Source organism: Candidatus Accumulibacter necessarius, from assembly GCF_036625085.1.
Genome location: NZ_JAZKUM010000002.1, coordinates 1 through 115,343 on the forward strand (window position 1 = coordinate 1; position 115,343 = coordinate 115,343).

Below are 115,343 nucleotides of genomic sequence, written 5' to 3' on the forward strand. Positions count from 1 at the left end.
CCGCCACCTTGCCTGTTTGGGCGCAGGATGTCGCTGCGCTGACGGCCGAAACCAGAAAGACGGTTCTACCGGTCGTCCCCAAGGTGATCACCGCGATGCAGGAAGCGGTGGCGGGAAAAAGGCGTGGCCGGCGCCATTCCGGTGTGCAGGGATCAGGCGCCGAAGCTGATCAAGGAAGTGCGCGACAGCACCGGCTGGTCGATCCGTCGCGTCAGCCTGAACACCCGCAACCCCGAACGCGGTACGCCCGACCTCTGGGAAGTACGCACGCTCGTCGACTTCAACATTCGCGCGGCAGCGGGTGAAAAGCCGGAAGTCCTGGAGAAGAGCGAAATCGTCACTGAAAACGGCAAGCAGGTGTTTCGCTACATGAAGGCGCTGCCGGTTGCCGACGTCTGCCTCAAGTGCCATGGCCCGGCCGAAGGCCTGGATGCCGACCTGAAGGCCAAGCTGGCCGAGACCTACCCGCACGATCGGGCCACCGGCTACAGCAGCGGTCAGATTCGCGGCGCACTGACCGTCATCCGGCCACTGTAGTTTCCCTCCAGCGCCCTAGCCGAAGCGCACCTCGCCGAAGCTTCCTCGGCGTCGCCGAGCGGGTGGCTGAGGTCGTACTGCACCCCCAGGTAGTAGATGACCGTGCCTTCGCGATCGACCAGCGGCCGGATGCTCAGGCGATTGAGGAACAACTCGCCGGTCTTGCGGTAGTTGCGCAGGGTGACCACGCATGCCTTCCCTGTTCGCCAGCGCCCGGCGGATCGTCGGCAGCGCTTCCTGAGCGCGATCATCTCCCTGCAGGAAGCGGCAGTTGCGGCCGACGATTTCGTCCTGTGAGTAGCCGGACATCTCCTCGAAGACCTTGTTGGCATAGACGATCGGATTGTCGGGCAGGTCCGGGTCCGAGAGGGTGATGCCATTGACGCAAGCGTCGAGAATCTGCGTCAGGACATAAGGAATCAAGCCGTCGTCTTTTGCCGTGGTGAACATGCGCGCCTCCCCTCCAATTCAAAACCTCCAAGCAATGCCATCGCTTGCCGCATTACTCACCGTGGTCGAGCATTTCCTTTTCGATCAGCAACTTCAGTTTGCGTACTGTGCGCCTGGCACCGTCCTGGACGGCAATGCGAATCAACTTTTCGAACGGGCGCAAGCGCCCTTCGAGGATCTCCAGCGCGAAGCTGAAGCCGATCCGGGTCGATGAACTGACGTCCTCGAACTCATAGAGCGAGCGATAAGGCGCCGAAACACCCTTGAAGCAAACGCGTTTGAGCGGCTCCAGCTCGGCCACCTCGAAGATCGATTCGGAGCGGTGTCCCTGGTCGACGCGGACCTGTCGCGCTTGGTAGCCAAGGCGCACCGGGCCGGTCGACAGGGCTTCGAGCTCAACCACTTCGGACGACCAGCGCGGATAGTTGGCCACAAAATCGAGCGCGACGAACTGGTACACGCGTTCAATTTCATCAAACACGACCACGTCCGCTTTGGCGATGATCATCCGCCGGCAGCAGGCTCCTGCTCTCACTGATTTCCCGGCACGTGGCATGCTTGTGCAGCCAGTCGATCAGGCAATCCTGTTCCGGCCAGTCCTGCCGTCGCACGTAGAGCACCGGCGTGCCATTGCAGGCGGCTTCGCTGAAGGTGCCGTAGCCGGGTTTGGCGATCACCGCATCGACCGAGCGCAGGAGATCGGTAATCGGTCGGCCGAGCGGCTCGAAATCGCTGACGTTGGCTTGCGCACCTGCCAGGCTTGCGGGACCAGCCAGCGGACGCCGGCGATCTGCGGCCAGTCGGCGATCGGCAGTTGCTTGCTGATGCCGCCGAAGGCGATCAGGACCAGTCGCTCGTCGGCTGGCACAGCGCAGTTGCTCGCGCAGCGCCTGGCGACAGTCGCGCCGAGGGCGGCAACCGGGCCGATGCGGCGCAAGCCGCGACAGGTCGGCCATCGCCATGCCGGGCGTCAGCCGCAGGAAGCATTCGGCGCCGTTGTACGCGGCCAGCATCTGGCGGTGAATCGGCGGCGCCCAGGGCTCGCGGCGAAGAAATGGGCAAACAGCTCGGCCCAGTTGAGCGAGCACATCGCCAGCGACGGGATGCCGGCGCGGGCGGCGCCGGCCAGCGGCAGGTAGGCGACATCGCTGAGCACCAGGTCGGCTGCAGTTCGGCGAGAGGCGCGCTTCACGATCGACCCGCTGCTTCCCAGTCGGCATGCTGGCGGCGGTAGGCCAGCGCCGTCGCGGCCAGGTCGACGCGCATCGCGTCGTGCATCACGTAGCCGAAGTCGCTGCTGCCGGCAGGTGCGTGAAGCGAGCCGCAAGGCGCGCGTGCAGCGTCGCCGCGGCAGCCCGCTGCGGATGGTGATGCGCAGTTCGGGCAGCTGCGCGGCGAGCGCGTTGAGCACCGGCGCCGCCTGCGCCAGATGGCCGAAGCCGTGCGCCGAGATGTCGACGAAAGATGCGGCGAGACATGGTCGGCTCGGCCTCAGACGAAGCGCGCCAGCATCGCGCCCGGCAATTCGGCCGGCAGGGAATCCACACCCGATGGCCGTTGCCGGGAGCGACGCTGATCTCGCTCCCGTCGATGTGTGCATACGTTCGAGCGTCAGTTGGCGGTTGCCCGAGGGATGGATGATCTCGAGGCCGATCGCCGACCGAAAAGCGGTTCTTGACCTCGATCAGCGCGCGCTGCCGAGCGCATCCCATTGCCAGCACGTCGCCGACGTAGAGGCTGCGCCCGGATTCGGAATGGCCGCGCAGGTAGTTCTGCCGCTCGTGTTCGTGGTGGCGCTGGTAGAAGCCGTCGGTGTAGCCGCGATTGGCCAGGCCCTCGAGTTCGCCGAGCAGTCCGGGGTCGAACGGGCGGCCGGCAACGGCGTCGTCGATGGCGCGGCGATAGACCTGTGCGGTGCGCGCGACGTAGTAGGCGACTTGGTGCGCCCCTCGATCTTCAGCGAATCGACGCCGATCTCGACCAGGCGCCGGACATGCTCGACGGCGCGCAGATCCTTCGAGTTCATGATGTAGGTGCCGTGCTCGTCCTCGTCGATCGGCATCAGTTCGCCCGGACGCTCCTTCTCCTCGAGCAGCCAGCCCGCCTCGGCTGATCGGATTCGGCTGAGCTGGCAGCGCGCACGTCGCCGGCGCCGCATCGTCCTCGCCGGCCGTGCACCTTGTAGTCCCAGCGGCAGGAGTTGGTGCAGGTGCCCTGGTTCGGGTCGCGATGGTTGAAGTAGCCGGAAAGCAGGCAGCGGCCCGAGTAGGCGACGCACAGCGCGCCGTGGACGAAGACTTCGAGTTCGATGTCGGGGCATTGCTGGCGAATCTCGGCGACTTCGTCGAGCGACAGTTCGCGCGACAGGATGATCCGCGTGATGCCCAGCTTCTGCCAGAAACGCACCGCAGCAAAGTTGACGGTATTGGCCTGCACCGAGAGATGGACCGGCATCTCCGGCCAGGTTTCGCGAACCAGGTCGATCAGCCCGGGGTCGGCCATGATCAGCGCGTCCGGCCGAGGGCGACGACCGGCGCCATGTCGTCAGGTAGCTGCGCACCTTGCGGTTGTGCGGCAGGACGTTGCTGACCACGTACAGCTTGCTGCCGGCGGCGTGCGCCTCGGCGATGGCGCTGGCGAGCGCTTGGCGAGGTCGCCGAAGTCGTTGTTGCGCACGCGCAGGCTGTAGCGCGGCTGCCCGGCGTAGACCGCGTCGGCGCCGAAGGCCAGGGCCGTGCGCAGCATCGTCAGCGAACCGGCGGGAGCGAGCAACTCGGGGAGAAGCAGAGGCAAGTGCTGAGAAGGACATCCGGAGGGGGTCGGTCGGAAGGGTAGAATGCGGCAAAGCCGAAATACTTACTCCCATTCTCCAGATTGCCCCGCCATGTCCGAAGAGATCCTGATCAACTTTACACCGCAGGAAACGCGCGTCGCCGTCATGCACCAGGGCGTCGTGCAGGAACTGCATATCGAACGCAGCGCCAGTCGCGGCTTCGTCGGCAACGTCTACGTCGGACGCATCGTCCGCATCCTGCCCGGGCATGCAGTCGGCGTTCATCGACATCGGCCTCGGCCGGACCGCCTTTCTGCATGTCGCCGACATCCGCGAGCCGCGCCCGGGCGACGAACCGCTGCGACCGATCGAGCGCCTGCTGTTCGAAGGGCAGAGCATCCTCGTGCAGGTGATCAAGGACCCGATGGGCAGCAAGGGCGCGCGCCTGTCGACGCAGGTGTCGATCGCCGGCCGCATGCTGGTCTACCTGCCGCAGGACAAGCACATCGGCATCTCGCAGCGGATCGAGCGCGAGTCCGAGCGCGAAGCGCTGCGCGAGAAGCTCGGCCGCCTGGTACCCGGCGACGAACCGGGCGGCTTCATCGTCCGCACGATGGCCGAGAGCGCGACCGAGGCCGAACTGGCCAAGGACATCGAGTACCTGCGCAAGCTCTGGCGCGACATCCGAGCGCAGTCGACCGACCGCCGCGCCGCCTTCGCTGCTCTACCAGGAGCTGTCGCTGGCGCAGCGCGTGCTGCGCGATTTCGTCAATCCCGAGACCGCCCGCATCGTCATCGACTCGCGCGAGAACTTCCAGCGGCTGACCGCCTTTGCCGCCGAGTACACGCCGACCGTGCGCCCCTGCTCGAGCACTACGTCGGCGAACGGCCGCTGTTCGACCTGCACGGCGTCGAGGACGAGATCCAGAAGGCGCTGGCCCGCCGCGTCGATCTGAAGTCGGGCGGCTACCTGATCATCGACCAGACCGAGGCGATGACCACCATCGACGTCAATACCGGCGGCTTCGTCGGCGTGCGCAACTTCGACGACACCATCTTCAAGACCAACCTCGAGGCCGCGCAGACGATCGCCCGCCAGCTGCGCCTGCGCAACCTCGGCGGCATCATCATCATCGACTTCATCGACATGGAGAACGAAGAGCACCGCACGGCGGTGCTCAGCGAGTTCAACAAGGCGCTGGCGCGCGACCACACGCGACTGACGGTCAACGGCTTCACCGCGCTCGGCCTGGTCGAGATGACGCGCAAGCGCACGCGCGAGTCGCTGGCGCACGTCCTGTGCGAAGAATGCCCGACCTGTGGCGGCCGCGGCGAGGTCAAGACGGCGCGCACGGTCTGCTACGAGATCCTCCGCGAACTGCTGCGCGAAGCGCGCCAGTTCAACGCCCGCGAGTATCGCGTGCTCGGCAGCCAGGCGGTGATCGACCGCTTTCTCGACGAGGAGTCGCAGGGGCTGGCGATGCTCTCCGACTTCATCGGCAAGCCGATCTCGCTGCAGGCCGAGCCCAGCTACTCGCAGGAGCAGTACGACATCGTTCTGATGTGAGCCTGGATCAAGGCGGGTACGCCGCTGGCCAAGGCTGACGGCAATGGTCTGACTTTCACGCTATCGGCCGCAGGCCTGGCGGGCTGGATCCTTCGCTACCGGCACGGTGGCCGCCGACGTGAGTTGTCGATTGGCCGCTACCCCGACATCAGCCTGGCCGACGCACGCGGAATCGCCACCATCAAGCGCGCCGAGATCATGCAAGGCGGCAATCCGGCCGCCGACAAGCAGAAAGCCAAGTCCATCGCGGCAAAGGACTGGACTGTGCGGGAACTCGTCAAGGACTACCGGGCCAAGAAGCTCGTGAGCCTGGCTGAGAGCACGCAGGTGAGCTATGGGCGCCACCTCAAGCGCATCGAGAACCGGCTCGGTGCGCTGACCGTGCGCGAGATCGAGGCATCGGACGTAATTGCGCTGATTGAGGCCAGTTCGCTGACTTGGGGCGAGTCCAATATGCTGCTGATCACCACCAAATGCCTGTTCACTCATGCCTGCGGCAAGCGCCTGGTCAACACCAATCCGTGCCACGGCATCATGCTTTCGGCGCTGCTGGGCGAGCGGCCGCCGAAGCGACAGCGCCTGATGCTGACCAGGGAAGAACTGCACCTTCTCTTGAACGCCGGCATGCGCAAGCGCAATTTCACTGATCATCCGCATCCTGCTGGCCACCGCTGTGCGCAGCGCGGAACTCTACAAGGCGAAGTGGGAGGACGTTTACCTCGACGAGGCGCGCTGGCGCATCCCGAAAAGCAAGACCGGCCCTGCGATGGATATCCCGCTGGCGCCTGTCGTCGTCGGGTGGTTCCGGGAACTGCGAGAGATGGCAGGCGAGTCGGCCTATGTGCTGCCCGCCTGGACACGGGGCCGCGCTGCGCGAAACGGTGGCGATACCCACGTCAGCAAGGACAGCATCCGTGAAACGATCGGCTACTGGCTCGATACCGACAAGCCGGCGGTGCGCCGTTTCACGCCGCACGACCTGCGCAGCACAATGAAGTCACACATGCGGGCGCTGGGTGTGCCGAGGGACATCTCCGAGATGTGCCTAAATCACAAGCTGTCGGGCGTGGAGGGGATTTACGACCAACATACCTACTTCGACGAGCGCAAGGAGGCATTGGAAAAGTGGGCTCAATTTCTTGTGGCATGCGAGTCCGCGAGCAATGCGGTGCCGATCACTGTGGCAAAGGCAGTTCAAGGGCCTGATTGAATGGTTGAGGAGCAATGCGAGGCACTGCGTGGCGGCAGAAGTTCAAGAAATGCGGCTCGTTTAAGGATGAGGTGCAGGCAATTGCCAAGGCTCAGCGTGGGCAGAGTAGACGGCTGCAGGTCGGCCTTTGCGGTCATTGGGATGGTTGTCTGATTCGGTCAGCAATGCGTCGGATTCTGTTGAAAAACTCGCCAACGAGTTGGCAGTCCCGGCCATTTCAAGCCGTTTTGGCGGACTCCAGGGCCTAAAATCGCCTCGGCGAGTGGTTTTCTAGCCCCATTTCAGGGCCATTTTTGCTACTCCAGGCGCACCTCTCCCGTCTTGAGGTAAGGTTGGCATGGCCAGCTTGGCTAAACGCCGCAGATTCTGCGCCACGGCTGCCAAAGTGAACTCGTCGGTGGCGCCGCTCAGCCCGCGCAACCGCAAGCGGTCCAAGCGCAGGATGCTTTTGAGATGGGCGAAGAGCATCTCAACCTTCTTGCGCTCGAAGCAGGATTGCCGATACGCCGCGGTCCTGGCGATGCGCCGGGCGACGTCACGCGCATTCTCATGGATGCTGCGGTGAATCTTGCGGTGCGTCGTGTTGGGACAGCAGCGAGTCTTCAGCGGACAACCTGCACAGTCCGCCGTACGACTGCGGTAGATGATGGTGTCGGCCTTGGTGATGTGCGTGCGCTCCAGCTTTCGCCAATCGCAGCGCAAGGGCTTTTCGGCCGGGCAGCGGTATTCGTTGGCGGCTTCGTTCCACGCGAAGTCCTGGCTGGAGAGGGTGCCGTCTTGGCGCCCCGGTCCTGTCCCAGACCGGCACGTGCGGTTCGATGCCTTTCTCCTCGACCATCCAAGCCAGCATTGGCGCCGTACCGTAGGCCGTATCGCCGATGAGCCGTTCGGGTTTGAGGTCAAATCGTTCTTCGACCCGGTCCACCATGATCTTCGTCGATTCGACTTCCAGCGTCCGGTGGGCGGGTGTTGCCTCGACATCGACGATCACGCCATGGGCCGTGTCGATGAGGTAGTTGGTCGAATAGGCAAAGAAGGACGGCTCCCCCGTGGCACCGGTTAGCCGAGCCTGCGGGTCGCTCAGGGAAAGGGTGCGGGAGGCCGGCTGCTTGGCCACTTCATCGTCTAGCCCTGCCAGGTACTCCTTCACCGCCCGGCTAGCCTCGGATTTATCCGCCCAGTCAATCGCCTGGCCCGGCGCCACGGCCGGATGACGGCTGGCGTCGGCCGCCACGATGCTCGCATCTACAGCGAATCCTTCGCCCTTGACCAGGTGGGCGGCCATGCATTGGCGCACGACGCGCTCGAAGAGCCAGCGGAAAGTGCCGCTTTCCCGGAAGCGACCATGGCGGTTCTTCGAGAAGGTGGAATGATCCGGAACGGCATCTTCCAAACCAAGCCGGCAGAACCAGCGATAGGCGAGATTGAGGTGGACTTCCTCACACAGCCGCCGCTCGGATCGGATGCCATAGCAGTAGCCGACGATCAACATCCGTAGCATCAGTTCGGGATCGACTGAAGGACGGCCTGTGGCACTGTAGGCGTCTGCCAGATGGGCGCGCAGGCCGCTTAGGTCCAAGTGGTGATCGATGGCCCGCAGCAGGTGGTTCGACGGGATGCGATCCTCAAGGTTGAAGCTGTAGAACAACCGATCCTGCCCACCTCTCTGCTGCCCCATCATCTCGCCACCTCGGCATTAAATGCTGTAAGCATATTTTACCGCTGACCCCGGTGGCTGCGGGGGTTTTTCAACAGAATCCGTCGGTAAGCTGACCTTCAACGTGTTAGCTCAGGGGGTGCAAAGCCAGCTTGCCGGCGAAGCCTCCCTCTGGAGAAAAGGATTAGGCGTCAACGTGCTAGGGCTCAAGATGCGCGGATTAACGAATAAATCGATGTTCTGCGTTGTACAGAATTCTCCGGGAACGCAATGTCCGGCAGGTTGCCCCGCAAGTACGCGGCAGTTCGAGACACTCGAGGTTCACTCCCTGCAAATGTCGAGAGTAGTTGCCCAACATCTCGAAAGGTCTCTTCTACCTGAAGCCCGGCGCGAGTGCATAGCAGGCAAAAGCCGCATAGAACATAATCCACGACAGATAGAAGCTCGGTCTCAGTGTTGATGGGGGGCTCCCTTCTCTCGCGAGCAACCACAAGGTATTGATGAAAAAGTGCTGGCAATCGCAAGAAGGGCATGACGGCCGCGGTGTCTACGCTTTGCTGCTCTGTGCTCTCAACTGTATGGATAAGGTGGTGTACGCTGTACTTGCCCAGAATGTCTAGTGTCCAGTTCCATGCGAATTCCATCAGAAGCGCCGGGGTGAGATGCACTATGGTATTGGAAGGCGGCGCCCCTACGAGGCCCAGACGCAAAGCATGTATCTCACTTCCCTGCTCAAACTGACCCATGGCAAAGTTCTTCACGAGGTATTCCACATGCTTGACGATCAATCTGGTCCGCTCGTTGACCGGCAGCCGACCTAATAGATCGGCCCGGCCCGCAATGTCGTGCGATGCCCACTTGTTGAGTGCCTCGGAGTGGTCAGGCAGTTTGGACAGGAATGAGACGATGCCTTGGAACCCTGCATCGGTGAAGGGAAAAGTTGGCCTGTCGGCCAGCATGGAGGGAATAAGCGATCTTGCTGAGTCACTGGCGTGAACCGAAATCACCCGGTCAATCGACAGATCCTGCTCCGATCGCAAACCGAGTGCGTACTCCTCCTGGCACCATCGCGTATCGCGGTAATTGTCGCCCACAAAGATACAGATGACACGTGCGTTGGAGAATGCCCGAGAGATTTGCTTCTCCGCTGAGACAAGAGGGGAATAGAATGCCTTTACATCCGCCCAGGCGAAGTAGCTATGTGCTTCGACCGAATCGACAATACGGAGTGCCGCATCTGAGGCCTCTTGGTTGTGACTCACCACAAGGTCAATAAGCTTCGAGTTGTGCATGACTTTATGTTTCGAAATCGCAAGACGCTGCGTCTATTATGCCTATCGAATAACAATTTTCAATTGACCATCTCGCCGATTTTATGAAACCAGCACAGGTCTTTATCTCATACGCAGGTCACGATTCGTTTGAGGCTTCGTTGCTACAGTTCTCAATCGAGACCCTACTCGCGCCGCAGCGCGTTACCGCTTGGACGTATCAACGAGACCAATCTCGGTCGGAGAAGGAAGTTGCCAAGGCTCTCAAGAAGTCCGTGCAAGATTCCATGGCCACGGTGTTTATCGTCTCTCCCAGTACAATCGAAGCCGGTGCCGCACAGTGGATGGAACTTGCCTACTCAGATGCATTTGAGGTTGAGACTTTTGTGCTTTTGCACCACCTTGACTATAACGATTTAAAAAGCAAAGACCGTGGTGTACCACCACTACTCCTCGCAAGTCAGTGTAATTCGGCAATGGAGTGGAGGAAAGTTGTTGAAGATATTCGAAACCTTGTTAAAGGTGACCAATCATGAGTTCTAAGGTTTTCATTTCTTACGCCACTAGAGACACTGCTTTTGCCGAATTGGTGAAATCAAAGATCAACGAACTGCTACCACACGACAACATTGAAACCACAGAGATTTTCGACGTTCGATCCGACCTGGAAGTCGGTGTAGATATCAGGAAGTCAATCAAATCTGCAATTGAGGAGGCACGCACGGTAGTTGTAGTTTCGTCCGAAGGCAGCGATCTCTCCCCTTGGGTTAATTATGAAGTTGGACTAGCCGATGCGTTGGGTAAGGAATTGGTTTTCGTTGAGCAGCAAGGTGCCGCAGACTCAGAATTGCACCGCCGTTTCAGTGAAAGCGCTCGCATCATTAAGGTGGAAAATGGCTAATCCATCAAAACGAGGAACTGTCAGATCAGGTCGCGAATTCAACAATTTATATGCCACTCATGGGCTTATGGCGACGCTTAATCAACGCGCAAGCATTCAGTGTATCTAGTTACTGCCTTGTCCTCGGAGTCATTTCTGTTTGCTCTTTACTCAATTGCGTGTTCACCAGCGCTGAGGCGTTGTCGGGCCGCCCAGCCGGATTCGGTCCAGGACCCGCATGTAGCCGTCCCCCGGCAGCACAAGCCACCTAATGACCTTCGTGTAGCCGTTGGCGGTCCTCCGGAATGCCTTGTTGCGGCAATTGTTATATTCGGTTCTTTTCAACAAGCCTACGATAGTGCTCACCCAGAGCAGTAAGTCTGCAAAACTCACTCTCCATTGCAGCGTTCCACATGTGAGGTGCGTTCACTGGCACAAGTAGATTGAGCCGGTTGTATTTTTGCAGGATTGCGAATGTCCTTGTGTTTTCAGGATTCGGAGCAGGCATGCCTGGATCTCGTCCCTTCATTTCCGGCTCGTAGGTCGGGTCTAGGGATACTCAAACCCAGGAGAAGGGAAAAACTCTGTGATTCTTTGCAGATCAGAAATGGGAATCGGTGGAGCCACCTTTCTTAAAGAAACGAACTGCTTTACATTCGTTTTAAAAACCGGCCTCTGCTCCCAAGCACCGAGTGATTGGTCTATGTGGGCATAAATACTGCCAGGGGTTATGTCGCCGGTAAGATTCGCTGCGCTTCCATTGAGCGCATCGACAAAGAGAGTAGTAAATACGCCTCTTCCATTCTCTTCGGTTGCATACTGTTCTTTCGTTGAGGCGGTGAGAACAGTTAGCCCCTCTGCTAATGAGGCTAGCTGCCCGGCGGAAGGTGCGCTCCCAGCAATTCCTGAGTGGCAGCTATCCAAAACGATAATTTTATTCTCTGCAGGTGAATCATTTGCCAATATTAAGATTTCAGACAGAGAAACGCCTTCGTCGCCGCGCCGTGAATCAGTGGCAAGGAGATATCCACCAGTCGCCTCAACATGGCCATGCCCAGCGAAATAGAACAAAGCAATTTCAGCTTTAGTCTTGAATAGTTTCTCAATTTGATCTTTCAGTTTGCCACGATCTACGCGATCACTCGGCCCCGTGCCTGTACGCAGGATGCAATCAAAAATTAACTCCACCACCATCATGGCGAGCCAGAACAGCTTTGACCGCATGCGCATCATCAACGCAACCAAACAGTGGACTGCCATGCTCGTAGTAGTTAATGCCGACAATTAGTGCTATTCGCATAGTATTTGTCCCCTGTCAGCTAGAGGCTATCGATGAATTTCTCGATTGCCGGCCATGTCCACACTACTGTATTGACGCCGACAAGATTTGTTTGATCGTCTTTGAATGCCCAAACTCCAAACCTTTTTCTTTTCTTCTCGTGCACATTGAATCTCCCACTTCTGGCCGCTCGAATTCAGCGAGTTCCTGCTAACAAGCGCGATAACGCCATCTGATCGCCGGATACGAGTACAAACCCGATCCTTCCAATTGGAGTCGTAAGGCTCCTTGACGGACATGTCCATCAGGGTCTCCGCACTCGAACATCATTAATTTATTTGGCATATCCGATTACAAAAATCTTTTAACCTTCAATGGCTTATGACAATAACTTGTAAACAGTCAAGAAATCCCGTCTACTCTCGTCTTTTGGGCAGCGCAAAAGATGACGAGAGGAACGGCCTTGATGGAACTGTTGAGCGATATAGACGATCCGCGCCAACCGAGCAACGGAACCCGGCATGACTTTCAGGAATTGTTGGTGATGACCCTCTCGGCGGTGCTCGCTGATTGCGACACGATTGAAGACGTGGCGGCTTGGTCGCGCGCCCACACCATTTGGCTGCGCCAGTTCCTCGTACTCAAGCACGGTATTCCTTCGGAAGACACCTTTCTGCGGGTCTTCCGCCTGCTCGACCCGAAGCAATTCGAAGCCTGTTTCCGCCGCTGGGTACGCCATCTCATCCCGAATCTGGGCGGCACGATCGCGGTGCAAAATGGTGCGTGGATCTGGTGGTGGCGGCGAAACAGCCATTCACATGGTCACTTTTGCGACCAGGCTGGGTCTGGTACTTGGTCAGGAGAAAGTGTCGGCGAAGAGCAACGAGCGAACTGCTCGATGCCCTTACCTGCAAGGCTTTCTCGTCAGTATCGATGCGATGGGCTGCCAACGGGCGATTGCCGAGAAGAATTGCCAAGAAGGCCGATTACTTGCTCGGTGAAGGGCAATCAGCCCAAGCTTTTGCAGGCGATTCAAGATGCTTTCCTTGACCGCAAGGATCAGATTGTCCATGTTGAGCAGGCCGAACAAGGGCATGGCCGACTCGTTGCCCAGCGCTGCTCGGTACTGCCGGCTACCGGCATCGTGCCGGAAAGCGATTGGCCGGAATGCGCGGTCATCGTACGCATTGACTCGGTACGCCAGGTCAAAGGTAAGCCGCTCGGCATGGAACAGCGCTACTACATTGCCTCGCGCGATCTCGCGCCGGCAGAAGTAGCCGAGGCGGTTCGTTCGCACTGGGGAATTGAAAACCAGCTTCATTGGGTGCTTGATGTCACCATGAAAGAAGATGCCAGCACGGTGCGCAAGGACAATGCACCGGAGAACCTCTCGCTGCTCAAGAAGATCGTCCTCAACCTGTTACGGATGGATACGACCGACAAGGTCAAATCCAGCCTGCGCCTGAAGCGCAAACGGGCGGCTTGGGATGATGAGCTGCGCATGCGTTTCCTGGGGCTGAGACCGTTATGATGTTCGAGTGCGGAAGCCCTGACATGTCCATGTACTCGAATGGTGAGTTTGTATGCAGTGACTGGCCTTTTAGAAAGTCTCGCTGCCGCTCATCTTCGATAGCAAATGCCACAAAAATCACTTTTTTCTCGGCCATTTTGCTTCTTCCCATTTTGGTGGTTATGATCTTGCGTGTGCAATACGGATCGCTTTACAGTTCTTCTTCCGCCTGTCGAATGAATTCCCGCCATTCTGTAGAGTACTTCCAAGCACCAGCCGCTTTGGACTGGTCCACGGCGTCAATCACCTCTTTGGGCAAGGCTTGGAGTTCGCGACTTGGTCCGAGGTGCTCGAAGAAGTCTTGCTCGTACCAGAGTTGAATTTCTCGGAAGTCATCAAGGGCCGTTGCGCGCTCATGAGGCGTCGCGTCGGAAGTCGAGCTGATGAACTCCGAATATCGCCAGCTACGCTCTACGTCCCAGCGTCGAAGAAGGGAAAACGCGTCACCAGCGTTGGATGGGAAATATTCTCGATCTAGTCCATTTATCGTTGTTATTTTGTCGTTAGAGAGAAGTGTCTCAAGTTCGACGGTCCTAAACACACTATCGTTGAACGCGCCCTCAGCGATGATTTCAATCCGTCCAGTCGCAGCGCCAGCGAAACGACTCGAAAGGACGTCCCACAAGTTTCGAGCAACCAAGAAAAGTGGATCCTTTTCCGGGTAGTTCAGGTGCGAGCCGATCAAGAACTCTCCGCCAGTCGTGTCTTCCAGACAACAAGCGATTCCAAGTGCCCGGAATACTTCCGCTTCGCGGCATGAGAGCTTGTCCCACCATTTCGAGCCATCAGGTGTCGCCTCGTCCATGGGGACTCCCGTCAGGATGTCTCTCCCCGACCACAGAAGGGCCATGTTCTCCGGCGATGAAACGTCGACAGAAAAAACTTCGCCTTGCAGGTTGGCGATCTGCTCTCTACTCAATTGCGGGCCACGGGCAGCGGCTCGCGCACGCGCCTCGCCAAGACGAGATTTCCAAGTCAGGCCAAAGTCGCGACGAATGCTTTTATTGTGCACAACTACTCCACTATTAGTAGCGGTTCAGATGTTGAGCGCCAGCTTTTTGAAAGCAAGTCGTCAGCAAAGGTGCCTACTCATCGCCGTCAAAAATGCTGAAAGCCTTAGTCTGGCGCTGCATACTCATATTTTCGGCAATATCGCGACTCTTTATGACTGGGTAGGAATGGACTATCAATCGATTTTCAACTCCACGTACCCCAAATAATTTGCGTTCAATACTTTGTGGCTTTTGAACACTATGTTGCCAACTGGGATAATTAGAATCCGCTAACTCAGTCAATGGGTTATCTGGGGTTCCGTATGTCTGACCCCAAGATGGCTGTTCCGGGCTCCTGCCATAAAACGCAAAGTACGCCCCCTTAGAGCAGCGCGCTTGGTTATATATCTGTGCAGATCTATACGCCGCACGAAACATCTCCGATTCATTGTCACCCCGATGAACCGCTGCCATTGTTTCCACCAAGATTGAGGCACCAAGTCCAAAGACAGGAAGTCCGCGATCAACAGCTAGTTTGAGATAAGCGCGAACCTCTTCCTCATTTGAGTCGTTGCTTTGCAGTGCCAAGGCTGCGGCAACGATAGCGCTATCGGCAAGATACGGGAACCAGTTGACGAGATTTTCAACCCAATGCCGCCGACTATCTAACCGTTTGAGCTTTAGCAGAAAGTAAGCTCCTGCGGCGGCAGACACCGGATCATCTAGCTTCTCGTAGAGCATCAGATCCGCGGCCTTCCAGTTATCACCCAGTAGCGAAGCCTCCATCGCAGCACCACGCGTCAGGTAGGACATGATCAACTCATTCATTGGGTGGCTACGCCCGACCGTGACATCAATCGAGTCACCCTCGTTGGTGGTGCTTCGCGTCAATGCAACACGCACCAACCCTCGGGGCGGAAGCGAAACCAGACGCCAAGCCACACTATCGCCACCAACCTGTAGCAAGTGCTGCCCATCCGGAATGTCTAATGACACTTGGCGCATTCCCATGTCACGCATTTGTTCGTTTGGAGTAACGTCCTCTGCCGCCCAGCTCCCGTTTCGCAATGCCCACAGCGTCATCCAAACCTGACCAATGCGCCTCACCGGTTCGGACTGCTGGCCACTCTGCTGCGAACGCAAATGCGACAGCGAACGAAATGGTGTGACCCATTGCAACCACTCGTGCGGACTATCTGTAACAATCGGAATCTGAACGACGTTTACCTCACTATCCAAACGACATACCCGCTGTACGCATTGGTTGTTGGGTAGCCGGGCTACCACATGAACCCTTTGAACATTGTCTTCAAGAACGATGGCTTCGTGGTTTATTGGAGAGGCAATTCCATTGGCGAGCAGTTCGCCATCCGGGCCCAATACATCAAAGGGCACCGTCAGCAAACGCTCATCGCTGTATGCACCTGGGACTGAGACTATTAGCTGTTTCATCGCAGTTCCTCAGGCGATATCAAAGCGGTAGGTAACGACCGCTTGTGACAGTTGTTGATCCGTGCACAGTTTTTCGGGGAACAAGTTACCCACCGCACAGGCACCGTAGGTCCAATCACCTCTTGGCACCACGAACTGCGCCGGCCCACCATTTAACGTTTTCAGATCTCTTGGTGTCCCATTTCGTTCCATGAACACTTGTGCTACCGGGCGAAACCCAACGGGATTGATGTCGAGTTCGACTAAGACTGATGGCCGTTTTGTCAGTACATGGATGCCGACGTTCCACGTTCCGTCGCCTTGAGATAACCCTAGCTTCTGCCACTTTGCATCACCAGGTTTCTGCATTTTTGACAGAAACGCAGAGGTCGCTTCACGAAGCTGTGCTGCTGTCACATCAAAATACATTTGACCAGCACGCTGCTGTCCGCAGTAACCACGCAGTGCCTGCAGTAGCGCGGCGGTAAACCTTGCAGTGTCGTTGGGCTGTGCGTAGGCCTGGCGGTTGGTGGTGGTCGCTCTCAATACCTGCCACTCGGTACAGAGCGGCTCTCCGCTCTTCTTCCCGTCAACGAGCGCCTGTGGAGCATTGATCTGAAACACCAGATCTGGGCTGAACTCCATGCACGCATCTATTAGGAATAGCAAGGTCGCCTTAGTCTTCCGAATCGATGCCTGGCAGGTGTTGGATACGTGGAAAGTGGCAGTCCACGGTGCCTCCGAATCCGTGCCGAAGTCATCGGCGATCAACACTTGGTCAACACCGTCACCAACCCCATGGCCACAGAAATAGAATACCCCGCGGCTGTTCGGATTCTCCCCCAACCGTTTCAACCATCGCTTATAAGCCTCGCGGACGTTGATGAGAACGGATCGCGTTACCGGTTTGGATTGGCCCAGCGGGGTGACGTAGTCATGTGCTGGCGATGCCAACATTTCAATGCTTCCCAGAGGCGCTTCGGGATTATGAAATGCCTGCTCAGCAGGTAGGCCAACAGAGGGAAACATGCCATCGACGCCACTCAAAAACCAGTTAGCCATCGCGTCGACAGACTGACGAGGGGATGTCAGCGGCGCCAGCCCACCATACCCGGCTTTTGCAAGGTCAGGATACTCACCGCAAGCGACCAGCAGCACATGTGTGGCAGGTGCTGTCGAGTTTAGCTTTAAAGCATCCGACTCAAACACGAGGCTCATGACTCAGTCCTATGAAAGTCGTGCTGCAAGCCGCTTATAGAAGCTAGGACGAGCGAAATAGCCACCATGCGCCTGTAAAAGACCGTATCCTGTATCGAATTGATAGTCTGTCGGCCCCTCAAATACACCTTGTGTACGAAATGAAAATACGTCGTTAGTGTCGAAGACATTCAGCCACTTCCCGATGCCTTTCGGCTTGCCAAGCGGTCTGCGGGTGGATTGGGAGGAACACCGAGCTTACTGGCACGGTAAAGAGTCATTTCCTCGAATACCGCGACTTGCGAGCCAACGGAGGCAAATACGTCTACCTTCAGATCTGGCTTGAAATAGGTCAAGATGTCATAGACGATAACCCCGCCCAGGCTGTGCCCAATGACGATGAGTTTATCGTCGCCCGGTTTTCTGGCGGCATTGGCTAGTATGAGTTCGTTCAGAACGTCTTTTACTATGGCCCCAAGAGCATCTACGGTACCGCGCTCGCTCAAATAAACAAAAATATCCCCGAGGAACCGTGTGGCTTTCTCGTGCACGGACTTACGTCCTAGCCCGACCAATAGTGAAGTCGCTGCGTCCGTCGGAGCCGAGCCCAAGCGGCTCACGGCCTCCTTGAGCGACTGAAACCAATCCGACAACCCGAGTGATTCGTGTGCTTCGCCTGACTTTGAAGGCCGGTATGGCTCGATCTCCTGAAGCAACTTGAGCACGAACGCTTCATTTGTTAGAGGTTGTCCCTGTAGCGCCCAAAGCGGCGCAGGTTGCGCCTTCGCAAAGGCTATCGATGCAGCGTACCCTTCAACCACATCCTCGTACCCATTCGATTGTTGTGCAACTGCCGATGCAGTGTCCCAGACCAAGTCAATAGCGGCTTCGAAGCCTTTTGTCCGACTAACCTGTCCTAAGCTGACAACAATGGGACCGTGCTGGTAGCGCGCTTCACCAATCCACATTTCCAGGTCGCTGGAATCAGGGCCGAGTGCATTCAAGGTAAATGACTCAACGGCATCTGAACTCAAGGGAAGCGATGCTTGATTCCACCTGAACTTTACTCCATGCCCGCCCCAGTATGGAAAGAAAACGGAGACGAGGGATGAATCTAATCCAACACGGGGTGCAAAGATATTCTTTAGATAGGTTTCAATCTGAGACTGACATGAAGCAAAGCCAGCGTCCTCTTGGCGATTATTGACTCCATGCACAAAAACGATGGGCATATTTCCCTCCAAGATCAAAAAAAACGAACAGCTTGCCAAAGAGTTATTGGAATATCATTATTACTCGCTAGTTCCTGCGATGCCAAGAGGTTTATTTTGTCCTGTTGCCGAGTATGACGAATAGGGCTTGTTCGTAATCGTTCACTCCCCCTACGCTGTTGCCGGGATGACAGGGATGGCGGGAAGCGGCAAACCCTTGCGAGCGGCGGCGATGACGGTGGCGAGGTACTGCCAGGCAGAAGCGGCGCGACGGCGACAGGTTTCGATAAGGCTGGCGAGCAGAGCAAAGGCGCGGGAGCCCTGTTCAGAGCGCGTGCCGTGACTGATGTGGCGCGAAATCACCCAGTGCCGTAGCGCCTGTTCGGCGGCGTTGTTGGAGAGCGGGAGGTGAGGCTCGGCAAGCGGACGGAAGATCACGGTCCAGTCGTAGAGGAACTCGCGCACGACGCCGCCCAGTACCTCGTGGCGATCCGTCCGATGCGTTTCGCACAGGTGCTGCAGCCGGTCAACGTCGGCTGCGTGGCGTAAGGGCAGTGCTTCTGGCGGCGGATCGGTCCGCGCCGCGTAGATGGCGGCCATCAGCGTTTTCATGATCCCTTGCATCTCCTGCCCGACCCCAGATACTCGGTGATCGCTCGATTCGGCCAGGCCCCGCAGCTTGCGCATCAGGTGCGGCCAGCAGCGCAGGCGGTTTTCCCAGGCGCGATAGACCACGTAACCGTCACTGATCAGAATGCCGTGATAGCCGTCTTGCAGGGCGTTCTCCAGCATTTCCCGGCTGCGCGGGCCAATGAGGAAGAGTACGGTGTGGGGGGTGACCAGAGCCCACAGCCACAGCAGTACACCGGATTCTGGCCACGACGTTTCATCCACATGCAATTGTGTTGTCTGCACGAGGTCGGCTACCAAGGCATCCTCCAGCGGCAAACTGGCACGCCCGGCTTCGCGGATCGTCTCGTCGATCACGCCGGCGCTCAGCGTCAGATCGAACACTTCCCTCAGCAGTTCGCGGATGCTCGCCCGGGACAGGCGCATGCGCAGCGCGAGCAGAACGATGACTCCGGCCAAGCGAGGACCCACCAAGCGCCACTCGCCCAGTTCAGTCGTCTCCCACTGGTCGTCCGCTGGCGCCCGCCACGGCAGTGCACGACTGACATGGCCGCAGGCGCAGCGCACTTCAAGCAAACGGTGACGCGTGACACTGAACGTCAGCCCGATCAGGCCCTCGACCTGCGGCGCGATGTCGATTTCGTCCCAAGCCGTGTAAGCCTGCGACCCGGCGTCCGCCGCCAGCGCTAGCCCACAAGCCGTGCAGCTTTCAGGGCGGTGCTCACACGTGGCGGTCACCGCCAGTTTCTGCGTGCGCCCATGGCCCGGACTGCCGGGTTGCCTGCCGGGCGACTTCCCCGAACCTTTCCCGGGCGAGGGGCCGTTGGCAACAGCCGGGCTGGTTCCTGCCGTCTCTTTCGGCAAATCTCCCACCGTGTCGGTCGCGGTAGCGTCTGCCGTGCCGCTCTCGGCTGGCGTCTCCTTGTCCTTCGCCGCATCGCCCGCCTTCTCCCACGGCGCTTGGCTAGTCGGCGGACATGAACTGTTGGTCGGGTTCCGATTCAGCCGGTCCTGTAACTCCTTGACGTCATGCAGCAGACGCTTCGACACCTCCAGCAATAGTTCCGCCGGTAGCTTCTTGAGCCACTCGTCGTCCATTTGGAAAAGGTCATGCTTGCTCAGGCGCATCCTGCCGGCTCTGTCTCGTCGTCCTCAAGAGTCGGATTCTGTCATACAAATCATTGGCCTGGCAGCTTTTCTTAAGGGGGAGTGAACGATTACGCTTGTTCCGCTCGACCGGTCAAATAGCGCCTGAGCACAAATAGGTGCCATGGGTTGAAACAAAAGCTTCTACAAACCGCTCAAAGAAGTGGGGTAGCACCTGTCCGGTTGTAATTCTTTGGACCTCGATTCACTTGAAAGTGAAGTGGTTTTTGCGGCATCCGACTTGAATGGATCGCGCAATGCGCCAAGAATGGAGACGTGGAATGGAGACCAACGACACGATAAGTCGCATGAAGCAACGCGATCCGACCCAGTGCATTCCGGACTTTTTTAAACAGATGGAAGGGAAGGATCTCGACGACTCCGAACGACTGCAGTTTGCGGCGGATGCCGACCGGTTGCTGACCGAGTTCGACTTGTCAGGCCACTTGGGTTGGTTGCTTGCCCTCCATGCGTGCGCTGCCAGCCTGCTCATTGACATGCAAGGCGGTCGAACGAGCAACGAGCTCACACGCATACTGGTTCACTTGGGACGATGCCACGACAGCTCTCCCCGTTGATTACCCGCCGGAGACTGCACAAGCCATCAGCGGCCTGCGGGCATCGGCCTACATGCGTGCAGCAGATCATCTCCGCCCTGATCAGCTGACGGACGCAACACAGGCCTGCCTGGATGCGATGGGCCACACCGAAGGTACAGAGCAGCGCCGCCCCACCTCGGGCCGATGTCCTTCAATGCGGCGAGGTTCATGATCCAGCGCGGCGTGCTGCCTGACGATGCCGCGACCTTATCTCGGCTTGATGAGCTGTTCTCGACCGCTCACCGATGCTATCGGCTGTCGGGATTGACGACCCAGGCGGCGGAAGCCGCAACCTACCTCGTCAGAATTGCAATCCAGCGCCTGCGCGCTTGTATGGGCTCGCCTGACGAGATGCGCCAGTGGTTCGATGGGGGCCGAGCGAAAAATGAACGAGGCGCTGATGATTCACAGCGAGGCTCGCGACGCTGCCGCCTGGGGCAGCCTGAACCTCTTGGCGGGCGAACTGATGGCGCTGCGGCCGGATGCCGAGAATTTCGCTCGGGTAAATGGCGTCGTTCGCTGTCTGAATCGCGCGCTTTCTGCTTTCAAGACGATCGGCGATCAAGGCCAGACAGCCCTGGTTGCAGCGCAGATTCTGAATGAAATGGTATCGATTCCAGCGCCGTGGCCGGAGAAACTGGCCAATCGCTACATGGCGTATCTGGACGATTTCGAAAGCGCTCGAGACTTTGCAGCTGATCCTCACCTACGCGCCAACGTGCAACTCAAGCGCGCCAACGCGCTGATGAAGACCGAGTCCACGGTGTCGCCGGACGGGCTTCATTCCCTCCTCGAACGCGTACGACTGCTGGCAGAAGAAGCCGCAGCCTTGGCCGCCACTGCCGAAGACCACACGATCGGCGCCAATGCGTTCAAACTGGTCGGCAGCACCCTGATCGGCACGGACGAAGACGATGGAGATGCTGCGGAAGGTCCGGCAGGCGATGATCTCGTGCGGGCATGTGCAGCCTTCGAGACTGCACTGGCACATGCGCGCGCAGCGAGCGAAACGAGCGAAACGAGCGAAGCGTCTCTGGTCCCGCCGGTGCTCCGGCTCCTCGGCATTGCGCTGGCTCGGCGGGTGACTCGCCGTGGGGAGATGGACCTGGCCGAGCGGTGCCTGGACGTGCTCGGCCAGGCCATAGACGTCAGCGAAGGCGAGGAGCGATTGACCGCCAATGTGAACCTCGCTAGCATCGCGGCCATGTTGGCGCAGCCTGGCCGTCCGTGGCCGCGCGGGCGAGCTCACAAGGCGATCGACGAAGCGCTTGGCGCGGTGTCCGAGGCCACAAGAACCGCCTTGGGACAGCACGTCGAGTCCGTGTATTGGAGGTTGCAGGCACTCGATTGCGTGACCAGCGAAGGACCTGCGCCACCGACTGAAGACCCCGAACGGATCGGCTGCGCGGTGTATCGCGGTCGACTGCCACGGCAGAGCGAATCAGCGAGCGAACTCGTCGTGACCTTGCTGCTGCATCAAAACATCGACGCACAGGCCCGCCAATGGCTGACCGTCCTGCCCAAAGAGGACGGATCGACATTCGCCACGATCGATCTTAGATGCTCGCGCTGCGAAGCTGCGCTCAGCCCGGTGGTACCGATCGCCATCGACGCAGATGTTCCGACGCCGAGCCTCAGGCGCTTCGAACGCATGGCGCGAGGCGAGGAGCGTTGCCCCGGCTGCGCGACGGTCTACAAGGTACAGCTGGCGTTCACCGCGAGGGTCGGCGCGTTCTCCGATCGTCCGGTCCGTGTGTGCCCGAATGCATTGAATGCAGCGGGTGACCTGCAGCAGGTTCAATTCCAGCTGGCCGAAACACTGTGGCAACGCTTCTCCGGCAGACCATCCGAAGCGGAAATGTCGATTCCCTGGAGTGGATATTGGGGATTGAAGCGCGGGATTCACGTTGACCAATTCGTCGACTTGCAACGGCAGATGGCGATCACCCGGTTGATTCAGGGGCTGTTCGGCTCGCAGCACGAACTCATCCTGGAAGGCCTGCGGACTTACCTTCGCGTGCCGGCGCGACCGACCGAAGTGACCGAAGACGATGTCAAGGCGTCGCTGGCCGAGCTTCGCGACCTGCCATCGCACGTCCTGGGCGCGACGGCGAGCACCATCTCCACCCTCCTTGCCGAAGCTCGCGTCCATGGCCCCGAAACCGTGGTCGATCGATTGATCGCCCAGCGGCAGCGGAGCATGGCCAAGGCACGTCCCCTCGAGGAGGCGTTGAGCCTCGCGGGTGACGCCAGCCGGCGCCGCGAATTCCTCACCCGCTTCGCGACCGAGACTCCCGACTATTCGCCAGAACGGGGGAACGCACTCCACGAGCGATTCTTGCTCGAGGCCGAACGCGATTGGAGGCAAATGGAGGCCGAAGGCGTGGCAACTACCGAGCCGCTCGTGTTCGAAGGAGCCAGACAGGTGTTGCTTGGACTTCGTCAGTGGGTCGAGGAGGAGATCGCGAAAGACAGGATCATCAACTCGTCGGCGACGGCAAAGGCGATTCTCTCGGCGCGTATGTCTGACGAGGCGCGCTTTGTCCTAGTTCTGCGCGCGTTCTCGCTGGACGCAACGACGGCGGAGACCTCATCGTTCTATCTCGGCCTCATGGGCGTCACCCAGGATCCGCGCATGGGCTATCGCACGACCTGTACACACCCGAGCGATGTTCATGTCGTCGACCAGATCTACCATGCGCTGCCGCGAGATCTTAACGTGGTGACTGCGTTCAACGTTACCGACCTCAATCCGCCGGCAGGTCCGGCAAAGCTTTTCGTCACCGAGCAGAACTGGCAATTGCCGGTTTTCTGCCTGATCGCAGAGGCCGCCGCGATCATCCTGATTGTTCCGCGCGGATCTCACCTCGCGACAGAAGGGCTTGCGCATGAGATCCACGCAATCCGGGAACTGTCTCGCGTAAACGAGACCATCGCCGTCCTCGCCACACCGAAAATCGGGCACGCCGATATCTTCGAAGTCCTGGAAGAGCTAATCCATCCACCGTCGGAGTTTGACAAGGTGCATGACACGACAGAGATGGACCTCCGAGCCATGGGGTTTGGCCAAATCGTCGACCTGAGCGACATTGAAGATGACGCCGCTCAATTTGCAGGTGCGATCCAGACGCTATGGAGCTCGGGGGGGCAGCCGAAAACTGTCTCATAATGGCTAGAGTTCGCACTTGGGGTCCCCTCATAACACGTAAGGTTAACTTTCTGTTCCTTGCGGGAGATGACGCCCAACCCTTCCATCGAGGGGACGTTCAATAATAGGCTTCGCCAGCTGTCGGATGCACCTCTTGTCGAACGTGTGCGCCGGGCATGGCGCGTTACTTCATCGATGGAAGTCCAATGGCCAGGTTTTTGCAGAGCCGAAGTCAAGGAGCAGGGCAAGGGCGTCGTCGTGAAGTGAGGGATTGAAACAGAGGAGTGCTTGTTTGCCAATGCACCGAGGTAATGCATCCGGCGAGCCCAGGATCGGTAGTCTCATGGCTAGGATAAAACCAAGGTAGGAGCGGCAGAAGGTGAGGCTCCGGTTGAAATGCAGCGGTGGTACCCTGCGACCTTATGCATAACGACTTGGTGTGCCAAATCGCCAGATACGTGACCGGTACGCCCGGTGGTGGGCTAGGGGGAGTCCGTGAGGGCTTCTCATATTCCGATTCATGGATGTCCGCTTCCCAAAGCTAGCTACTTCCGCTGGGACACGATCCGGCCGTAGCATGCCAGCGAAAGCAGCCTTTCGGCGAAGCTCTTAGGCCAATGACGGTTCACTGCGCTCCACCGGCCGGTGGTTCACTGGCCTGCCACCGACGGCTTTGGCCGAGCAACTGCCTCATGCTGCCCGCATCAGGCGGGACCTCGGCCGAAGCCGTCATTGGCGAAATGAGATTCTAGCGGCTGGAATGGAGCGCTTACCGGTCATCGGCCACAAACCCCGGCCAAAAAGTAACTTCTTTGATACACGAATCGTCCCTTTTGACTAACTCCATCGTGAGGAATGAGGGCCCCTAAACCATGCCGTTCCACACAACTCAACTCGCATAGTCTGGCCGCGTGATTTTTCCTGCCGATTTTGCGGTTGGCCGCAGCAATCTGGTACTCCCGTTGCTTTCGGATTGTCTTTTCTATGGAAAGACAACGATGGAGGCGTGGGCGATGGAAGAATTTGCCGGAGCGGCATTGGGTGATGAACGGCTGAATCAACGGCTGGTGAAACTGGCAACACGCTTTGCTGACAAGCCGACAGCCAGCATTCCTGGGGCGTGTGGCGATTGGTCGGAAACGCAGGCGGCGTACCGATTTTTCGAGCAGTCGAGCGACCGGAAGCGGGCGCTGGGCTGGCAGGACATTCTGGCGCCGCATATGGCCTGTACCGAGGCCCGGATGCGCCAGCATCCGGTGGTCCTGTGCCTGCAAGACACGACCGAGCTGGATTTCAATGGGCAGGAGATGGCCGGCCTTGGGCCACTCTCCCACGAAGCCCAGCGCGGCATGTACCTGCACCCGACGTATGTGGTGACGCCGGATCGCGAGCCGCTCGGCGTGACGGATGCCTGGATGTGGGCTCGGGAAGCCAAGGGAGAGGATGGCCAACGTCCCGGCATTCTCGAAAGCCGACGCTGGATCGAAGGCTATCAACGGATTGCCGAGACCGCCCGGGAAATGCCTGGCACCCGCCTCGTCTATGTCGCCGACCCGGAAGCCGACATCCTCGAATTGATGCAGTGCGCGCACCAACGGGGTACGCCGGCTGACTGGCTGATCCGCTCGCAACACAACCGTGGTTTGCCGGACGGCGGCAAATTGTGGGCAAGCGTGCTTGCCGGAGCGCCTTTGGGCGAGATCGAATTCATGATGGCCGCGCGTCAGGGACAAGCCGCGCGGGAAGTCCGGCAACAGCTTTGGGCAAGCCCGATCCGTCTGCCGGATGGCCGGGGTGGTCAATTGTCGGTCACCTGTCTGATCGCCAGAGAGATCAGTGCCCCGGCTGGCTGCAAGCCGGTGGAATGGCGTTTGCTGACCAACCGGGCGGCAGAGAGCCTTGCTGCCGTAGTCGAGTTGATCGACTGGTATCGCTGCCGCTGGGAAATCGAGACCTTCTTCCATGTGCTCAAGAACGGTTGCCGGGTTGAAGCATTGCAACTGGGCAGCGTTGCCAAGCTGGAACTGGCATTGGCCGTCTATCTGGTGGTTTCCTGGCGGCTGGCCCGTTTGGTCCAACTGGGTCGAACCCATCCCGACCTGGAAGCCAGCGTGCTCTTCACCGAGACCGAGTGGAAAGGCGCTTATATTCTGGCGAAGAAGGCCATCCCCAAGACCGCGCCGTCGATTCGCGAAGTCGTTCGACAAATCGCCATGCTCGGCGGCTTTCTCGGCCGAAAAAGCGATGGCGAACCCGGCGTCAAAACCCTCTGGCTGGGCATGCAGCGTTTGCGAGACTTCGTCGAGGGAATGGAGCATATGCAGGTGATCTACAATGCTAAATGAGTTGTGTGGAACGGCATGCCCCTAAACAGCACAGCGGAAGCGCTTCGTAATGAGAAAAATTCGTCGGCCGTTTACTAGCGATCGATATTGAATGACTGCACAATTTACAGGCTATGCATGCAAGGCGGCAGCTTACCTTAGTTGATTTTACAGTTGCACACCTTGTTCTTCCAGCAGCAGGCATTCTTCGGGCAGACCGACGCATGAGAAAAGAACATCAAGATAAACTGCTTTACGGCGTAAAACATTGGAACCAGTGGCGCAATGGCCATCATTGGTTTGCCTCCATCGATCTGTCGCAAGCAATCCTCCGAACGGATATTCCCGGCATAGACTTGAGAGACGCCAATTTGGCTGGCGCCGACTTTCGCGGCATTTCTCTGAATAACGCCGATCTCAGGGACGCGTGCCTAGAAGGAGCAAACTTTGAGGGCGCATGTCTTGTCGGTTGTGATCTAAGGGGCGCCTTATTAGATGGTGCAAATTTCAAGAAAGCAGACTTGGAAGGAGCTCGGCTCGAACTTCCGGATTTATTGGATACAACACTAAAACGTGCAGACCGCTATTCGTCGCCTCGAACCAAAAACACCTCTCTAAGAAAAGCCAACTTTGCGGGCGCAAACCTGCAATCTATAACAGCAGAAAAAATTCTTGCGGAGATGAGTAATTTTGCAGGGGCGAATTTCAGGAACGCCGATTTAACATCGGCGAACTTTCGCGGCGCGAACCTAAATGGCGCGAATTGCGTTGAGAGCAACCTTCAAGGCGCCATATTGGATCATGCGACGCTGGTCAAGACGGACCTGTCACGAGCAAATATTTCTAATTGCTCAGTATATGGAATCTCGGCTTGGGATATTGTTGTCGTGGATGCTAACCAAGACAACCTTGCCATTACGCCTCGCGGGAGCGATCCAATCGTAACTGACAATATTGAGCTTGCACAATTCATGTACCTATTGCTTAACAACAAGAAGGTACGTAGTGTCATTGATACCATTAGCACGAAGCTAGTATTGATATTGGGCAGGTTCACGGAAGAGCGTATGTCCATTCTTAATGAATTGCGGACATATATTAGATCGATCGGGTGCATACCGGTGTTGTGCGATTTTGAGAAGCCCGGAAACCGCGATCTGACTGAAACCATCGTAACATTAGCTCATCTTTCTAGAGCTGTAATCGCAGACCTAACAGAAGCGAGAGCCGTGGCTCACGAGCTTTCCGCAACGATTCCTCATTTGCCATCTGTCCGATTCCAGCCGATCTGTGCGACTTCTGACATCGAGTACGCAATGTTCGAGCACTTTCGCAATTATCGAGTGGGAATAAAATATCATCATTTCAAGTCGTCTCACGCCGTCCGGTTTTAAAGCAATTTACCCGCTATAACAACCAGTTAGCGTCTCAAGTCGTCTCACGCCGTCCTGGCAAAGCCCGACTAAAGTGTCGGTATTGCTGACGGTATTGAGATCTGGTCCTTGAACGACCCAAGTTGATACCGTCAACTACGTTGACGGTATCGGTTGACGGTATCAGTTTACGGAGGATCAGATGCTCACTGACATGCAGTTAAGGGCGTTGAAGCCCACTGGGAAGATTTACAAAGTTGCCGACCAGCAGGGGCTCTATGTCGCTGTTACGCGGACTGGGGTTGTCAGTTTTCGGTTTGACTACCGGGTGAATGGACGCCGCGAGACCCTGGTGATAGGCAAGTACGACCCGACAGTCGGCGCCAAGAAGCCGCGCGAACTGGACGAGTTGGACTACGGCATGTCCCTGTCTCTGGCAGAAGCGCGCCTATTGATGACACGGGCGCACAGATCCATAGAGCAGGGCGAGAGTCCCTCACGTTCCAAGGTTGAGAAGCGGACCGAAGCTGCTGACGCGCTCACGTTTGGTAGTTGGGCAGAAAAGTACTTCGCAGAGGCTGATCTGGCCGAGTCCACAAAGGCTATGCGTAAGTCGGTCTATGATCGCAACTTGGCGGACGAATTTGGCCGTCTGAAACTGGAAGAAATCACCCCGGTGCGTCTGATGGCCAGATGCGAGAAGATCAAAGAGCGTGGCGCGGCAGCGCCGGCCGTCCACGCTCGCGAGATCGTGTTGCAGGTATTTCGCTTCATTCAGGCCCGCGGATTGAAGATCGATAATCCCGCCGAGTCGATTCGACCCTGTGCCATTGCCACATTCAAAGCTCGCGACAGAGCGCTAACACCGGCCGAGATTCATACCTTTTTCAAGGCGCTTGAGCAGACCGCGACGATGTCCACGTTGCGCCTAGCGGTCAAGTTCATGTTGCTGACATTGGTTCGCAAGACGGAGTTCATCGAGGCTAAGTGGGACGAGGTGAACTTCGAGACGGCAATCTGGACGATCCCGAAGGACCGTATGAAGGCAGGGCGCCCGCACAACGTGTACCTGAGCCAGCAGGCGCTCGATATTCTGGTGGCCTTCAAAACTTGCTTCAGTGCCAGTTCGTACCTGCATCCGGGACGGTACGAGACCGAGTTGCCTATCAGTTCGGCCACGCTGAACCGGGTGATCGACGCCACCGTGAAAGTGGTCCATGATCGGGGCGAGGACTTTGATCCCTTCACCGTGCATGATTTGCGGCGCACGGCCAGCACGCTACTGCATGAGGCCGGCTTTAACAGCGACTGGATCGAGAAATGCCTCGCGCATGAGCAGCGCGGTGTGCGTGCTATTTACAACAAGGCTGAGTACGCCGAGCAGCGTCGAACCATGCTTCAGGCCTGGGCTGACATGTTGGATGCCTGGATCAAAAATAGCGCCAGCGTGGTGCCCATTCGACGGGGTGCTGGCGTTGCTTGAAGTATGGCTACGCTCAGTCCGAAATAGATCTACAATTTTCGGACATTACTTCTTGCAAATTGTCCGAAAAAATTATACAAATATCGGACAAGGAACCCCATGTCTGATCTCAAATCCGCCATCTCGTCGCAAATCAATGCCGCCGGTCCAGGCCATGTCTGGGTGCCGACCGACTTTGCACATCTCGGCAACCGTGATGCGATCGACAAGACGCTCCAGCGCATGGTGCTGGCGGGTGACCTGCGGCGTATTGATCGAGGTTTATACGACAAGCCCAGCATCAACCGTCTGACCCAGCGTCCTAGCACTCCCGACTATCGCGCGATTGTCGATGCCATCGCGCGGCGCGACCAACTGCGTCTGCTGGTGGATGGGATGACCGCAGCCAACGATCTTGGCCTGACGGATGCCGTCCCGGCTCGTGTCACCCTTCATACCGACGCACGTCGCCGGGCGATCAAGCTCGACAAACTTGTCATCGACTTCAAGCAAACCGCCCCCAGTCGCCTTTATTGGGCTGATCGTCCCGCCATGCGAGTTGTGCAGGCCCTACATTGGCTGAAGGACACGCTGATCTCCGACCATGACCACATCGTGAACCGACTAAGCCAACTACTCGTCGATTCCGCCCAAGGGGCTGCGATCTGCCAGGACCTGCGCGATGGCTTTAACGTGCTGCCGGCGTGGATGCAAAGTCTGGTCCGTGATCTACCTGGTTGTGATCCACTGGGGGCCGTACCCATGACCTTGCAGGCGCCTAGCGGCGTGAAGCCCCCGGCAGATTCATCTTGGGCCAAGGGCATAAGGGGGGTCCGTTGAACCCTTCATTTCACGATGTCATCACCGCTGCCGATGGTGATCGACTCGATTTGTTTCTCGGCGCAGCCACGCGCTTGGGTACGGCAGTTCAGAACGTCGAGAAGGACTTCTGGGTCTGCTGGACCCTGGATGCCTTGTTCAACGGATTGGCTACTGGCGGACCTCGGCTCTTGTTCAAGGGGGGCACTTCCCTGTCCAAGGCCTTCGGCCTGATCTCCCGATTCTCCGAGGACATCGACATCACGGTTTTCCGTGGCGATCTGGGACAGGCCGCTGAGGTGGCAGAACTGGACGCCTTGAGCGGCAAGAAGCGCCGGGCTCGTCTCGAAGCCATCCGGCTGGCTTGTCAAGCCTACATCGCCGGCCCATTGGCGGATGAATTCACTCAGATCGCCGCTGCCGTCATTCCCGATGGCCGCTTCCACCTGGAACTCGATCCGGACGACAAAGACGGCCAGACCCTGCTGTTCTGGTATCCCGCCGTCACGCCCACGACCAACGACTACATCCGCTCCGCCGTGAAAATCGAGTCCGGTGCGAAGTCGGCACTCGACCCCCACATTGCGGCAACGGTCACCCCATACGTTGCGCAGGACTTGCCTGCGCTGGATCTCACCGTAAGCAACGTGACCACCGTAAAGCCGGAGCGCACCTTCTGGGACAAGGTCATCATCCTGCATGGCTTGCGGCAGTGGCACGACCGTCGCGGAGAACTGCGGCACGGCGGGCAGCGCGTCTCGCGCCACTATTACGATGTGCACCAACTGATGCAGGCAAGCGGATCGCCCGAGTGGCAGGCCGATCAGGCACTCGCTATAGATTGCGCTCACCACGCCAGGCTTTTCTTCGGCAGTGCCGACCTGGGGCTGGATGCCGCGGAACCCGGTACCTTCACGCTCATGCCCGGTCCGGCGATGTGTGAAGCGCTCGCCAAAGACTACGCAGCGATGGCCGGCATGGTTTTCGGAGAAGTTCCACAGCTTGACGCGGTACTTGCCAACGTCGAGCGATTCGAACAGATCGTCAATGGGACAGCGAAGGCCGTACCGCTCGTGCCGAAGGAGTCGGCTCCGTGAACGACTATTTCAGCGACCGGGAAAATGGGCCGCGGGCGCGAACCGAGCAGGTGATTTCACCCGCCGTTTGGGCTGGTTTGGTGGCAACGGTACAGGCCTTGATCAACAGCGGGGCCTTCGGGTTGCGTTTTCCCGAGCGCTGTCCAGATGGACAAGCCGTTTGCGGTTGCGATACGGATGCTCTGGCCGCTTCCGTGATTGCGGAGATGCCGGGGTTTGCTTGGCCGCTCGAAACCATGTGTCTGGTGGAAGAAGGTTTCCTGTTGCAGCGAGAGCCCTTTGCGCCGGACACGCTGCTCATCATGGATTTCATCGAGTTCATCTACGCTTCGGTGGCGAAGCCGATTCCCGGGAAACACCACGATTTCTTCAGCCACCACCATTTGACCTTCGACCAACAGTCGGGACAGGAAGAGTTCCGGTCGACCGTAAATCGCATCTTTTCGCGCAACGGCGTGGCTTTCGAGATGTTGTCGACCGGCCGCATCGTGCGCGTGCTTCCGCCGGTGCTTGGGGAAGATTTGAAGCGGACAATTTTTCGGACTGGAGACCGGACCCTCGATAACATGCTGGATGAGTGTCGGGCAAAATTCTCTGACCGGAATCCTCTGGTACGGCGCGAGGCCTTGGAGCGCTTGTGGGATGGATGGGAGCGGCTCAAGTCTCTTGCGGACCCCGGCGACAAGAAACGGTCTATCAAGATCATTCTTGATGCCACCGCCGCAGAGCCATCACTCCGGGCACGAATGGAGGAAGAGGCGACAGAATTGAATTCCATCGGAAACAGTCATCTCATTCGTCATTCAGAAGTCAATCAAGTGCCGGTCATCGATGTGGATCAGGTTGACTACCTGTTTCATCGCCTGTTCGCGATGATCCAGTTGATATTGAGGAAAAAGGGCTCCGCATGAGAGATGATCCGGGGCGGCGGGTCTTGGTGGTGGAAATGTTGGCTGGGTAGCCGGCCATACGCTTGCAACCTACGCCATCAGCGTTAGGCTGAATCCAGGAGGCAGAAATGAGAAAACTCATCTTCATGGTTTTCATCGCGCTGGGCGCGCTGATCGGCTTGATCTCTGCTACGAACAGCGATTGGGGAACCCGCCTTGTGATGATGGGAGTCGGTGCGCTTTTCGGAGCGCCCATTGGCGGCGCTCTGGCTAGCATTGGCAGGAAGGGGCGGCCTCTCGAATGGGAGGAAAATCCACTCCCTGGGATGGGCACTACGCCGAAGGATTTGGCCGCGAACTACTGGCGCGACAAAGGCCACCCACCGTTCATGAAGCCGTCTGAAGCTGAACCCGACAAGCACATGTTCGACCCGGATAGACTTGGCTGACTACTTTCGCAACAAGTCCTTCACTACCTCTTTGGCATTGCCGAGTGTCGCTGCGGCGTCCTTACCGACCTGCTTGCCTGACTGCACCAGGAGAGATTTCTTCGATGCAAGCGTTCCGTCATCGGTCTTGATGATCTCCGCCTTGGCGTCGAAGTCTGCACGGCTCGATTCTGCACCGGCACGGATTTGATCCCCGTGGGTACGAATCTCGTCTCGAATGGGCGAAACCGTGGGAGCGGTTCCCTGCGACGGCTTGACGTTCCCAAACCGTGAGGTCTGTTCTCGGTTGGATTGATGCAGGCCGGCGATGTCGGGCATCAGCGCGGCATCACCCTGCTGAGGCTCATGTTGCTCCCGAATGTCTCCAAAGGAGGCTGGCAGTGCGGTACCGTCGGAGAACACCCGATTCGGGCGAAGAGACTGTCGCGCCAATTCCGACTCCATCAAGGTATGTGCTGCGGCGCTGCTGCCGCCGTATTGCTCCGCGTAGCGCATAAACATCTCCAGGTTGTGAGGGTCCTGAGCGATGTCGATGGAGATGGCTTCTCCCTTCTCGTGGGCTGCCGACACGCGTTCAGCGAAGGCCGTACGTTCAGCGAGGCTCGCCTCGGCGCGCTCCGATCGTGTATGCGTAGAGGTAAGCCGGGCAGTCATGTCGTGTGCTTCGCGGGAATCGTTGGCGATCATGCTCATGAAGCTGGCATCGCGCGACACCCTGTCGCCGAACTGTTTGAACTCCGCCAACTGTTCGCTGCTCATGCTGCCCAAGACCTTTTGTTCCTGGGCCGATAAGCCAGACAGGTAACTCTTGTCCGCGCTGGCGTTCAGGCGGCCTCCAACTGCGCCAGCGTTTAATCCCAAGTGGCCAGCGGCGCCGAACGCGATACTGGCAACTTGAGATTGCGATAGTCCGGTGCTGTCGGCCACACTCTTTGACATCTGATCAAGCCTGTTCAGTGTTTCGCCCATCTGCTCGAAGCTGCTGGACGTAGAGCCACTGCTGCTGCGCGATGAACGAACTTTGGTTAGGCCACGAGTGAATGCGTCCGACAAGATGGCCGAGCGCTCAGTGCTGGCGGCGACAGCCTCGTTGCGCGCGGCGTCAGCTTGCCGACTGGCCTGGGTTACGTCCTGTTCGGATACGCGCATCGAGACCATCCGGGACGCAAACCCCTGGTTGCGCAGCAGGCTGACGGCGGTTCGCCCGGTCAGCGCATTCGACGAGAACGTGTTCCCGCTCAGATCGTTTTGCCAACTGCCCATGAAAGCCGAGGTGCGGTTGGGCGCCAGTTGCATCTGATCCATCCCCACGTTCCCCATGGAAACGTTGCCGACGGTCGCGGCCGACGTTCCACCCGAGATCATCGCCTGCAGGCCCGACAGTCCACCGACCAGGGCCGTCCCGAAATTCTCCATGCGCTTCAAGGCCGCCCAAGCGATGAAGGGAATGCTGATCGCGAGGTAGCCGACGACGGCCTCGCCCGAGATCGCCCGTGAGTAGATCGTCGAGGCGGTCTGCAGGGCCAGCGCCTTGGTGCCGGTGCCCAGGTCCGCCGCGGCCGCCAGATCGTAAGCCGCGTAGATCGAAGCCATGTAATTGAGGATGGCGTAGAGCGGCGGCCAAAGCTGGATCCAGATGAGCACGGCCGCATAGCCCTTGAAGGCCAACATCGTCTCGCGGCCGCTGGTGAGCAGGAGCAGCAGCACGAACAACGGGAACATCGCATAGGTCACCGCCTCGACCACGTTGCGGAAAACCGGCAGGGCCTGCTCGGCCACCTTGCCGTAGTTGAGCCAGGTTGCGTTCTGCTGGGCCACCGCCTGGGCCCGGCCCACCGCCAGCACCATGGCCGCCGGATCATTGACCTTCTGACCGACGATCTTGCTGGTGTCCTCGATCGCATTGAGCATGGCGTTCTGCCGGATGAGGTCGGCCGCCGTGGCCGCGGCGGTGGCGATGCTGTTTTTGAGATAGGCCTGCTGAATCTGCCCAGCGATGGCCGCCGCAGCTGCGGCTCCCGGCAAGGTCGGGTTGAGCTGGAAGGCGAGCCGCCCCTGAATGCGGGTGATCTGCGCCGGCAGTCGCCCATTGAGGCTCTGGTAAACGTTGGGGCAGGTGTCGACCCCGACGCTGCCACCCGCGGCGGTCAGCGTGGAAAAGCGCGCCGGATTAGGCGACGCCATCAGCGGCCAGACATCATCCGAGGCGGAAAAGACTGCCGGATCGAGGGTGCCGTCGATCAGGTCGTAGGTGGTGCAGTTGTGGATGAAGTTGATGAGGTCGGTGCGGAAGGCCGGATCCTGGAACACCACGTTGCCGGTCTCGCGAATCAGGCGATTGCCGAACATCAGGCCGTTTTGCTGGTAGCTCAGCTCAGCCGGGAGTGCCCCCGCGCCCGGGATGACCTGGAAAGCCGTCTCGAAAAGCCCGGCCAACGTGTTGCCGATGGTGCTCGTGAGGCTGCCCAGCACGGCGACCCCGAAGGGCACGTTGTCGACCACCTTGACCGCGGAGCCGCCGGTCTTGTCCACGATCCCGATGGTGACCTTGGGTACGATCAGCACCGAGAAGACCAGCACCACCGTGCCCAGCCACTTCCAGCCCTGCAGTTTCTCGGGGGCGAAAGCGTAGGCGATCAGGGCGGCGACGAAGCCGCAGAAGGCCACGGCGGCCACCGCCGCCGCATAGTCGCCCGACGCATGGATTGCGGCGGCGGCATTGAAGACACCGAACAGGCTGTCGGCATTCTGGTAAGCGTAGATTTCCCACACGGCACTCCCTCCTGTCGCGCAATGGCGTCGGCGTTACTGCGCCAGATAAGCGGCCTGCTGGCCGAGCATGTCCATCACGTGCTGGGGCATGCTGGAGCGCAGTTGGCGTTCGAGTTGTTCCAGGTGGCTAGCCACCGCCCGGAAGGAACCCACTTTCTGGTAGAGCAGGTTCTTCTCCTGTGACAATTGCATGAGCATGGCCTGCGCGCGCTGGCGGATCTGGTTGGCCTGGTCACGTTGCGTCTGCTGCAGCGTGTAGTTCTTGTCCAGGGCGGCCATCCCAAGACGTAGGTTGCGTTCGAGGAAGACGTAGGCGTAGTCGGCGGCGATCACGTCGCGGTACTGGGCGATCAGGCTGTCGGCGAGGCCTGACCCTGGGATGCTGGTGCCGATCGACAGCATCTTGTAGACCGGTTCGGTGGTCTGATTCACGAAGCCGACCTCGGTCGAATTGTTGGGGATGGCGGTGCGCGTCGTGATCTTCTCGGCGATGGAGCGCATCATGGCCTCGACCTTGGCCGTGAAGGGGGTGTGGGTGTACCCGGTGTTCAGGGTGACCACATCGCAGTTGGTGTAGTCGTTGCACTTCAGCACGTGCTGGATGACATCCGTGCCGCTCGCTGCACTCTGGCCGTACAACAGCTGGCTGATCGACGTGAGGGTGGGTGCGATCGGCTCGGGGTCGCGCGCCGATTCCTCCGGGTAGTAGATGATGGTGCCGACCAGGCTCATGATCAGCTCGCGCTCCTGATCGTCGAGGTAGGAACCCGTGTACTGCAGCGCTTTCCAGGTGAGGTTGCCGACGAAGGGGGCCTTGTTCTTCACGTTCGGATCGCTGGACGAACGTGCCGACGCCAAGATGCTGGGCCGGTCGGAGCCACAACGCCGGCGCGCCGCATCCCGGTCGCTCTCCAGGCCCATCTCGACGGCCAAGTCGGCGCAGGTTTCCTGCGAGCTGTAGCCGACGGATTCGGCGGCCGTACTCACGATCGCCTTCGCGGTTTCGCAGGAGTTGATGCGGGCGTTGTTGATCCAGGTCTCCAGCCCCTTGGCCCACTTGGTGAGTCCGCCCAAGAGGGGTGAGACCGCTTCGAGCGCCAACTGGAAGGCAATGCCGGGTAGGGCGGCCGTGATGTTCTTCAGCATGTTCTTGAACTCGGTCGCCGAGATGTGGCTGAAGCTGCCGCCGAAGACGTCGATGCCACCGCAGCCCGCCTTGGCGCTGGGGAACTGGATGGCCGCGAGCTGATAGACCTTGTTGGGCGAGCGCATCATCAGGTTGCCGCCGGTGTAGGTATTGAAGGTCTGGCCGCGGAAGGCACCGGGGGCCGTGTAGTTGCCGATGGCGCCCAGGTTGTTGAACATGTCATTGACCTCCGTGTTCAGGTCGCCGGCGCGCAGCGGCAGCGGCGAGATCACCAGCAGCAAGGCCAGCAGCGCGGCGGTGGTGCGCCGCAACGGGGGATGGTCGAGGTGGTTCATGGGATCTCCTGGGGCAGGGCGAGACGTTGCGTCGTACCGGGCAGCATGGCCTCGGCCTGCGGGCCAGACACGATGGCGATGCGTTCTAGTAACTGGGATTCCGAGAGCACGCCGAAGCCGATCGGCGTGATCTTCCCGGTGTAGGGCTGCGCCAGGAAGACGGCGGGTACCTGGGCGACCTTCAGTGTCGTGGCGATGCCGTTGTCCGGGCGCGCGTTGGGGAAACCCGGCATCGGGCCGCCATCCACGCTGATGGCCACGATCTGGATGCCGTGGCGCGCCTGGAAGGCCGCCAGGGTCGGTGCGAAGGCGTGGCAGTACGGGCAGTCCGAGCGGTAGAAGAAGAACAGCACGTGGTCCTTGCCCAGTTCGGCGATCGAACGGGAGCGATCCACCAACTCGGTCTGCTCGAACACCTCCAGCGCCTTGGCGTTGACCGGCCGGCCTTGCAGCGTCGGATCGAGTGCCGGCGTGGCCCAGGCGACCCGCTGCGCCACGTCGGCGAAATAGGAGGCACGCGCGACCACTTGGGATTCCAGTTCCATGTAGCGGCGCACGTTCGCCTCGGTCGGCCGCATGATGGCGATGTTGCGGGTGTCCTCCAGCGTCTTCTGCAGGCGTTCGAACTCGACCAGTTCCGGCGCTCGCAATGGCTGAGCGGGTGGCGCAGTGGGTGCGGCTTTGTCCGGCAGCATCGGGCGTTCACGCTCCCTGGGCACGGGGTCTTCATAGAAATGCCAACCGCGCCAACGGTCGGACCAGTAGCGCGAAACGGTGTCCTGAGCATCCTGGGCCGACGCGGCGCAGGCGCCCAGCATCGAGGCCAGCGCCAGCAGCGAGCGAACGGGTGTGGGGAACGCAAAGCGCTTCATATCGGCTCTACTTCAGGGATTGCGGCGGCCGGCCGTCGAGGCAGTAGTTGATGCCGAAGTCGATCATCTGCCGGCGTGGAGTCGTCGCGCCGGGCAGAAGAACCCCGTCCTGCCAGAACGTGACTTTCAGCCGGCAGCAACCCGGTTGGGCGTAGTGCTTCTCGGTCGTTACGTCGATGAAGATCGGCGAGGTGGCACCGAAGCGCCGCGTGATCGCATCGGCCATCTCGCCGGTGAGGACGCCGTGGGCCTGCCCGTCGGTCGCCTGGAGGGCGGCCAGCATCAGCGGGCGCGCATCGGGCACCGGCGTGCGGAGCACGTCGTCGGCGAAGACGGGCAACACGAATGCGACGAGCAGCGCAGCGGTATAGACAAGCTTCATTGGCCTCATTGACATCTCCCCTGTCCGTAGTAGCAGGTGGTGAGGCGCGAGGCGTTGCTGCCCTGGATCGTTCCGACACTGGGCAGCGTCGGGACGATGGAGGCATAGAACTCAGAGAGGTCCATGGCCGCGAAGTCCAGGCTTTGGAGTTGCGCAATGCTGAAACCCGAGCAATCGGGGCTCTGGCCCGAGCCCCAGCCCTTGCCGACTTGCACGCGGCCCTGCTCATTGACGATGCGGGCGAGTTTGCTATTGAAGCAGCACTTGCCGGTCGTGTGCTCGATGCAGGCGACACAGGCGCCGAGGATGCGGATACACGACGAACAATAGGTCCCGACGCTATGGCACAGGCCGGCCCCTTCCTTCATGGCGAGCTTGCCTTCCTCCTCATTGCAGGACGACAACGACATGACGATGTAGATCACTACCGCAATGGCGAGCGACCAGGGATCGAAGGCGATCACCAGATTCTCACCGGAGTAGAGAACGGCCGAGCCAGCCGGCAGTGCCGTGCCATTGATGGCGACGGTGACGCCATAGGTCGTGAAGCTGCCGGAAAAGCCGCCGCTCATCAGCAGCGCCTGCATGCCCTGGTAGAGGAACTCGCGGTTGTCGGCGTTCATCAGCACGTCATAGACCAGTCGCGAACCCGTACCGAACAGGCTCTGGTTGGTCATGCCGGCGCCGGCCGAGTCGGAAGAGCAGCAGTTCTTGAAGAGCCGGTCCCGGCATTTGTTGGATTCGCCCTTGAACACTTGCATGTTGGTGGTGTCGAGGTAGACGCCCGCTTCCCGCGCGGCTTCCATCAGCGACATCGAACGGGCGAAGTCGGCGTCGTTGGTGTAGCTGGTGTTGAAGCAGATCGAGCCCAGGCAATAGACGTTGGCGGGGCAGTTCGAGGCGGTGGTGGCAGTTTGGGCGGAGACCGGGCAGGTGTAGGTGTCCTGGGTGATCTCGCACAACCCGGTCGCCGCATTCATCTGCTTGCAGGTGCTGGTCGCCGGGGTGCAACCGCTGCTCGCCAGTGGGGCGCACTCGTCCACCGGTGCGCCGGCGGCGCAGGTCAGGGTACGCTCATAGGACCAGCAGGCGCGCGTGACAGCCCGGCCGTCGATGGTCTTGGTGGCGGGGCCGTCGACGCAGCGGTCGGCGGTGGTCACGGTGCAGCGGCCGCCCTCCGTCAGCGAGGCGCTCCTGTCGACCCAAACATCCGTCTCGTGCTGCTCCATGGTCGGCTGCACGAACGACAAGGGCAGGCTCCAGCCGGAGGCGCCGGTCAGCGTAGCTGCCCCGGCGGGTACGGCGCAATGCATCCCGCTGTCGTCGTAAATCGCCGTGCTGCCGACCGGGCAGCCCGCATCGGCATCGGGGGCCGTGACCGTGAAGCATTGATCGGCAGGCCCTGCGTAATAACCCATCAAGATTTCGCCGCTCACCGTGCCGCTGGGACAGGCATAGACCGGCGTGCCGAACTGGAAGGTGTAGTTGCAATTTCCGGCGGTGCAGCCCGAGCCAGGCATCATCACGACCTTGAAGGGGCTCCAGCAGTAGCCTTGCCAATGGGGCGACAGGTCGGTGACGTAGGCGGCCTGGGTGGCGGGCGCCGTCGGCAGGTCTAGGGCCTGCCAGCCGATGCAGGCGCCCATGCCACCGGCGGCGTAGAAGCGGAAACGCTGCAGCCCGTCGGCGCGGATGCGGCATTGCGCTTCCGCAATCATGTAGTCCATGCCGTTACGGTTGACCTGGCCATGGGCGAACCAGGTGCCATCGGCACAACTGGGCAGCAGTTCGACCTGGACCGTGAGGTCGCGCCGGGTGGTGTAGTTGCCGACACCGCTGTAACGGTTGCAGACCTTGGTGGTAGTGCCCGCGGGCGTAGTGACCTCGGCGGTGGTGCAACCCGAATAATAGTCGGCGAGACTGCCCAGCACGCTCGACGGATTGCCTGCGATATCGCGGGCGGCGGCGACGGCTGGGTCGTAGGCCGAGACCGAGGCGCGCGGCGTGTTGGCCGAAGTCACGGCACCGCGCTGCGCCTGGCAGACGGGATCATCGGTGCTGGCGGCGCAGGCGGCCAGGCGGGCATTGGCCGCCCCCGACAGGCTGGGCTGGCCGTAGTAGGTGGTTTCCGGTGGCGTCGTGGTGTAGCCCGGCACGGCACTCGATGCACTCGGCGTGTTCACCGTCCCCCGGATAACGGGATTGGCCGCTTGGCCGGCGGTGGTGCCTTCCTCGAACGGACCGGCGACGGCGGCGGTCTGCGTCGTGATGAAGCAGACGAGCGTGATCCAGGTGACCCAGCGGCGCATCGTGGCCTCCTATCCCTTGATCCGTTTCAGGAAGGTGTCGGCGGGTGGGCCGAACCGGGGTGCCGAGCGCTGCATGTGTTCCAGCGCGTAGTCCAGGCTCACGTCGCCGGCGGTCCGCAGGAACCTGTCGGCCGGCGCACAACTGCCGCTGGCGCAGGCAACCGGGCGGATGCCATCGCGCACCAGCACGAAGGTCGGTACCCGGGTGACGGCGTAGCGGTCGAAGGCCAGGGGATCGATCTGCACGGCCACCTGGCGGGAACCGATCAGGCCCTGCACCTGGGCGACGGTGTCGCGCAGCGAGCCGTTGGCGAAGCCTCGGAGGACGATCGAAGCCTTGGCACGCGCGGCCTGGTCGACCAGGCGTTGCAACGTGGGCCGGGGCATGGACAGGCTGACGAACACCAACAACCCGGGCCCAGTCGCCAGCCCCTGCGCCAGAGCCATCGCGTCGGATTGCGATGCATAGCCCCGCGCCAGCGCCTCGAGGTTGATCGGCGTGCGGCTGAGGGGCTGGGGCAGCGCCTCGACGTTGGGGCGGGTCGGCACCGGCGCGGACCGCAGTTCGGCATCGCTGGGCATGCCGTACTTCCGCCGCGCCGCGTCGATGTCCTGGTCGGTGACGGTTGGCATTTCGCGGCGGACCAGTTCGATGTCCGCGTCGGTGATGACCGGCGGGTTTTGCGCCAGGACCTGCGCGCTCGCCACAAGCGCGGCGGCGAGGCCGAGGGCTCGGGCAGAAGGATGGAGATCAGAAGCCCACACAGCAGTTCCTCTTGCGAAATAACATGAAGGCGAAGTCCTCGCCGCGCACCGGGTATTCCTTGCCGGCGCCCCAGAGCACGGTAGTGCGGCCGAAGGGCTGGCAGCAGCGGCCGGCCTCCTTGTCGGTGTTGGGGATCGGATAGGTGAGTTGGGTCTTGTAGGCGGTCTTGTCCATGACCGGCTCGAAATACGGCCCGCACAGGCCGGGCGTGCCGTGCCAGCCCCAGGCGATCAGTTCGCGGTGCATCTTGGCAGTCAGGCGCTGGGCCATCAGCGCAGCCGTGCGAACGCCGCCCAGGTGGTAAGGCACGTGGCCGTCGAGTGGGTAGATGCCACCCTGGCAGCCGGCGCACCAGAAAAGCTCCTTGAGGCCGAAGCCGACCGAGGCGGCGACGCAGTCGGCAGCACAGGCGGCAATGGCGACCGGATTGGCGAAGAGCACGGCGTCCGGATTGAGGATCAGGGTGAGTTCGTCGTCGGCCCACAGGGGATCAACCTCGGTGAGGTAGGCCAGATCGAAGGAGCCCTTTTCCAGGCAGGGGAAATCGGTCACCACGTCCAGCCAATACATCACCGGGTTCACGTAGAAGTGCGCCTGGTAGAAGCTGCCGCCGTCGCCATCGCCTTCCGGGCGGGTGAAGCGCGCCGCTTCCGGCGCCGGAATGCCGGGATCGAGATCGATGCCGCCGAGCGATACCAGGCAGAAGGGTTTGCGCACCGCCTCGACATGCCGTGCCGGCTCCCAGAAGCCGATGGAGAGTCCGATGACCGGATTGACGCCGCAGCTGCAGACCGGACTCGATGGGTTGTCGGTGTCCTCCTGGTCGCCGAAGTTGGCGATGCGCGCACTGCCGATGCTGATCGGCAGGATGCAGGACCAGCAGATATCGGTGATCGGATTGGGAAACTTGCCGGTGCAGGTGGCCGCACCGGCGGCGAGGCTGGGGCCGACCGCGCAGGCGATCACGGCGGCGAGCAGGAAAGGAACGAGGCCGCGATGGGCATTCATGGGGACACCGCCAATTCGTCGATACGCAGCCGCAGCCCTTCCTGCGACACCAGCGCCGGCACCTGGGTGATGCCCAAGCGGCGGGTGAGCAGTCCCTGCTGGTCGTAGTAGACCGGGAGGTGCCAGGACTGCATCAGGTCCAGGTAGGCGCCGCCGACCAGGATCGGCTTCACCCGGCCCTGGTAGAGGGCGATCAACTGCCGGGCGCGGCCAACCTGACTCGGGTCGCGGGCATCGAAGAACAGCAGGTGCCGGGACAGCGACACCACCTCCAGCGGGTTCTTGCGCGTGCCGGCGGCAAACAGCAATTCTCCCTGTGGGCCGAGGATGTTGCGATCCAGCGTGAAGCTCGGGTCGAAGTAGAAGGTCCGCACCGTTTCGGTCGCACGCAGGCCGGTGACCGGCGGCGGATTCTTCACGGTCGCGATGCCCCGTTCCCGGACTTGCGCTTCAAGGCGCCCGAGTTCGCCGCTGCGTTCCTTCGCGCGCAGGCGCTGCTCGATCATCTGGAGCAGATGGGGTTCGCTGATCTCGTAGGTCGGCCCGATGACGCCCAGGTCCATGGCCCGTGCGCCAGTTGCGCCCAGCATCAGACCGAGCACCAGGGGAGCGGACACGATGCAGCGTTTCATCGAGCCCCCCTGGCCGGGCAGCGGACCTGTCCGGCGAGTCGTTCGCGGGCGGCGGTATCACGCAGGTGGCTGGCGCGGATCAGTCCCATCAGCACCGGATCGCCGTCACCGTCCGACATCGCTTGGCGCAACTCGGTCGCGGTGAGTGCCCGGCCGCAGCGCCGCTCGAAAGCGGCGAGATAGTCTTTGGTCCCCGCCTCGGCGGCGGGGGCGATTTGCCGCAGGAGGCCGAGATAGTCGGCCAGCGGCATGTCATTGATCCCTGGCGTCGTCGGCGTTCCGTGGATCGGCCCGCGGGCCGGACTGGACTGGCCCCGGGCGGCCGGCTGGGTCAAGAGGCCGAGCAGCGCGAGGAGGAGAAGGGCCTTGGTCATGGCGCGCCTTTCAGTACAGCGGAACCACGACACCGACCACCTGCTCGGCCCGTACCAGGCCGCTGTCCTGGTAGCGCGAATCGAAGGAGTCGGGGCTGGTGCCCTGCACGTAGTAGTGCCCGGGCGGGATGACGGTGGGCGTAATCGGTACCAGCGGACTATGGTCGTAAGCCTGCATCTTGGCCACGCCGACCTCCTCGCCGTTGATCGCCACGTGCCGACCGGCGACAGTCACGGCATCGCCCGGCAAGCCCCGCACGATCTTGAAGAAGGGCTGGCCGCGCAGCCCCGGGTAACGCGCCTTCGCCTCACCATCGAAAGAGAAGACGATGAAGTCGCCACGCCGCAGGGGGTGGGGGCCGTGCTCTAGCCAGGCGATGCGATACGGCAGGCTCGGCGTCCAGTTGAAGAGCACGGGCAGCCGCGGCGTCGCATCGATGAAAAGCCGGGCATAGGCCAAGCCCCAGATCGCCAAGATCGGCAGGTAGAGATACCAGCGCCGGCGCACATGGCGCAGGAAATCGGCAAAATGTTTGACGACTCGCCGCCCTTTGCCGGGTCTGGACGCGGCCCGCGCGCCACTTGGACTCGCCTGTTGGACCGGTTCGGGGTTCATGGCGCGGCCACCTTTCTGCGCAGCTGCGCCGTCAGGTCGACGGTGTTCGGCGTCGGTCCTGCCACGGCGGTCCTGAGGATCACCAGGCAGTTGCATTCCCGCGGCAACTCATCGAGCGCGAGCGGCAGGCGCTGGGCGAAGGCCCGGGCCATGACGAGCGCCTTCTGGCGGTCTTCCTCCGAACTTGCCTTGGTGAGGATCTGGGTGAACTCGGCTTCCTTGGCGCGGTAGACCTCGGCCACATCGACCACGCCGATGACCAGAGCCGGCCTTAGCACCAGGCGGTCGTAGGCCGTGAGCGCGGCGGCCACGACGAACAGGGTGACCAGGCCGTGGGCGAGCCATTGGGGAACGGTGGTCTTCATACCGTGTGCCCCCGGCGGCGCAGCAACTCGCCGATCGCCTCGTCGATGGACAGGCCCAGGGCACGCAGTTCATCGATGGGCGCGTTGTCTTCCAACTTGTTGGAGAACAGCAGGTGGGTGGCCGGATCGAGGATGTTGCGGGCGACGCCTTCGCCGACGGGGGAGGAGATGTACACCTCGGAGAACACGCCGGCCTCGGTGCGTAGCGAGTTCAGGAGGCGCTTCTTCGGTTCGTCCATGGTGAGCCGGCCCTTGCGGTCGAGCATCTCGATGGACTCCGGTTTCTGCCGCAGCAGGAAGACCCAGTCCGAGCAGTTGAAGGCTGCTTCCATCTGCGCCGAGCCGTAGTAGTCGTCGGCGCTCTGGGTCGCGGTGCCGAGTGCGCCGCCGTACTTGCGGGCACGCCGGGCGGCTTCCTCGATCACGGCGGCCTTGACCGGATCGTCGGCGCCGATGTCGCCCAGTTGCTGCTTCAGCTCGTCGACAAACAGCACTTTGCGCCGGTTGCGGGTCAGGTACATCTCGCCGGTGATCCGGTGCAGCAGCAGGATGTTGACCACCGCGTGCAGGTCGGGGCGGCGCTTCAACTCCTCGTTCTCGATGACGATGAAGTCGTTGGAAAAATCGACGTTGTTCTTGCCCTCGAAAAAGCGCTCGTACTGCCCGCCCTTGGCGTAGGGGTTGAGCATGATGGCGAGGTCCTTGATGCGCTGGTCGCCCACCACGCCCAGTTCTTCGATGGTTCCGCCCTTGAAGGCGTCGCGCAGGCCGGTGATGCGTAGCTCGTTGCCGTATTCCCGCCAAAGCTTCAACACCATGGCCGAGATGGCCTTGTACTGGACTTCCTCCAGGGTGTGCTGCATCGAGCACATCTTGGCGATGCCGGGCACCAGCATGTCGATGTCTTCGTTGATGTCGACGATGTGGGTGAAGGGATTGAGGCAGATGTCCACGTCGGGGCGGAATTCGATGTAGGTGCCCTGGGCCTTGCGGCACAGCTTCTCGAAACTGCGGCCGAGGTCGAGCATCCAGACCTTGGCGCCGATGGCGCGGTAGGACCAGGCCATCTCGTTCATCAGCACCGACTTGCCCGAGCCCGGCGCGCCGATGATGGCGAAGTTGTAGTTGCCGAGATCGTTGTCGAAGATGTCCAGGGTCATCAGCTGCCCGCGCCGGCCGCCGAAGACCAGGGCGGGGGTGCGCGTGCCGCGCCACTCGGCGATCAGCGGCGCCATGTGGATGGCATTGGCCATGGTCTTGCGCGTGACCCGCCGCATCTTGACCAAGTCCCGGTGGAACTTCTCGGTCAGCGTCATGGGGAGGCTCGCCAGCAGCGCCTGGCGGTGCATGTAGGCATCGGCGTTCAACTGGAAGCCGCGCCCGCGCCAGATGGCATTGGCCGCTTCGTGGGCGGCGACCGCCTTGTTCGGGCCGGTGAACAGCGCCAACTGGTGATACAGGCTCACCAGGCTGCCGCCGGTGTCGATGGCATCCGCCGCCGCCGTCCAGTCCTGGAGCTTCTTATTCACGTCCGGCATCACGTCGGCCATCTTCGACTTGGCGTTCTGCGTTGCCCGCACATGGTTGGCGGTGACCACCGACTTGGTGACGTTGGGGTCCAGGACCTGCACGCCCAGCGTGAGCAGAAAAGGCGCGCTGTACTGCAAGGCCGGCTGCATCAGGTCGCCGATGAGGGAGCCCATCTGCCACAGCGCGAAGCGTTCAGGGAAACTCTTGATCGAGAAGAAGCGCGCCTCCAGCACGTCGGGGCTGGCTTCCTTCCACAGGGTGAGGCCGCTGGGGTGCGGGTCCTGGATGGTGTCGAAGTCGACGATCTGGTCGCGCAGTTCGCGGCCATCGTCGTAGTGCAGGTCCGGCGCATCGGTCTGGGAGATACGGTCGGGGTTGGTGAAAAGGGCGCACCAGTTGATCAGGTCGGCGGCATCGCAGACGCGGTTGGGGAGCGAGGCCGAGCGCAGGGTGGACGACAGGGAATCGCGCAGCGCCATCAACTCGTCGCGCTTGTTCAGATCCTCGGGGTCGCCGGGAAAAGCGACGCTCAGCATCAAGCGGAAATCCCGGATCGTGTAGTGGAAGCCGGCGGTGAGCGACTTCTGCGCGCCTTGCAGCAGGTGGCCGACACGCTGGCGGGCGAGTTTCCTGAACAGGTTCCCGTTGCGGGCCGGCCGGCCCCATTGCTTGGCCTGCTCCGCCTGATCCTCGTCCTCGACCCGCAGGTTGGCGTAGTGGCGCAACTGGGTGCGCACCTGGGGCGAGCCGAACAGGTGGAACTGGATGCCTGTGCCGGGCGGGCAGTTGGCATAGAGCGAGACCAGGACTTCCGCCATGCGCTCGTCGGCGCCCGACTGGGGCATGAGTTCGAGCATGACGCCCATGCTGTCGCGGTTGACGAAGATTTTTTCGGGGGCGAGATAGGCGGAGTAGGGCAGCCAGTTGGCGAACTGCTCGGCCGGCGTATCCACGGGCTGGGCGAAGGGGAAGCGCTGCGTCTGCATGCGGTCGCGATGGGGGCCGAGCGGGGGATTGCTGTGGGGGGCGTTCATGGCGACCTCACTGCGTACGGTTGGCATTGGGCCCGGCGAACGGGGGGCGTTGGGGCAAGATCGGCGCGGCCGGCGCGTTGGTGCCGGCGTTCGGCTCGCCGGTGGTTTCCGTTGCTGACTTGGGTGGCGCCTTGAGTGGCGCATAGGCGTCGCGGATCTGGCGCTGCACGTGGTCGATCAGCCACTGGCCGTTGTCCACCTGCACATAGACGTAGCCCTGGTCGTAGAGATCGCTATCGGCGTCTTCCCAAGGCTTGATCCACAAGCGCAGCAGGCGGGCCTGGGAGCGCAAGGGGCTGGGAGTGACCGCCGTGTCGGCATTGCCGGTGGCTACTGACGATGGGGTGGGCCGGGCCGATTGGGGCGGATTCGCTTCGGATGCCTCTTTTCGCGGGGCGGCCGACCGTTTGGTCCGTTGGCTGGGCAGGTTGTTGTGGACGGCGTTGGCGTAGGTGCCCGACACCGAGTCGCAGGCGACGCCCTCGGGGGCCTTGCAGGCGTATTTCGAATCGCCGCCCAGTCCGGACATGTTCATGCAGGCGCCCAAGGGGAGCAGCAGACCGAGGGTGCCGATGCGCAGCGCGAGCGTCTTCATGGCTGCTGCTCCGCGGTGGCTTGCGGCGTCGTTGGTGAAGAGATCTGCGCGAGCCGTGCTTCCAGCACCGCACGTCCCACGAAGCCCTCGGTGCGGCTGCCGTCCGCCCAGATCAGGGTGGGCGTGCCCTGGACGCCGAGTTGGTGGGCCAGTGCCAGGTTGCGGGCGATCGGGTGGTCGCAGGCGGCATCGGTCTTGAGCATACTGTCGTCGCCGTGGAGCATCAGGCGCTGCCAGGCTTCTGCGCGATCTGCCGCGCACCAGATGGCGATCGGTTTTGCCTCGCCCTGGAAAGGTAGGAGAAAGGTGTAGATGGTTGTGCTGTCGAGACTGGCCAGTTCGGGTTCCAACTGTTTGCAGTAGGAGCAGTTGGGATCGCTGAAGACGGCTACCTTGCGTTGGCCGTTGCCGCGTACCGTCTTGATCGCATCGGCGAATGGCAGTTGATCGAAGCGGACGGGGGCCGCCGCCGTGCGCGCGGTTTCCGGGGCCGATCCTCGGGCGGCATTCGCACTGTTGGCCTGCGCCAGTTTCGGGCCCGTGATGTCGCGCAGGGTCGCGGTATCGAACAGGCGGCCGAAGAGGAAGTAGCGCGGGTTGCTGGCCGAGACGTAGGCCACGTTGCCGTTCATCCAGACTTCATAGAGGCCGCCGATGGGCGAGCGGGTGACCTCGGTGAAGTGTGTGCCCGGATGGCCTTTCTGCAAGACCGCCAGCAGGCGCTTCTCGTCCGGCGTGGCGGCGTCGGCGCAGACGCACGCACCAAGCAGTGTCGCGCTCAAGGCCGCGACGAGCACGCGCCGGGGCCGGCGCAGGGGTTCAGTAGTTGCCATCGTCGGAGGTCTCCAGATAGCGGGTTTCGGGGGAGTTCGGGGAGTGGGCGAGGCGCGCGGAAGACGGGTCGCCCGCCATAGGGACGTCGATGCGCACGCCCTTGGTGATCACCACGTCGACTTCGCGGCCGGCATCCACCTCGATGACCGGGAAGGTGTTCTCGGCGAGCTTGATGTAGTACTGGGCCAGCCGGTCCAGGGCCTTGCCGACGCCGCTGCCGAGACCGGCGCGGTAGGCCTCGGCACCGGAGGCGCTGGCGACCGTGCCCAGCGCCGAGGTGCTGTATTCCGTCGATGAGGTAGCCAGACCCTGGCCGATGCCGCTGACCACGCCGGCCAGCAGCGCATTGGCGAGCATCTGGCCCTGCTTGGTGACCAGCCGCCCGCGCATGCCGACCTTGCCGTCCTCGCCATAGACGCTGCCCTGGATCTTCACTTCCAGCGTGGCACCGTCGGCCCGTACGCAGGACAGGCTCTCGGTGCGCAGGTAGGCGCGCTCGGAACTGATGTCGCCGTAGCCGGCCGCGATCACGAAGCACTCGCGGTATTCGGCGCGAAAGCGGTTGGGCAGGACCGAGTTGTCCGAAAGGCGGATCAGGACCGGGTGGGGATTGGACTGGGACTGGCCGCCGGTCGGCGCATCCAGCCCGCCCAGCAGCGTGCCGCGGGTAAAACTCACCGGCAGGAAGGTGGAGACGGTCCGGGCAACAGCTTGCGAAGTGCTGCCCGAGGCCGGGTCCGCATTGACACCGGTGTTCGCGACCGGCGCGCCGGTGCCGGTGCGGGATCGGTCCGCGACGGTGATGCGCGTGATCGCGGGCTGCGGCGCCGCCAGCGGCGTCGAGAGCAAGGCGTCGCCTGGGGTGCCGCTGGGCATCGCGCCGGCGGGCGACCCTTTGGAAGGCGGCGGGGCGGGGGGCAGGCCGGCCGCCGGCGGCATGGCGGTCGGCGTGGTCGCGACGGGGGTGGGCGCCGCCGGGGTGGCGGCCGCTTGCTGAGCCGAGGTGAGCCGCTGTTCCAGGTCCGCGAAGCGCTGCATGGTCTTCGCTTCGAAGGCTTGGGCGTTCTTGTTGAGCCGTCCTTGCTCTTCACGTTCGTTCTCGTACTGGGCGAGCTTGCGTCCGGCCGTGCCGACCCATTGATCCACCGGATTGACCTGGCCGCCGGGCGGCATCACGCCGATGTTGGTGACCGCACTCGGTTGCCCGGCGGACGCTTGGGCGGCGCCGGTCTTCGGACTGTTGCCGGTGAAGGCGAAGATCAGCCAGAGCAGCCCGACGCCGCCGGCCAACAAAGCGCTGAGCATGGCGTATTGGCGCTGCCGCGGGGAGAGCTGCTGCAACACGTGCTGCGACAGGCGTTGCGGCAGGCCGCGCAGTGACTGGAAGGGCTGCTGCGGCATAGTCATGGCGCCTCTCCTCGGCGGATCACGTAGACGCTGGTGCTCTCGCCGGGGCGCAGGTTGTGCTGCTCGATACTGACGCCGGCGACGCCGCCGGCCTCGCGATCGAACTCCGGTTCGGCCAGCACCATGGGGGCATTGCTGACGTTCTGCAGCAGGTACTTCTCGCCGATCAGGCCGCGTCCTTCGTACTGACGCACCAGCGAGAAGCGCGCCTCGATCCACAGGGGGACCGAGCGATGGGTCTCTTCGACCCGGACGTCGGGCGGCACCCGGTCCGTAGCCATCGCCACCAGCAGCGCCTTCATCGCGCGGATCGGGTTGGGTGCCGGTCCGGCTCCGGCCTGGGCCGCTGTAGCTGGCTTCAATGCCCTGGGCGTCTTGTCGCGAATGACGATGGTGTCGGCGGGCGTGTCCGCACGGCGCAATAGCAGTGTGTAGGTGGTGCTCGCCGAGGAGACGAACAGGTTGATCGGTTTCACGGAATCGCCGACCGGGCGAACGTAGATTTCGCCCTTGTCGCGGTCGCACTCCAGCACGATCTCACCGGCCGGATTGATCGCCGAACTGATGCCGCTGCCGGGCGCTGTGCTGCTCATGCCCGGCGTGGCGGGAAGGGCCGTCGCCGCGCCGCAATGACTCGAATGGATGTTGCCGAACACGTCGGTGATCGGCGCCCCGTCGATGCGGATGCGGGTCGGCTCCTTGATCGACACGATGGCTTCGACCGACACGCCGTCGCTGGCCTCGACGATCTGCAGCGCGTGGGCGGGCACGGCCGTCAAGGTGGCGATGGCGGCCGTTGCGGCGATGGCGGCACTCATCGCCCATCCGTGCCGAGGCACAAGGACGAACCGATGCGGGGATCGGGCTTGGGTTGGTTCAGTTGCCGGCATTGGGTATCTCCTTGAAACTCTTCAAATGCATGCGCGCACCGGCGTAGCTGAACTCGACCCGATAGGCCTTGAGGTCGTTGGCGGTCTCGAAGCCGTTGACCAGGGTGCGCAGGCGGCCGCGGATGACGATGCTCTGGCCTTCTTCGCTGGGCACCAGTTGCTGGGGCGCGAACACGGTGGCGGCGTTGATGCGCTTCAAGCGTTCGGCCTCCACTTCCTGCCGTGTCCTGAGCGGGCCGTACTGGTCGGGCTCGACGTAGCCGAGCAGGATGTCCTTCTTCCAGTCGATCGAAGCCGGCGTCACGTCGAGAACCAGCCAGGCGATGAAACTGCCCATCTGCTCGAGGTATTCGTTGCTGGCCTGGTCACGGGTGACCCAGAAGGTTTTGTTGAGCGAGGGCGGTACGACCACGGTGCGCACCGTCCCGAGCAGGTTGAGGATCACCACCAGGGCGAGAATCTGGCCGGCAGCGAGCGCGCCGACCGCCAGGCCCAGCCCGCGATTGCGGCGCCGCATCTCCTTGATGTCGCCGTTGAGTCGTTCGAAGTCCATGGGCTTTCTCCCTGCTTAGCCGACCATGCGGCGGATGTGCGACGGCGGCGTCGCGCGCATGGTGGTCATCGGACTGGCGGGTAGATGCCAGTACAGCCAGTGGATGGCGAAGGCCGGGTGCTTGTCCGCCTTGAGGCGCGAAATCCAGCGCGAGACGAAGATGCCCATCGCCATGCAGACGGCGAAGGACAGCCTGCTGCCGGACAGGTAGCCGACGAAGAACATGAACAGGATCGGCGCGGCGACATCGACATCCCAGAAGCCGATCTTCCATTGGTCATCGAGACGCCGCGGGATATAGGTGTCCGCTTGCATATCGGTCTCCTGGGTGTCGATGCCGCTGGTTCAGACCACTGCGCCCATGATTGCGCCGGCAATCACGAGACCCACGGCGGCGAAGATGGCGAGGCCCACATAGAACAGGACCGGGCCGAAGTTGCGTAGCGCGGAAAGCGAGATGAGCGCGACCACGAAACCGACGAATCCGACCAGGGCCTTGATTCCCGGTCCGAGCGCGGCGATCTGCGTCAGGGCCGAGGTGAGCGGCCCGGTGATCCCGGTGAAGGCGACGAGGTCCAGGGCGTAGCCGGGAAAGGTGGTGCCGAGGCCGATGACGATCATCGCCAGCAGCATCGCGACGGTCATCGGTTTGCGTGTGGCAACGCGGGGGGAAGAGACAAGCACTGCAGTGTTCATGAAAACCTCCGGGCATGAATGGAGCGTTGAAAGTGGGATAGGGGTGGGAAGGCGGGTGAGCGTAGGGATGCGCCTGCGGGTGGGAGCGCGAGCGCTCGACGGGTGAAGAACTGGGATGTGAGCGGGCGACCGGCGCGGCGTCATGGCAGGTCCCCGCCGCTCATCTGAAAGACCACCTCGGCCCGCCGGTGCTGCGTGCGGCCGGCCAGGGTCTCGTTCGACGCGATGAAGCAGCACGCCCCGCGAGCCTGCAGCGTCAGCGTGGCGGCCAGCGTCGGATGCGTCTTGCGCAGGTGGTCGCGAACCGCGATGGCGCGGGCGAAGGCCAGCGATTCATTGAAAGCCAACGGCCCGGTGCTGTCGGTGCGGCCGGTGATCGTGATGCGGGGCACGTGGAGAAGGTCGCCCGTGGCCCGGTTTAGTTGCAAACGCGCGGCGGAGCTCAGCATTGCGCTGCCCAGGCCGAACTGCACGATGACCGTGCGCGAGCTTTCCGCCTCCGTCGCAGGGTCTTGCGCCAAGGGTGCGGGGGCGACGGATTCGGCCGGGGGGACTGCGTCTTCGCGCCCGATCGGCTGGCTGGGCGTTTCCGGCGCGAGCGTCTTGGGGGTGCGGGTGGGGCATGCCGGGGGCACGCACTGCGCGAACTTGGTCCGGCGGCCGAAATCGAGCTGGGCCAACTGCGGAGGCGTCCCCGCGTGCATCCCCAATTTGGGCTCGGCCGGCACCGACGTGCGGAATAGGCTGCACGACGATGCGAGCGCGGTACAACTGGCGACGAGGCTGAGCGTAGCGACGCGGCGCAGGAAGTGGGCCGTCATGGCGAAACCTTCACCGACATCAGGGCGGGAATCGTCGTTGCCGTCGAAACCAAGTGTTTGCCCAACTGCGCGCTGCGTTGTGCGGGTAACTGGCGGTACACCCGCCAAGCGTATTGAGCGCGGGCCTCGACGCAGTCCTTGCCCTTGAGTTGCGAGCAGGCCGCGTTGTAGGCGCCGACGGCATCCCACGTCGCCCCCCGCCGAGAAAAGCTGTCGGCCAGCAGCCATGCGCCGACCCGGATGTTGGTGCAGGGATCAAAGAGTTCGGCTTCCTTGATGCCGTGACGGGACAGGGTCCGCAGGTGGCCGCTGTTGATCTGCATGAGGCCGATGTCGTAGGACCCGGTGCGCTGGAGGTGCGAGCGGCTGACGGCCTGGGGGTTCAGGTTCGACTCGACCCGGGCAACGGCATAGAGCAAGTCGGCCGAGATGCCGTAGTGCTGGGCCGCCTCCTCCCAGCAGGCCCGCGCCCAGGTGGGCGCGGTCGCCAGGAAGGCCAGGGCAGCCAGACCAGCAAAGTACAGCGGCAGACGCATGAGTCACCTCTCCAACGAAACCGGAACGACCCACCGGGGGTGGGCAGCGAGGTCTGGGCCGTCGGCGGTGCGCGGACGGTCAGGGTCGGGTTCGGGTACGTCCGGCGTCTAGCCGGGCAGGGTAACGGTGAGCGAGCGGGTCAGGAGCGGGTGGATGCCAGTCAGGAGTGCTAGTTAAGGCGTCGTAAGCCTCAGCCGGGCGGCGCATCGCGCCCGCGATGGGAACGTTCGGCCATGTTGCGGCGTGCCTGCCGCAGTATGCTGGCGCCCGAGTCATCCTCTGCCCGGCACAGGGCGACGCAGGCCGTGGTCAATTGGTCGAGCTGGAACTTGGGGTTGGGGTGCCGGTTGGCGGGCGAACGTTGAACGTCCAGCAGCAACTGATACTGCTGCCGCCACATCGCTTCGCGACGGCGGGGCGTTTGGGGCGAGCGAAGGACCAACTGTGTCCCGAGAAACTGGAAGATGCGCGCAGGGGCATCGTGATGCTCGAAGACCAACGAGACGCAAGCGCTGATCAGATCGGGGAAGCGGAAGGTTGGCGACAGGTTGTCTTCGCTACGCAACAGGCAGTAGAGCCAGTCATGCTCCTCAAGCCATAGGCGCGTCTCGATGACATCCTGTGCGCCACGATCCTCAATGCGCGGTGCAGTGCTCTGCTGGCGAGTGGTCGGTGTGGCGGTGAACATGGCAGTGACCTCGATTCCGTGGCGTCGTATTGCTCATATGAGCGCATGACTGAAGGATAGGCAGTCGAGGCTGTGGTGTCCCCCGGGAATGGGTACCTAATGCGGGGGATTTCGCCACCAGCGAATAGGCCGATAGGCCGATGAAGATCGATTCCCCTAGTATGACAAAGGTGTCCCAACCCTCCCTCTGCAGAGAGGACCTTCGCGACGACGAATCCGACGGCGGGACCTCTGCCCTTGGAATGGACGCTAGTCTCGTCACGTCGCAGCGCGATCCGGTCACGCTGTTAGCGGCCGTAGCGAACTTGAGTGACAGCTTACGGCACCTTCCCGGAGGATACGGGCCGCCCCGTAGACCCAGGTCCAATGTTGGTTCGCGCGCTTTTGTGACTTAGAGCCAGAGGATGCATTCAGTACAAGGTGCGAGTTAAGAGGCAGCTTGGTGACGGAGAATAGAAATATCCGTCAGTCACTTACTACAACGCACAATTTAATGCTGGGCGGCCACAACTCATCGGCAGTGGATCGCCGAATAGGCTCGAGTCGTGCTCCAATCCACGCTCAAATATGTATGGATATATCATTGCATTTCAACAAAACGTGCTATCCTGCGCAACACCCCGCCATAAATTGAGATTCCATGGTCCGTTCCACCTCGTCGAACTGATGCGCCGCCACCAGCTGAAAACGACCGAGTTGGCGCGGCTGGCGCACGTCAATCGCAGCACGGTGGCCGCATTGACGCGCGATCGGGCGACCCGGGTCGATCTCGCCGCGCTGGAGCGAATCTGCACGGTCCTCGGCTGCGGGCTCGGTGATTTGCTGGAAATCGTTCCGGACGAGCCTCAGCAAAACGACAACCCGCCGTTGCCGGAGCGACCTAAATGCCCATGAGCCTCAGCCGCTGGCAGGCCGTCGCCCAGTCGCAGTTCGCCTGGGAGCGCGAGGCACTGGACTGGCTGCGCAAGCAGCTTCCCGATCGCGAACCCTGGCACGCCTGGACCAACTTTGAATTCATCGACGAGGAGGGCAAGGTCAACGAGGTTGACGCGCTGATCCTCACGCCGGCGGGTCTCTTCCTCATCGAGATCAAGAGCCGGCCCGGCGTCGTCACGGGCGACGCCCACACCTGGCTGTGGGTCACCGACGGTCGTGAACGGGCCTACGACAACCCGCTGATCCTCGCCAACCGCAAGTCGAAGCGACTGGCCAGCCTGTTGCGGCGGCAGCCATCGGTATTCAAGGCGAAGCTGCGCTTGCCCTTTGTCGAGCCGCTGATCTTCCTGTCGGCCACCAGCCTTGACTGCAAACTCGGTGGCACGGCCCGCTCGGGCACCTATCTCCGCGGTCAGCCGGACAGCGAGTCCGATACCGGGATCATCGACGCGCTACAAAACGGAACCGCCAGTGCCCGCGCGATTCAGCTCAGCCGCGTCGATCATCAACACGCCCGTGTGCTCGCCCGGGCCATGGCAGAGGCCGGCATCCGGCCTTCGAACAAGCATCGCAAGGTGGCCGATTACCAGCTCGGCGCGCTGTTGTCGGAAGGAGGCGTCCTACCAGGACTGGGAAGGCACGCACACCGCGATGGAGGCCGTGCGCCGGCGTATTCGCATCTACACGGTCGCCGCTGCCGCCACTGCCGATGCGCGCAAGTCGCTGGTTCGCCAGGCGCAGCGCGAGTTCCAGATTCTCGAAGGCATCGATCACCCGGGCATCGTCAAGGTCAAGGACTACCAGGACAGCGAACTCGGCCCGGCGCTGATCTTCGATCACGACCCCAGGGCCATCCGGCTCGACTTCCTGCTGCGCGAGATGAGGCCAACTGCTCAACGTAGACCAGCGCCTGCAGATCGTCCGTGACCTGGCCGAGACCCTCAAGCACGCCCACCAGAAGCGCCTCTACCACCGCGCCCTGTGCCCGCAGAGCATCCTGGTTCAGGATGTCGCCGGCGCAACGCCACGGCCGCGCATCATGAACTGGCAGACGGGCACGCGCGAGGGCACGCTGAGGCAGCGACAGCGTCGATCCGGCGCGGCGCACGGTCGGCGGCACCATGCACGTCGAGGAGTATGTCGAGGACCCCGGCCTGGTCTATCTGGCCCCGGAAACCTCGCAGTCCGAGGCGCAGCACGGCCCCAGCCTGGACGTCTTCAGCCTCGGTGCGATCACCTATCACGTCTTCTCCGGCCGGCCGCCGGCAAGCTCGGTGCTCGATCTCGCCGAAAAGTTGCGCATCGGCCAAGGCCTGCGGCTGTCGGATGTGCTGGACGGTTGCGGCAAGCAGCTGCAGGACCTCATCCAGTACAGCACCCATCCCGACGTGATGGGCCGCTACGGCAGCATCGACGAGTTCCTGCAGGACCTCGACAAGGTCGTCGATGAACTGACCACCCCGGAGCCCGAGGCCACCGTCGATCCGGCCGAGGCCAAACCCGACGAGCGCATCGAAGGCGGCTTCACGGTTATCCGCAAGATGGGCCGGGGCTCGTCGGCCGACGTGCTGCTGGTCCGCGAGGACGCCAGCAAGCGACGAGATGATCCTCAAGGTCGCCCTCGACGCCAGCCTCAATGACCGTCTTGCCGCCGAGGGCGAAGCGCTCGTCCAAGCTCGTCATCCGAACATCGTCGAGTGGCAGCGCACGCTCACCGTCAATGGTCGGACGGCGCTGCTCATGCACAAGGCTGGCGAAAAGACCTTGGCATGACCGCATCCGCGAAGAAGCCCGCCTGTCGCTCGACCTGCTGCAACGCTTCGGTGAAGAGCTGATTCAGGCGGTCGACTACCTCGATCAGCAAGGCGTCGCCCACCGCGACATCAAGCCCGACAACATCGGCATGTCGCAGGCCGGCACCCGGGGCAAGCTGCAACTGGTGCTGTTCGATTTCTCGCTTACCAGCACGCTCGGCCGAAAACATCTCCGCCGGCACGCACCCCTATCTCGACCCCTTCCTCTCGCTGCGCAAACCGGCGCGCTGGGATCTTCAGGCCGAGCGCTTTGCGCTCGCCGTCACCCTGCACGAAATGGTCACCGGTGTGCTGCCGCGCTGGGGCGATGGCAAGACACAGCCGTCGATGCTCGATTGCGAAGCGACGCTGGCCAGCGAGCGTTTCGACCCCTTGTTGCGCGACGGTTTCACCACCTTCTTCGCCAAGGCGCTGAACCGCAATCCGCAGAAGCGCTTCGACAACGCCGAAGAGATGCTGCGCGACTGGCGCCACATCTTCGAGGCGGGCGCGTCGGCGAGCCAGCAGTCGGCCGACCCGTTCGAAGCCGTCGCGCGCCTGGCCACCGCCAGCACCAACATGGCCGAACTCGGCTACAGCGTCGAAGCGCAGAACGTGCTCGAAGCGATGGCCATCCACAACGCGCGCGAGTTGCTGGCCGTCGATCGCGTCCGCTTCCGCTATCTGCGCGGCGTCGGCGACCGCATCCGCAAGGAAATCCGCCTCAAGGCAAAGCCTGGCCGCCATCCGGCCGGACCTCGTGCAAGGCCGCCCGACGCTGCACGAGGTCGACGACGATTCGGCATCGGCCGGCGCCATCAGCGTCAACGAGTTGGCCGCGCAGTTGCTGCCACGCCGGCCGGCCGGCGACGATCGTGCCGAAGAAACCGCACTGGCCATCTACCTCGGCCTGGAAGAAGAGGTTCGACCCCGAAGGCTCCACGCCCCTATGGACGCCGCTGGGCGTTGCCGCCAACGCGCTGGCGATCGACCGCAACGACGCTTTCCGCCGCCTTGCTGAAAGCCCGCGAGCGCTGGCTGAAGACGCCGCAGCTCACCGAACTGCGCAACCACTTCGAAAGCCTGCTCTCCACCCAGGGCGGCGTGATGACGGTGCCCGAGCTGGCGTCGGCGCTGCTCGCCATGCGTGGCTGCGCCTCGCAGGACGACGCCGAGCGGATGCGCCTGGCCACCGCCGTCGTCCGCGCCTGCTGCGAGGCCGAAGCCCACCTGGAGCGCCTGCGTTTTCAGGAATTCGAGCACCGCCCCTTGCCGCTGATCGCTGTTTCCGCCGAGTTGGCCGAATACGCCCGTCGGCTCGGCGCGTCGGCGGACGCCTGCGCGCAAGCCGAACCCTTGCTGACGCCGCAGCGAGCCCTCGAAACGCTGGAGTCGGTGTCCGCGCCGGAGGCCAACCCGGCGCTCTCGGCACAGCGCCTGCTACGCCTTGCCACCGCCGCATCGCTGCGCGCGGCGCTGTCCAGCCGGCAGGAAATCTATCCGCGCGGCATGGCCGCTTCGCTGGCCTTGCGCCAGTCGCTCGGCGCGCTGATGGGGGTGCGTTTCCTCAAGCTGAAGGACGTGCAGGATCGCGTCGCCGGCCGCTACCCCGAAGCGCAGCCGCTGCCGAAACGCCCGCTGCTCGACACACTGCTGAGCGACGTTGGCGCGCTGCTGGTCTGGCGCGACGATGCCCCGGCCGGCCCGGGCTATGTGCCTTCGACGCAAGCGCTCGGCCCGTCAGCCGGCAGCACCACGCAATACTCCCGCGCCACCACGGCCATGGAGCGCGGCTTGCCGGCGCCGGACATCGGCACCGACGAGACCTCCGCCGCTGCCATCGAGGCGCAGAAGCTGGAAGATCGCCTGGCCTATGCGCACAAGGCCGGCGGTTTTCTCGTGCTGACCGTCGAGCCGCGTCTTGCGCACCATGTCGAAGCCGAATTGCTGCGCCGCTTCGGCCGCCAGCGGGTGAGTTTCGACACGCTCATGCTCAAGGCCCTGCGCGAGCAGGCCGAGCGATGAAGGTCAACTGGAATGTCGTGCTCATGGCCGACGGCGCCGCCCCCGACCAGCACCGACTGGAGCCGTCTGATGCGCCTGGTGCACAAGGCGCTGCCGCAGGTGAAGCAGGCGCTGCTCGAAGCCACCGCCCCGGTGCTGCTGGTCAATTCGGGCCTGATCGCCCGCTATGGCCTGATGCCGCTGATCGACGACCTGCGCGACGAGGTCGGCCGGCCGGGCAAGCTCGGCAGCCTGTGGATGCTGCTGCCGATGGCGGCCACCGGTCTGCCGACCGTCGACGATGTACCCGTACCGGTCATCACTTCCACCCAGTGGGCGAATGTTCCCGTCGCCTGGGCCAAGAACCTGCACCGCGCAGCCTCCGCGGCTTGAACGCAGAAATTGCGCACGAATTGAAGCCCTCCGATGATTGATGCCAAAGTCCTGCTCGCTGATCTGACCCGCCTGCTCAAGCGGCTCGAAGACGACCTGCGCGAACGCGCGCTCAGCCCCGCGAGCGAGGTGCCGGAACTGCGCGCCCAGCTTCAGGCCGAGTGGCAGGCCGCGCGCGACGCCGAGCGCACGGCCGAGACCTTCGAGACCTGGGTCGACCAGGTCATCACCCAGGCCGGCGTGCACTGGCTGCTGAGCTGCGTGTTCCTGCGCTTCATCGAAGACAACAAGCTGGTCGACCGCCCCTGGCTGGGCGGCACGCCGAGTCGGGCCGGCTGGCGCTGGCGCGCGACCGGCACGAGGCCTACTTCCGCGCCACCCGCTGCAGAAGCGACCGCGACTACCTGCTGGCGTGTTTCCGCGAGGCCGGCACGCTGCCGGGCCTGCACACCTTCTTCGACGAGGCCACAACCCGGTCTTTCGCCTCGGCATCAGCGGTGATGCGGCGATGGCCGTGCGCAGTTCTGGCAGCAGGTGGACCCGAACACCGGCGCGCTGGCGCACGACTTCACCGACCCCGACCTGGAACACCCGCTTCCTGGGCGACCTGTACCAGGACCTGAGCGAGGCCACGCGCAAGCGCTACGCGCTGCTGCAGACGCCCGAGTTCGTCGAAGAGTTCATCCTCGACCGCACGCTGACGCCGGCCATCCGCGAGTTCGGCTACCGCGAAGTGCGGATGATCGACCCCACCTGCGGCTCGGGCCACTTCCTGCTGGGCGGCTTCCACCGGCTGGTGGACGAATGGCAGCGCAACGAGCCCGGGCGCAATCGCGCGACATCGCCCAGAAGGCGCTGGACGCCGTGGCCGGCGTGGACCTGAACCCGTTTGCGGTCGCCATCGCGCTTCCGGCTGCTGGTGGCGGCGCTGCAGGCCAGCGATGTGCAGCAAGCTGGCCGAGGCGCCGGACTTCCGCATCCATGTGGCCATCGGCGACAGCCTGCTGCACGGCAAGCGCTTTGGCTGACGCCACGGACGCATGTTCGAGGCGCCGAGCACTACGCCGACACCGGCCTGGCGCACGCCTACGCCAGCGAAGACCTGGCGAGGTGCAGCGCATCCTCGGCCGGCAGTACCACGCGGTGGTGGGCAACCCGCCGTACATCGTCGTGAAGGACGCGGCGCTGAACGCGGCCTATCGCAAGCGCTACGCCAGCTGCCACATGAAGTATTCGCTGGGCGCGCCGTTCACCGAGCGCTTCTTCGAACTGGCGCTCACTGGGCGCGACGGCCAGGCGCGGCTTCGTCGGCCTGATCACCGCCAACTCGTTCATGAAGCGCGAGTTCGGCAGCAAGCTGATCGAGCAGGTGCTGCCGCGGCTGGACCTGACCCATGTGGTCGACACCTCGGGCGCCTACATCCCGGGGCCACGGCACGCCGACGGTCATCCTGTTCGGCCGCCACCGCGCGCCGGTGGGCGACGCCGTGCGCACGGTGATGGGCATCAAGGGCGAGCCCAGCACGCCGGACGATCCGGCGCAGGGGCTGGTGTGGTCGGCCATCGTCGGGCAGATCGACCGGGCGGGGTCGGAGAGCGAGTTCGTCAGCGTGGCTGGAGCATCGGAGGCGGCGGGGCGCAGCGGACTCAAGGAAGCGATCGAGGAGCACGCAACTGCGAGGCTCAACTCCGTCATCTGCCTCGGCCGGCTTCATGGCGATCACTGGAGAGGATGAGGCTTTCCTGACTCCAACGCATCTCGTGCCAAGGCTCGAAGTCCCGGTACGAGACTTCGCCCTTGGCGATGAAGTGCGCGACTGGAGCCCTGAATTCCCAAGGGCTGGTCATCTTTCCGTACGTCAAAGTCGGGAGCAGCTTCGAAGCTCCCCGAAACTCAGCCCGGGTCTGCCTACGACCAGCTCTCTTGGCGCAATCGCAGCTACTTGCGTTCAAGAGTTATGTTCGGAAAGACCGCTGAGCAGCACGGCTTTCGCTGGGATCAGTACATGCAGTTCATCAAGGACCGTGTGGACTCAGCCTTCTGATCACCTTCGCCTTCGTCGCCACCCACAACCACTTCGTCCTCGACCGCGGCGGCAAGGTCTTCAAGCAGACGGCGCCGGTGATCAAGCTGCCCGCCGGCAGCCAGCGAGGACGAGCACCTGGGGCTGCTCGGGCTGCTGAATTCGTCGGTGGCGTGCTTCTGGTTGAAGCAGGTGTTTCATAACAAGGGCAGCACGGTGGACCAGCATGGTGCTCGACAGCGGACTGATCGCATTCGAGGACTTCTACGAGTTTAACGGGTACCAAGGTTGCCGAGCTTTCCCCTCGTCGAGGCTTGCCGCCCATGACATCGCCACCCGCTCGACACACTAGCCAACCAACTGGCCGCCGCTCAACCCGCGGCCTATTGCTGGCAGCTACTACGACTGCCTACTGCCGACCCGCGCCAGCGCTGGACGCCGCCCGCGACAAGCGACCAATTACGCCGCCAGATGATCGCCAGCCAGGAAGAACTCGACTGGCGCTGCTACCGCCTCTACGGCCTGTTGCCGACGGCGCATTGTCAGCCTTGAGCCCCGATTTCCCGCCCGAGGTGGCGCTCGGCGAGCGCGCCTTCGAGATCGTGCTGGCCCGCCGCATCGCCGCCGGCACGGAGCAGACGACCTGGTTCGAGCGCCACGGCTCCACGCCGATCACCGAGATCCCGGCCCACTGGCCCGAGGACTACCGCCAGGTCGTGCAGCGCCGCATCGACCTGATTGAGCGCGACCGCAACATCGGCCTGATCGAGCGCCCCGAGTACAAGCGCCGCTGGAACACGCCGTCGTGGGAATCGCTGGAGCAGGCCGCGCTGCGCGACTGGCTGCTGGCCCGGCTGGAATCGCCCTCGCTATTGGCCGCGCCGAGACGGCAGACGGCGCACGCCCGCCGCAGCTCACACCACCAGCCGCTGGCCGACGCGCCGGGCGCGACGCCGACTTCATGCAGATCGCCGCGCTGTACGCCGGCCATGCCGACTTCGACGTGAACCCTCGTCGCCAACCTGGTCGCCGCCGAATCCGTGCCCTTCCTGCCGGTGCTGCGCTACACCGACACGGCCTGCGCAAACGCGCCCAGTGGGAAGAGACCTGGGCTCTGCAGCGCCGCGAAGACGCCGGCGAACACGTCGGCAAGATCCCGGTGCCGCCCAAGTACCAGAGCAAGGACTTCCTGAAGACCGACTTCTGGCGCCTGCGCGGCGGCCTGGACGTGCCCAAGGAGCGCTGGATCAGCTACCCCGGCTGCGAACGCGGCGCCGACGGCAGCCTCGTCATCGCCTGGGCCGGCTGGGACCACCTGCAGCAAGCCACGGCCTGGCGACGTACTTCATCGACATGAAGGAACGCGAAGGCTGGAGCCGCGAGCGCCTGCAGCCCTTGCTCGCCGGCTGCTGGAACTGGTGCCCTGGCTCAAGCAGTGGCACAACGACATGAACCCCGATTTCGGCGCGCGCATGGGCGACTACTACGAGAGCTTCGTGACCGACGAGGCGCGAGCGCTGCAATTCACGCTCGATGACCTTCGCGCCTGGAAGCCGGCGGTTACGGCGGCCAAGCGCGGACGCAAGAAATCAGCATGAACGAAACGATGCATCAGGCCGGACGCCGGAAACAGGGAAGACAACAACCATGACACTGATCAGAGAACTGATTGCGATCCCGGAGCAGGTGCATCAGGGCGACTTCGTCCTGAAGCTGGCCGACGGCGTGGCGCATGCCGAAGCGACGCTGCGCGACTACGTCGTGACGCCGCAGCTCAACGCCTGCTTCAATGACGCGCTGACCTTCATCAAGCAGTCGGTCCAGGGCGGCACCAGCAAGGCAGCCTATCTGCATGGCAGCTTCGGCTCCGGCAAGAGCCACTTCATGGCCGTGCTCAACCTGCTGCTCGACAACAACGTGTCGGCGCGCTCGATGCCCGAGCTGGCCAACGTCGTCGCCCAGCACAACGGCTGGACGCAGGACCGCAAGTTCCTGCTCGTGCCGTATCACATGATCGGCGCGCGCAGCATGGAGTCGGCGATCCTGGGCGGCTACGCCGAGTTCGTGCGCAAGCGGCATCCGGATGCGCCGATCCCGGGCTTCTATCTGTCGGAGCGCCTGTTCGAAGATGCGGTGCGCATGCGCGATCGCTCGGTGACGAGGCCTTCTTCCGCGACCTGAACGAGGGTTCGGACGCCGGCGACGGGGATGACAGCGGCTGGGGCGACCTGAGCGGCGGCTGGGATGCCGCGAGCTTTGAAGCCGCGATGCTGGAGCCGCCGAGCGGCGACGACCGCGTGCGCCTGGTCGGCGACCTGATCAGCCGCTACTTCACGGCCATTGCCGACGTGGCCGAGAGCCGCGGCGAGGCCTTCGTGCCGCTCGACGATGGCCTCAGCATCATGAGCCGCCACGCCAAGGCGCTCGGCTACGACGCGGTGATCCTGTTCCTCGACGAGTTGATCCTGTGGCTGGCCAGCCGGGCGGCCGATGTCAGCTTCGTCAGCAGCGAGGGCACCAAGCTCGTCAAGCTGGTCGAAGCCGGCAACGCCGATCGGCCGATTCCGCTGGTCAGCTTCGTCGCGCGGCAGCGCGACCTGCGCGAACTGGTCGGCGAGAACCTCGCCGGCTCGCTGCAATTGCAGTTCAGCGACGTGCTGCGCCACTGGGAGGCGCGCTTCCATCGCATCACGCTGGAAGACCGCAACCTGCCGGCAATTGCCGAGAAGCGGGTGCTCCGGCCTTTGTCCGAAGCGGCCCGGCAGACGCTGGGCAATGCCTTCGATGAATTCCAGAAGGTCAGGCCCGAGGTCTGGAACACCTGCTGACCGAGACCGCGGACAAGGAGATGTTCCGCAAGGTCTACCCGTTCAGCCCGGCGCTGGTGCAGACCTGATTGCCGTGTCGGCGGCCTTGCAGCGCGAGCGCACGGCCTTGAAGCTGATGCTGCAACTGCTGGTCGATCGGCGCGATGACCTGGAACTGGGGCAGATCATCCCGGTCGGCGACCTGTTCGACGTGATCGCCGACGGCGACGAGCCGTTCTCGGAGGCGATGCGTATCCACTTCGACAACGCCAAGCGGCTCTACAGACAGAAGCTGTTGCCGCATCTGGAGCGGCAGCATGGCGTGACTTGGGAAAACATTCGCATCGGCGATGCCGACCCGGCCAAGGCCCGAGCGCTGCGCAACGATGCGCGGCTGATCAAGACGCTGCTGCTGAGCGCGCTGGTGCCCGAAGTCGATTCGTTGAAGGCCCTGACGGCCCAACGCCTGGCCGCACTGAACCACGGCACGATCCGCTCGCCCATCCCCGGTCGCGAAACCCAGGACGTGCTGCGCAAGTGCAAGGAGTGGGCGGCCGACATCGGCGAGATCAAGGTCACCGACGACACCAACTCCCTGATCTCGATCCAGGTCACCGGCGTCGACATCGAGCCCATCGTGCGCGGCCCGGCGGCCTCCAGCGACAACCCGGGCAACCGCCGACGCCGCGTGCGCGAGATGCTGTTCGAGCAACTCGGCGTGACCGACACCAACGACCTGTTCGCCACCTACGCGGTGCTGTGGCGCGGGACGAAGCGCGAGGTCGAGGTGCTGTTCGAGAACGTCCGCGAGATGTCGGACGAAAAGCTGCGTGGGCGCCCGGGTACCTGGACGGTGGTCATCGACTTCCCGTTCGACGACCCCAAGTTCACCCCGGCAGACGACCTGGCCCGTTTGGCCGACTATCGCGGCGACGACACGCAGACGCTGGTGTGGATGCCGTCGTTCTTCAGCGCCAAGGCGCAGCATGACCTGGGCCGCCTGGTGGTGCTGGACTACATCCTGACCGGGGAGCGCTTCAACGAGCTGGCCGCCCACCTGGCGCTGGTCGATCGCGGGCCGGCGCAGGCGCTGCTGCGCAACCAGCGTGACCAGTTGCAGCAGCGGGTTCGGCAGTACCTGGAGGTGGCCTACGGCATCGCCGGCGACTCGCGCGACGCCGTGGTGAACCCGATGGCGCCCGAAGACCAGTTCCGCTCGCTGGACCAGACGCTGACGCCTCTGCCGCCCGTGGGGGCGAACCTGAAATCGGCCTTCGAGGCCTTGCTCGACCAGCTCTTCAGGCACCAATACCCGGCGCATCCGGTCTTCGATGCCGAGGTGAAGCCTGCCGCGGTGAAGAAGGTCTGGCCGGAACTGGAGCGGGCCATCGGCACCGCCGACGGGCGCGCGCCGGTTGGGGATCGCGTTATACGGCAACTGATTCGTTCGATTGCCGACCCCGTGCAGCTAGGCAAGACGGGCGAGACCCATTTTGTGCTGGGTGACCATTGGCGCTCGCACTTCCTCCGCGAGCAGGCCAAAGAGGGCGCCGCCTTCACGGTCGCCAATCTACGCAAGTGGATGGATCAACCGTTGGCGATGGGGCTGCCGACCGAAGCGCAGAACTTGATCATCCTCACCTTCGCCGGACAAACCAATCGCAGCTTCGTGCGCGGCAATGTCCCCTCCATGCCGAGCATCGACCAGATGCCGGACGATCTGGAACTGCGCGAGCAGACGCTGCCCGAGCCAGGCGACTGGGAGGCTGCCTGCAAGCGTGCCGCCGCGCTTTTCGGGTTGACGATTCCGACATCGCGCAACGCGGGCAACGTCGCCAAGCTACTTGAAGAAGTTCAGGCCAAGGCGCGTGAGGCACGGGAGCCGATAGGCAGCCTGGTCAAGACGCTGAACGAGAAGTCCGCGTTGTTCCCGGCCCCCGGCGACAACCACCGCCTGCAAACGGCGCGTTCCACGCTGGCCTTGCTGGCCGGCCTGTTGAGTGCTGAAGGCGCGGCTGTGGTCACGACGCTTGCAGGCGCAACGATCGAAACATCCGAGGTCGCCATGCGCCAGACCCTGGCCAAGGCACGAGAACTGGATGAAGCGGTTCGCACCGGTGCGTGGGACATCTTCGAGGCGATGAAGGCGCTGACCGACGAGCGGCGATCCGCAGCGCACGCGATCGTGGCCAAGGTGAGCGAGACACTGGCCGCCGACGAGCATGCGATCGGGCTGAAGGCTGCGCTCGATGACCAGCGCATCAAGGCCGTGCGATTGCTGACCGTGGCGCCGCCACCACCCGCTGTTCCTCCTGCCGCTGGCCCGACTACGCCGCCACTGCCGCCGACGGCACCGACGCCGGTTCCGCCCGGCCGGCCTGCGCCCAAGCCGCCGGTGATCGTGCAGGAGTCCGCTGCGGCTGATCTCGAAAGCACGCAGGCGCTGGCGCTGCTCGATGACCTGCACGCCAAACTCGACAACGACACGGACCTGCGCCTGTCGATCTCGTGGCGGCTTGAAAAGCCGGGGAGCAGCAAGTGACAGTTACCGCCGGGCCTTTGTCCTTGCCGCAGATCGAGGCGCAGGCGCTCGCGGTGCTGGACCGCGCCAGCGACGCAAAGGTTATCGCCATTCAGGCCAGGACCCAAGGCGGCATGGCCGGACGCCATCAACCTGTCAGGCCGGCAGTTCCGGCTGCGCTGGTGCGAAAGCCCGTTGATGGCACGCGAAGCGCTGTCAGCGCTGGAAGATGTGCCTGACGGGCAGTCCGGGCAAGGGCTCATCCTGCTGACGCCGCTGTCCGCACGCGACTTGGGTGGTGACGTCGTGGCGCGGCTGGCACGTGCTCAGGTTTTTCAGCCTGACGCCTGGGGCATGGTCCAGCAACTCTTCAAGGCGCGCGAGATCGATGCGCGACTCAGTCGCTTTCGCTGGATGGCCCAACTGCTGGTTGAGCGAGCCAGCATGGGCGCCTATGCGCCTGTGCCCAACGGCTTCCTGGACATGGACACGGCGTGGCGCAACATCCTCGGCCGCTGCCTGAGCCTGGACGCATCGAAGCCGGATGCGGCGATGCTCTTGAACTGGTCTCTGGGCGCCGATTCGGCCGGGCATTTCGACGATCTTCCCGACCAAGCGAAGCCGCAGATCGCGACCTGGCTGGGCGACTCCGCAGGAGCGGTAGGCACACTCGTCATGCGGTGCGTAATGGACGGCAACACGCAGGATGTCGTCCCACTCGGATTGGTGTGCGGCGTGGTGTTGTCGGCTCAGGGCGAAGGCGTGCACGACCTGGCCGCTGCTGCGATACGCCTCGAACGCTTCATGGGCGACAAGCGAATTGGCATCGCCGAGGGACGTCTTTGGGCTAACGACGCTGCGAATTGTCTGAAGTCCTTGACCCCAGCCCTGCGTCACGAGGTGATCGAACGCGCCGAGTTGCTGCTGCGAGAGCTCCATGTCGACGCCTACGCCCACTTGAGCGATGTACTTCCGCTCGGTCTGGAGCAGCGGCTTGGCCTGCTCGCGGATGCACTCAAGGCCTTCATCGCCGAGCCATCGACGGCGCAGCTTCAGGTCATCGAACGGGCGGCGGATTCGGTGGCGCGCCATGCTCATGCCGACCCGGCAAGCACGCGCATGCTGCGGGTGAAGATGGCCGTCCGCCTGTGTCGATGGATGATGGCCGACCGGCCGGAGAGCAAGGTTCGGAGCGGGCGTCAGGCAACCGGGTTCGCTGATCTCGCGCAGCTGTATGCCCGCGAAGGCGCCTTCGTCGATTGGGCACGTTTCAAGCTGCTCGGCGGCGACGACTTGCCGGGTCTTTCTTCGGCCTTCGTCGCCCTGCGCGATGCGGCACGCAAGAAGGCTGAGGCGTTCAATCAAACCTTCGCCCAAGCCTTGCAGGTCTGGAACCGCGAGCCTCGGGCGGAAGCCGCATGCATGCCGGTTGAGGCGATCGTCGAACGCTTGCTCGCCCCGCTGGCGCAGCAGACCCCGGTGCTGTTGCTGGTGGCGGACGGCCTGAGCTACAGCATCTTCCGTGAGCTTTGCGAGGACCTGGAAGCCCTGGGCTGGGACGAGCAGGTCGCAGGACCAACGCCGACACTTGCGCTCGGTATCGCGGCGCTGCCGACGATCACCGAAGTGAGCCGCACCAGCCTACTCTCGGGCCGCCTGGTGATCGGCGCAGCGGCGCAGGAGAAGACCGCGTTCGCTACGCATCCGGCCTTGGTGGCAGCGTCGCGCGCCGGAACTACACCGGTGGTATTCCACAAGGGTGATCTCTCAGACGCCGAAGGCCTCTCATCGACCGTTCGCGATGCCATCGCCTCCACTCAGCAGCAAGTGGTGGCCGTGGTCTACAACGCTGTCGACGACCATCTCAGCGGATCAAACCAGATCCAGGTGCGCTGGACGGTCGACGATCTGCGGCTGCTCGGACCCTTGCTCAGCGAGGCGCGTCGGGCGCGGCGTGTGGTGATCGTCACCGCCGACCATGGACATGTGATCGACGACGGCACGGTGCAGCGTGGCCAGGGGGAGGGCGATCGCTGGCGGTTGCCGTCGGGCACACCGGACGCGAGCGAGCTGGTCTTCGAGGGCGGCCGAGTGAAAACCGCGTCAGGCAATGCGGTGGTTTGCGCGTGGTCGGAGGGCGTGCGACACGGGGCCAAGAAAAACGGCTATCACGGCGGCGTATCGGCGCAGGAGGTCGTCGTACCGCTGAGCGTGTTCACGCCGCGCAACATGGCGCTGAAGGGCTGGCAGGTCGCGGCAGCGCCGCAGCCGGATTGGTGGGCGCCGCTGGAGGTTGCATCGCCGGCAGGGGCCGCTGAAACGCCGATGCTCCCCAAGAAGCCGCCGAAAGCGAAACCGCTGCCAGCGCCTACACCGCAGACCGATCTGTTCGGCGGAACGCTGCCCGTCGCGGCGCCCGTGCCCGGAGTGCACTGGATCGACGCCCTTCAGGCGTCGCCCGCCTACACGGCGCAGAAGGCACTGGCGGCGCGCGTGGCGCCTGTCGATGCCGACGTGCGCTCCCTGTTGGAGGCGCTGGCGGCTCGTGGCGGAAAGCTTTCCAAAGCGGCGCTCGCGCAGCGTCTGGGCATGCCTGCGATGCGCATCAGCGGTTTCGTCAACGCCGCGAAGCGCGTACTCAACGTCGATCAAGCCGCGGTTTTGGTACTGGACGAGACGGCGGGTACGGTGGAACTGAACCGGGAATTGTTGGCGCGGCAGTTGCGATGAGGGGGCGCGGCTAGAAATGCCAGTAGTTCCCACACAAATCTTTCGGTCTATGCTAAACGACTGTTTTTTTAATTCGGTGCAACCGAGCCGATTGGTCTGCTTCGACGAGACAAGAACAAAACTCCTTGAGGAACTCATATGGAACATGAGTATTCGGTGCTCGGGGGACTGAACCGTGCGGCCATCGGCCGCTATCTCAGCATTGCAGCCTCGCTCATTGCCGCGGGGCTGGGTGCGGGAGTGGTCTTGTTGATCGATCTGGCGAAGACCCTGGGATGGGCTGGCCACGTTCCTGCGCTAGTGCTTTGGCCACTGACTGCAGGCCTGATCTACAGCGTCCTATATTGGTGGTTTGAATCACGAGTTTGGAGGCAGCCCAAACTCGCTGGGTTGCTGAAGGTTCCGGACCTTGCCGGAATTTGGCATTGCGATGGTCAGACGATCAATCCCGACAAGACGCTCGGCCAGAAGTGGGATGGCGAGGTAACGATCATTCAAAGCTGGGATAAGTTGCGTATCAGGCTGAAGACGTTGCAGTCAGGCTCCAATAGCATCGCAGCAGCGCTGGTGCATGACCAAGCGGACGGCTTTCGCCTCCTCTACAACTATAAAAACGATCCGAATATCGACGAGCCTGATTTAGCTGCACACCGCGGATCAGCAGAGCTGGTTTTCTCGGCTGATCTCCTGACGGCCAAGGGTGAATATTTCAACGGACACGGCCGGTACACATTTGGAACGATGAAACTAACTCGTAGAGGCAAAGATGGCGCGTGATATCGACAGGAGACTTCAATCTCTCAATGCGCGCCGAAAGGGGACGGACCGAATTGGTGAGTTGAGTCTTGATTCCGCCCAACAGGTGCTCGCGAAGAGCTTTATCGCAGAGGCATACACAAAACGTGCTCCCACTCAACGCTACACTCGATACGCGCTTGGTTCAATGCAGGCGGTCGATCCTGACTACACCCGCATCAGCATCGAAGAAGCCGAGAGGGTCGGTGCCCAGCTCAAGTCTGGGTTGGACAAGAAGTCGATCAGTGTGGAGTTTCGTCTTCAGGGGTCTGTTGCCTGTGATGTGCACATCCGCGGCGTCAGTGATGTCGACTTTCTGGTCATTGAGGGGCGGTTCTACCGATACGACACTGCAGGCGACAGAGCGCTTCGAAGTGGTTACACGAGCCCAGTCTCCTACGACACGCTGCAAGCGCTCCTGCAGCTGCGGAGCGAAGCGGAGACCATACTCATAGCGGCCTTTCCTAAGGCCACGGTGAAAATCTCCGGGCCAAAAGCCATTAACCTAACTGGGGGTTCATTACGACGCCCCGTTGACGTGGTCCCGGCGAATTGGTTCGACACCAGTGACTATCAGAACTCTGGCAGTGAGTCAGACAGGGGTGTTGAAATTCTCAATAAGGCAGTGCCGGAACGCATCCTTAATATGCCATTTCGGCACATACAACGTATCAACCAACGTGACACGATGACCCTAGGTGGTCTCAAGAAGGCTATTCGTCTCTGCAAGAACGTAAAGGCAGATGCTCTCGACGAAGGCACAAAGATCAATCTTTCCAGCTTTGACATCACATCTGCCCTTTGGCATTCGGACTGTGGCGCGCTAACTGTTGGTGTTGCTAACGAACTGGCGATTCTTGCTGAGGCGACAAGGTTCTTGGACTACCTCGCGCGCAGGAAGGACTACGCAAGGACGCTTTCGGTGCCGGATGCATCACGCAAGATTTTCGACTCAGAAGAAAAATTGGAGGGCCTCGTCTTACTGTCCTTGGAGATGGATGATCTTGCAGAAAAGGTCAGCCGAGAACAGAAGAAGCTGATTGAGAGCATCCCCTTGTTGCAGGAGCAAGTGATGGATTTCTTGCGCAAGGCATACATACCCGGCTGAAGGTCTGTTCGATTCATGGGGCGGATTCGTGTCACGGATCAAGAAAATCTCCATGCAGAAGCAGTTATCGAAAATACAGCCCGCGTTTGCATCGTTTCCGTCGGCGGGTTTCCGTCGTTTGACTCGGCAGGTTCGGAGTGGAATTCGCAATGAGTACTAGCAAATGATCAGTTCGCAGCGCAGAGCCGAGGTCATCGAGGCATTGAGGCGCGGTACGGTCCCCAAGGCTGGCCTAGACGCCTTGGCCGTGGGTTACGGCCGGCTTCAGGGAACGCTCGACGAAGAGTTGGACGCGGTGGCATCCGGACGCGGCGCCTTCAAGGCCATTCGCGGTGAATACGGATCGGGCAAGACGTTTTTCGGTCGTTGGCTGCAAGAACGGGCACGGGCGCGCGGTTTGGCGACCAGCGAAGTGCAGATCTCCGAAACAGAGACACCTCTGCATCGCCTGGAAACGGTGTACCGCCGGCTGGTCGAGCGCATCGCTACGGCCGACAGCGGCGAAGGTGCGTTCCGGGGCATCGTCGACGGTTGGTTCTACGCGCTGGAACGTGACGTGCTCGAAGACACCAGTCTTGACCCGACGGATGAAGCGACCTTGCTCGCCAAGACCGAGGCGCTGATGGAGGCAAGGTTGGCCAGCGTTACCAAGGTCGCGCCGGCCTTCTCGGCCACGCTTCGTGCCTACCGACGCGCACTTCAGGCCGGCGATAACGCCACGGCCGATGGGCTGATGGCCTGGCTCAGCGGCCAGCCGAATGTCGCAGCATCGATCCGGCGCTCGGCTGGCGTGAAGGGAGATATCGATCACTTCGGCGCGACCAACTTCCTATCCGGGCTGCTAACCATGCTGCGCGACTCGGGGTATGGCGGTCTGCTGCTGGTCTTGGATGAAGTCGAGACCCTGCAACGTATGCGCGCCGATACCCGCGAGCGAGGCTTGAACGCGCTTCGGCAGTGGATTGACGAAATCGATGCCGGCCATTTTCCAGGCCTATATCTGTTGATCACCGGTACCCAGGCTTTCTATGAGGGGGCTCAAGGCGTTCAGCGCCTCGCACCGCTGGCACAACGACTGCACGTTGATTTCGGGACCGACTCGCGGTTCGACAACCCACGAGCAGTGCAGGTGCGCCTGCCGGCCTTCGGTCACGATTCGCTGCTCGAAGTTGGGCTCAAGGTGCGGGACATCTATGCCGACGGTGCTGTTGCCGGTGACCGGGTTCGCGCTTTGGTTGACGACGCCTATGTCGAGTCCCTGGCCAAGGCCGTCACCGGAAACCTCGGCGGCAAGGTCGGCGTATCGCCGCGATTGTTCCTGAAGAAGTTGGTGGCCGACGTAATGGATCGAGTTGATCAGTTCGAGGACTTCGATCCTCGCAAGCACTATGCGCTGACGATCTCGGAGAGTGAGATGACAGCGCAGGAACGCGCTTCGGTCGGCGTGGGATCGGTCGATGACATCGAGCTGTAAGCGGATAGGACACGTGGGTGGTCCTCGATGAGCGTGGAGGCCTTTGAGCGCCTGCATGGGGCGTTGCAGTACCACATCGTCAACTCGATGGGCTGGAGCGGTCTGCGCTCGACGCAGGCCGAGGCGGTAGTGCCGGTCCTCGAAGGAAAACATTGCCTGATTCTTGCACCGACGGCTGGCGGCAAGACGGAGGCGGCAATAATTCCCGTCTTGTCACGTATGGCGACCGAAGAGTGGTCAGGGCCGAGCGTTCTGTACGTGTGCCCGATCAAGGCGCTGCTGAACAATCTTGAGTCACGGCTGTCGCGCTATGCCAGCTTCGTCGGCAGGACGGTACAGGTGTGGCACGGTGATGTCGGGCAAGGGGCCAAGGCCCGAGCCAAGCGCTCGGCGCCAGACATCCTGCTGACCACACCTGAGTCCCTCGAAGGGATGCTCATTTCGACGAAGGTAGATCGAGCGTCATGGTTCGGCAACGTTCGCGTCGTCATCGTTGACGAATTGCATGCCTTTGCAGGTGACGACCGCGGATGGCACCTGCGCGCTGTGATCAAGCGGATCGAGGCCTACGCAAGGCAGCCCATTCAGCGGGTCGGGCTGTCTGCGACGGTGGGTAACCCGGTCGAACTGCTGGATTGGTTTGCGGGGTCGGGGGGGCGCCAGATCGTAGGCTCTTCGTCGGTCAGCACGGACGCCGATGTGACCATCGATCATGTTGGGTCGATGGCGAATGCCGCGACGGTGATCTCACGGCTGCATCGCGGTTCCAAGCGCCTGGTTTTCTGCGATAGCCGCTCGAAGGTGGAGGAGTTGGGGGTGTCGCTGCGCAGCTTGAACACCCGGACGTTCGTGTCGCATTCGTCGTTGAGCGCGTCCGAGCGAAAGCTTGCAGAGACGGCATTCGCCGAAGAGCAGGACTGCGTGATCGTCGCCACCAGCACGCTGGAGTTGGGGATCGACGTCGGCGATCTCGACTACGTGATCCAGATCGACTCTCCCAGCACAGTCTCTTCGTTCCTGCAACGCATGGGGCGTACCGGCCGGCGCACCGGCAGTCGACGCAACTGTCTGTTCCTGACTACCAGCGACGAGGCGTTTCTGCTCGCCTGCGCGATCACCATGCTGTGGCGCCAAGAGTATGTCGAACGCATCACGCCGCCGCCACTGCCTTGGCACATGGTGGCACAGCAGATGATGGCGCTCGTGCTGCCTCATCCACGTCGGTGAAAACACCCCAGCGCCCGCCCGGCCAGCACCCCGACCACCAGCGGCACGCACGGCAGCAGCAGCGGATGCAGCGTCACCGGCAGCACGAAGCCGATGACCGTCGCGCAGAGGATCACGATCCCCAGACTGGCGTACAGCGCGAACATCTCCGGATCGTGCTGCAGGAACTCCTTGGCCTTGATGAGCCGCGCCAATCCGCCGTCGACGAGGGCAGCCAAGACGAATACCGCCAGCCAGGGCAGCCATTCGAGCAGGGTGGAGAGTCGATAGCTGGCGAGCAGGAGCAGCGCGTCGACGGCGCGGAAGTAGGCGTTGTTGAAGAGGCGCTGGTTGACCGAGGACATCTCCCGGGACACCGCGCCGTTCACGCCCGCTGGCGAAGGCGCATCCTTCGCGGCAGGAATCGGCGTGACCTGGGCCGTCGAATCTTGCATGCGCATCGCCCGATCCAGCATGCGGGTGGCGGGCTCGGCGCCCCAGTAGGCGGTGGCCGCCTCATGCTCGGCGCGTAGCTGCGCGAGGAAGCGCTCCGGGGGATGGGCCGACGGCACGTACAGCACCAGGACCAGCAGGACGAGCAACGACAACACGGCGACGGCGCGGATCATGCGGTCGCCTTTCCCGGGGCGCGGCGCGAATCCGCATCGGGATCGAGGATCGGAAACCGTCCCTTGATGATCCGGCCGCCCGACACCGAGGCGAAGTACTGGAGGTTGGGCAGCTTGCCCAGCACATCGGCCGGCACCATCTCCTCGAAGCTCTCGGTGAGTTGGGTGGAATAGCTCGACGAGAAGTCGCCCAGGTGGGCATCCGACCCGTGGCTCAGGCCCACCCGCACCGTATGGATCGCCGTCTTGCCGAAGGTCTCGACCACGAAGTCCTGGGTCGGCCGGTCCTTGGTGCGCAGCGCGATCAGGTTGTTGAGGTTGCCCAGCGCCATGCGCGCCGCGTCCTCGCTGCCCAGCCGCTTGGCCAGGTCCGCCAGGGTCTGCATCGCGCAGGTGGTGAAGATGCCGCCCTCGGCGCCCTTGTTGAGGATCTCGATCAGCGGCTGGTTGATGACGTTCGAGACCTCGTCGACGAACAGCGCGATGCGCCGGTAGCCGCCCAGGTTGTAGCGCATGCCGGCGCGCGCCGCCTGGTCGGCCAGCGCCAGGGCGCCGATGGCCGAGGCGACCGACGGATCGGGCAGCGAGTCCAGGCACATGTAGAGCACATGGCCGGCGCGCTCGATCTTCTCGAAGTTCATGATGGGCCGGGTGTCGTCCGCATCGAAGGGGTCGGGCGAGAGGCTGCGCCCCAGGTCGCCCGAGGTCAGCATCGACAGGATGGGCAGCAGGTTGGCGGTGATCTTCTGGTAGTGCTCGCGGTTGTGGCGGAAGGTGCGCACCTGGGCATCGATCACCTTGTTGCGCTGGTTCTGGGCGATGTGGTGCTCGTAGTAGGCGACGAAGGCCATCAGGTCGGCGCTGGCCGCCTCCGACGGCCGCTTCAGGTTGCCGCGCTGGGCGTCGTGCAGCAGCTTCTTCATCTCGGGCAGTTCGCGCCAGCCGACGCCCAGGGTCTGATCGTAGTAGCGGCGCAGCGATCCTCCAGCACCGGCTCGATGCCGCCCTCGATGTACTTGGTCAGTTTCATCAGGTTCGGCCGTTCCTCGATTCGACCAGGCCCTGCACCACGACGTTGACGGCATCCCAGCCGAAGGCCGAGAAGGCGCCGGCCGTGTCCGGCGGCATGATGGACTGGATACGCGAGGCGATCTCGGTGGGCTTCTGCCAGTTGAAGGTGAAATCCAGCCGTACCCCCCGCTCCGGAAAGGCCGGGTGGAATTCCATGAAGGTGTCCGGCTCGCGGTAGTCCGCGCAGGCGCGCTCCACGACCCGCTTCAGGCGCCGGCTGTTCTTCGGATCGATGACGATCACCACGTCGCCGCGCCGGATCGCCTGGGTGATCAGGTTGGCGAGTGCCACCCCCTTGCCGGACTGGGTGGTGCCTACCAGCAGCGTGCCGCCCTCGAAGTTCTGCAGCGGCCGGTGCAACGGGCCTTCCTTCGGTTCGACGCCGTGGATATAGGGCAGACCGATCTCGGCGTCCGGCTGGGGCTTGCTGTCGTAGCCCAAAAGTTGCAGCAGGCGCGGCGATACGGCGAACTCCCGGTAGTCGACCTTGGACAGTTCGTAGAGCCGCTGCGAATGCACGGGCTGCCATTCGAAGCCGAAGCCCAGGAACACTAAGGCCGGATCCTGGCACCATCGAGCCAGGTCGTCGGTACCGACGACCTCGATGCCCCGTCCGCCGAGGGACGCGCGCAAGACCAGCATGCGCAGGGCCTGGGTCACCCGCAACACGCCCATTGCGAAGCAGACGAGCGCCAGCGGCAGGGCCAATTGCCGGGGGAGAGTGCCGACTACGCCTACCCCCAGGAAATAGAGCAGCGCCAGCCACCAGGCGATGCCGGCATAGACCTCGTAGGCGCGGCGCCAGGGCATCTCGTAGCGGCGTACCAGCATCTCAGCTTCCCTCCGCCGGTGGTGCGGCAAAGCCCGCCAGATCGAGTCCGCTTACGCAGCGCGGATCGAGCACGATGCCGACGGTGGGGTTGCCGTTGAATTCACGCGACAGCGTCGGCGGGCCATTGCGGTTGGGTTTCACCAGCAGGTTCGCCTCGGTGAGGGCACGCATGGCGAGGGATGGCTGGACGCCGCGCCGCCCGAATTCCTCCAGCGGTACGAATACTCCCTGGGCGACGGTGCACACGGTGGGCGGACCCATGCCATCGTTGAGCGTGCGAACGGCCTCGGCCAGGGCGTCGCGCACGACCGGGTTCAGACGCATCGGGGCTTGCAAGGCGAATGTCGCCGAAGGCGGTGTCGTCGCCGGTTCCAGCGAGGGTGATTCGGGTGTTTCCTCGACCGGCGTCACGCGGACGTCACTCTCGGCGGGCGGCTCGGACGGCGGAATGAGCGACAACTGGGTGCCGCTCTTCACCGGTGCCGGCGGTGGCATGGATGGAGGCGTCTGCCGCGCAACTGGCGCAGACGCCGGCGCCGGCTTGAATTCCAGTGCCTGGGGCAAGGCGACGGGGGGCGGATCGATTCCCGCGAGGAGAATGGCCGGGGCCGAGAGCTTGACGGCTTCCAGCGGGGCCTTGGCGCCGGGCGGCTGGATGGACCAAGTCGCGCGGCCCGCTGCCGCCGCTTCGAACACGCCAGCGGCCAGCAGCAGTTCCAGCATCGTCTCGGGCGCCTTGGGGATGCCGGCCAGTTGGTCGGCTTCGAGTAGTTGGTGGACATCCTCGGCGGCGCCGGGCCAGACCAGGAACAGACCATCCTGTCCGAACCACAGGCGCGACTTCTCGCGGTTGGCTATCCAGGCCGAGTTGCCGCTGGTGAGCCGCCGCAGGGCGTCGACCAGGTAGCGCTCCAGGTGCGAGCCGTATTGCGGCGAGCCGTAGCGGTCGGCGCTGGCGACCAGGTTGCGGTCGATGACCAGCGCCAGCGAGCGGCGGACCAGTTCGTCGAGGATGTTGTGGTCGCGATAGACCGGAATGCCGCCGATGCTGGCCAGCAAATGCGGCACGATGACTGCGTTGCCCTCGGACAGGTCGGCCATCACCGCGGGCGGCACCACATGGGGCAGGGCGAACAGGCCCAGGCCGCGCGCCTCGACGGCTTGGGGCCGCCAGCGCAGGAAATAGCGCTCGCTGCCCCGGGTCGCCAGCCAGTCGGCCAGCGGCCGCAGGAAGGCCGGCCACGCCTCGCCGGCGGCATCGGTGACGATGATATGGCTCATCAGCCGGTGCAATTCGCAACACAGCCCGGCGATGAAGGTTGCATGGCGCCAGCGCGGTTCCAGTTGGCGGCGTGCCGAGATGCTCATCCGCCCCGAAAAAATGTGTGCGTCGGTGCCTTGCAGGCTGAAGAAAGCGGTCTCCAGGCCGAGCCGCAAGAGGCCGCCCGGCTTGCTGAAGTAGTTGTCGGCGGTCGCCGGCAGCAGATGCACGCAGGCGGCGTAGCGGCGCACCAGCATTAGGACATCGCGCTCGAAGCTGTCCCGGTCGATGCCGTAGCACAGCTTGATGCGTGCGATCAGGTCCGCTTCGCCGGCCAGCAGATCCTCGACCGGCACGGCGGCGAACCCTGGGTCGGAGGCGGGGTAGGAAGTGACAGGCGTTGGCGTGGCGGGCATGGCGGTACGGCGATGCCGGAAAGAATGCGAAGTGGCCATTCTTCGGCCGGCTATCTCGCTTGTCCCGCTGAAACGGGACCTATTCCGAGGGGCTATCGCCTTCGGCCTCGGGGCTAAGCTTGTGAAAGAGCGCCAGCATGCCCAGTTGGCGCTCGGTCATGTCGAGGGCGGGGCGAGCCGGGTAAGACGCTTGGATGCGATGGTCCAGGTGAAAGCGTTCCAGCAGCTTGCAGAAGGGGCAAGGTTCGCCAGGGTGCGCCACGGTGCCGACCGCGGCAATGAACTCGCAGCCACACCCGGGGCAGGTCAGCACGGACAGCGCCGGTGCGTTGGCCAGCCAGATGCCGTCGATATAGGAGACGAGGTTGAAGGCCCGGTCCAGGCTGATGCGGTAAGGCGGGAGCGTGGCGGCCTGGTAGGCGCGGTAGGCGAAGACCAGGGCTTCGCCGGCCGCGAGTCCCTGGTTGCGCAACTGGCGGTACCTGGCGCCAATGAGGCAGGCGTCGGTACGCAGAATGAGGTTGGCGCCGTGGTACCACTCGGCCGAATCGGGGGCGCGTCCGCGCGGGATGGTGCGGGCATCGGGGAAGAAGAGGCTCTGCACCTGGCGCGGCGGGATGCCGGTGATGAGGTGGATCGTCTTCAGCCGTGCGCCGAGCGCCGCCAACTGCTTCGCCAGTTGCATGGCGCGCAGGTGCCGGTCGCCGCGGGTCGGCATGGGTCGTGGTTCCTACCGCCGGCTTTCCATCGGCATGGGCGGATGGACGAGCGCCATGGGGCCTGCCAACGCTCGCGGCGCGCTCAGCAACGTCACCAGGTCGGCGCGCGGTGGGAACAGGGTCGTGTCGCCGACGTGGATCACCAAGGACCACAACTCGTCGAGGCTCAGTTCTCGAAGATGGTTGGCTTGCGCCGTATTGAGCCCGTACCTGCAGCAGGTCGAAGCGGGGTCATACTGGAGACCGGCGCGAATGACGACGAGCACATTCAGGTTGATCCATTCGACATCGGTAAGCGTCACGCGACTCATGGTCATGTTCTCCAGTTAGTCCTGCTGAAACGGGTGTCTGAGCATCGAAGGCGGAAAGTTTTATGAGCGACCCGTCATGATGATTGGGTTATGGCAATAAAAAGCAGCATAGTCATTGGTATTGTGTTATGGCAGGGACATTTGTTCAAAAATCTGGAGGGCGATCCTTTTGCCACACGTAAGGTCCGACAGAAGCTGTTGCTTGGGGAATAGCCGCCGCAGGGAGGATCGTTCGGCATATCTAAAAGGCATAGTTTGAGGGGCGACGATTCCAACGAATCAGACCAAGACCGGCGGCGAAGCCGACGCGGCTACTCAGCGCGATCGCCGGCCTGCTGCGCCGGTGGAGGGGCCGCTGCCACTCGATCTGATGCCGGGGTAGCGCGCCCTCGGTATAATGGTATTGGAATGGCTGAAGGCCGGGCCGGGGCAGATACCCCGGCCGGCTTTCAGCGATTTTCTGGATCAGGCCGCTTCCGCCAACCCTTTCCACTCATGGGCCGGCAAGTCGATCAGCCGGCCGCCCAGTGCTTCGAACTCCGTCGCGCGGTCGTAGTCCTCGACCTCCTGGCTGTAATGCGTCACCGCATTGACCAGGCCGTAGCCCGACAACTGGCCTTCGGCGATCAGATGGCGCAGCACGCCGGCGCGCTCGTTGTCGTTCAGCGTGTAGCGCTGGGCCAGCACCTCGACCGTCTTCACCGGGTCGCCCACCAGCGGGATGTTGAGCGTCTTCTGCATCTTCTGCGCCGTCTGGCGGAAGGTCGCTTCCGACACTGCCGCCTGCACCACGTCGCGCACCTTGAGGAAGAAGGCCTTGTCGTCGGCGCGCAAGGTGTCGTCCTGGTAGACCTGGATGCGTTCATCCTCGCCACCGAGCGCGCGTCCCACGTGGGTCTTGCGCAGCGAGCGGTCGGCAGCGATCAAGCCATTGCTGCACACCAGCCGGAACAGCAGCGGCTGCACCGACAGCGTCCCCTGGCCGACCTCCGAGTTCGAGATCACGACCCCGGCCTGCACCACATCGCCGGGCGCCATCTCGTACTTCAGGCGTGGCGTGATGCACTTCAGGTACATCTTCGTCTCGGTCAGTTCGACCGACTCGAAGCGTACCTCGGGCAGTTGCTGCAGGATGGGCAGCACGCTCTCGGCCAGGTCGAAGTTGTCCAGGCGGCGGTAGCGATCCGACAACACGGCGCGCACCTGACCGTCCAGGGTGCGCAGCATGCGCCGCTCTTCCTCGCTCTGCAGCCAGGTGTTCACATTGCGGTCGAGCAGGGCCGGCTGGTCTTCGCGCATGCGCTCGAAATAGGCATACGGGATTTTCAGCTTGTCCGCCAACTGGCGACGCGCCAGGGGCGTGACGCCGTAGTGCACCGGGCTGCCGCCTTCCTCGATGACGAGTCGAGTGCCCCCAGATCGTCGGTGGCATGACGCACCAGCGTCGACGGCACGATCAAGTCCTTCTTCGAATGCAGCTGGCGCTCCAGTTCCTGGGCCAGGCTGACGAGAGAACGTCCGTTTTTCATAGCAATCTCCTTGTCGGAAAAGAAAAGCGGAGACGGCATCACCCCTCGGGGGAAGCGCATCCCCGCCAGGGTCGATGACGGACCGGCGGTTGCCGGTCCAGAAAGGGCGCGAGAAATCGCGCCGGAACTCCAGGGCTGTCTTCGCGGCGCCGTGGGGCGCCGCCTGGTGTGACAACTACCAGTGGGGCAAACAAAGGGGCCTTTTCACCGTCACCGCCTGATGCAGTGCCGCTGAAAAGGCGGGTGCAGCCGACCGGCCGCACCCTTCATCAAACATTCATGCCGCACGCGGCGCCTGGGCTTCCAGGCGTTGGCGCCAGACATCGGCCCAATCGGTGCCGGCATGCTTGGGCAGGAACACCCGCACCTGCCGCCGACCGCTATTTTTCTCTTCCCGCTTCAACCGGCGCGCCAGCGCGAAGGCGAAGGCCTGGCCGGCGAAGTCGCCATCGGCGTCGTTGTCGGCATAGATGCAGACCTTGCGCACCGTGTCCGGCAGCCACAGCTTCTCCAGGTTGCCGGCGTTGAGCCCGGCCCAGACCGGTTTGCCGGTCGCCAGATGCAAGGCGAGGCCGGTCTCGATACCTTCGCTGATCGCCAGTTCCTCGGTCGCATCGAACAAGCGGACCGCGGCGCCGTTGATCCCGGCCGAGAGCACCTTCTTCGCATCGAGCGCCGCGAGCTTGCCGCCGTCCCGAAGATAGGTCCGGTGCAGCGTCACGGCGTGGCCGTCGGCACCCTGAATGCAGGCCAGCATCGCCGGGTACTCGGCCACCTTGCGTGACTTGCCGGCGGCTTCCTTCTGGTAATAGCCGAGGGCAGGGTGGAAGCGCAGCACCTTCGGGTACACCGGCAGGGCGAGACCCCGTCCGCTCAGGTAGCGATCGACTTCGTCGCCCACCGTCACCGGCCGGGCCTCGTTCCAGATGCGCTGGGCCAGCTTCTTCATGCGCTCGGCCGAAGGCTCGCAGCTTCGGGACGGTGCCGTCACCGGCATCATCCCCAGGCAGCGCTCGACGTCACGCAGCGCGGTGTTGAAGTCCACGCCCATGACGGCTTGCAGCAACTTGAAGCCGCCACCCGGGCCGCACTGGCGGCAGTGGTAGTTCCCCTCGCCGAACTTGTCGGTGTACTGGAACCGATCCGTGCCACCGCACAACGGGCAAGGCAGGTTGCGCCGCTTGAGGATGCGTTCATCCACGCCCAAGCTCGCCAGGATTTCCGTCCACCGGCCATGGGCACGCTGCTTGACCGCTTCGATGCGGGCCGCGTACTCACGATCCTGCATGGCAAGCTCCCGTGTTGGCAGAACCCGCTTCGGCAACCAGGGCCACCGAATGGCCGGGCGCAGCACCCACCCCCACGGTGACCTGGAAGGCCTTGCCGTGCAGCAGGGGATACCTGCCCAGCCGCAATTCCTGCAGCAGCGAGTCCAGCGTCTGCACCGGATCGACCGAACGCAGGCGACGGATGAGGTCCGCCAGCGCGTCGCGGTCCGCGTCCAGGTCCGAAGCGAGGAACTGGTCGTTCTCGTCGATGAAGGACGAGGCCTGCCGCACCGGTTCGCCGGAGGTCTCGCCGGCCGGGATGTACAAGACATCCATGGTGGCAGACACCCTTGTCGGTGACTTCGACGACCTTCCTTGCCGGCGCGCAGGCGCACGGCCTCGCACAGGATCACGGTGGGCCACACCCAGCGTCCTTCCAACTGGACGCGGACCTGTTCGGACACCGCTTCGACCTGCACCGTTTCCTGGTCCAGAAAACGCACGTGGCGCCATGCCCAGTGCTCGGAGCTCAGGCCGATCCAGTCGAAGACCAGATAGCCCTTGGCCCGGGCCAACATCCAGCGCGCCGCGTTGTCGTCGTCCAACCAGTCGAGGGAGACCAGGGTCACCGCGCCGCTTTCGACGGCTTGGCGGGTGGGGGCTACGGCAACTTGCCGGACATAGCTTCGGTCGTCGTCCTGGATCGGATAGTCGACGATCTCGTCGAACAATTCGGCGGGCAGCACGTCGAGGTCGTTCAGCAGATCCACATGACCCCAGGCGCGCATCGCCGCGTAATAGATTGCGACGAAGCGTTCGGGCGAAAGCTGGGTCTTGGCGACCTCCAGCGTCTGCCGCCAGCAGGCCTTCAACTCGGTATCGATCCGCTTTCTTTGTACGTCCTCGTCGATCAACTTGTCGCGATCCGGCAGGCGCGCCATGAACTGGCGCGAATCCAGGTGCACGACATTGACCTCGTCGAACGGGCAGTAGTTGGGCTTCATGACGCAGAAGCCCTGCAGGAAGACCATGGTGTTGTAGCTGAACTTGCCGTCCCGCGTACCGGTGAGGTGGACCGTGCCCATCGGGCTGGCCATCGTCGCCAGGTGCGCGGCGGCAAAGCGCCGCAACAGCGGCTTGCCGTTGAACAGCACCTCCACCGGAAAACCCAGGCACAAGCTCTCGATGCGATTGCCCAGGTCGGGCAGGTCAACGCCGTGCAACTCGATCCGTGTGCCGGCAACGGCTTCGGTGATGGGCTCCACCTCGATGGACGCCTTGGCCAGCGCCGCCGCGGTGTCGATATCGACCCGCTGATGCTTTGAGGCGACGATGCAGCGCGTGGCGGCATACAGGCACTTCGAGAAGCCCACCCCGAAAGGGCGCTCCTCGGCACTGGTGGCCGCATCCCAGCCCGACTCGTGGAAGCTCAGGAGCTTTTGGAAGTCGTCGAGGCCTCGGCCATCGTCTTCCACCCGCAGCACCTGGGCGGTGGCGTCGTAATGGATCTCGATGCGCATCGCCCCGGCACGGCGGGCGTTCTGCAACAGCTCGGAGACGAGCGTGAAGCGGTCGGTGAAGGCATAGCGCTGGTTGCGCAGCGCGCCTTCCTCGTTGATTCGAACCTGTATCTGCATGATGTGCTCCATGAGTGCAGGCGGAACCCGGCCCTGGCGGGACGGACCCGCCAAGGGGGAAAGAACGATCGGTCAGCCGACGACGGCGGACCGGCGGGGTGAACAACTGCCCGGCGGCCAGGGCCTCGATCAGGCTGTGCCCGAGGAACTCCCGGGGCAGCAGGTGCTGGGTGCTCAGGACCCGGCCCTCGGCATCGAGCCGCTCGACCTTCAGGCCGATCGGATGCCAATGCACCCGGTAGGCCAGCCAGTCGGCGCCGGCGATGACGAAGGTGCGGCCGGCCCGGCCGGTGAGGACTTCGCTTTCCTTGACCAGGAACTCGATGTCTTCCGGCGCCTGGACGGTCAGCAGGGACGGGGCGTCGTGCGCGATGCGCGTTTGGGTGTGCATGGCGGCCTCCTCACAGCACGCGCGGCGTGCAGGCTGCCCGTCTTCGGGCGCGCCTGCGTCCGTGCGGCGGGTGGATGGATCGAAGGGCAGATCGTTGATCCGCGCCAGGGCTTCGCGGTCGGCTGGCGTCGTCATCAGACAGTCGGCGTGATGCCGTTCCTTGATGATCTGTTCCAGCCCTACCGCGTCTTCATAATCCAGGCGTCCGACGATGCCGTAGGCGACGAAGATCGCCAGCAGGCACAGGACATCCTTGAAAGTGGTCATGACGACTCCTTGAAAGGGGAGGGCCTTCGCGTTGGCGACAAGCCCGAAAAATGGGAGACGGCATCAGGCGAACAGGTCGCCCTGCACCGCCATCCGCTTGATTTGCTCGTTGATCCACTGGGGGTTCTTGGCGAGCCGGGCCTCGACCCATTCGGGGTTGTGGACGACGGCGTCGCGCACCCAGTCGGGGTAGCGCTCGAGCGTGGCGTTGAACCAGGCCTTCAGGTTGTGGCGGATGCGGTCGCGCACTTCCTCCGCGTCGACCCGACCGCAGTAAGCGATCGGCGACAGCGGGCTGCAGCCGACGACGCGCAGGCAACTCACGAAGGAGAACGGCAGGCCGTCCTTCTCGCGTTCGCTGAACACCCAGCGCAGGGTGTCGAACTTCTCTTCCAGCGGCGTTGCGGGGTCGGCCAGATGGCTGACCTCCTGCAGCAAGCGCCAATGCAGGAAGACGATGTCTTCCTCGCTCCATTCGACGGGCGCATCCTCGCCGTCGAGCAAAGCGTCCAGGGCTGCACGATCGGGGATCGCCGCCGGACGGTGACGCGAGGTGGCCGCGAAAGAGGGAAGAATCGGCGGCAAAACGGGCCCACGGGCGTGGGACGGGGAACTCGGGGGGATACGCTCTGATTCAGCATCGTTGGCTCCAGGAAAAATTGGAGGCAACGCGCACCACGACTGGGGGCATATGCCCCCGTGGGGTGAGAAACGGCCGGCCCGCTACGGGCGGAACGGCGCTATGGGAAGAAGCTCCAGGGCTGGCTTGAACGGGCGGTGAGAACCGCCGTGATCGGTGTGCCAGCTACCGATCGAGGAAGGCTTTCGGGGGAGGGGCGCTTACGGAAGCACGGAAGCGCCTCGCCCCTGCCTCGAAAACTTGCCTCGATGGCATGGGTGCGACAGGCACCCATATCGGTGCCGGCAAGATCGGCGCACGCGGCAGCGGCAAAGCCGATGGCATACGCGACAGACAGAAAACTCCAGGGCTTGCCTTGTTTGAATGCAGGGCCAGCTGCTGCATGACGTCAAGGTAGTGCCACCGGATGGCCAGGTCAATCCCGAAAACCAGTCCGAATCGGTCCCGATGCCGAAAGCCCCCTCAGGCCACGGCCATTTCCAGTGGCGAATGCGTATGCCGGCGCGGATGATCGGCCCGAACGCGGTATTTCGAGGAGCACGGCATGTCGGAGATCCAGATCGTCAAGGTGGACCAGGGGGGCGTCAACGCCCGCATCCTCGCCAAGGAGGCCAAGGCCGATTTCCGGCGCGTCGAGGCGGCCAGCCTGAAGATGCCGACGCGTTTCACCAGCGCCGAGGGCAAGCGCTTCTTTGCGCGGCTGTTCAACACGCTGCAGCTCAACACCCACTTCATCTCGGTGATCGCCCGCACGCGGCTCGAACACGAGGACGTCGCCAAGATCGAGGACACCATCCGAGCCCAGATGGACGCCGTGACCGCAAACCTCAACCACGCCATCGACGGCGCCGAAGCGCTATTCAAAGCGCATGGCATCACCAGCACGGCAACCTACGACACCGTGCCCCTGGATGTGGACGTCCATGTGCTGTCGTCGATCGGGCGACGCTTCCTGGAGGTGCTGGGCAAACTCGACCAACTGATGCCGTTGCTGCAGACCCTGGAGATTCACGAAGTGATCACCACCCAGGCGGTGGACGTCCAGCGTGCAACTCTCAAACGGCAGGTGCGCGACGTCGCCAATGGCGCACGGAACTTTGCGATGGGGCTGCGGCGGCGGATGAACGCCATGGACGCGCGCAGTGGCGAAGCCGTAGCGAAGGAAGCCGGCAAGAGGCCGTCGCCGTGGGCGTACGCGGATGGCGCGGACAAGCCCGGGTCGGACGGCGACGGAGGCCGTCGTTTCGACGGAGCCCTGGAGCACCGCCGCTGTACGATGGCTGCTAGCCTGGAAGCCCTGCGAAAGCTACGGTGCCTTCAGATGGGTGATTAGCGTCGATTGCCGCAATCCCGATCATGCCACCCCGTTTGTCATTCGTCGCCCCGCCATATCAACAACCCTTTCGATGATGATAACCAAAACCACATAAGAACCCCTGTTTCGATAGTCCAGTGACCGTCATTCTTGTTGAGTGAAAGGACAACACGATGGCGGTCAAGAAGAAAGACTCCGCCCGTCTGGCGAAGCGACTGGGGGGCAACCTATCCGGGCGGCGCAAACAGCTGGGATGGACACAGGAGATGGTCGCGGAGCGGGTCGGCGTCGATGCCGAAACCATCTCGCGCATCGAGCGCGGAGCTCATTTGCCGTCCCTGCCGACGCTGGACAGGCTTGCGGTGGCGCTCCAATGCTCTGCGGGCGACCTGTTATCGAAGGAAGGGCCCGAAGAGGCCAGCGAAGCGGCGACCTTTGGCGCATGGATTTCCGAACTGGGGTCTGACGATCGGGCATTCGTTATGACGGTCGTGCGGAACTGTTGTGATTACTTGGGCAGCCGCTCGAAATAGCAATATTCCCATCCATGGGGGGAAATGGACCGCCCGGCCGAAGTTCGTGCGCGAAACCCTCCGGACGCTCTCCCCGCGGTCGGATACCGTGGCGCCCCTGCGAGACCCTGGCTCACATCATGGCCCTAGCCGCCATGGCGGGTTCGAGCCGGATCGGCTTCGTCAGCGATCCGACTTCTGGACCGCGACCTTGATCACGGCGTGCTGGAATGGTTTCGGCACCCGTGCCATCTCCAATCGCTGGCGGACGCGGCCTATTGAGGCAGGTACGTCCCGGAACGTCTTGCGTCGGCCCACGGCCTCAATATCGTATCGACAGGTTCCATGTCGTCAGGCTGACCTGACCCCGTGGGTACCCGCACCGCTCTCGTGGCGGCGTCGCAGTCGATACCTGCCTGTTGCCCGACGATCCGCTGTCGCGCGTGCTGCGCGGTGCAGGTGCGGATCGGCTGATCTTTCCCGACCCGGACGCCCTTGGCCGTCATGCGGTGGGAGTCACTTTCTTGCTCATCCTTCCATGCCGCGCGACCGGGGCGCCGGCGGCATGTCGTCGAGTTCTGCGTTCCCTATCGGCCCGCGCCATCCTGACCTAGCGCGGCCGCAACAGAGCAGGTCATGTCCTTTATCGGCACCCGCCGTGACGAGGCCCGATCATGCCCAACATCCGTACCCGTACCGCCGCGAAGGTGGCGGCTTCCAGCGCTCTTCCGACTACGCCTGCCGCTCCGGTTTCGACCCTGACGTTGCCCGAGACCGGCTTCCTGCGCCAGCCCCAGGTGCTGGCCTTCGTTCCCATCTCCAAATCGACGCTCTGGCGGCGCATCCAGGCGCGCACCTTTCCCGAGCCGGTCAAGCTCTCGGAGCGGGTGACCGTCTGGCGCGCGGAAGACATCCGCCGCTGGATCGCGCAGCAAGGCCAGCCCGGGTGACGGGCATGGCGATGAGCGGGGACCGGTTCGGCTCGGAACGGCGGCGTCGTTCGCGTATCGACCGGGTCGGCGCCGACCCGCCACGTGCGTCGCGCCTGCGCTCATCGGTCCGGCCGGCCAGTTCTTCGGCGACGGCGGCGCGCTCGGCCTGATGACGAAATCCCGCGCCTTTCCCGGCGTTTTCGCCTGGCGAAGGGTGCGTCGGCGCTCGAACATTCGGGCTCATGACGATCGAGAGATGATGGGAGAAGCAAGTCATGCAAGACAACCAGGAGATCGACAAGCACCACGAGAACGCATTGCAATCGGTTGAGATGCTCCGTGCCGTCATTGGCGGTGAGACCTACGAGGCGGTGGCCGTGCGCTTCGGCGTCTCACGCACGGCGGTCGAGCGGCGCATCAAGTCCGTCGCGGTCCAACTCACCCAGGTGGTGGGCGTGGATGGACTCAAGGAAGAAGGCGCGGCTTTCGTGCGGCGGCTGCGCCTGCATCGGGACGCCATCCTGGTCGCGCTGGAAGGCTTCGAGCCCCAGCCGCCGGCAGGCGCCCGTCCGGCGCGGGTATTGTCGGCGCCGGAGGTGGCCCAGGGCGCGGTGCGCATCAAGGGCCGCACCAGCCGCACCTGGCACGACCTGGCCCTGTACTACATGCTGTTCGCCACGGGCCTGCGCCCACTCGAGATCGCCCGGATCGAGGTGCGCGACTACCTGCATGCCGACGGCAGCGTGTGCAGGGAATCGGAGTTGCGCGCCGACGCGGCGATCAACGGCAAACTCCGGCCACTGTACTTCAGCAGCAGCCGGCTCGACGATGCGCTGGCCGCCTATTTCCGCGAGCGTCTCGCCGGCGGACATGGCCTGGGTGGGCCGGATGTCTACCGTGGCTTGGACCCGGGTAGCCGACTATTCCTTTCCCCGAGCGGCGAGCCCTACAAGATCACGCCCAACAATGGCGAGCCGGGGCAGAACCGCTACGTCTGCCGGGCGCTGCTGGAGATCTACCGCAAGTTGTTCCGTTACGCCGAACTCAAGGGGTTGAGCACCCAGTCGGCGCGCCTCACCGTGATATCGCGGATGTATGAGCGCGGGGCCGACGAGGATCAGGTGGGCGCGATCCTGGGCATCGGCGAGCGCAGCGCGGTGCGGGAGCTCTTGCCCCGGCCCAAGCCGACGCTGGCGGAACTGCTCGATGAGTTGATTTGAGCTCGCCATGGACTCCCAACGCTTCGCCATCAAGGGCCGCGTGATCGGCGCGGACGATCCACAATTGCAGGAGGCGCTCGCCCATGTCTACGAGACACCCGAGCGGCCGAGATGCCTGTGCGTGCCGGGCGGCGTGGAGATGTACGTGGCATTGCACCGACAGTTCGTGGTCAAGCGCATGCCGGACAGCGGCAGCGCCCACCATCCGGGCTGCCCCTCCTACGAGCCGGAGGTCCAGCAGTCCGGACTGGGCGAACTGGTCGGTGAAGCGGTGCTGGAGTCGGAACCGGGCCGGGTCGAATTGCGGGTGGATTTCCCCTGGACACGGGTGCTCGGGCGCGGCGTGCCGCGCGGCGAACCCCAGGAGGTGGCGGAGATCGGCGTGCCGCGGCGGCAGATGACGTTGCGGGCCTTGATGCATTTCCTGTTCGAGCGCGCGGGCTTCAACCGCTGGAGCCCGGCGATGGCGGGCAAACGCAACCAGGGCGTGCTACGCAAGTACCTGCTGGAGGCCGCCGAGGAGATCATGGTCAAGGGCGTGCCGCTGGCCGAGCGCCTGTATGTGCCCGAACCTTTCAGCGAGAGCGCCAAGGCCGAGGCGGCACAGCGCCGGCGCGAGAAACTGGCCGTGCTGCGCCCCAAGGACGGGCAGACGCCCTGGCCATCGTGATCGGCGAGTTCAAGGCGAGCGAGGTGACGAGCCAGGGCCGCCGGGTCTGGATTCGGCACATGCCGGATGCGCCGCTGCTGATCGCCGGCCGGAGTTGGGAGCGGATCGAGCGGGTGTTCGCTCCGCTGTTCGAGGCGCGCGATGCCGATACCGGCCACCCGGTCCGCCTCATCCTGGCGGCACTGATCCGCGCCCGCCGTGAATACACCTACGAGATCGATGCGGCGAGCCTGATGTTGACGAGCGAGCACTGGATTCCCATCGAGGGCGTGCATGAATTGCCCCTGATCGACGCCCTGGTCGTCCAGCACCGCCGCTTCGTCAAGCCGCTGCGCTATGACGCTCGGAGCGCGGCGGCCTTTCCGAATGCCTTGCTGCTGGATGCCGGGCCGGCGCCGGTGCCGCTGCATGTGGTCAGCGCTTTCATGGACCCGAAGGAGCGGGCGGTGAAAGAGAAAGCGACTGCGGCGGCCAAACAGGATGCCTGGGTATGGCGGACGGATCAGCCGATGCCGTCCTTGAAAAGTGCGGAAGGGTCTCACTGAAGGGGCGTCGCGGGCTGATTTAGAAGCTGCCGTTGAACCGCTGTCGTCGTCTGCGAGCTGATCGACCAAAGCCGCTTCTGGTGCACATCGAGGAATAGGTCTGCATTGTCGCTAATTGCTGATAGTGGCAGGGAGGTTTGCTGGGTGAAGAAGCGCGCGGACGAGGCAGCCGTTTGGCATGTAAAATCCCTCCGGCAGATCGATTAATTCGGTAATGGGATAAAAGGAAGCACCTTGGAAATCGAAATTTGGGACGGCGGACTACAAGAACAAGAGATCGAGGCAATCAACAAAATCAAGGCGGCGTTCTCGGATAGCCAGCCTGACTGAAAAGTCCCAAGCAAGAGGCGGTTCACTTCGAGATCAGCTTCAAAACAAGCTCGGACGCGCAAAACGGCATGTTCCCGTGGAAAGGATATGCGGGGTTCAGATTCGTCGATTCCAAGGGCAAGGAGGGTGAGTTTGATCTGGTAATCGTGACTCACTGCAATGTCATCATCGTTGAGCTGAAGGACTGGAATCATGCGCCTGTCACAGCAAACGGCGACATTTGGTTCAAAGGCGACAAGAACATGGGGCGTTCGCCAGTCAGCGTCACGAGAAGCAAGCAATACACGCTAGATAACAAGCTTAAAACGGCTTACTCATCTCGATTTACAAACAAGAAGTACACCCCGCGAGTCGAATTCTTTGTCGTGATGACGGGGAATGCTGATTTCAGTCAGCTTCCCGAGGTTGAACTTCAGTCACACGATGTCCCTGAAGGACTTTCTAGCGGTTTGCGGACAAAGGTGTTCAACGAAGCACTTTCGTCCGCATCCCGATTCGCAAGTTCTGAATCAGGATTTCCGGTCTTTGACGAGAACTTTCTGAGTGGCAATACAGCACCGAAAGCACTGAAAATTGGAGGATACACAGCAGTTGAGGAAATTTTTGAGCATCCGAATGCCGTTTACAAAGAGTATTTAGCAAGTTCGGAAATATCGAAAGGTACCGAGGCACTGCTGCGGGTTTGGAACTTCAAGAACCAAGGCAATAAGGCTTTACCCCGCAGGGCAGGGCTGAAATCGTATCCCGCGAGCGGGAGGTGTTGCAGTTCATCAACCACCAGAATCGTGACCTGTACAACCACTGCCTTCGCTCGCTGACAAGTTTCGAAAAGGATGAGGTTACATCCCAGTACAGCGAGGTATATGAACTACCTCCCGGACATGTACGGTTCAACGAATTCGTGGGCAAGTACGGTCAGTCACTTTGCCCAGACCGACCGACTGAACCTCACGAAGCTACTCCTTGCGAAGTTCGGTGACCTGCACGGATCAAAATTGCCCACCGAGACATTGCAGACCATAGTCTGTGGCTGTCGCCGTCCAAGGAAATTGCGCTCTCGAACTTCATCTCCGCTTACCACCAACCAATTGGAACGGTCGGCGATTATCGGAGCAGTCTTTCGGTGGGGCTGTCGAGGTGAAGGAGATGCTGGACGGCTTCAACATCGAGCCCGTTCCAGCAGGACGTTCATGCCCTTGGGCTTGTGTCTTGGCATCTGCTGATGGCTCAAAGAATGTCTCCGAAGAGCTTGGAGAACATTCAGAACGAGATGCTTTCAAGCAGTGAATGGTACGCAGGAGTTCTACTTGATGCAGTGACAGGGAAATTCAAGGATGCATCGGCATTCTTCGATGCTCTGAAGCGTTGCAGAACCGCAAGGCGAGTCGATACCAACGTTCGACGATTAGCGAACTGGAAGCCTATCGGCATCCGATAAATCACTACTCGGCAGTTTCCAGAAGATGGCGAGTTTCTGGTTTCGACGATGATAAAGAGGTCTATGTCTCGGGAGGGAAGGCTCGTTAAAGCTTGGTTGAACGTGGGCGGCAAAGGGGATGATTCGGTAAGCAATTTCCGCGTCCTTCATTTTTGAAGCGGTTGGACAAGCTGGCCGCAGTCAATCCCACTTACCTGCCACGAATTCATGAATACGGGCTGGCATCAAGGTCCAGCAGCATGTATCTGGTGACCGACGTCGTTGATGGGACGACGTGGGCTGATGCACTCAATTGATGATGCGGACAAACTAGGGCGTGATCGAGAAACTGACGGATGCCGTCGAGCATCTTCATGGACTCGGTATTTCCCATGGCGACCTTCATCCCTGGCAACGTGATGCTGGATAGGGAAAACGGGAATGTGTATCTGATAGATATTCCTGACTTTTCCCACAACACCGCTGAGTCCAGAAACCATCGATATAGCCCCGAGAATATCGACGGAAGTTCATCCGAACAGCGTGACATCTTTGCGGTGCTCCGAATGTCTTGCGAGTTGCTCGGATTGGAGTGGGGCGAGGAGTCCAATACCTATCCGAGAATCTCGGAGTGGTTCAGTCGGAATTGATGACGATCGAGTTCGGTTTCAAGGATTTGGGACGCTTCAAAAAGCGCTGACGACCTCTGACAAAGGTGCAGGAGCAGCAATTTGTCGAGATAACACACTACCAATGTTAGATGAGCAGGCGACGATTTTGCCCGATAACGGGCATCTCTACGTCAAGGTTGAAGCGTCCAAGAAGGGTGAGAATGTCCTACTGGTGACCTTTGCTGGCATTGGAGGAACGTTCTGTCGCCTTCTACGACAAGGAGCAGCGATGCTTTGTCGGAGCATTAGCCCCCTCGGGTCAGATCTGATGTCAATTTCAGGGTGGCAGAGGAAAGCCAATTCGAAATCAGCACGGCAATTCGCATCAAACCAGGACGACCCGCTCAATTTTCAGGTTTGTCTGAGCATCTTCGCGATGATGACGCGTTTCATCGCGCTATCGAGATGCTTCAGATGGTTCCGCCAGAAATTGATGAATCGGGGTTGAGCCAGCAACTCAAGATGTGTTCGAAAGGGCTGAGCAGTTTCCATTGGGGAAGAGCGTTCGGATATTTCGTTCGATATTTCGACACAGGCGCTTTGGCGGGCAATCCTCGCCACGGAGACCGAGTCAAGCCCGAACATCGAGTTGAATGGCGCCTCGATTAAACCATCGGACACCGATTCCGAACTGATACTTCCATACGACGCGGACATCGATCCGCTTGGTGCTTTCGCAAGCACGGATGAAGTTGAGGCTCTTCTCGTCGACCAGGATGGGGCGGAGAAAGTCATCGGAGAAGTCTTGCTCAAAAAAATCGGCGTTGAACGAGGTCAGACTGAATAAAGTCCGTAGTTCTGCCTACGGTCTGAAGGATGGAGACCCCGTTTTCTTCCGGACGAAACAAGACAGAGCTTCATACCGCAAACGGAAGGCAGCTCTTGAAAGGCTGCTTGATAGGGAAGGGGTCTTGCCAGAACTCCTCGATTTGTTCGACCCCGCCTGCAACAAGGATGCGACGGCCTACAACATTGCGGTCACTGACGAGGACTTCGCCAGATACGACCGCGAAGACCAGCACGGAAACAAGATTAGCCTCAACGAGCAACAGCGGGAGGCTTTCACCAAACTGCTGAACTACGGACCTCTGTCCGCTTTTGCAAGGACCGCCTGGAACAGGGAAGACGGAGTTCATTGCCGCATTCGTCCACTTTCTCGTCGAAAAACTGGATGTGCGAAGAATTCTGCTGGTCAGCCAATCTCACGAGGCGGTCAACACGGCTGCAGAGCGGATAAGGAAGCACTGCGGAAGGTTGGGGACTTCACTGGAAGTCGTCAGGTTCAGCAACCGAGAAGGGGCGGTTTCGCATGGTCTGAAAGACGTCTATTCCCATGCCATCACTGCCGAAAGGCGCGAATTGTTTAATGCCGAATACCGCTACCGTGTGCAGCACTCTATCCGGATGCGCTGGGTCTCGACGCTGAATTCATCTCCAAGGTCGTCGATGCGGAGTTGAAGGCTATTCAAGCAAATTGACCATCTCGAATCCCAGCTCAAGAGCTTCGAGAACATTGATGACGAGGACGATATCAAAGCCCTCAAACCGATCGTGGTCGAATTGGATGAGACTATCCGCACCAAACTCCACGTGGATTACGGAATTGCTCTTCCTCAGGAAAGCAAGGTTTCGGAAGCGAAATCCATCCTGCTTTCCAATCTCTGCTCCGAGTATGGCGTCCGACCAAATGAAGCCAGAAGGGTTCGGGCGTTGGCTAGGATATCCCGAGACATCCAGGATGCTCTGTCGGCGGAAAGGGTCAATTGCGACGAGTTCTACGCCCGGTCGAGACAACTGGTTACCGGCACATGCGTCGGTATCGGACAAGGGCATATCGGGATTCACGACAACATCTATGATTTCGTAATCATTGATGAGGCGGCTCGTTCGATATCCAGCGAACTGGCGATTGCAATGCAGTCGGCGAAACGCGTCCTGCTGGTCGGCGACCATTTGCAATTGCCTCCCCTGTATTCCGATGCACACAAAGCGGCTCTGGCTCGCCGACTTGGTATCAACGACAAGCACACCGAGCTTGATGAAGTATTGCGAAGCGACTTTGCGCGAGCTTTCAATTCTGAATATGGGAAGCAAACGAGCGCCACGCTGCTCACTCAGTATCGGATGGCGCCCCCCATCGGCAATCTGGTTTCCAAGACCTTTTACGAGGGCAAGCTGAACAATGGAGATCGGGCTATTCCCGATATCTATCGGGGTGCTCCGAACACGCTTCGTTCACCCGTAACTTGGCTCGACACGTCATCGCATGGCGATCATGCCAATCACCAGAGCGACCGTGGCGTCAGTATTTACAACCGTTGTGAGGCAGAGCAGGTCATTGATCTCCTCAAGCAGATTTCCGAGAGCGGTCAATTCCTGACCGACCTTTCCAATCTCAAGGACAAAGATGATGCGCTGATCGGTGTCATCTGCATGTATGCCGAACAAAAGCGTTTGATTCGGCAGAAATTCAACCAAGGGATTTGGAGCGACGGCTTCAAGGCATTGGTGAAAATCGACACTGTCGATAGCTACCAAGGTAAAGAAAACCGAATCATCATCCTGAGTCTGACGCGTTCCGACAAGCAGAGGAGTCCAGGATTCCTGCGTACACCCAATCGAATAAACGTCGCGATGTCCCGTGCAATGGATAGGTTGCTGGTTATCGGCAACGCAGAGATGTGGAAGACCCACAACAAAGACAAGCCTCTCGGACAAGTGGTGTCCTACATGAGCGATATGGGCGAGGACGCCGGCTACAAGCTCATGTCCGCGCAAAAGAGCCGCTAAGGTGACGACATTGGAAAACACAACGATTTATCACGAGATTGACTTCCTGTTGCCGGCGCAACGTTTCAACATCAACTTCTCGTACATCACCCAAAAGGGGCTGCCATTTGTTCGGGAATTCGTTCTTCGCCTGATCCACTTGGCGCCGATGTCGATGTCGCAGGTTGCTACCTTCTTCGGTTTTACACGCAAGGAGGTTCAAGAAGCAATTGATGATCTCGTCGAACGCGGCGAACTTACGCTATCTGAAAATGGGCGTCTGACGCTTACGGAGAAATCCAGCGGTTACTTCACCGAGCTTGGTGAGGTTCCACGTCTGTCGATGCTTCGAGACAGCACGGCTTACTTGTCTTTCGACCTCGCAACCTTCTCATGCCTTGGGAAAGACAACTCGTCCGAAAAATGGAAAGCGGGTCTTTCAATCAAGGTTGACGACGAAAACGCATCTTGCAGCGAGATGCAGGTGGAAAAGCATTTCCAGCGTCAGTTCCATGAAATCCTGCAGAAGGGATTTCTTTCCAGGTCGCTGACTCAGGATGAAAAGGATTCGCCGACTGTCTACACCGTCAATTCGGTGAACAAGATTAAGCAGATGCCTGTCAGACTGCCGGTCCAGTTCAAGGTCGACGCGGATGGCAGAAGCGTCGAGCGGGAAGATTTCGAGAGGCTCAAAAGTTCAGACTACGTGCATGAGCGAATCTCGTTGGAGCTTGACCGCTTGGGAAGACCCAGCAATTTTGGGGAGATTGCGAAAGCGATGCTCGACATTGGGGACGGCGAGACGTTGAAGCTCTTCGACTCGAAGGGCAGTTCCGTCAGTCTGCAATTCTTCGAAGACCTGGCGAAGCTGGAAGCCAATAGCCAGAAGAAGAGAACAACCTTTCTCGGTCCGATATATTCGTCGGCAAATTGGGAATTGCTCCAGAAACACCTGGCTCCCATCATCAAGGCAAGGAGAGAAAGCAAGGCGGACGTGGGGCAAACCCCTTTCCTTTGGCTTGCACCCAGCGACCCGTATTGGGGAAAGAGCAGCAATCTCCAGGTGAGAGTCAGCGAGATTCTCAGCATGGCAAGCACGAAAGAGAAGAGGCTCTATTCGCCGACCATCTATTTGCCTGTCTCCGGACCAGATGACCAGAAGACTGCCCGCCAGGGGAAATGGGAGTTCGACCCTAACACCGACAAGGTTCATGGTTTGATTGAGGGCTTCCTTGGCGGGAATGTCGAGGTGATGCACTTCGAGGGCGAGTTTGTGGTTGTCGTTTATCACGTCTCATTGCCTGATTCTTACCCTGTCAGCCTCCCCATCGGATTCATCTGTGCCGACAAAGATGTCGTCTCGTCTGTTGGACGGCTGGTTACGACATACCTAGAGGGCAGTTCTGGGTTTGACCGTCCTAACGACTGTGGATTGCTATCCCGTTTCGGGCGTAATGAATGACCAAGATCAGAGTTGAGTTGTAAATTGTGTGAGCCCGTAGTGCTGCCCCACCGGGCTCCGTAATGTTTTCAAACGCCTGTTTTGTGCTGCAATCCTCCCCTGTCGCTAGGTGCGCGCCGGCTGAATCACGGCTTCGCTTAAGCTTTGTTCGTGCTCAGTAAGCTGCCGTTCCATTGCGCAGGATCGAATGGCACGAGAGGTCGTCTACTCAAAAGTGTTCAATGAAGTGATACCGCCTGGTCAATGTCGATGCGGTTGAGTGGTCAATGCGATTCCGCAGGGAGAAGTCGTCGCCATCACCATCACCCGCTCACGCAGTTCCTTCCCGGCCTTGAATGAGGGAACCCATTTCGCCGATACCGCGACCGGCTCACCAGTTTTCGGATTGCGTGCCTGGCGGGACGAACGGTAATTCAGGCTGAAGCTGCCGAATCCGCGAATTTCAACGCGGTCACCGTTAACCAACGCTGCATGGATGGCCCCGAGAATCTCTGCCGCTGCCATCTCGGCATCCTTCTGCACGAGTTGCGGAAAGCGCTCAGCGAGCAGGAGGATGAGTTCGGAGCGGGTCATGCCGATATTTTACCTGAGGCTGCTTTCGCCCAAGCGGCATGCATCAGCCGTAGGTGTTTCCGCAGGGGTTGATGCGCGGGAAAGTCGCGAGAGCATGAATTGTCGGAATGTCCCGACGTTCATGGAGGAGAGCCGTTATGGCCCATCCCAACGCACACCCCGTCATCGCCGTACAGGGCGGCGCAACGGTCGCGCCGACCCTGCTGGGGCAAGGCCCCGCCCGCATTCCCACCGGCGGCAAAATCCGCGCCGGCATCAAAGTGCTCACCAAGAAGGCCGCCGGTGAGCCCAAGGCGAAGGCGATCTACGAGCAGGGGGTGGCCGCGGGCCAGTCCTTCGAGCAGATCGAGCGCGCCATCGCCGAAGCCCTGCCCAACCTCAAGACGCCGCTGGTGCCGCGCAACGTGCCGTGGTTCACCGTGCGGGCCCAGGACTTTCCCAATCCCGAAATCGCCCGGGACATTCTGGACGCCTATGGCGAGGACCGGGGCGAAGGCCGACGCCTGTACCGCTTCCCGGTGGTGTTCCCCTCCGACTACTGGCAGACCGTGATGCCACACGAGTTGGCGGCCTGGGGTGCTCACGAAAAGCACTACTGGTCGCAATACTCGGCTGATGGCCGGGTGCGCCACTGCATGTGCCATGCCCCAGTGCCGGTCGACGAGACGGGCCGGCGCACGATCCGCCTCTTCGGGGGGCGCAAGACCATGATCCGCGAGGACAACGGCGGTCTCTGCGAACCGGAGGCCTGCCGCGAGTACCAGCATCGTCAGTGCAACCTGACCGGGCGCTTCCTGTTCTTCATCCCCGGCATCCGGTCGATCAGCGCCTTCGAACTGCATACCAACAGCTTCTACGCGATGAACGCCGCGATCCAGAAGTTCGAGACCGTGGCCTTCCTGCGCGGCGGGCGCATCTCGGGTTTCCTCGACCGGCAACGCACGCCTTTCTACCTCACGAAAAAAATGATGGAGGTGGCCCACATCGATGAGCAAGGGAGGGCGGTGCGCGTGCCGCAGTGGATCATCGATCTGGAGGCGCCGGTGGATGTGACGGCGTTGCTGCGCGACAACGAGGACACCGAGACGGCCCTGGTGCAGGCGCAACTGGCGACGCAGGTACTTCAAGGTAGCCCGGCAGCAGCCCGTGCCGAATCGTTGCAGGCGGATGCCGCCGATGTCGAGGCGATGACGGTTGCCGACGCTGCATTCGGCGAGGAGCCGCCGTTGCGCGACGGCCGTCCCAGCTTCGAGCAACTGATGGCCCGCGTGCAGGCTTACGGGATCGTGCCGGAACGGTACCAGACCTACGCCGACCGGCGCTGGGGACGGGGCTGGAAGATCAACCCGAGCGGCCGCGCCCAGGCCTGGAATGAACTCGAGCGCTACGGCAACGATCCGCAGGGCTACCTCGACAAGATCGAGAGCGAGATGCAACTGGCCTCGCGCGGGAGGACGGCATGATCCGCATCGCGCATTTCTCCGATCTGCACTATGGCACCAAGAACCTGACGGAGGCCGACCGCTGTTTCGGCGCTGCCATCGACCGGGCCATCGCATTGGGTGCGGAGGCGGCGGTTCTCTCGGGCGATGCCACCGACCATGGCCTCGACTTGCATGCCCCGGCCGCCGAACGGCTGGTCGCGCAGGTGCGGCGACTGGCCGACCATTGCCCGGTGCTGATGCTGCAAGGAACGTTCTCGCACGAACCTCCTGGCACTCTGGCAATCTTCCGGCTGCTGGGCGGACGGCATCCGGTGCATGTGGCTAGCCGTATCGAGCAGGTCGCTCTCACGGTCAGGGGCGAGTGGCTTTCTTCAACGGGTTGGTGCTTCGATGGGGTGGCGGCCGGTGTTCGTGCCCTGTTTACCTGCATCCCCACGGTGAACAAGGCGGTGGTGGCCGCAACGGTCGGTGCGGCGGACGCTGCCCAGGCCGTGGGCGAGCACCTGGCCCTGCTGCTGCGCGGCTACGCGCCGACCCATCACGCGGCCCGCCGGCAGGGCGTGCCGACCATCGGCGTGTCGCATGGCACGGTGTTCGGCTGCGTGAGTGAGCACGGCGTGCCGATGGCCGGCTTCGATCACGAGTTCACGACCGGTGCCCTGTTCGGTGCCGAGGCCCAGGCCTTCATGCTCGGGCACATCCACCGGCATCAGGCATGGGAGCAGGAAAGCAGGGTAGGGCGGCAATGCATCGCCTATCCCGGCTCGATCGGTCGGTTTCATTACGGCGAGGAAGGGGACAAGGGGTTTCTGTTCTGGGAAATCGACGCCGACCAGGCGCGTTTCACCTTGGAGCCCACGCCCGCGTGCCGGACTGTCGATATCGTGTTCGAGGGCAAACCCGACCTCGACGCCCTGCGCACGGCCGTCGCGCAGCAGGACATCGCGGGCGCGTTCGTGCGCGTGCGCTGGACCGTCGCCGATGAAGACCGCCACCAGGTCGACCGCGCGGCGATCGAGCGGCTGCTGGAGGGAGCGGCGGAAACCAAGCTGGAAGGGCGCATCCTGCCCGTGGTGCGCACGCGGGCGGCAGGGATCTCGCAACTGGCGAATCTGGCGGACAAGGTGCGTGTCTGGGCGCAGGTGACCGAGGCGCGGGCGGAACCCTTGCTCGAGTGCCTCCAGGCGCTGGCAAGCCAGGAACCGGACGCCATCGCCGATCGTGTGCTGCGTGGGCAGGAGTGTCACCTTGCCGCCCACCAGAGCCGATCTTGAGCCCGCGCTGTCGTTTTGACCTGGCCGGGGCCTCTCCCTTGGGGACGGACTTGCACACCCTTTTTCGTGCGGGAGACTGACCTGGTCATCCCGCTGGAATATCGCCATGCAACCTCTTTCACTCACTCTCAAGGGCTTTCGCGGCATTCGCGATGGCCTGGGACGCGATGTCCTGAAACTCGATTTCGAGCGACTTGCCGATGGCGCCGAACTGGTCGCCATCGCCGGCGCCAACGGGCGCGGCAAGACCACCGTGATGGACAACATGCACCCGTACCTGACGATGCCATCGCGTGCTGCGATGGCCGGTCCGGGCGGTTTCTCATACTACGACCATGTTTGCCTGCCAGAGAACGAGAAAGACCTCATCTGGGCCCACGACGGCCGTAGCTATCGCTCACAGGTCGTGATCCGCGTGAACGGCAGGCGCAAGACCGAAGCCTTTCTGCTCATGCTTGCCGACGATGGCGCATGGAAGCCCGTGGTGCTGGACGACGGCACCGTGTCAGACGGCAAGGTGGACACCTATACCCGTTGCGTCGAAGCACTCTGCGGCAGCGCCGATACCTTTTTCACGTCGGTGTTCTCGGCGCAGGGCAAGCGGCAGTTGAGCGCCTACCGCAATGCCGAGATCAAGACTTTGCTGGCTGACTTGCTGGGACAGGAAGAAATCCGGGCGCTGGGCCAGCAGGCGGGCGAGACGGCGCGCCTGCTCAAGGCCGGCCTGGCGGCCATCCGGCAGGAACAGGCTGGACTGGATGCGGAAGCGCAGCGTATCGAGGGTGAACGGCGCCGGCTCGACGGCGCCCAGGCCCGCGTCGCGCAGCGCCTTGCGGGTCGCCAAGCGACCCAGGCAGCGCAGGAGTCAGCCCGAACCCGGCACGCGCAATTGATGGCGGAGCGCGAGCAGTCGCGCGGGGTGGAAGCGCGCCGGGAGCAACTTCAGGGCGAATGCCACGCCGTGATCCAGGCCGGAACGCAGGCCATCGACGCCTTGAAGGCCCAGGACCAGGGCGAGTCGCAGCGGCTGGAACGGCTAGCGCAACGCATCGCCCAGCGCGTCACCCAGGAGCGCAACCGCGGGCAGGGTTTGCAGAACCAGCGCCGGGAATGCCTCACGGTGCTGGCTGGTGCCCAGGCCGTGCAGCGTGCTGAGCTCCATCTGCCCTTGGCCGAGCGGGTCTTGTCGCTGCGCTCGGCGCAGATCGGATCTTGGCGCCAACAAGTCCAACGTCTGACGCAGTGCCAAGCCTCAGAGCGGATGGTCCAGCAGAAACTCTCCGGGGTCGAGCGCGAGGCCGGCCAGGCGGCGCTCAAGGCCGAGGAATTGGCGCGACGCTTCGGCCTGACCGGTGAGGTGCCGTGTGCCGGCACTGACCTGCAGGGGCAATGCCAACTCCTGGGCGACGCGCGGGACGCCAAGGCCCTGATTCCCAGCGCGCAGGGGACGATCCAGCGGCTGGGGCGCGAGAAGGCGGCGGCACAGCAGGAACTGGACGCTTTGCGCGGCCGGCAGGCGGAACTCGCCGGTGCGCCGCAGGCCTTGGCCTGGGCCGAGCATCGGGCCGAGTTTGCCCGGGAACGGGCGTCGCGGTTTGCGCGGCTAGCGGCCCAGGCCGGTGAAATGGCGCGGGCGCGGACCACACTGGCCGGGATCGAGCAGGAGTTGACAGAACTGCGGACGGACCTGCGGGCGGCGCTGGGACCAGACGCCGTTGCCGGTCAGCCGCCGGTGGAGACGCCCGAGGAGGCGGCCGAGCGTCAACAGATCCATGCGGCACGGCAGGCCATCGCTGCCCAGCACGAACAGCAAGCCAAGCACTACCGCGCCACCCTGGATCGGCTCAAGCAGGCGCTGGCGGCCTTGCCGGCACCTTACGACGGGCAGCGGCTAATCGATGCCCAGACCTCGATGGAACAGGCGGCGCAGTCGGCCACTGCCGCCGAGCAGGCCCATCTGGGCGCAGTGCGCGATGCCGAAGCCCTGAGCGCCCTCGTGCAGCAGGCAACAGCCCTGGCCGGTCGCCAAGCCCAAGTGACCAACCGCATCGCCAAGGTCGAAACCGAGTTGGGCAACTGGAACCTGTTCGCTAAGTGCATGAGCAACGACGGTCTGATTGCGCTGGCCATCGATGACGCCGGTCCGGCCTTGTCGGGGCTCGCCAACGACCTCCTGCTGGCCTGCTACGGTCCTCGTTTCACAGTCTCCCTCCAGACGTTGGTGGAGACCGGCAAGGGCGAACAGAAGGAAGGATTCGACATCCTGGTGCACGACGGCGAGTCGGGCGAGAGCAAGAGCGTCGGTCTGATGAGCGGCGGCGAACGGGTCTGGGTCAACGAGTGCCTGATTCGGGCGGTGGCGCTGTACCTCGCCCAGCACACGGGGCGGCGCTACGGTGCGCTGTTCTCGGACGAGGCCGATGGGCCGCTGGACCCCGAGCGGAAGCGCATGTTCATGGCGATGAAGCGGGAGGTGCTGCGGCTGGGCGGCTATCAGCGGGAGTTTTTCGTATCCCAGACGCCGGAACTGACCGCCATGGCGGATGCGGTGATCGATATGGATCTTCAGGGCCGCTTGTAGGATTGCCATGGCTTCTCTGGCGCCCCGCCGCTAAAATGTCTGCATGTCGAAAATCCCCGAATCCACGCCTGCGTTGAACAGGCTGCGCGCGGCGGCCGGCTTAATCCCTCTTATTGAGGATGGCCTCCGCCACTCGAAAATCACCGCCGAGAAGGCATCTTTAATGTCGGAGTTTTGCAGCTGGGCGGCCCAGCAAGGAACAGAAGGCGGCCCGGAGGCCTTACGCCTTGGCGATGACATCAAAGCGGGCTTGGAACGGCTTAAAACGCTACTGGCATAGCGGTGGCCGGGCATGTCCGGCCACCGTCTCTGTCGTTTGGCCCCGTTGTGAGAGCTGGATTGCCGACTCACGGCTCGGGCGTTGACGGAATTTGTTTCATTGTCCTATCATGTACTCACGGTTCAAGCCGAATCGTGGGCAAGTTGGCGCCCGTCAGTGCACGCACCGGAGTCTTTCCGGCACGGCAAAGCCAGTTGAATACCCGCAAGTAACCTCCCGGCTAGGTGAACTCCTGGAAAGCCGGACAACGCGTGCCGTCCTGAAGTGCTTTCCGATATGGAGCTCATCAATGACAGCGACCGTTGTGGCATCTGTGGATGCCAATCCCCCCTCTGAACAGTTTCAGGCCGTCTCACTCTGGACTTTCGTCCACCTGAAAACACCTCGCTTTACTTCGGAAGCAGCACTCGATGTGGTTCGGCACCTGATGCCAACCGCTGACGAGGATCCCAAGCATCTCGCGAAACGCCTGCGTAAATCCCTGCTAGAGCACGGCATCGCCCTCAAGCACGTCAATTCGCTCGATGCGGCGGCGCGCCTGCTTGGGCACGCCGATTGGCACGCGGCAAATCGCGCGCAGCCGAAGACGACCCTCAAGCTGACGCCGATGGCCGATGCCGCGGAAGAGTTGTTCGAAGACTGGCGCCAACTTGCACCACGTCTGTGTGCATGGTGCGATGCATGGCTTCGGGGAAAAGGTGGCAAGGTCTTTGAGGTGCGTTTCGGCCCCGGCTATGTCATGGTCAGCATTCCTACACCCAAGGAGGGTGGGCCGGCAGGAAGCATGGACGAGCTGCCGCTGCTTATGGTCAATCCCGTCGGGGATGCCGAACATTGGTTGCAGGAAGCCCCAGCGGCATTCGAAACTCTGCGCCGTCACTTGGAAGAGTCCGGACAGGCAGTTCTGGACGGTGTTGCCGTGCTGCAGTTATGCAATCGCTACAGTCGGGAAGTATTGGACCGTTTGCCGTCGATACCGCAGCCGGTGCGACCAACGGATGCCGGCAATTCGGAATTGGTCTTGCTGCGCGAGGACGATGAGCTCATGCCGGGGTCAGGCTACGAGATTGCCCGTGGCGACGAGCTGACATGCTGGGCACAGCTCCATCTGGCGATGAAGGACCACAAGTCCGAGGGAATTACTTTGGATGACGGGGCCTGGCGGATCGGTGGGGGCCGCTATGTATGGCAGTTATCGACAATCCATCCCAAGGACTTTGTCCCCGGGCTGGTGATCACGATGCTGAGCGAGACCGATTCGGAGAAGCTGCTGCGTCGCTACAAGCTTGTACAGCGGGTACTTTCGCAAAACTTCAAGCATCATGAGGTGACCAAGCGCTTACAGTACTTGAGTGGCCCGTCGGATATCTACCGTGTTGATTTGCACAAACTGCTATTGGCATTGAACGACGCGGGTCTGACCTGGGAGGGCTTTTGCCAGGAGGTCGAGATGCAGCAGGCAATGGTCCCCGAGCTGCCCGTTGGTTTCGCGATGACCATCATCGAACGGCTCAAGCCGAAGGACCCGAATCTCTTCTTCGCACTGCCGAGCCGTGCAGAGCTGGCCCGAGCCGATGACGATTCCCTGCTGCGGACCTTGTTGCCCCGCATTGACATCGTGCGGTACCGGATCGTGCGTGGCGTGTCCGATGAAGTTAAGCAGACCGTCCGCGAAGCGATTGACGAGTTCGGTACGTCGATCCGTATGCAGGCGCTGACGGCTGCAGGGCAGCTGACCGATCCGAACGATCCGCTGCCGTATCTGGTCTATGCCGGCGATGGCGAAGAACTCCGACTAAAGCTCGAATCTGAAGGGCTCGTAATGTACGCGGGAGTCATGCCGCATTTGTTTCCAACCGAAGGCGTGGTCGAGAAACTGCCCAACATGTGGTCTTACGCCTTCGGACATAGCCTATTTCTGGACGTCGACTTCGCGGAAGGTGGTGCGCAATGAATGCCACCATCGAGAACCTGCGGATATTCCTGGAAGAGCGCGACATCGGCGGTTTCCTCGCTGCCTACGAAACGATGGTGCCGGGTGCCGACGTCCTTAGCAGCCAGCTGACCAAGATTACGCAGCAGATCTTTCCGACGGTGCTCCACGAGAAACTCACAAGGGGGGCTTTGGTTGCAGGCGACACGGTCCGCCTTTGGCGTCTTGTTCGTTGCGGTAGGCTGCTGGTAGTCGACAACGACCTGCTCGAAGGCATCAATGCACTGCTTGATGCCGCATGGCGCGAGGTCGAGGGACCGGATGCCCCGCTCCCCACGAAGTTGTTGACCTATCGCGAGGCGCCGGAGGGATCGGTACAAGGCCGACGTTCTGCAAGGCCAGCAGCAGCTGCCGCGACCAGCCAGGGTGATGTGGTGCCCATGCGCCGCATCGTGATGGCTAGCGCGTTTACTCTCGGGCCAGTGCATTTGAGCGATCTCATGACCTTCCGTAAGAGCGTTTGCGCCAGCTCGCAGGAACGCGAATTCTTGCAGGCGGTGCGGCAATTCTTCCCCAGCCTGCGCGCCTACCCCAACGTGCCGCTACGTAATTTCATGGATGTCGATGGCTTCGTCCTTCGTCTGTCAGATCGACACCGGCGCTATTCGTGGGCGGCGCAAGTCGATGTGCTGTTATGCACCGAGGACGAAGATCCCGTGGCCTGTTTCGAGCTGGACTCAGCTTTGCATGATGACGATGATGTCCGCGAACGCGATCAACTGAAGGACGAGTTGTTCGCATTGGCTGCGATTCCGTTGCTCCGCGTTCGGGCTGACGATACGGCGAACGTGCGCGCTGAGGACTTCTACGACCTGCTGGTCGCCGATAGCGAGACCCTGGACAGGTTGCGTCCCCGTCGCCTGCGACCGCGAAGGAACCATGACATGCTGGTTCCTGTCGAGGTACAGGTGCGCCGATCTGCAGCCAAGGCCTATTGTTGAGAGGGCTAGTCGTGGGACCTACCGTACTGGACGAACGTGGTGCTTTTGCTGTCGAGAATCCCGAGGTTGCCGAGGTAATGGAGATCGCCTCGGGGGATCATCTCGATCATGGCGAAGTCATCGGCACCGATTACGAAAAGGCGATCCAATTGCGGATGGCGCTCCGCACCGACATCAAGCGAGGCACGCCCCACTATGCCTGCTCATTGTGTGGGGTGCCTGTCTACCTAGTGTCGCGCGCCGAAGAGCGGCGTTTCTTCTTCCGGCATACGCTGGAAGATGGGCGTTGCTTGGCGCGCACGCGGGGTGAGCTATCGCAGGAGGAGATTGATGCAAGGCGTTACAACGGCGTCAAGGAAAGCGCCCGGCACCTGCAGATGAAAGAGTGGGTCGCACAGTGTTTGGCGGCTGACCCCCGGTTCACGGACGTGGCCACCGAAAAACGATGGTCTGGCACACTGACGGCAGAGTGGCGAAAGCCTGATGTGCGTGCAATCTATCGGGGCATTCCAGTGGTTTTCGAGATTCAGTTGTCCACCACGTATGTGAATGTGATTGCCGAGCGCCGCGAGTTCTACTTGCAGGAAGGTGGTTTGTTGATCTGGATCTTTGCCCACTTCGACGGCGGGGCGCGGCGGTTGACTCAGGACGACGTGTTTTTTAATAACAACCGTAATGCCTTTGTAGTGACGCAGGCAACTCGCGATGCTTCCGTGCAGCAGGGACGGTTCATGCTGGATTGCATCTGGGCCGAGCCGACATTGATGGGAAATGCAGACCTGCAACGCCGGGTGGTTGGGTTTGACGACTTGACCTTGGAGCGGGAGAGCCAGCGTGCCTACTACTTCGATTTCGACGGAGCACGGGACGCTCTGCAAGAGCAGGTCCGTGAACGAGAACGACAACGTCTTGCCGAGGTACGGGAGAAGTTCGAGACTTGGTGGCTCGACTACGAAACGAGCGACACGCCGGACTATCGTGGCTGGGCTGAGCTACGGCGGGCATTGGCGGCTGAAGGGGTTGAACTTCCTCAATACCCCAACCATGTACCCCGCACATTGTTGAATGCGCTGTACTCCGCAAAACATGGGCGCGTGATCGGTTGGCGCTTCAAGACCTTTATCGAGGTCGCACACCGTGTCGAACCGGCGCACAGGCGCTACCTGCATTATTTCCGCCGGGCACTGGCTGCCTACGACCGCGCCGACCAGTTGCGAGCCGAGGATGGGGTTTGGGGTGCAGTGGAACGGAAAACCGGGTCAGCTCCACCAGCAGGTCCTTGGCGTTCACTGTTTCCCCCGTGCGCACATGAACGGCATGCACCGTGGCGTCGCGCTCGGCGCTCAGCATGGTTTCCATCTTCATGGCTTCCATCGACAGCAGAGGGTCACCCTTGCTCACTTTCTGCCCGACCTTGACCGCCACCGTGACCACCATGCCCGGCATGGGTGCGCCCACGTGTTTGGGGTTGCCTTCTTCGGCCTTGGGTTTGGCCTTGACGGCACCCAGGCCGGCCTTGTGCACCCGCACCGTGCGCGGCTGGCCGTTGAGCTCAAAAAACACCTTGATCTTGCCTTCTTCGTCCACGGTGTCAGAGCGGCCGGTCTGGCGCACCACCAGGGTTTTGCCCTTGTCGATGTCGATGGCGATTTCTTCGCGGTCCAGCAGGCCGTAGAAGAACGGCGATGTGGGCAGCAAGCGACACATCGCTGAACTCGCGGCGGTGCTCGGCATAGTCCTTGAACACCTTGGGGTACATCAGGTAAGAAGCCAGGTCGGTGTCGCTCACCTTGCGGCCAATGGCGTGTTCAGCCTCTAGGCGTTTGGCCTCCAGGTCCACTTCGGTGGCAGATGGTCGCCGGCGCGGCCTTGCATGGGCGCTTCACCGCGCAGCACTTTGTGCTCCAGGCTTTGGGGAAACCATCGGGCGGAAAACCCAGTTCGCCCTTGAACAGTGAAATCACCGACTCAGGGAAGGACACGTCACGCGCCGGGTTGCTGACATCCTGCGGCTTCAGGTCGTTGGCGACCATGAACAGCGCCATGTCGCCGACCACCTTGGAGGTGGGGGTGACCTTGACGATGTCGCCAAACAGGATGTTCACATCGGCATAGGCCTTGGACACCTCGGGCCAGCGGTGTTCCAGCCCATGGCGCGGGCCTGCTCGCGCAGGTTGGTGTACTGGCCACCGGGCATTTCGTGGTTGTAAACATCTGAGGTGCCTGAGCGCATGTCGGCCTCAAACGGCACATAGGCACGGCGCACGCCCTCCCAGTAGTGCGACAGGGCTTGCATGGCATCCAAGTTCAGACCGGGGTCGCGTGCGGAGCCGCTCAGGGCGGCAGCAATCGAGCCCAGATTGGGCTGCGACGTCAAGCCGCTCATGGCATCAAGCGCGCCATCCACGGCATCGCACCCCGCATCAATGGCCGCCAGCACCGAGGCGGCCGATATGCCGCTGGTGTCGTGGGTGTGGAAATGAATCGGCAAACCCACCTCTTGTTTGAGCACCCGCACCAACTCGTGGGCAGCGCGTGGTTTGCACACACCGGCCATGTCCTTGATGCCCAGAATGTGGGCGCCGGCTTTTTCCAGCTGTTTGGCCAGGCCGACGTAGTATTTGAGGTCGTATTTGCTGCGCTTGGTGTCAAACAGGTCGCCGGTGTAGCACAGCGTGCCTTCACACAAAGCGCCGGTCTCGATCACCGCGTCCATCGCCACGCGCATGTTGTCTACCCAGTTGAGCGAGTCAAACACGCGGAACACGTCGACGCCGTTTTTGGCCGCCTGCTGCACAAAGTAGCGCACCACGTTGTCCGAGTAGTTGGTGTAGCCCACCGCGTTGCTGGCGCGCAGCAGCATCTGGAACAGGATGTTGGGCGTGGCTTCGCGCAGGCGTGCCAGGCGCTCCCACGGGTCTTCTTTCAGGAAAGCGCAGCGCCACGTCAAAGGTGGCGCCGCCCCAGCATTCCAGCGAGAACAGTTGCGGCAGCATGCGGGCGTAATGCGGCGCAATGGCGGTCATGTCATCGGAGCGCATGCGGGTGGCAAACAGCGACTGGTGCGCGTCGCGCATGGTGGTGTCGGTCAGCAGCACCTGCGGCTGGTCTTTCATCCACTGGCTGAAAATTTGGGCCCAGTTCTTTGAGCAGGTCGCGCGTGCCTTTGGGAATCGGAGCGGTCAGGTCACACACTGGCTTGATGGCAGTGACAGCGGCACTTGGGCAGCGTGCGGCCTTTCATCTCGGGGTTGCCGTTGATGGCCACATCGCCCAGGAACTTCAGCAGGCGGGTGGCGCGGTCACGGCGCTTGACAAAGTTGAACAACTCTGGCGTGGTGTCAATGAAGCGGGTGGTGCATTCGCCCGAGCGAAACAGCGGGTGGGCAACCACGTTTTCCAGAAACTGCAAGTTGGTGGACAGGCCACGCACGCGGAACTCGCGCAGGGCGCGGTCCATGCGGGCGGCGGCTTCGTCGGGCGTGTGGCCCCAGGCGGTGACCTTGACCAGCAGCGAGTCGTAATACGGCGTGATCACCGCACCGGCGTAGGCCGTGCCGGCATCCAGGCGGATGCCAAAACCCGCCGCGCTGCGGTACACGGCGATCTTGCCGTAGTCGGGGGTGAAGTTGTTTTCCGGGTCTTCGGTGGTCACACGGCATTGCAGGGCGTGGCCACGCAGGCTGATGTCTTTCTGGAACGGAATGAAGGAGTCTTCGTCACCGACCTTGGCGCCTTCGGTCACACGAATCTGCGCCTTGACGATGTCGACGCCGGTGACCACTTCGGTGACGGTGTGTTCCACCTGGATACGCGGGTTGACTTCGATGAAGTAATACTTGCCGCTGTCCACGTCATACAGGTACTCGACCGTGCCGGCGTGGCTGTAGTGGGCGGCGCGGGCCAGGCGCAGGCGGATTCGCACAGCTCCTGGCGGGTGGCTTCATCCATGTAGGGGGCGGGGGCGCGCTCCACCACTTTCTGGTTGCGGCGCTGCACCGAGCAGTCGCGCTCAAACAGGTGCACCAGGTTGCCGTGTTGGTCACCCATGACCTGCACTTCGACGTGGCGGGCGCGGCGCACCAGTTTTTCCAGATAGACCTCGTCGTTGCCAAAGGCGGCCAGGGCTTCGCGTTTGGCCAGCTCCATCATGGGGGCCAGGTCGGCTTCGGTTTCAATGACCCGCATGCCACGGCCACCACCGCCCCAGCTGGCCTTGAGCATCAGCGGGTAGCCCACAGTCAGGGCCATGGCTTTGGCGCCTTCAATGTCATCGGGCAAGGCGCCGGTGGCGGGCACCACCGGCACGCCGGCCGCCACCGCCACGGCACGGGCGGCCACCTTGTTGCCCAGGGTGCGCATGACATCGCCTTTGGGGCCAATGAAGGCAATGCCAGCGGCGGCACAGGCGTCGGCAAAGTCGGGGTTCTCGCTCAGAAAGCCGTAGCCGGGGTGAATCGCGTCGACCTCGGCTTCTTTGGCAATGCGGATGATGTCGTCAATGTCCAGGTAGGCTGGATCGGTTTTTTACCCGCACCCACCAGGTAGGACTTCGTCCGACTTGAAGCGGTGCAGGGCGCAAAGCGGTCTTCTTTTGATTTTTTTTGGAGTAGATCGCCACCGTGCGAATGCCCATTTCGGAGGCTGCGCGCAGCACCCGGATGGCGATTTCGCTGCGGTTGGCGCACCAGGATGCTTTTCGATTTTTTTCATGGGGTCGGTTGGCCACCCACGACAAAACGCGCCGCCGAGGTGTTGTCGGCCACCACGCTTTTGAGGTCGAACTTGAAGTCGCGGTAACGGCTGTCGATCACCTCGATGCCGGGCATGACGAAGTCGGTGGCGGCCAGCACGGCTCCAATGTGGCAGCCGGGGCCACGCAGGTCGGTCTTGGTGACAAAAGCAATCTCGGGCTCGACCTTGGGATGGATCAGCTCGCTCACCTTGCACTCACCGCCATCAGGCACGGCGTAGTCGTCGGTCATGAAGCCAAACACCGGCGTGCTGACGCCCATTTGCTTCATCTTGGCGTGTGAGGTCAAACCGGCCTTGAGGCCAATCACGCGCAGACCACGCGCCAGTTTGCGCCGACGGATTTCGTCCTGAATGGCGTAGGCGTCGTCCCAGTCCATGTCGGGATGGTCGTCGGTGATTTTGGTGGTGTCTTGTTGCTGCAGTTGGCAGCCTTCCAGGCGGTCAGCCAGGGCGTTGATGGTGTTGTGATCGAGTTTCATAAGGTTCTTGCAAATGTTGAGTTGAGGTCCGCACCCGAAGGCAAGGCAGACCGGGGCATTGTTGGAGCAGCGAAGGCGCCGCTCCAACAAAGTCTGATGCTTAGGCCGCTTGGCGCTGGCGCGCCAAGGTCATGGCGGTATCTTCAATCATGTCTTCCTGGCCACCCACCATGCCGCGGCGTCCCATCTCGACCAAGATGTCGCGTGCGCTGACGCCATACTTCTTCTCGGCCCGTTTGGCAAACAGCAGGAAAGAGCCATAAACCCCGGCATAACCCAAGGTGAGGGCGTCACGGTCAATACGGATCGGGAAATCCATGATCGGCACCACCAGGTCTTCGGCCACGTCCTGGATCTTGTAGACATCCACACCGGTGCTGATTTTCATGAGGTCCAGCACCGACACCAGCACTTCCATCGGCGTGTTGCCAGCTCCCGCACCCAAGCCGGCGGCGGCCGCGTCAATGCGCGTGGCACCGACTTCAATGGCGGCAAGCGAGTTGGCCACGCCCATGGCCAGGTTGTGGTGGCCGTGAAAGCCGAGCTCGGTCTCGGGCTTGAGCGCAGCACGCACCGCGCTCAGGCGGGCTTTTACGCCGTCGGGCAGCAGGTGGCCGGCCGAGTCGGTCACGTAAATGCAGTTGGCACCATAGCCTTCCATCAGTTTGGCCTGGGTCACCAGCTTCTCCGGGCTGGCCATGTGCGCCATCATCAAAAAGCCCACGGTGTCCATGCCCAGAGTTCGGGCCTTGGTGATGTGCTGTTCACTCACGTCGGCTTCAGTGCAGTGGGTGGCCACACGGATGGTGGATACACCCAGGTCTTTGGCCATCATCAGGTGATCGACGGTGCCGATGCCGGGCAGCAGCAGGGCCGAAATCTTGGCCTGCTTCATCAGCGGGATAACCGCGCCCAGGTATTCCTCGTCGGTGTGTGCCGGAAAGCCGTAGTTGACCGACGAGCCGCCTAGGCCATCGCCGTGGGTCACTTCGATCAGCGGAATGCCTGCGTTGTCCAGCCCGCAGGCGATGCTTTTCATCTGGTCCAGCGTCATCAGGTGGCGCTTGGGGTGCATGCCGTCGCGCAGGGTCATGTCGTGCAGGGTGATTTTTTTAGCTTGTGTCATGGTCGTTCTCCAGGGTGGGGTCAGGCTTGCACGGGTTTGAGCGTCAAGCGACCCGCGATGATTTCTTCGGCAAACATCTCGGCCGTGCGGGCGGCAGCGGCCGTCATGATGTCGAGGTTGCCCGCGTATTTGGGCAGGTAGTCGCCCAGGCCTTCCACTTCCAGGAAGACCGACACACGTTTGCCGTCAAACACCGGGCCGTTGACCAGCTTGTAGCCGGGCACGTATTTCTGCACTTCCTTGATCATGGCGTGGATCGATTCGGTGATCTTGGCCTGGTCCGGTTCGGTCTCGGTCAGGCAATGCACGGTGTCGCGCATGATCAGCGGCGGCTCGGCCGGGTTCAGGATGATGATGGCCTTGCCTTTTTTGGCACCACCGACTTTTTCGACCGCGCTGGCGGTGGTGCGGGTGAATTCGTCAATGTTCTTGCGCGTGCCGGGGCCGGCGGATTTGCTCGACACGGTGGCAACGATTTCACCGTAGGCCACCGGTTGCACGCGGCTCACCGCTGCCACCATTGGGATGGTCGCCTGGCCACCGCAGGTGACCATGTTGACGTTCATCTCGCCTTTGCCAACATGCTCGATCAGGTTCACTGGTGGCACGCAAAACGGGCCAATGGCCGCCGGGGTCAGGTCGATCATCAACGCGCCCAGGGCGTTGACCTTGCGGCTGTTGTCGGCATGCACATAGGCGCTGGTGGCGTCAAAGACGATTTGCACACCATCGGCCAGCATGTGGGGAATCAGGCCGTCCACGCCTTCAGACGTGGTTTTGATGCCCATTTCGCGGGCGCGCTTGAGGCCGTCTGATTGGGGTCGATGCCGACCATCCAGACAGGCTCTAAAACCTTGCTGCGTTGCAGCTTGGCCAGCAGGTCGGTGCCGATGTTGCCGGGCCCGATCAGGGCACATTTGATTTTTTTCATAAAAATTCCTTCAGTTGAAATTAGATAAGAGAGCGCACCACACCGCCTTCGACGTGCAGGGCGGCACCGTTGGTGGCGGCAGAGCGCGGGCTGCAGACATAGGCCACCATGGCGGCCACTTCGGCGGGCTCGATAAAGCGTTGTAACAACGATGTCGGGCGGGCAAATTTGAAAAAGTCGTGTTCCGCCTGTTCCAGCGTCTGGCCGGCATCACGGGCCAGGGTGGCAAAGAACTCGCCCACGCCTTCGGTTTTGGTCGGGCCGGGCAGCACGCTGTTGACCGTGACGTTTGTGCCGGTACAGGTTTCAGCCAGAGCGCGTGACACCGACAACTGAGCCGACTTGCTCATGCCGTAATGCACCATCTCAGCCGGCGGGCAAATGCCCGATTCGCTGGAGATGAACACGATGCGGCCCCAGTTGCGGGCCTTCATGAGCGCCAAGTGGTGGCGCGACAAACGAACACCGCTCATCACGTTGACTTCGAAAAAACGCAACCAGTCCTCATCGACAATCTGCTCAAAAGGTTTGGGCTCAAAAATGCCCAGGTTGTTGACCAGAATGTCGATCTCACCAGCAGCCTCGAGCAGTTGCTGGCAACCGGCAGCGGATGACAAATCGGCGGCCACGCCGTCTACCATCGCGTCCGCAAACTCGGACTGGATGCGTTCGATCGCGCTGGTCAGCCTGGTTGGGTCGCGGCCATTGAGAATCACATGGACCCCTTCAGCCGCGAGTTCGCGCGCGGTGGCCCAGCCTATGCCGGAGGTCGATCCGGTGATTAAGGCGCGTTTGCCTTTAAGCAAAAGATCCATTCAAGTTCCTGGTCAGGTGTAGCCGCGGGTAGGCGGATACAAAAAAGGTTTCAGCCAGGTGGTCAAGCGCGGGGCCACCACCCAAGTCATTAGCAACACCACCAGCATCGTGATGACCATTACCCGCGGCAGCAGCGGCCAACCGGTCAACAAAGGTGCGACCGTCAGGAACAGGATGTACACCGTCGGACAGATGCCCAGCCAGGTGACTACCGCCACTTTCCATCGTGGAGGTGGCTGGAGGGCAATTCCGGCGGGCGGGGTGAACCAGTGGCCCAGGCCGCTGACCTCACGCAGTTTGGTGCTGCCCAGGGTGTGCGGTGCAATGGCGGCCAGCCGCGCCGTGCGCTCGGGCGAGGTCTGCCAGGTTTGCAGGTGTTCTGGCGTGTCAAATGCAAACACGGTGTGGTAAATGTTGCTTTCCTCGTCGTCGCCTTCGGGATCAGGGCGCACCAGTTGGCCGCCCAGATAGCCGGGAAACGGTCGGGCAGCAGCAGTCATCGCTTCGGAAGCCTGCTCGAAAGCGGCCTCGTGACCCGGCTTGACGCGGCGCGACACCAGCACGGTGACGGCGCTGGCAGCTTGAAGAAGCGTTGTGGCCATCGCGACTCAGGCAGTTTCAGGAGAAACGCACTGAGCAGTTGCCCAACCCGCCAATCGACACGCGGAAGTTGTCGCCCGCTTTGGCCGGCGACATGGCCGCCAAAGCGCCCGACAAGATGACTTCACCCGCTTTCATGCCGATACCCAGTCGGCCCAAGGTGTTGACCAACCAGGTGACTGCATTCACCGGCGACCCAAGGGCGGCTGCGCCCGCACCGGTGCCGATGATTTCGCCATTTTTCTCCAGCACCATACCGCAGGTGGACAGATCAATATGGCGCGGGTTCACGGCGCGGTCACCCAGCACAAAGACCCCGCACGAGGCGTTGTCCGCGACGGTGTCCTGGATCTTGATCTTCCAGTCGCGAATGCGGCTATCAACGATCTCGAAGCAAGGCATCACACATTCGGTGGCGGCCAGCACGTCGGCGTTGCTGACGCCAGGCCCCATCAGGTCTTTTTTCAGGATGAAGGCGATTTCACCTTCGGCCTTGGGCTGGATGAGTGTGGCGATGTCGATCGACTGGCCTTCGTTGTAGATCATGCCGTCGAGCAGGTAGCCAAAGTCGGGCTGGTAAACGCCCAGCATGTTCATCACGGCAGCAGAGGTGACGCCAATTTTCTTGCCCACCACACGCTCGCCCGCCCGCAGGCGCCGTTGACAACATGCGCTGCTGGATGTGGTAAGCGTTCTCGATGGTGATCTCGGGGTGACGGCTGGTGAGCGGGTCGACCACGGTTTGTGTGCTCATGGCGTGGTAAAGCTCGTCGCCCAGGGTTTCAATCAGTTTGGCATCCATTTCGGTTCAGCTCGGTTGGTTAATTAGAAAATATGATCTTTCAAGCCTCTAGCCCTTATTAAATAAGCGCAATAAGCTATCAAAGTAGTAGTTTTTACGAATCTTTCAGGCAGCCCATGCGTCTTCCTCAGCCAAGAAATTCCCGACCAACTGCGCAAAAGCGTGCCGCGTGCTCAATCTGCGTCCAGTGACCGCAGCGGCCAAACACATGCAACTGCGAACGTGAAATCCAGCTGCGCGTTCAGCCGGAGCGAGTTTGACAAAGGAATCACCTTGGTCTTCGCGACCATGCATGATCAGAGTTTCGTGTGGCAGTGCGCGAATATCCGCTTCAGGGCTTGCCAGCGATCCACCCAGCGCTGACGCGGTGCGGGGAACATCGACGAAAAAGCTTCCTGAAATCCCGGCTGGATGCTGGCGTCGTAGCGCAGCTCGTGCCAGTTCATCGGTCACCAGTCCGCGGTCAAAGGCAAAGATGTCCAGCAGCTTGCGCATGTTGTCAAGCGATGGCGTATAGCCCCAAACGGCATCCAGGCCGGGGTGTCAGCTCAAACGACACACCGGCCTGCCCATAAGCACCAGGCGGCGCACACGCTGGGGGTGGGCAATGGCCAGTGCAAGCGCCAGCGCGCCACCAAACGAGTTGCCAACCAGGTCAACCTGATCAAGCTTCAGGCATCCAGCAGGCCCACCGCCTGCTGCACCCAGGCATGCCATCGTGTATGCAATGCCATCTGGCCGGTCGCTGTAAAACCGAAACCCACCATGTCGGGCGCAATCACCCGGCCTGTTTGGCCAGCACCGGCATTGCCAGGCGCCAGTTGGCCCAGGCGCTCACGCCCGGGCCGGAGCCGTGGATCAACAGCACCGGGAAGCCGGTGCCACACATCGTGGTAGTTGGTGGTGTTGAATGCCTGTTGGCCAACGGATGGACTGTTGGCGATTTCGGGGTTGTGCGGCTCTCTCATGGGCGGCGCTCAGTACTTGATCATCACGTTGCGCAGCTCGGTGTAGAAC

Annotated in this window: 95 protein-coding genes and 19 pseudogenes (1 of these 114 running past the window's edge); 55 read left to right on the forward strand and 59 right to left on the reverse strand. The window is 62.1% G+C overall.

The window, feature by feature from the left end:
- Positions 1–123: 123 nt before the first annotated feature.
- Positions 124–537, forward strand: a complete 414-nt coding sequence (locus tag V5B44_RS04190; protein WP_332357894.1) for a Tll0287-like domain-containing protein — start codon at positions 124–126, stop codon at positions 535–537.
- Here the strand turns inward: V5B44_RS04190 and V5B44_RS26550 are convergent.
- The 6 genes and pseudogenes from V5B44_RS26550 to yegQ all read right to left on the reverse strand — a co-directional run bounded on the left by V5B44_RS26550 (position 498) and on the right by yegQ (position 3,732).
- Entirely contained in the window at positions 498–788 is a 291-nt protein-coding gene (locus V5B44_RS26550) for a PAS domain-containing protein (protein ID WP_434735412.1), read from the reverse strand. The two genes, V5B44_RS04190 and V5B44_RS26550, sit on opposite strands and share 40 nt — an antisense overlap.
- Positions 751–987 (reverse strand): annotated as a pseudogene (locus V5B44_RS26555) (PAS domain-containing protein); the annotation flags it as partial. The gene V5B44_RS26550 and the pseudogene V5B44_RS26555, both read right to left, overlap by 38 nt.
- Positions 988–1,039: 52 nt before the next feature.
- Positions 1,040–1,495, reverse strand: a complete 456-nt coding sequence (locus tag V5B44_RS04200; protein ID WP_332357895.1) for an SRPBCC family protein — start codon at positions 1,493–1,495, stop codon at positions 1,040–1,042.
- Positions 1,461–2,000 (reverse strand): hypothetical protein, encoded by a 540-nt coding sequence (locus tag V5B44_RS04205; protein WP_332357896.1) that lies wholly within the window; start codon positions 1,998–2,000, stop codon positions 1,461–1,463. Before V5B44_RS04205 ends, V5B44_RS04200 begins: the two co-directional genes overlap by 35 nt.
- Entirely contained in the window at positions 1,958–2,398 is a 441-nt protein-coding gene (locus V5B44_RS04210) for a hypothetical protein (protein ID WP_332357897.1), read from the reverse strand. Before V5B44_RS04210 ends, V5B44_RS04205 begins: the two co-directional genes overlap by 43 nt.
- Positions 2,399–2,478: 80 nt before the next feature.
- Positions 2,479–3,732: pseudogene (gene yegQ / locus V5B44_RS04215) on the reverse strand (tRNA 5-hydroxyuridine modification protein YegQ).
- A 296-nt stretch (positions 3,733–4,028) separates the two neighbouring features.
- On the opposite strand from yegQ, the gene V5B44_RS04220 reads away from it, so the two are divergent.
- The 3 genes and pseudogenes from V5B44_RS04220 (at position 4,029) to V5B44_RS04230 (ending at position 6,537) form a co-directional block, all read left to right on the forward strand.
- On the forward strand, positions 4,029–5,327 hold the full coding sequence (locus tag V5B44_RS04220; protein ID WP_332357898.1) for an Rne/Rng family ribonuclease: 1,299 nt from the start codon (positions 4,029–4,031) through the stop codon (positions 5,325–5,327).
- A gap of 87 nt (positions 5,328–5,414) precedes the next feature.
- Positions 5,415–5,504 (forward strand): annotated as a pseudogene (locus tag V5B44_RS04225) (Arm DNA-binding domain-containing protein); the annotation flags it as partial.
- 496 nt (positions 5,505–6,000) lie between these two features.
- On the forward strand, positions 6,001–6,537 hold the full coding sequence (locus V5B44_RS04230; protein ID WP_332357899.1) for a site-specific integrase: 537 nt from the start codon (positions 6,001–6,003) through the stop codon (positions 6,535–6,537).
- Between the two features lie 270 nt (positions 6,538–6,807).
- On the opposite strand, the pseudogene V5B44_RS04235 reads toward V5B44_RS04230, so the two are convergent.
- Both V5B44_RS04235 and V5B44_RS04240 read right to left on the reverse strand, forming a co-directional pair.
- Positions 6,808–8,218 (reverse strand): annotated as a pseudogene (locus V5B44_RS04235) (IS1182 family transposase).
- Positions 8,219–8,400: 182 nt separating this feature from the next.
- Positions 8,401–9,486, reverse strand: a complete 1,086-nt coding sequence (locus V5B44_RS04240; protein ID WP_332357900.1) for a TIR domain-containing protein — start codon at positions 9,484–9,486, stop codon at positions 8,401–8,403.
- An 83-nt stretch (positions 9,487–9,569) separates the two neighbouring features.
- Here V5B44_RS04240 and V5B44_RS04245 point away from each other — a divergent pair, with 83 nt between their 5' ends.
- Both V5B44_RS04245 and V5B44_RS04250 read left to right on the forward strand, forming a co-directional pair.
- Entirely contained in the window at positions 9,570–10,001 is a 432-nt protein-coding gene (locus V5B44_RS04245) for a hypothetical protein (protein ID WP_332357901.1), read from the forward strand.
- The gene (locus V5B44_RS04250; protein ID WP_332357902.1) at positions 9,998–10,366 is read left to right on the forward strand and encodes a toll/interleukin-1 receptor domain-containing protein; all 369 of its coding nucleotides are present in this window, start codon (positions 9,998–10,000) and stop codon (positions 10,364–10,366) included. Before V5B44_RS04245 ends, V5B44_RS04250 begins: the two co-directional genes overlap by 4 nt.
- 304 nt (positions 10,367–10,670) lie before the next feature.
- Here the strand turns inward: V5B44_RS04250 and V5B44_RS04255 are convergent.
- Positions 10,671–11,645 (reverse strand): annotated as a pseudogene (locus V5B44_RS04255) (caspase family protein).
- Positions 11,646–11,664: 19 nt separating this feature from the next.
- Positions 11,665–11,929 (reverse strand): annotated as a pseudogene (locus V5B44_RS04260) (TIR domain-containing protein).
- A 161-nt stretch (positions 11,930–12,090) separates the two neighbouring features.
- Between V5B44_RS04260 and V5B44_RS04265 the strand changes: the two are divergent.
- A pseudogene (locus V5B44_RS04265) lies at positions 12,091–13,155 on the forward strand (ISAs1 family transposase).
- A gap of 190 nt (positions 13,156–13,345) precedes the next feature.
- Here V5B44_RS04265 and V5B44_RS04270 read toward each other — a convergent pair.
- The 5 genes from V5B44_RS04270 to tnpC form a co-directional block, all read right to left on the reverse strand.
- Complete coding sequence (locus tag V5B44_RS04270; protein ID WP_332357903.1) at positions 13,346–14,206, reverse strand: hypothetical protein; 861 nt, start codon at positions 14,204–14,206, stop codon at positions 13,346–13,348.
- Between the two features lie 73 nt (positions 14,207–14,279).
- Positions 14,280–15,638, reverse strand: coding sequence for a hypothetical protein (locus V5B44_RS04275; protein ID WP_332357904.1), 1,359 nt, complete (start codon positions 15,636–15,638; stop codon positions 14,280–14,282).
- A gap of 9 nt (positions 15,639–15,647) precedes the next feature.
- Positions 15,648–16,835 (reverse strand): caspase family protein, encoded by a 1,188-nt coding sequence (locus V5B44_RS04280; protein WP_332357905.1) that lies wholly within the window; start codon positions 16,833–16,835, stop codon positions 15,648–15,650.
- 170 nt (positions 16,836–17,005) lie between these two features.
- Entirely contained in the window at positions 17,006–18,046 is a 1,041-nt protein-coding gene (locus V5B44_RS04285) for a hypothetical protein (RefSeq protein ID WP_332357906.1), read from the reverse strand.
- A gap of 150 nt (positions 18,047–18,196) precedes the next feature.
- Positions 18,197–19,783: an IS66 family transposase gene (gene tnpC, locus V5B44_RS04290; RefSeq protein WP_434735403.1), complete on the reverse strand. Its 1,587-nt coding sequence runs from the start codon at positions 19,781–19,783 to the stop codon at positions 18,197–18,199.
- Between the two features lie 299 nt (positions 19,784–20,082).
- Between tnpC and V5B44_RS04295 the strand changes: the two genes are divergently transcribed.
- From V5B44_RS04295 to V5B44_RS04335, 9 genes are all read left to right on the forward strand, one after another.
- A complete protein-coding gene (locus tag V5B44_RS04295) occupies positions 20,083–20,379 on the forward strand; it encodes a hypothetical protein (protein ID WP_332357908.1) in 297 nt (98 codons plus the stop codon).
- Positions 20,380–20,851: 472 nt separating this feature from the next.
- Complete coding sequence (locus V5B44_RS04300; protein WP_332357909.1) at positions 20,852–23,569, forward strand: hypothetical protein; 2,718 nt, start codon at positions 20,852–20,854, stop codon at positions 23,567–23,569.
- A 977-nt stretch (positions 23,570–24,546) separates the two neighbouring features.
- Complete coding sequence (locus V5B44_RS04305) at positions 24,547–25,893, forward strand: IS4 family transposase (RefSeq protein ID WP_434735413.1); 1,347 nt, start codon at positions 24,547–24,549, stop codon at positions 25,891–25,893.
- A gap of 203 nt (positions 25,894–26,096) precedes the next feature.
- Positions 26,097–27,266, forward strand: a complete 1,170-nt coding sequence (locus V5B44_RS04310; protein ID WP_332357911.1) for a pentapeptide repeat-containing protein — start codon at positions 26,097–26,099, stop codon at positions 27,264–27,266.
- A 181-nt stretch (positions 27,267–27,447) separates the two neighbouring features.
- Positions 27,448–28,728 (forward strand): tyrosine-type recombinase/integrase, encoded by a 1,281-nt coding sequence (locus V5B44_RS04315; protein ID WP_332357912.1) that lies wholly within the window; start codon positions 27,448–27,450, stop codon positions 28,726–28,728.
- 99 nt (positions 28,729–28,827) lie between these two features.
- Positions 28,828–29,547 carry a DUF6088 family protein gene (locus V5B44_RS04320; protein ID WP_332357913.1) on the forward strand — a complete coding sequence of 240 codons (720 nt, stop codon included), beginning with the start codon at positions 28,828–28,830 and terminating at the stop codon, positions 29,545–29,547.
- Positions 29,544–30,623 (forward strand): nucleotidyl transferase AbiEii/AbiGii toxin family protein, encoded by a 1,080-nt coding sequence (locus tag V5B44_RS04325; RefSeq protein WP_332357914.1) that lies wholly within the window; start codon positions 29,544–29,546, stop codon positions 30,621–30,623. Before V5B44_RS04320 ends, V5B44_RS04325 begins: the two co-directional genes overlap by 4 nt.
- On the forward strand, positions 30,620–31,534 hold the full coding sequence (locus tag V5B44_RS04330) for an AbiJ-NTD4 domain-containing protein (protein ID WP_332357915.1): 915 nt from the start codon (positions 30,620–30,622) through the stop codon (positions 31,532–31,534). The genes V5B44_RS04325 and V5B44_RS04330 overlap by 4 nt, the downstream gene beginning before the upstream one ends.
- A 107-nt stretch (positions 31,535–31,641) precedes the next feature.
- Positions 31,642–31,962 carry a hypothetical protein gene (locus V5B44_RS04335; protein WP_332357916.1) on the forward strand — a complete coding sequence of 107 codons (321 nt, stop codon included), beginning with the start codon at positions 31,642–31,644 and terminating at the stop codon, positions 31,960–31,962.
- Here V5B44_RS04335 and V5B44_RS04340 read toward each other — a convergent pair whose 3' ends face one another.
- From V5B44_RS04340 to V5B44_RS04445, 22 genes are all read right to left on the reverse strand, one after another.
- Positions 31,963–34,734 (reverse strand): conjugal transfer protein TraG N-terminal domain-containing protein, encoded by a 2,772-nt coding sequence (locus tag V5B44_RS04340; protein WP_332357917.1) that lies wholly within the window; start codon positions 34,732–34,734, stop codon positions 31,963–31,965.
- A gap of 33 nt (positions 34,735–34,767) precedes the next feature.
- Complete coding sequence (locus V5B44_RS04345) at positions 34,768–36,216, reverse strand: conjugal transfer protein TraH (RefSeq protein WP_332357918.1); 1,449 nt, start codon at positions 36,214–36,216, stop codon at positions 34,768–34,770.
- Complete coding sequence (gene traF / locus V5B44_RS04350; RefSeq protein WP_332358549.1) at positions 36,213–37,034, reverse strand: conjugal transfer protein TraF; 822 nt, start codon at positions 37,032–37,034, stop codon at positions 36,213–36,215. Before traF (V5B44_RS04350) ends, V5B44_RS04345 begins: the two co-directional genes overlap by 4 nt.
- 61 nt (positions 37,035–37,095) lie before the next feature.
- Entirely contained in the window at positions 37,096–37,470 is a 375-nt protein-coding gene (locus V5B44_RS04355) for a hypothetical protein (protein WP_332357919.1), read from the reverse strand.
- A 5-nt stretch (positions 37,471–37,475) separates the two neighbouring features.
- A complete protein-coding gene (gene traN / locus V5B44_RS04360) occupies positions 37,476–39,779 on the reverse strand; it encodes a type-F conjugative transfer system mating-pair stabilization protein TraN (RefSeq protein WP_332357920.1) in 2,304 nt (767 codons plus the stop codon).
- Positions 39,780–39,788: 9 nt separating this feature from the next.
- The gene (gene trbC, locus V5B44_RS04365; protein ID WP_332357921.1) at positions 39,789–40,544 is read right to left on the reverse strand and encodes a type-F conjugative transfer system pilin assembly protein TrbC; all 756 of its coding nucleotides are present in this window, start codon (positions 40,542–40,544) and stop codon (positions 39,789–39,791) included.
- Positions 40,531–41,553: a conjugal transfer pilus assembly protein TraU gene (gene traU / locus V5B44_RS04370; protein ID WP_332357922.1), complete on the reverse strand. Its 1,023-nt coding sequence runs from the start codon at positions 41,551–41,553 to the stop codon at positions 40,531–40,533. The genes trbC and traU overlap by 14 nt, the downstream gene beginning before the upstream one ends.
- Positions 41,550–42,185, reverse strand: coding sequence for a type-F conjugative transfer system protein TraW (gene traW / locus V5B44_RS04375; RefSeq protein ID WP_332357923.1), 636 nt, complete (start codon positions 42,183–42,185; stop codon positions 41,550–41,552). The genes traU and traW overlap by 4 nt, the downstream gene beginning before the upstream one ends.
- Entirely contained in the window at positions 42,182–42,559 is a 378-nt protein-coding gene (locus tag V5B44_RS04380; protein ID WP_332357924.1) for a hypothetical protein, read from the reverse strand. The genes traW and V5B44_RS04380 overlap by 4 nt, the downstream gene beginning before the upstream one ends.
- 10 nt (positions 42,560–42,569) lie before the next feature.
- On the reverse strand, positions 42,570–43,175 hold the full coding sequence (gene traF / locus V5B44_RS04385) for a conjugative transfer signal peptidase TraF (RefSeq protein ID WP_332357925.1): 606 nt from the start codon (positions 43,173–43,175) through the stop codon (positions 42,570–42,572).
- Positions 43,172–43,540 carry a hypothetical protein gene (locus V5B44_RS04390; RefSeq protein WP_332357926.1) on the reverse strand — a complete coding sequence of 123 codons (369 nt, stop codon included), beginning with the start codon at positions 43,538–43,540 and terminating at the stop codon, positions 43,172–43,174. The genes traF (V5B44_RS04385) and V5B44_RS04390 overlap by 4 nt, the downstream gene beginning before the upstream one ends.
- Entirely contained in the window at positions 43,537–46,056 is a 2,520-nt protein-coding gene (traC, locus tag V5B44_RS04395; protein WP_332358550.1) for a type IV secretion system protein TraC, read from the reverse strand. The genes V5B44_RS04390 and traC overlap by 4 nt, the downstream gene beginning before the upstream one ends.
- 55 nt (positions 46,057–46,111) lie before the next feature.
- Positions 46,112–46,699, reverse strand: coding sequence for a TraV family lipoprotein (locus V5B44_RS04400; protein ID WP_332357927.1), 588 nt, complete (start codon positions 46,697–46,699; stop codon positions 46,112–46,114).
- Positions 46,696–47,532: a DsbC family protein gene (locus V5B44_RS04405; protein WP_332357928.1), complete on the reverse strand. Its 837-nt coding sequence runs from the start codon at positions 47,530–47,532 to the stop codon at positions 46,696–46,698. Before V5B44_RS04405 ends, V5B44_RS04400 begins: the two co-directional genes overlap by 4 nt.
- Positions 47,519–48,940, reverse strand: a complete 1,422-nt coding sequence (locus tag V5B44_RS04410) for a TrbI/VirB10 family protein (RefSeq protein ID WP_434735404.1) — start codon at positions 48,938–48,940, stop codon at positions 47,519–47,521. Before V5B44_RS04410 ends, V5B44_RS04405 begins: the two co-directional genes overlap by 14 nt.
- Positions 48,937–49,830: a type-F conjugative transfer system secretin TraK gene (locus tag V5B44_RS04415; RefSeq protein ID WP_434735405.1), complete on the reverse strand. Its 894-nt coding sequence runs from the start codon at positions 49,828–49,830 to the stop codon at positions 48,937–48,939. The genes V5B44_RS04410 and V5B44_RS04415 overlap by 4 nt, the downstream gene beginning before the upstream one ends.
- On the reverse strand, positions 49,817–50,383 hold the full coding sequence (gene traE, locus V5B44_RS04420; RefSeq protein WP_332357930.1) for a type IV conjugative transfer system protein TraE: 567 nt from the start codon (positions 50,381–50,383) through the stop codon (positions 49,817–49,819). Before traE ends, V5B44_RS04415 begins: the two co-directional genes overlap by 14 nt.
- A gap of 15 nt (positions 50,384–50,398) precedes the next feature.
- Positions 50,399–50,698, reverse strand: a complete 300-nt coding sequence (gene traL, locus V5B44_RS04425) for a type IV conjugative transfer system protein TraL (RefSeq protein ID WP_332357931.1) — start codon at positions 50,696–50,698, stop codon at positions 50,399–50,401.
- Positions 50,699–50,728: 30 nt separating this feature from the next.
- The gene (locus tag V5B44_RS04430; protein WP_332357932.1) at positions 50,729–51,079 is read right to left on the reverse strand and encodes a hypothetical protein; all 351 of its coding nucleotides are present in this window, start codon (positions 51,077–51,079) and stop codon (positions 50,729–50,731) included.
- A 140-nt stretch (positions 51,080–51,219) separates the two neighbouring features.
- The gene (locus V5B44_RS04435; RefSeq protein WP_332357933.1) at positions 51,220–51,900 is read right to left on the reverse strand and encodes an OmpA family protein; all 681 of its coding nucleotides are present in this window, start codon (positions 51,898–51,900) and stop codon (positions 51,220–51,222) included.
- Positions 51,897–52,436, reverse strand: coding sequence for a lytic transglycosylase domain-containing protein (locus tag V5B44_RS04440; RefSeq protein WP_332357934.1), 540 nt, complete (start codon positions 52,434–52,436; stop codon positions 51,897–51,899). Before V5B44_RS04440 ends, V5B44_RS04435 begins: the two co-directional genes overlap by 4 nt.
- Before the next feature lie 191 nt (positions 52,437–52,627).
- Entirely contained in the window at positions 52,628–53,125 is a 498-nt protein-coding gene (locus V5B44_RS04445; RefSeq protein ID WP_332357935.1) for a hypothetical protein, read from the reverse strand.
- Between the two features lie 567 nt (positions 53,126–53,692).
- Here V5B44_RS04445 and V5B44_RS04450 point away from each other — a divergent pair.
- The 22 genes and pseudogenes from V5B44_RS04450 to V5B44_RS04555 all read left to right on the forward strand — a co-directional run.
- Positions 53,693–54,019 carry a helix-turn-helix domain-containing protein gene (locus V5B44_RS04450; RefSeq protein ID WP_332357936.1) on the forward strand — a complete coding sequence of 109 codons (327 nt, stop codon included), beginning with the start codon at positions 53,693–53,695 and terminating at the stop codon, positions 54,017–54,019.
- A complete protein-coding gene (locus V5B44_RS04455) occupies positions 54,010–54,963 on the forward strand; it encodes an NERD domain-containing protein (protein WP_332357937.1) in 954 nt (317 codons plus the stop codon). Before V5B44_RS04450 ends, V5B44_RS04455 begins: the two co-directional genes overlap by 10 nt.
- A 219-nt stretch (positions 54,964–55,182) precedes the next feature.
- Positions 55,183–55,701 carry a hypothetical protein gene (locus V5B44_RS04460; RefSeq protein WP_332357938.1) on the forward strand — a complete coding sequence of 173 codons (519 nt, stop codon included), beginning with the start codon at positions 55,183–55,185 and terminating at the stop codon, positions 55,699–55,701.
- On the forward strand, positions 55,664–55,834 hold the full coding sequence (locus tag V5B44_RS04465; protein WP_332357939.1) for a hypothetical protein: 171 nt from the start codon (positions 55,664–55,666) through the stop codon (positions 55,832–55,834). The genes V5B44_RS04460 and V5B44_RS04465 overlap by 38 nt, the downstream gene beginning before the upstream one ends.
- Positions 55,782–55,982: pseudogene (locus tag V5B44_RS04470) on the forward strand (protein kinase domain-containing protein); the annotation flags it as partial. The gene V5B44_RS04465 and the pseudogene V5B44_RS04470, both read left to right, overlap by 53 nt.
- 169 nt (positions 55,983–56,151) lie before the next feature.
- The gene (locus V5B44_RS04475) at positions 56,152–57,879 is read left to right on the forward strand and encodes a hypothetical protein (RefSeq protein WP_332357940.1); all 1,728 of its coding nucleotides are present in this window, start codon (positions 56,152–56,154) and stop codon (positions 57,877–57,879) included.
- Between the two features lie 69 nt (positions 57,880–57,948).
- Entirely contained in the window at positions 57,949–58,251 is a 303-nt protein-coding gene (locus V5B44_RS04480; protein ID WP_332357941.1) for a hypothetical protein, read from the forward strand.
- Positions 58,252–58,284: 33 nt separating this feature from the next.
- Positions 58,285–58,752 carry a hypothetical protein gene (locus V5B44_RS04485; RefSeq protein WP_332357942.1) on the forward strand — a complete coding sequence of 156 codons (468 nt, stop codon included), beginning with the start codon at positions 58,285–58,287 and terminating at the stop codon, positions 58,750–58,752.
- Positions 58,753–58,759: 7 nt separating this feature from the next.
- Complete coding sequence (locus V5B44_RS04490; protein ID WP_332357943.1) at positions 58,760–59,134, forward strand: hypothetical protein; 375 nt, start codon at positions 58,760–58,762, stop codon at positions 59,132–59,134.
- Between the two features lie 98 nt (positions 59,135–59,232).
- A complete protein-coding gene (locus tag V5B44_RS26560) occupies positions 59,233–59,751 on the forward strand; it encodes an Eco57I restriction-modification methylase domain-containing protein (RefSeq protein ID WP_434735406.1) in 519 nt (172 codons plus the stop codon).
- Positions 59,646–59,987, forward strand: a complete 342-nt coding sequence (locus V5B44_RS04500; protein ID WP_332357945.1) for a hypothetical protein — start codon at positions 59,646–59,648, stop codon at positions 59,985–59,987. The genes V5B44_RS26560 and V5B44_RS04500 overlap by 106 nt, the downstream gene beginning before the upstream one ends.
- Positions 59,988–60,823: 836 nt before the next feature.
- On the forward strand, positions 60,824–61,282 hold the full coding sequence (locus tag V5B44_RS04505; protein ID WP_332357946.1) for a DUF7008 domain-containing protein: 459 nt from the start codon (positions 60,824–60,826) through the stop codon (positions 61,280–61,282).
- A complete protein-coding gene (locus V5B44_RS04510) occupies positions 61,237–61,632 on the forward strand; it encodes a DUF7008 domain-containing protein (protein WP_332357947.1) in 396 nt (131 codons plus the stop codon). The genes V5B44_RS04505 and V5B44_RS04510 overlap by 46 nt, the downstream gene beginning before the upstream one ends.
- A 61-nt stretch (positions 61,633–61,693) precedes the next feature.
- Positions 61,694–61,873: a DUF7008 domain-containing protein gene (locus V5B44_RS04515; protein WP_332357948.1), complete on the forward strand. Its 180-nt coding sequence runs from the start codon at positions 61,694–61,696 to the stop codon at positions 61,871–61,873.
- A 49-nt stretch (positions 61,874–61,922) separates the two neighbouring features.
- On the forward strand, positions 61,923–62,456 hold the full coding sequence (locus V5B44_RS04520; RefSeq protein WP_332357949.1) for a DUF6079 family protein: 534 nt from the start codon (positions 61,923–61,925) through the stop codon (positions 62,454–62,456).
- 86 nt (positions 62,457–62,542) lie between these two features.
- Positions 62,543–63,103 carry a hypothetical protein gene (locus tag V5B44_RS04525; RefSeq protein WP_332357950.1) on the forward strand — a complete coding sequence of 187 codons (561 nt, stop codon included), beginning with the start codon at positions 62,543–62,545 and terminating at the stop codon, positions 63,101–63,103.
- Between the two features lie 106 nt (positions 63,104–63,209).
- Entirely contained in the window at positions 63,210–65,624 is a 2,415-nt protein-coding gene (locus V5B44_RS04530) for a hypothetical protein (RefSeq protein WP_332357951.1), read from the forward strand.
- A gap of 153 nt (positions 65,625–65,777) precedes the next feature.
- Positions 65,778–68,333, forward strand: a complete 2,556-nt coding sequence (pglZ, locus tag V5B44_RS04535; protein ID WP_332358552.1) for a BREX-2 system phosphatase PglZ — start codon at positions 65,778–65,780, stop codon at positions 68,331–68,333.
- A gap of 138 nt (positions 68,334–68,471) precedes the next feature.
- Positions 68,472–69,110 (forward strand): hypothetical protein, encoded by a 639-nt coding sequence (locus tag V5B44_RS04540; protein ID WP_332357952.1) that lies wholly within the window; start codon positions 68,472–68,474, stop codon positions 69,108–69,110.
- On the forward strand, positions 69,100–70,236 hold the full coding sequence (locus tag V5B44_RS04545) for a hypothetical protein (protein ID WP_332357953.1): 1,137 nt from the start codon (positions 69,100–69,102) through the stop codon (positions 70,234–70,236). Before V5B44_RS04540 ends, V5B44_RS04545 begins: the two co-directional genes overlap by 11 nt.
- A gap of 163 nt (positions 70,237–70,399) precedes the next feature.
- Entirely contained in the window at positions 70,400–71,710 is a 1,311-nt protein-coding gene (brxD, locus tag V5B44_RS04550; RefSeq protein ID WP_332357954.1) for a BREX system ATP-binding protein BrxD, read from the forward strand.
- 27 nt (positions 71,711–71,737) lie between these two features.
- Positions 71,738–72,925 (forward strand): annotated as a pseudogene (locus tag V5B44_RS04555) (DEAD/DEAH box helicase); the annotation flags it as partial.
- Here V5B44_RS04555 and V5B44_RS04560 read toward each other — a convergent pair.
- The 10 genes and pseudogenes from V5B44_RS04560 to V5B44_RS04605 form a co-directional block, all read right to left on the reverse strand.
- Complete coding sequence (locus tag V5B44_RS04560) at positions 72,922–73,545, reverse strand: DUF4400 domain-containing protein (protein ID WP_332357955.1); 624 nt, start codon at positions 73,543–73,545, stop codon at positions 72,922–72,924. The pseudogene V5B44_RS04555 and the gene V5B44_RS04560 overlap by 4 nt on opposite strands.
- Positions 73,542–75,447, reverse strand: a pseudogene (traD, locus tag V5B44_RS04565) (conjugative transfer system coupling protein TraD). Before traD ends, V5B44_RS04560 begins: the two are co-directional and overlap by 4 nt.
- A gap of 1 nt (position 75,448) precedes the next feature.
- The gene (gene mobH, locus V5B44_RS04570; protein WP_332357956.1) at positions 75,449–77,164 is read right to left on the reverse strand and encodes a MobH family relaxase; all 1,716 of its coding nucleotides are present in this window, start codon (positions 77,162–77,164) and stop codon (positions 75,449–75,451) included.
- A gap of 40 nt (positions 77,165–77,204) precedes the next feature.
- On the reverse strand, positions 77,205–77,843 hold the full coding sequence (locus tag V5B44_RS04575; protein WP_313951102.1) for a FlhC family transcriptional regulator: 639 nt from the start codon (positions 77,841–77,843) through the stop codon (positions 77,205–77,207).
- A 12-nt stretch (positions 77,844–77,855) separates the two neighbouring features.
- Complete coding sequence (locus V5B44_RS04580; RefSeq protein WP_332357957.1) at positions 77,856–78,155, reverse strand: hypothetical protein; 300 nt, start codon at positions 78,153–78,155, stop codon at positions 77,856–77,858.
- A gap of 465 nt (positions 78,156–78,620) precedes the next feature.
- On the reverse strand, positions 78,621–79,532 hold the full coding sequence (locus V5B44_RS04585; RefSeq protein ID WP_332357958.1) for a DUF932 domain-containing protein: 912 nt from the start codon (positions 79,530–79,532) through the stop codon (positions 78,621–78,623).
- The gene (locus V5B44_RS04590) at positions 79,481–79,684 is read right to left on the reverse strand and encodes a hypothetical protein (protein WP_332357959.1); all 204 of its coding nucleotides are present in this window, start codon (positions 79,682–79,684) and stop codon (positions 79,481–79,483) included. The genes V5B44_RS04585 and V5B44_RS04590 overlap by 52 nt, the downstream gene beginning before the upstream one ends.
- A gap of 277 nt (positions 79,685–79,961) precedes the next feature.
- Positions 79,962–80,972: a DUF7146 domain-containing protein gene (locus tag V5B44_RS04595; RefSeq protein WP_332358553.1), complete on the reverse strand. Its 1,011-nt coding sequence runs from the start codon at positions 80,970–80,972 to the stop codon at positions 79,962–79,964.
- A 1,347-nt stretch (positions 80,973–82,319) separates the two neighbouring features.
- Positions 82,320–82,601: pseudogene (locus V5B44_RS04600) on the reverse strand (ATP-binding protein); the annotation flags it as partial.
- Between the two features lie 709 nt (positions 82,602–83,310).
- Positions 83,311–83,832: a hypothetical protein gene (locus tag V5B44_RS04605; protein WP_332357960.1), complete on the reverse strand. Its 522-nt coding sequence runs from the start codon at positions 83,830–83,832 to the stop codon at positions 83,311–83,313.
- Between the two features lie 599 nt (positions 83,833–84,431).
- On the opposite strand from V5B44_RS04605, the gene V5B44_RS04610 reads away from it, so the two are divergent.
- The 6 genes and pseudogenes from V5B44_RS04610 to V5B44_RS04635 all read left to right on the forward strand — a co-directional run bounded on the left by V5B44_RS04610 (position 84,432) and on the right by V5B44_RS04635 (position 90,229).
- Positions 84,432–85,220, forward strand: a complete 789-nt coding sequence (locus tag V5B44_RS04610) for a DUF1845 domain-containing protein (RefSeq protein ID WP_332357961.1) — start codon at positions 84,432–84,434, stop codon at positions 85,218–85,220.
- Between the two features lie 155 nt (positions 85,221–85,375).
- A complete protein-coding gene (locus V5B44_RS04615) occupies positions 85,376–85,735 on the forward strand; it encodes a helix-turn-helix domain-containing protein (protein WP_332357962.1) in 360 nt (119 codons plus the stop codon).
- A 653-nt stretch (positions 85,736–86,388) separates the two neighbouring features.
- The gene (locus V5B44_RS04620) at positions 86,389–86,664 is read left to right on the forward strand and encodes a helix-turn-helix transcriptional regulator (protein WP_332357963.1); all 276 of its coding nucleotides are present in this window, start codon (positions 86,389–86,391) and stop codon (positions 86,662–86,664) included.
- A 257-nt stretch (positions 86,665–86,921) separates the two neighbouring features.
- Entirely contained in the window at positions 86,922–87,866 is a 945-nt protein-coding gene (locus V5B44_RS04625; protein WP_332357964.1) for a site-specific integrase, read from the forward strand.
- A gap of 7 nt (positions 87,867–87,873) precedes the next feature.
- Positions 87,874–89,081, forward strand: a pseudogene (locus V5B44_RS04630) (DUF1173 family protein).
- A gap of 398 nt (positions 89,082–89,479) precedes the next feature.
- Positions 89,480–90,229 carry a nuclease-related domain-containing protein gene (locus V5B44_RS04635; protein ID WP_332357965.1) on the forward strand — a complete coding sequence of 250 codons (750 nt, stop codon included), beginning with the start codon at positions 89,480–89,482 and terminating at the stop codon, positions 90,227–90,229.
- 825 nt (positions 90,230–91,054) lie between these two features.
- Here V5B44_RS04635 and V5B44_RS04640 read toward each other — a convergent pair.
- The gene (locus V5B44_RS04640) at positions 91,055–91,204 is read right to left on the reverse strand and encodes a hypothetical protein (RefSeq protein WP_332357966.1); all 150 of its coding nucleotides are present in this window, start codon (positions 91,202–91,204) and stop codon (positions 91,055–91,057) included.
- Positions 91,205–91,781: 577 nt separating this feature from the next.
- On the opposite strand from V5B44_RS04640, the gene V5B44_RS04645 reads away from it, so the two are divergent.
- Complete coding sequence (locus tag V5B44_RS04645) at positions 91,782–92,108, forward strand: hypothetical protein (protein WP_332357967.1); 327 nt, start codon at positions 91,782–91,784, stop codon at positions 92,106–92,108.
- 248 nt (positions 92,109–92,356) lie between these two features.
- Here the strand turns inward: V5B44_RS04645 and V5B44_RS04650 are convergent, their stop codons facing one another.
- A complete protein-coding gene (locus V5B44_RS04650; RefSeq protein WP_332358578.1) occupies positions 92,357–92,635 on the reverse strand; it encodes a hypothetical protein in 279 nt (92 codons plus the stop codon).
- Here V5B44_RS04650 and V5B44_RS04655 point away from each other — a divergent pair.
- The 3 genes from V5B44_RS04655 to V5B44_RS04665 all read left to right on the forward strand — a co-directional run bounded on the left by V5B44_RS04655 (position 92,598) and on the right by V5B44_RS04665 (position 95,730).
- Positions 92,598–92,957 carry an AAA domain-containing protein gene (locus V5B44_RS04655; protein ID WP_332357968.1) on the forward strand — a complete coding sequence of 120 codons (360 nt, stop codon included), beginning with the start codon at positions 92,598–92,600 and terminating at the stop codon, positions 92,955–92,957. The genes V5B44_RS04650 and V5B44_RS04655 overlap by 38 nt on opposite strands.
- A 132-nt stretch (positions 92,958–93,089) precedes the next feature.
- Positions 93,090–94,289 (forward strand): DEAD/DEAH box helicase, encoded by a 1,200-nt coding sequence (locus V5B44_RS04660; RefSeq protein ID WP_332357969.1) that lies wholly within the window; start codon positions 93,090–93,092, stop codon positions 94,287–94,289.
- Positions 94,290–94,299: 10 nt separating this feature from the next.
- Positions 94,300–95,730: a hypothetical protein gene (locus V5B44_RS04665; protein WP_332357970.1), complete on the forward strand. Its 1,431-nt coding sequence runs from the start codon at positions 94,300–94,302 to the stop codon at positions 95,728–95,730.
- A gap of 240 nt (positions 95,731–95,970) precedes the next feature.
- Here the strand turns inward: V5B44_RS04665 and V5B44_RS04670 are convergent, their stop codons facing one another.
- Positions 95,971–96,303 carry an integration host factor subunit beta gene (locus tag V5B44_RS04670; protein WP_332357971.1) on the reverse strand — a complete coding sequence of 111 codons (333 nt, stop codon included), beginning with the start codon at positions 96,301–96,303 and terminating at the stop codon, positions 95,971–95,973.
- Between the two features lie 137 nt (positions 96,304–96,440).
- Here V5B44_RS04670 and V5B44_RS04675 point away from each other — a divergent pair, with 137 nt between their 5' ends.
- The 7 genes and pseudogenes from V5B44_RS04675 to V5B44_RS04705 all read left to right on the forward strand — a co-directional run.
- Complete coding sequence (locus tag V5B44_RS04675) at positions 96,441–97,766, forward strand: hypothetical protein (RefSeq protein ID WP_332357972.1); 1,326 nt, start codon at positions 96,441–96,443, stop codon at positions 97,764–97,766.
- The gene (locus V5B44_RS04680) at positions 97,766–99,022 is read left to right on the forward strand and encodes a metallophosphoesterase family protein (RefSeq protein ID WP_434735414.1); all 1,257 of its coding nucleotides are present in this window, start codon (positions 97,766–97,768) and stop codon (positions 99,020–99,022) included. Before V5B44_RS04675 ends, V5B44_RS04680 begins: the two co-directional genes overlap by 1 nt.
- A 106-nt stretch (positions 99,023–99,128) precedes the next feature.
- Positions 99,129–101,603: a DNA repair protein gene (locus V5B44_RS04685; RefSeq protein ID WP_332357974.1), complete on the forward strand. Its 2,475-nt coding sequence runs from the start codon at positions 99,129–99,131 to the stop codon at positions 101,601–101,603.
- A 43-nt stretch (positions 101,604–101,646) separates the two neighbouring features.
- Positions 101,647–101,883 (forward strand): hypothetical protein, encoded by a 237-nt coding sequence (locus tag V5B44_RS04690; protein WP_041224352.1) that lies wholly within the window; start codon positions 101,647–101,649, stop codon positions 101,881–101,883.
- Positions 101,884–102,172: 289 nt separating this feature from the next.
- Positions 102,173–103,837: a glyoxalase superfamily protein gene (locus V5B44_RS04695; protein WP_332357975.1), complete on the forward strand. Its 1,665-nt coding sequence runs from the start codon at positions 102,173–102,175 to the stop codon at positions 103,835–103,837.
- Positions 103,834–104,817: a DUF2726 domain-containing protein gene (locus V5B44_RS04700; protein ID WP_332357976.1), complete on the forward strand. Its 984-nt coding sequence runs from the start codon at positions 103,834–103,836 to the stop codon at positions 104,815–104,817. The genes V5B44_RS04695 and V5B44_RS04700 overlap by 4 nt, the downstream gene beginning before the upstream one ends.
- A 155-nt stretch (positions 104,818–104,972) precedes the next feature.
- Positions 104,973–105,725, forward strand: a pseudogene (locus tag V5B44_RS04705) (DUF6035 family protein); the annotation flags it as partial.
- A gap of 352 nt (positions 105,726–106,077) precedes the next feature.
- On the opposite strand, the pseudogene V5B44_RS04710 reads toward V5B44_RS04705, so the two are convergent.
- The 9 genes and pseudogenes from V5B44_RS04710 to V5B44_RS04750 all read right to left on the reverse strand — a co-directional run.
- A pseudogene (locus V5B44_RS04710) lies at positions 106,078–109,453 on the reverse strand (pyruvate carboxylase); the annotation flags it as partial.
- Between the two features lie 82 nt (positions 109,454–109,535).
- A pseudogene (locus tag V5B44_RS04715) lies at positions 109,536–110,051 on the reverse strand (4-oxalocrotonate decarboxylase); the annotation flags it as partial.
- Between the two features lie 100 nt (positions 110,052–110,151).
- On the reverse strand, positions 110,152–111,177 hold the full coding sequence (gene dmpG / locus V5B44_RS04720; RefSeq protein WP_148581402.1) for a 4-hydroxy-2-oxovalerate aldolase: 1,026 nt from the start codon (positions 111,175–111,177) through the stop codon (positions 110,152–110,154).
- A gap of 20 nt (positions 111,178–111,197) precedes the next feature.
- A pseudogene (gene bphJ, locus V5B44_RS04725) lies at positions 111,198–112,108 on the reverse strand (acetaldehyde dehydrogenase BphJ).
- Positions 112,109–112,128: 20 nt separating this feature from the next.
- Positions 112,129–112,923: an SDR family NAD(P)-dependent oxidoreductase gene (locus V5B44_RS04730; RefSeq protein ID WP_148581401.1), complete on the reverse strand. Its 795-nt coding sequence runs from the start codon at positions 112,921–112,923 to the stop codon at positions 112,129–112,131.
- Between the two features lie 12 nt (positions 112,924–112,935).
- Positions 112,936–113,526: an antibiotic biosynthesis monooxygenase gene (locus V5B44_RS04735; protein WP_148581400.1), complete on the reverse strand. Its 591-nt coding sequence runs from the start codon at positions 113,524–113,526 to the stop codon at positions 112,936–112,938.
- A 16-nt stretch (positions 113,527–113,542) separates the two neighbouring features.
- Positions 113,543–114,326 (reverse strand): annotated as a pseudogene (dmpE, locus tag V5B44_RS04740) (2-oxopent-4-enoate hydratase).
- Between the two features lie 105 nt (positions 114,327–114,431).
- Positions 114,432–115,294 (reverse strand): annotated as a pseudogene (locus tag V5B44_RS04745) (alpha/beta fold hydrolase).
- A gap of 9 nt (positions 115,295–115,303) precedes the next feature.
- A pseudogene (locus tag V5B44_RS04750) lies at positions 115,304–115,343 on the reverse strand (2-hydroxymuconic semialdehyde dehydrogenase) (it continues 1,422 nt past the right edge of the window).

Coding starts and splice junctions, on each gene's coding strand:
- V5B44_RS04430 (WP_332357932.1), bottom strand. CDS start 51,079: ATGAACACTGCAGTGCTTGTCTCTTCCCCCCGCGTTGCCACACGCAAA.
- V5B44_RS04275 (WP_332357904.1), bottom strand. CDS start 15,638: ATGAAACAGCTAATAGTCTCAGTCCCAGGTGCATACAGCGATGAGCGT.
- traF (WP_332357925.1), bottom strand. CDS start 43,175: ATGAACCCCGAACCGGTCCAACAGGCGAGTCCAAGTGGCGCGCGGGCC.
- V5B44_RS04280 (WP_332357905.1), bottom strand. CDS start 16,835: ATGAGCCTCGTGTTTGAGTCGGATGCTTTAAAGCTAAACTCGACAGCA.
- V5B44_RS04205 (WP_332357896.1), bottom strand. CDS start 2,000: ATGCTGGCCGCGTACAACGGCGCCGAATGCTTCCTGCGGCTGACGCCC.
- brxD (WP_332357954.1), top strand. CDS start 70,400: ATGATCAGTTCGCAGCGCAGAGCCGAGGTCATCGAGGCATTGAGGCGC.
- V5B44_RS04445 (WP_332357935.1), bottom strand. CDS start 53,125: ATGTTCACCGCCACACCGACCACTCGCCAGCAGAGCACTGCACCGCGC.
- V5B44_RS04355 (WP_332357919.1), bottom strand. CDS start 37,470: ATGAAGCTTGTCTATACCGCTGCGCTGCTCGTCGCATTCGTGTTGCCC.
- V5B44_RS04625 (WP_332357964.1), top strand. CDS start 86,922: ATGCAAGACAACCAGGAGATCGACAAGCACCACGAGAACGCATTGCAA.
- V5B44_RS04595 (WP_332358553.1), bottom strand. CDS start 80,972: ATGCAGGATCGTGAGTACGCGGCCCGCATCGAAGCGGTCAAGCAGCGT.
- V5B44_RS04200 (WP_332357895.1), bottom strand. CDS start 1,495: ATGATCATCGCCAAAGCGGACGTGGTCGTGTTTGATGAAATTGAACGC.
- V5B44_RS04460 (WP_332357938.1), top strand. CDS start 55,183: ATGCACGTCGAGGAGTATGTCGAGGACCCCGGCCTGGTCTATCTGGCC.
- V5B44_RS04415 (WP_434735405.1), bottom strand. CDS start 49,830: ATGCCGGCAACTGAACCAACCCAAGCCCGATCCCCGCATCGGTTCGTC.
- V5B44_RS04250 (WP_332357902.1), top strand. CDS start 9,998: ATGAGTTCTAAGGTTTTCATTTCTTACGCCACTAGAGACACTGCTTTT.
- traU (WP_332357922.1), bottom strand. CDS start 41,553: ATGAATGCCCATCGCGGCCTCGTTCCTTTCCTGCTCGCCGCCGTGATC.
- V5B44_RS04500 (WP_332357945.1), top strand. CDS start 59,646: ATGTGGTCGACACCTCGGGCGCCTACATCCCGGGGCCACGGCACGCCG.
- V5B44_RS04310 (WP_332357911.1), top strand. CDS start 26,097: ATGAGAAAAGAACATCAAGATAAACTGCTTTACGGCGTAAAACATTGG.
- V5B44_RS26550 (WP_434735412.1), bottom strand. CDS start 788: ATGATCGCGCTCAGGAAGCGCTGCCGACGATCCGCCGGGCGCTGGCGA.
- V5B44_RS04615 (WP_332357962.1), top strand. CDS start 85,376: ATGGCGGTCAAGAAGAAAGACTCCGCCCGTCTGGCGAAGCGACTGGGG.
- V5B44_RS04685 (WP_332357974.1), top strand. CDS start 99,129: ATGCAACCTCTTTCACTCACTCTCAAGGGCTTTCGCGGCATTCGCGAT.
- V5B44_RS04285 (WP_332357906.1), bottom strand. CDS start 18,046: ATGCCCATCGTTTTTGTGCATGGAGTCAATAATCGCCAAGAGGACGCT.
- V5B44_RS04475 (WP_332357940.1), top strand. CDS start 56,152: ATGGTCACCGGTGTGCTGCCGCGCTGGGGCGATGGCAAGACACAGCCG.
- V5B44_RS04390 (WP_332357926.1), bottom strand. CDS start 43,540: ATGAAGACCACCGTTCCCCAATGGCTCGCCCACGGCCTGGTCACCCTG.
- V5B44_RS04315 (WP_332357912.1), top strand. CDS start 27,448: ATGCTCACTGACATGCAGTTAAGGGCGTTGAAGCCCACTGGGAAGATT.
- traC (WP_332358550.1), bottom strand. CDS start 46,056: ATGCAGACGCAGCGCTTCCCCTTCGCCCAGCCCGTGGATACGCCGGCC.
- V5B44_RS04650 (WP_332358578.1), bottom strand. CDS start 92,635: ATGAACTCCGTCTTCCCTGTTCCAGGCGGTCCTTGCAAAAGCGGACAG.
- V5B44_RS04335 (WP_332357916.1), top strand. CDS start 31,642: ATGAGAAAACTCATCTTCATGGTTTTCATCGCGCTGGGCGCGCTGATC.
- V5B44_RS04295 (WP_332357908.1), top strand. CDS start 20,083: ATGGAGACCAACGACACGATAAGTCGCATGAAGCAACGCGATCCGACC.
- V5B44_RS04440 (WP_332357934.1), bottom strand. CDS start 52,436: ATGCGTCTGCCGCTGTACTTTGCTGGTCTGGCTGCCCTGGCCTTCCTG.
- V5B44_RS04485 (WP_332357942.1), top strand. CDS start 58,285: ATGATTGATGCCAAAGTCCTGCTCGCTGATCTGACCCGCCTGCTCAAG.
- V5B44_RS04695 (WP_332357975.1), top strand. CDS start 102,173: ATGACAGCGACCGTTGTGGCATCTGTGGATGCCAATCCCCCCTCTGAA.
- V5B44_RS04700 (WP_332357976.1), top strand. CDS start 103,834: ATGAATGCCACCATCGAGAACCTGCGGATATTCCTGGAAGAGCGCGAC.
- V5B44_RS04455 (WP_332357937.1), top strand. CDS start 54,010: ATGCCCATGAGCCTCAGCCGCTGGCAGGCCGTCGCCCAGTCGCAGTTC.
- mobH (WP_332357956.1), bottom strand. CDS start 77,164: ATGGCCACTTCGCATTCTTTCCGGCATCGCCGTACCGCCATGCCCGCC.
- V5B44_RS04690 (WP_041224352.1), top strand. CDS start 101,647: ATGTCGAAAATCCCCGAATCCACGCCTGCGTTGAACAGGCTGCGCGCG.
- V5B44_RS04465 (WP_332357939.1), top strand. CDS start 55,664: ATGATCCTCAAGGTCGCCCTCGACGCCAGCCTCAATGACCGTCTTGCC.
- dmpG (WP_148581402.1), bottom strand. CDS start 111,177: ATGACACAAGCTAAAAAAATCACCCTGCACGACATGACCCTGCGCGAC.
- V5B44_RS04730 (WP_148581401.1), bottom strand. CDS start 112,923: ATGGATCTTTTGCTTAAAGGCAAACGCGCCTTAATCACCGGATCGACC.
- V5B44_RS04345 (WP_332357918.1), bottom strand. CDS start 36,216: ATGAACCACCTCGACCATCCCCCGTTGCGGCGCACCACCGCCGCGCTG.
- V5B44_RS04545 (WP_332357953.1), top strand. CDS start 69,100: ATGGCGCGTGATATCGACAGGAGACTTCAATCTCTCAATGCGCGCCGA.
- V5B44_RS04520 (WP_332357949.1), top strand. CDS start 61,923: ATGACACTGATCAGAGAACTGATTGCGATCCCGGAGCAGGTGCATCAG.
- V5B44_RS04620 (WP_332357963.1), top strand. CDS start 86,389: ATGCCCAACATCCGTACCCGTACCGCCGCGAAGGTGGCGGCTTCCAGC.
- traL (WP_332357931.1), bottom strand. CDS start 50,698: ATGCAAGCGGACACCTATATCCCGCGGCGTCTCGATGACCAATGGAAG.
- V5B44_RS04670 (WP_332357971.1), bottom strand. CDS start 96,303: ATGACCCGCTCCGAACTCATCCTCCTGCTCGCTGAGCGCTTTCCGCAA.
- V5B44_RS04480 (WP_332357941.1), top strand. CDS start 57,949: ATGCGCCTGGTGCACAAGGCGCTGCCGCAGGTGAAGCAGGCGCTGCTC.
- traF (WP_332358549.1), bottom strand. CDS start 37,034: ATGCTGGGCGCCTGCGCCGCGTCGGCCCAGGATGCTCAGGACACCGTT.
- V5B44_RS04575 (WP_313951102.1), bottom strand. CDS start 77,843: ATGCCGACCCGCGGCGACCGGCACCTGCGCGCCATGCAACTGGCGAAG.
- V5B44_RS04510 (WP_332357947.1), top strand. CDS start 61,237: ATGCAGATCGCCGCGCTGTACGCCGGCCATGCCGACTTCGACGTGAAC.
- V5B44_RS04675 (WP_332357972.1), top strand. CDS start 96,441: ATGGCCCATCCCAACGCACACCCCGTCATCGCCGTACAGGGCGGCGCA.
- V5B44_RS04320 (WP_332357913.1), top strand. CDS start 28,828: ATGTCTGATCTCAAATCCGCCATCTCGTCGCAAATCAATGCCGCCGGT.
- traN (WP_332357920.1), bottom strand. CDS start 39,779: ATGCGCCGCTGGGTCACCTGGATCACGCTCGTCTGCTTCATCACGACG.
- tnpC (WP_434735403.1), bottom strand. CDS start 19,783: ATGCGCCTGAGCAAGCATGACCTTTTCCAAATGGACGACGAGTGGCTC.
- V5B44_RS04590 (WP_332357959.1), bottom strand. CDS start 79,684: ATGAAAAACGGACGTTCTCTCGTCAGCCTGGCCCAGGAACTGGAGCGC.
- traE (WP_332357930.1), bottom strand. CDS start 50,383: ATGGACTTCGAACGACTCAACGGCGACATCAAGGAGATGCGGCGCCGC.
- V5B44_RS04640 (WP_332357966.1), bottom strand. CDS start 91,204: ATGAAGATGCTCGACGGCATCCGTCAGTTTCTCGATCACGCCCTAGTT.
- V5B44_RS04435 (WP_332357933.1), bottom strand. CDS start 51,900: ATGACGGCCCACTTCCTGCGCCGCGTCGCTACGCTCAGCCTCGTCGCC.
- V5B44_RS04450 (WP_332357936.1), top strand. CDS start 53,693: ATGTATGGATATATCATTGCATTTCAACAAAACGTGCTATCCTGCGCA.
- V5B44_RS04305 (WP_434735413.1), top strand. CDS start 24,547: ATGGAGGCGTGGGCGATGGAAGAATTTGCCGGAGCGGCATTGGGTGAT.
- V5B44_RS04490 (WP_332357943.1), top strand. CDS start 58,760: ATGGCCGTGCGCAGTTCTGGCAGCAGGTGGACCCGAACACCGGCGCGC.
- V5B44_RS04735 (WP_148581400.1), bottom strand. CDS start 113,526: ATGGCCACAACGCTTCTTCAAGCTGCCAGCGCCGTCACCGTGCTGGTG.
- V5B44_RS04245 (WP_332357901.1), top strand. CDS start 9,570: ATGAAACCAGCACAGGTCTTTATCTCATACGCAGGTCACGATTCGTTT.
- traW (WP_332357923.1), bottom strand. CDS start 42,185: ATGAAACGCTGCATCGTGTCCGCTCCCCTGGTGCTCGGTCTGATGCTG.
- V5B44_RS04560 (WP_332357955.1), bottom strand. CDS start 73,545: ATGATCCGCGCCGTCGCCGTGTTGTCGTTGCTCGTCCTGCTGGTCCTG.
- V5B44_RS04400 (WP_332357927.1), bottom strand. CDS start 46,699: ATGAAGACGCTCGCGCTGCGCATCGGCACCCTCGGTCTGCTGCTCCCC.
- V5B44_RS04635 (WP_332357965.1), top strand. CDS start 89,480: ATGTTCCCGTGGAAAGGATATGCGGGGTTCAGATTCGTCGATTCCAAG.
- V5B44_RS04220 (WP_332357898.1), top strand. CDS start 4,029: ATGCAGTCGGCGTTCATCGACATCGGCCTCGGCCGGACCGCCTTTCTG.
- V5B44_RS04525 (WP_332357950.1), top strand. CDS start 62,543: ATGCTGGAGCCGCCGAGCGGCGACGACCGCGTGCGCCTGGTCGGCGAC.
- V5B44_RS04380 (WP_332357924.1), bottom strand. CDS start 42,559: ATGACCAAGGCCCTTCTCCTCCTCGCGCTGCTCGGCCTCTTGACCCAG.
- V5B44_RS04410 (WP_434735404.1), bottom strand. CDS start 48,940: ATGACTATGCCGCAGCAGCCCTTCCAGTCACTGCGCGGCCTGCCGCAA.
- V5B44_RS04580 (WP_332357957.1), bottom strand. CDS start 78,155: ATGAGTCGCGTGACGCTTACCGATGTCGAATGGATCAACCTGAATGTG.
- V5B44_RS04610 (WP_332357961.1), top strand. CDS start 84,432: ATGTCGGAGATCCAGATCGTCAAGGTGGACCAGGGGGGCGTCAACGCC.
- V5B44_RS04540 (WP_332357952.1), top strand. CDS start 68,472: ATGGAACATGAGTATTCGGTGCTCGGGGGACTGAACCGTGCGGCCATC.
- V5B44_RS26560 (WP_434735406.1), top strand. CDS start 59,233: ATGTGGCCATCGGCGACAGCCTGCTGCACGGCAAGCGCTTTGGCTGAC.
- V5B44_RS04405 (WP_332357928.1), bottom strand. CDS start 47,532: ATGGCAACTACTGAACCCCTGCGCCGGCCCCGGCGCGTGCTCGTCGCG.
- V5B44_RS04240 (WP_332357900.1), bottom strand. CDS start 9,486: ATGCACAACTCGAAGCTTATTGACCTTGTGGTGAGTCACAACCAAGAG.